The organism is Pseudomonas sp. Xaverov 259 (genome assembly GCF_019352915.1).
In the GTDB taxonomy this organism is placed as follows: domain Bacteria; phylum Pseudomonadota; class Gammaproteobacteria; order Pseudomonadales; family Pseudomonadaceae; genus Aquipseudomonas.
Genome location: NZ_JAAAFV010000021.1, coordinates 80,559 through 192,406, shown reverse-complemented (window position 1 = coordinate 192,406; position 111,848 = coordinate 80,559). Strand labels below are relative to the sequence as shown.

The window sequence follows — 111,848 nt, the reverse complement described above, 5'->3', positions numbered from 1 at the left end:
GGGCAAGATCTTCCACGCGGTGATCTTGAGCGGCGTGGAGCAGATGAGCGTTACCACCGATGATATCGCGCGACGTTTCATCAACATGGTCGATGAGTTCTACGACCGTAACGTCAAGCTGATCATCTCGGCGGAAGTCGAGCTCAAGGACCTCTACACCGGCGGTCGCTTGAACTTCGAATTCCAGCGCACGCTGAGCCGTTTGCTGGAAATGCAGTCCCACGAGTTCCTGTCGCGCGGGCACAAGCCGTAAGCGATGTGATCAAAATAATAAGGTCCACGGATGTGGACCTTATTACGTTGGGATGAAGGATCAGTATTTGATCTTCTTGTCATCCGACGCCGACGGTGACTCTGATACCTGGACCCAGGCGCCTTCTTTCTTTTCATACTCCGCGCCGTCTTCACCTATCTTGCGTTCCAACGGTTCTTCCTTCTTTTTCTTCTTTTTTTCTTCCTCTGTTTCGCCCGGCTTGTCTGTGGCGCCTGACTCGTTCATTGGTTGTGGCGGGGTGTAAGGGCTGCTTTGTATGGATGACATGGGAAATCTCCGGTGCAAGTCCGAATCAAATGGATTAGAAAAGTCCTTTCTGCGTCTAAGCTGTAGCCCTACAGAAATAGCGGACTTTTTCTAGCGCATAAGGTGGCAGCTCCCTAGGCCCAGTGAGTTCATCCTTATCTTTTTTCGTTGTAGGAAGAAAAGGTTTTGACGCGCAGATATACCTGACGTCGACTGGAATTCAGCCCGACCCTGCACCCTTACGGGTGACAGGGTCGCTTGCCTCTCTAGCGTGCGTACCTACGCGGCCTGCTGGAACTGCTGCCGATACTGGTTTGGCGACAGCTCGGTGTGCTGCCGGAACAGCCGCGCAAAGAAGCTCGCATCGTCGTAACCCACCTCATAGCTGATGGTCTTGATGCTCTTGCGGCTGCCGGAGAGCAAACCTTTGGCCGTCTCGATGCGCAGCCTTTGCAGGTAATGCAGCGGCTTGTCGCCGGTGGCTGTCTGGAAGCGGCGCATGAAGTTGCGGATACTCATGCCATGTTCCCGGGCGACGTCTTCGAAGCGGAACTTGTCGGCGAAGTGTTCCTCGAGCCAGTGCTGGATCTGCAGGATGATCACGTCCTGGTGCAGCTTCTGCCCGCCAAAACCGATGCGCCCTGGCGCGTAGTTGCGCTGCACTTCGTAAAGGATGTCACGGGACACGGCCTGGGCGATGTTGGCGCCGCAGAAACGCTCGATCAGGTAGATGTAAAGGTCGCAGGCTGAGGTAGTGCCGCCGGCGCAGTAGAGGTTGTCGGCGTCGGTGAGGTGCTTGTCCTGGTTGAGTTGCACCTTGGGGAAACGCTCGCTGAAGGCGTTGAAGAAGCGCCAGTAGGTGGTCGCCTCCTTGCCATCGAGCAGCCCGGCTTCGGCCAGCCAGAATACCCCGGTGGCTTCGCCACACAGCACCGCGCCACGCGCATGTTGCTCGCGCAGCCACGGCAGCACTTGCGGGTAGCGGGTGCACAGCGCTTCGAAGTCATCCCAGAAGGCCGGCAACACAATGATGTCGGCGTTTTCCAGGCCGCCGTCTACCGGCATGATCACATCGCTGAAGCTGCGTACCGACTGCCCGTCGGGGCTGACCAGCCGCGTTTCGAATGCCGGAGTAAGGCCCAGGCCTTGCTGCTTGCCGTAACGCAGGCTGGCGAGGTGGAAGAAATCCTTGGCTTGCATGAGGGTGGAAGCGAATACCCGATCAATGGCCAAAATGCTGACGCGCCGCAACGGCGTGGAGATTTGGTTAGACATAATTTCATTTATTCTTATAGGGGAAAGTGGTCACCAGACGGCTGGATCGTCTTATTTTTTGTCGCATGTGTCCAGTGTCCTGTGACGCCTTCGCGGCATAGGCTCTGTGGTCTGGTCTTTGTCCGACAATCCACGCAGGTGACCCATGATCCCCAGAACCTTGTTCAGCTCGGAGCACGAACTCTTCCGCGAGAGCGTGCGCACCTTCCTCGAAAAACACGCCGCGCCGTTCCATGGGCAGTGGGAAAAGCAGGGTTATATCGACCGTAACCTGTGGAGCATGGCGGGGGAGGCGGGGATGCTGTGTTCCCACTTGCCGGAAGAATACGGCGGGCTGGGCGCGGACTTTTTATACAGCGCAGTAGTGATCGAAGAGATCAGCCGCCTGGGTCTTACCGGCATTGGTTTTTCCCTGCACTCGGACATCGTCGCGCCCTACATCCTGCATTACGGCAGTGAGGCGCTGAAGCACAAGTACCTGCCCAAATTGATCTCTGGCGAGATGGTCACGGCCATCGCCATGACCGAGCCGGGTGCCGGCTCCGACCTGCAAGGTGTGAAGACCACCGCTGTGCTGGATGGTGATGAGTATGTGATCAACGGCTCCAAAACCTTTATCACCAACGGCTACCTTGCCGAGTTGGTGATCGTGGTGGCCAAGACCGACCCCAAGGCCGGGGCCAAGGGCACCAGCCTGTTTCTGGTGGAAGCCGATACGCCAGGCTTCGACAAGGGCAAGCGCCTGGAGAAGGTGGGCATGAAGGCCCAGGACACCTCGGAGCTGTTCTTTCAGGATGTACGCGTGCCCAAGGAAAACCTGCTGGGCCAGGCGGGCATGGGCTTCGCCTACTTGATGCAGGAGCTGCCTCAGGAGCGCCTGACGGTGGCGATTGGCGCGCTGTCATCCGCCGAAGCCGCGCTGGCGTGGACCCTGGAATACACCCGTGAGCGCAAGGCGTTCGGCAAGGCGATTGCGGATTTCCAGAACACTCGGTTCAAGCTGGCGGAGATGGCCACCGAGATTCAGATCGGCCGCGTGTTTGTCGACAAATGCATGGCGTTGCACCTGGAAGGCAAGCTCGACGTGCCCACCGCCGCGATGGCCAAGTACTGGGCCACCGACCTGCAATGCAAAGTGCTCGACGAGTGCGTGCAGTTGCACGGCGGCTACGGGTTTATGTGGGAGTACCCGATTGCGCGGGCTTGGGCGGATGCGCGGGTGCAGCGGATTTATGCGGGGACCAATGAGATCATGAAGGAGATTATTGCGCGGGCGCTTTGATGGTTTTGTGGTGCTGCTAATGGCCCCATCGCAGGCAAGCCAGCTCCCACACTTTGAACTGTGAACACCGTCAAATGTGGGAGCTGGCTTGCCTGCGAAGGCGGCCTAAAGATCAATCAAGGCGCTGGGTTCGGATGATCCTTCTGAATCGCCTCAATCCCGTCCAGCACTTCCTTGGACAGCTTCAGGTCAGCACTGGCAATGTTGCTGTCCAGCTGTTCCAGGCTCGTGGCGCCGATAATGTTGCTGGTCACAAACGGCTGCTGTGTCACAAACGCCAGCGCCATCTGCGCCGGGTCCAGGCCATGCTCGCGCGCCAGGGCCACATAACGGCTGCACGCGGTTTCCGACTGCGGGTTGAAGTAGCGGCTGAAACGGCTGTACTCGGTCAGGCGCGCCTTGGCCGGGCGTGCGCCATTTTCGTATTTGCCGCTGAGCATGCCGAAGGCCAGCGGTGAATAGGCCAGCAAGCCGCATTGCTCACGAATCGCCACTTCCGCCAAGCCCACCTCAAAGCTGCGGTTGAGCAGGTTGTAGGGGTTCTGGATCGACACGGCGCGGGTCCAGCCACGGGCTTCGGCCAGGGCGAGGAACTTCATGGTGCCCCACGGGGTTTCGTTGGACAGGCCGATGTGGCGGATCTTGCCGGCCTTGACCTGTTCGTCCAGCGCTTCGAGGGTTTCTTCCAGCGGGGTCAGGTTGTCTTCGTCCTTGTGTTTGTAGCTCAGTTGGCCAAAGAAGTTGGTGCTGCGCTCCGGCCAGTGCAGTTGGTAGAGGTCGATCCAGTCGGTTTGCAGGCGCTTGAGGCTCGCATCCAGGGCTTCGACGATGTGCTTGCGGTTGTGGCGCAGGTGGCCGTCGCGGATGTAATCAATGGTGTTGCCGGGGCCGGCGATCTTGCTGGCGAGGATCCAGTCGGCACGGTCGCCACGGCTCTTGAAGTAATTACCGATGTAGCGCTCGGTGGTGGCATAGGTGTCGGCCTTGGGCGGCACCGGGTACATTTCGGCGGTGTCGAGGAAGTTGATCCCTGCGGCCTTGGCCCGTTCGATCTGTGCGAAGGCCTCTGCCTCGCTGTTCTGCTCACCCCAGGTCATGGTGCCCAAGGCGATCGCGCTCACGTTCAGATCGGTGCGGCCCAGCTGTCGATAATCCATCGGGTACTCCTTCGGGGAAAACAATCATAAAAGCAGGTTGAATTTTTTTTCGCAATCTGCATAATTGCCCACCTCTTTCTGCAGTGGAAGTGATGCGCCGCCTGCCGAAGAATCTTGCCGTTGAACGGACGCGCCGACCCGAGCCCCCGATAGCGTCTGTATCCGGCTGCCTTTGACTTGTCAAAGTACGCACTATTCAGTAAGATCCGCCGTCTAATTTACAGGGCGGCCCCTGAGGCTATTAAAGAATGACAACTTTTACTGCAAAACCGGAAACAGTTCAGCGCGACTGGTTTGTCGTCGACGCCGCTGGTCAGACCCTGGGTCGTCTGGCCACTGAAGTCGCCAGCCGTCTGCGTGGCAAGCACAAGCCTGAGTACACCCCTCACGTTGACACCGGTGACTACATTGTCATCATCAACGCCGAGCAGGTACGTGTTACCGGCAACAAAGCGCAAGACAAAATGTACTACCGTCACTCCGGTTTCCCAGGCGGTATCAAGTCTTCGAACTTCGAAGGCCTGATCTCCAAGAAGCCTGAAGCCCCGATCGAAATCGCGGTCAAAGGTATGCTGCCTAAGGGCCCACTGGGTCGCGATATGTTTCGCAAGCTGAAAGTCTATGCGGGCGCTGTACACCCTCATGCTGCTCAGCAGCCCCAAGAACTGAAGTTTTAACGGAATAGTTCATTATGTCGGCGACTCAAAATTACGGCACTGGCCGTCGCAAAACCGCTACCGCTCGCGTTTTCCTGCGTCCGGGTACTGGTAACATCTCGATCAACAACCGCACTCTGGAAAATTTCTTCGGTCGCGAAACTGCCCGCATGGTAGTTCGTCAGCCGCTGGAACTGACCGAGACTGTTGAAAAGTTCGACATCTACGTCACCGTTATCGGTGGCGGTGTAAGTGGTCAAGCTGGCGCAATCCGCCACGGTATCACTCGCGCTCTGATGCAGTACGACGAAACCCTGCGTGGCGCTCTGCGCAAAGCTGGCTTCGTAACTCGCGATGCTCGTGAAGTTGAACGTAAGAAAGTCGGTCTGCGTAAAGCGCGTAAGCGTCCGCAGTACTCGAAGCGTTAATTCGCTTTACGTTCCACAAAAACGCCCAACTCCTCACGGAGCTGGGCGTTTTTTATTGCCTGCGATTTATGCATAAATTTCGCCGTGACAACTTGCCACATCCGTAGACCCCCTATACTACAAGGCCTGGAGGCTGAGCCCAGGGCAATTCCCTTGTCATACGTGGGGCTTTTCATTACCATCCGACAAAATTTTTATAAGTAAAGATTCAACACTTAGTAGACGCCTGATTTAACAGGCCAAAAAGCTGATGGGAGAGGACTGAATGAGCAATGACGGCGTGAATGCAGGCCGGCGTCGCTTCTTGGTAGCAGCCACATCCGTGGTGGGTGCTGCAGGAGCGGTGGGGGCTGCGGTCCCGTTCGTGGGGTCATGGTTTCCCAGTGCCAAGGCGAAAGCCGCAGGTGCACCGGTGAAGGTGAATGTCAGCAAGATCGACCCAGGCCAGCAGATGATTGCTGAGTGGCGCGGTCAGCCGGTCTTCATCGTTCGTCGTACTGAGGAGATCCTGGGGAATCTGAAGAAAATCGAAGGTCAGCTGTCTGACCCCGACTCGAAGAACTCCGACCAGCCCGCCTACGTCGATAAGGAAATCCGTTCGATCAAGCCAGAGATCCTGCTGCTGATCGGTATCTGCACCCACTTGGGTTGCTCGCCTACCTTCCGCCCGGAAGTTGCTCCTGCCGACCTTGGCAAGGATTGGGTCGGTGGCTACTTCTGCCCTTGCCACGGCTCCCATTACGACCTCGCCGGTCGCGTCTACAAGTCACAACCCGCACCACTGAACCTGCCAGTGCCGCCACATCACTACGAGACTGACAGTGTCATTGTCATTGGCGTCGACGAGGGGGAGAAAGCCTGATGAGCAAGTTCATGGATTGGGTGGATGCGCGCTTCCCCGCCACTAAAATGTGGGAAGACCATCTCAGCAAATATTACGCGCCAAAAAACTTCAACTTCTTCTACTTCTTCGGCTCGCTGGCCTTGCTGGTGCTGGTCAACCAGATCGTCACCGGTGTGTGGCTGACGATGAGCTACACACCGTCGGCGGAAGAGGCGTTCGCCTCCGTCGAGTACATCATGCGTGACGTCGAGTACGGCTCGATCCTGCGTCTGCTGCACTCCACCGGCGCTTCAGCGTTCTTCATCGTCGTGTATATGCACATGTTCCGTGGGCTGCTCTACGGTTCGTACCAGAAGCCACGCGAGCTGGTGTGGGTCTTTGGCATGCTGATCTACCTGGCGCTGATGGCCGAGGCCTTCATGGGCTACCTGCTGCCATGGGGCCAGATGTCGTACTGGGGCGCCCAGGTGATCATCTCGCTGTTTGGTGCGATCCCGGTGATCGGCAACGACCTGACTCAGTGGATCCGTGGTGACTACCTGATCTCCGGCATTACCCTTAACCGCTTCTTCGCCCTGCACGTGGTGGCACTGCCCATCGTGATTCTGGGCCTGGTGGTGCTGCACATCCTGGCGCTGCACGAAGTGGGTTCCAACAACCCCGATGGCGTCGACATCAAGAAGCACAAAGACGAAAACGGCATACCGCTGGATGGCATTCCGTTCCATCCGTACTACACCGTCAAAGACATCGTCGGCGTGGTGGTCTTCCTGTTCATCTTCTGCTCGATCGTGTTCTTTTTCCCGGAGATGGGCGGTTATTTCCTCGAGAAGCCTAACTTCGAACAGGCCAACGCCTTCAAGACGCCTGAGCACATTGCACCGGTCTGGTACTTCACGCCGTTCTACGCGATCTTGCGTGCTATCCCCGACAAGCTCATGGGCGTAATGGCCATGGGCGCGTCGATTGCGCTGCTGTTCGTATTGCCATGGCTCGACCGCAGCCCGGTCAAGTCGATGCGCTACAAAGGCTGGCTGAGCAAGATCTGGCTGTGGGTGTTCTGCATTGCATTCGTGATCCTGGGCGTGCTGGGCGTATTGGCCCCAACTCCTGAGCGCACGCTGCTGTCGCAGGTCTGCACCTTCCTGTACTTCGCCTACTTCATTCTGATGCCGTTCTACACCCGGCTCGAGAAGACCAAACCGGTTCCGGAAAGGGTGACTGGCTGATGAAAAAGTTATTTGTTGCTTTGATCCTTGCGGCGCTGCCGCTACTGTCCTTCGCCGCCGAGCACGGCGCGGAGCTGGAAAAAGTCGATATCGACGTGTCCGACAAGGCCGCCATGCAAGATGGCCTGCGCACGTTCACCAACTACTGCATGGGCTGTCACAGCGCCAAGTTCCAGCGTTACGAGCGTGTCGCCGATGACCTGGGCATTCCCCATGAGGTGATGCTCAGCCACGCCGTGTTCACGGGAGCCAAGATCGGCGACCACATGAACATAGGCATGCAGCCGGCAGATGCCAAGGCCTGGTTCGGCGCTGCGCCGCCCGACCTGACCCTGGTGGCGCGCGTGCGCGGTACCGATTGGCTCTATGGCTACCTCAAATCCTTCTACGAAGACCCGGCGCGCCCTTACGGCGTGAACAACAAAGTCTTCCCGAACGTCGGTATGCCTAACGTTCTGGTCGGCCTGCAGGGTCGCCAAGTGGTAGGATGCAAGCAGGTTCAGGTCGTTGAAGACGGCAAGAAGCAATATGATCCGCTGACCGGCACGCCTCTGACACACGAAGCGTGCGATCAACTGACCATCGTGCCCAAGACCGGTACGCTGAATGAAGAGCAGTTCGACGAGAAGGTCAAGAATCTGGTGACCTTCCTGGCCTACTCGGCCAACCCGGTCAAATTGCAGCATCAGCGCATCGGTACCTATGTGTTGCTGTACCTGGCCTTCTTCTTCGTATTCGCCTATCTGCTCAAACGCGAATACTGGAAGGATGTGCATTGATCCAACCGTAAGCAATTGCTGTTAATCTTGCGCGCCCAGCGGCATCTCTGAATACGTAGCAGTCTGGTTGAACCGGGCACTACAGGGATGCTCTCTGGGCGCGCTCGTTTTTGAGCTTTCCATAATTTCAACAAGCGAGGAGGACCGCCATGGGCGTGACCAATCGGTTGGCCTGTTACTCCGACCCCGCCGACCACTATTCCCACCGAGTACGCATCGTGCTCGCAGAGAAGGGTGTCAGCGCCGAGATCATCAGTGTGGAGGCAGGTCGTCATCCGCCGAAACTGATCGAAGTGAACCCTTACGGCAGCTTGCCCACCCTGGTCGATCGTGACCTGGCGTTGTGGGAGTCAACCGTGGTGATGGAATACCTGGATGAGCGTTACCCGCATCCGCCTTTGCTGCCGGTGTATCCGGTGGCGCGTGCCAACAGCCGCCTGCTGATCTCTCGGATCCAGCGTGACTGGTGCGGGCTGGTGGATGTGATCCTGGATACCCGCAGTAAAGAAGCCGTTCGGGTGCAAGCGCGCAAGGAATTGCGCGAGAGCCTGACCGGCGTTTCGCCGCTGTTCGCCGACAAGCCTTTTTTCCTCAGTGAGGAACAAAGCTTGGTGGATTGCTGCCTATTACCCATACTCTGGCGCTTGCCGATCCTGGGCATTGAACTGCCACGGCCGGCCAAGCCGTTGCTTGATTACATGGAGCGCCAGTTTGCGCGTGAGGCTTTCCAGGCGAGTCTGTCTGGTGTCGAACGCGACATGCGCTAAGGCTTAAGGAGCCGCTGATGAACTCCAGTCGACCTTATTTGGTCCGCGCGCTCTATGAGTGGATTGTGGACAACGATTGCACCCCGCACATGCTGGTCAACTCTGAGTTTCCCAAAGTTGACGTGCCGCAGGGTTTTGCCAGTGACGGGCAGATCGTACTGAACGTTTCGCCAAGTGCTGTGCGCCACCTGCACATGGACAATGAAGCCGTCAGCTTCGAAGGGCGTTTTGGCGGCGTGCCGCATACGCTGTTTGTGCCGATTGGTGCCATCCTCGGGATCTATGCCCGGGAAAATGGCCAGGGCATGGTGTTTGATCTGGAGTCGCCTTTCGAGGATGACGAAGCGATCGACGGCGAAGACGGTGATGATGTACCGCCACCGGACTCCGAGCCGCCGCGTCCAAGCGGTCGGCCGAGCCTGAAAGTGGTGAAGTAAGCGGCGTTCACCTTCGTGTGAGCCCTAAAAATGCCTCGGCCTGTGCCGGGGCATTTTTTTGCGCAAAGGATATGGATGAAAGTCGTGTCAGAACGGTGATCGTACAACCGCCATGGGCTATGATGCGGGCTCAAGTTCGCCGAGAAAGATCATTCGTCATGGAAAACGCCAACACCGCCCCTCGTCTTCCCCGCAAGCGCCGCAGCCTTGCCCAGGAATTGGTCACGGTGTTGTCCGAGCAGATCCGCGACGGCCAGCTCAAACGCGGCGACAAGTTGCCCACCGAGTCGGCCATCATGGAAGCCCATGGGGTCAGCCGCACCGTGGTGCGTGAGGCCATCTCGCGCTTGCAGGCGGCGGGCCAAGTGGAAACCCGTCACGGCATCGGCACCTTTGTGTTGGACACGCCCAGCCCGAGCGGTTTCCGGATCGACCCGGCCACGGTAGTAACGTTGCGTGATGTGCTGGCGATTCTGGAGCTGCGTATCAGCCTGGAAGTGGAATCCGCCGGCCTTGCTGCGTTGCGCCGCAGCGACGAACAACTGGCGGCCATGCGCGCGGCGCTCGATGCGCTGAATGAAAGCGCGGCCCACGCCGGCGATGCGGTGGCGTCAGATTTTGCGTTCCACTTGGAAATCGCACTGTCCACCGGCAACCGCTACTTCACCGACATCATGACCCACCTGGGCACCAGCATCATTCCGCGTACCCGGCTGAATTCGGCGCGCCTGGCCCATGATGATCAGCAGCACTACATGGGCCGCCTGAGCCGCGAACACGAAGAGATTTATGAGGCGATTGCCCGCCAGGATTCGGACGCGGCCCGCGCGGCCATGCGCCTGCATTTGACCAACAGCCGTGAACGGCTGCGCCATGCCCATGAAGAGGCGCAAGCGCAGCGCAGTTAACCGCCAAACACGCTCTAGTGTGAGAGCTGGCTTGCCTGCGATGGCTGAGTGTCAGGCAACTGATACTGTGCGCAAGCACCGCTATCGCAGGCAAGCCAGCTCCCACATTTTGATCTCCCGGGCCTGGAGTTGATCGTTCCCACGCTCTGCGTGGGAATGCCGCCCTGGACGCTCCGCGTCCCGATGTGCGCGAGTATCTCAAGCCCCGTGCAAGGTGACGCAGAGCGTCACGGGATGTATTCCCACGCAGAGCGTGGGAACCATCAGTGGCAGGTCAGTTGGAACGATCAGTGTCAGGCCGGCTGGTTGGGCTTATAGTCCTTGAGCAGCAGATAAGTGCTCCAACCCCACCAATCATTGGTCCAGTGCTTGTCGTTCAGGTCATTCACGTCCTTGCGGCGCAGTACCTTGTCACCCTCCATCTTGAACAGCGGCGAAAAGTTGTTCGCCGGGTTCTGCGCAGCATTCAGGTCTGGCACGTACAGCGGCGCTTTGAAGCTGGCCGGGGAGGGCGCGATACCGCTGATAAAGGTCTCGAAGATCTCATCGGCCGAGGCCTGCACCGCACGTTTGACCATGGCCCGATTGTCCGCGTCGATAGCATCGAAGTAGCGTTTGTCCCCATAGGCATGCCATTGATCACCCTTGGCATTGCGTACATTGAGCCCGAATTTGCTGTCTTCGTCGTGCATGAAGCGGCTGATCAGCGAGCCCAGTTCTCCCGGTGTGACAACCGCCGCCAATTGCTTGCGTGGCACGCGCAGGTGGCCGGCAGAAAACAGATCAGTCAAAAAGTGATCGGCAAAGCTGTTCATCGCATACGCCAGTTCCAGCGCCTGGTCGGTGGCGGTCTGGTGCGCGATGACCGCCTGTTGCAGCGCTGCCGTATGGCCGGCCAGGTACGCCGACAGCGCCCATTCGCCAAAGTGGTCGGCGTTGTCGGCTGCCAGCTTCAAGTAACGGCCCAGGGGAATCAGCGCCGAAACCGCACTGCCGCCGCCGGTGATGCGGTTCCATTCCTCGGACAACGTATCACCCAGCGCGTCATAGGCTTCATGGGGTTGTTTGCCGTCGCGGATTGCCTGGTTGACCGCGTTGATCTCCTTTTGCATGACCGCGAGGATTTTCCCGGCCTCTTCACGCGAGGCGGGTAGCACCGCCAGGGTGTTGAAGGCGGCGGTAAAGCGTTGCACACGCTCGGCCGGGGAGGCGCCGTCGCTGATGGGCTGGCCGGGAATGCCATAGAAGTCGCCGCCCAGGGCAATCACTTGGCCGTAGGTCAGCGCCAGGCCGTTGGGCAGGTGCAGTTCAACTTGTCGCGCAGGAATCGCCGGAGCGTCCTTGACGAAACGCAGTAGGGTGTCATCGCCGATGGCAGTGTGTTCACCGCCTTCAAAACGTAGGGTGGGTGGGTTTTTTTCGGGTGCTGCGAGTTCAAGACCTGACATGTTAGCTCCTTGCTATGTCGTAGGAATCTTCCGTAATAACTGTATGCATATACAGTCTTTCGGAGCATAGAGGAATAATTTCCTACGTCAAGAAGCCGCGTTTAAACGCATGCCTGCGTATGAGGCCCGATGAATTGCAGTTGACGAATCTTTTTATAGTTGTACGATGACGTACGACATCACCAAAACCAACAACAACCTTTCGACAGAAAGTCTTCATCCAGGGTGTTCGAATAATGAATCCACAAGAACTGAAGTCCATCCTCTCCCACGGTCTGCTGTCTTTTCCGGTAACCGATTTCAATGCCCAGGGTGACTTCCACCAGGCGGGCTACATCAAGCGTCTGGAATGGTTGGCCCCTTACGGCGCCACCGCCTTGTTCGCCGCCGGCGGCACCGGTGAGTTTTTCTCCCTGGCCGCCAGCGAATATTCCCAAGTGGTGAAGACTGCTGTTGATACCTGCGCCACCAGCGTGCCGATTCTGGCCGGTGTCGGCGGTTCGACCCGTCAGGCCATCGAATATGCGCAGGAAGCCGAGCGTCTTGGCGCCAAAGGCTTGCTGCTGTTGCCGCACTACCTGACCGAAGCCAGCCAGGACGGCGTTGCCGCCCACGTTGAGGCCGTGTGCAAGTCGGTCAAAATCGGCGTAGTGGTCTACAACCGCAACGTTTGCCGCCTGACTGCGCCCTTGCTCGAACGTCTGGCCGAACGCTGCCCGAACCTGATCGGTTACAAAGATGGCCTGGGCGATATCGAACTGATGGTGTCGATCCGCCGCCGTCTCGGCGACCGTTTCAGCTACCTCGGCGGCCTGCCGACTGCAGAGGTTTACGCCGCAGCCTACAAGGCCCTGGGCGTGCCGGTGTACTCCTCGGCGGTGTTCAACTTCATCCCGAAAACCGCGATGGACTTCTACCACGCGATTGCCCAGGACGATCACGCCACTGTTGGCAAGATCATCGACAACTTCTTCCTGCCTTACCTCGATATCCGCAACCGTAAAGCCGGTTACGCGGTGAGCATCGTCAAGGCTGGCGCCAAAATTGTTGGTTACGACGCGGGCCCGGTGCGCACGCCGCTGACCGACCTGCTGCCGGAAGAATACGAAGCCCTGGCCGCGCTGATCGAAAAGCAAGGTCCGCAGTAACTTATCCACAAGGCCGCTGAGCAATCAGCGGCCTTTTGCGTCAGGAGAGAATGTGTGTCCCAAGCCAAACGTTTTGAAAACTACATTAACGGCGAGTGGGTGGCCGGTGCCGACTACTGCAACAACATCAACCCGTCGGAGTTGTCCGATGTCATTGGCGAATACGCCAAGGCCGATGTAGCCCAAGTCAACGCTGCGATCGATGCCGCCCGCGCCGCGTTCCCGGCCTGGTCGACGTCCGGCATCCAGGCGCGCCACGATGCGCTGGATAAAGTCGGCAGCGAAATCCTCGCCCGCCGCGAAGAGCTCGGCACCTTGCTGGCCCGTGAAGAGGGCAAGACCCTGCCCGAAGCCATCGGCGAAGTGACCCGCGCCGGTAACATCTTTAAGTTCTTCGCCGGCGAATGCCTGCGTCTGTCTGGCGATTACGTGCCTTCGGTGCGCCCGGGCGTCAATGTGGAAGTCACCCGCGAAGCCCTCGGTGTGGTCGGCCTGATCACGCCGTGGAACTTCCCGATTGCCATCCCCGCGTGGAAAATCGCCCCGGCCCTGGCCTACGGCAACTGTGTGGTGATCAAACCGGCCGAATTGGTGCCGGGTTGCGCCTGGGCGTTGGCCGAAATCATCTCCCGCGCCGGTTTCCCGGCCGGTGTGTTCAACCTGGTGATGGGCAGCGGCCGTGTGGTTGGCGATGTGCTGGTCAACAGCCCTAAAGTCGACGGCATCAGCTTTACCGGTTCGGTTGGCGTGGGTCGCCAGATCGCCGTCAGCTGTGTCTCGCGCCAGGCCAAAGTGCAGTTGGAAATGGGCGGTAAAAACCCGCAGATCATCCTCGATGACGCCGACCTCAAGCAGGCCGTCGAGCTGTCGGTACAGAGCGCGTTCTACTCCACCGGCCAGCGTTGCACGGCGTCCAGCCGTTTAATCGTCACTGCCGGTATCCACGACCAGTTCGTCGCGGCCATGGCCGAGCGCATGAAGTCGATCAAAGTCGGCCACGCGCTCAAAAGCGGCACTGACATTGGCCCGGTGGTTTCCCAGGCCCAACTGGACCAGGACATGAAGTACATCGACATCGGCCAAAGCGAAGGCGCGCGGCTGGTCAGCGGTGGCGGCCTGGTGACCTGTGACACCGAAGGCTACTACCTGGCGCCGACGCTGTTTGCCGACAGCGAAGCCGCCATGCGTATCAGCCGTGAAGAGATCTTCGGCCCGGTGGCCAACGTGGTGCGCGTCGCGGATTACGAGGCGGCGCTGGCCATGGCTAACGACACCGAGTTCGGCCTGTCGGCGGGCATCGCCACCACCTCGCTCAAGTACGCCAACCACTTCAAACGCCACTCCCAGGCCGGAATGGTGATGGTCAACCTGCCAACCGCGGGTGTGGATTATCACGTGCCGTTCGGTGGCCGTAAGGGCTCGTCCTATGGTTCGCGTGAGCAAGGTCGTTATGCGCAAGAGTTCTACACAGTGGTGAAAACCAGCTACATCGGTTCGTAATACCTGCGAGCCCCGCTTATGTGGGAGCTGGCTTGCCTGCGATAGCATCACTGCGGTGTACCTGACACACCGCGGTGCCTGTATCGCAGGCAAGCCAGCTCCCACATAAAGCCGGTCTCGCAAATAACATGATCATTACCCGCAAAAAAAATAATTAGTGGGAGTACTTCTTCATGCAAGCGACCAAGCCGACTCACGTCCGCTATTTGATCCTGCTCATGCTGTTCCTGGTGACCACGATCAACTATGCCGACCGAGCCACTATCGCCATCGCCGGCTCCAGCCTGCAAAAAGACCTCGGCATTGACGCGGTCACCCTTGGTTATATCTTCTCTGCATTCGGTTGGGCCTACGTGGCCGGGCAAATTCCCGGTGGCTGGCTGCTGGACCGGTTCGGCTCGAAAAAAATCTATGCGCTGAGCATCTTCACCTGGTCGCTGTTCACCGTGCTGCAAGGCTATGTCGGTGAGTTCGGGGTCTCTACCGCGATTGTGGCGCTGTTCATGCTGCGCTTCTTGGTGGGCCTGGCTGAGGCGCCTTCGTTTCCCGGAAACGCCCGTATTGTGGCAGCGTGGTTTCCTACGGCTGAACGCGGCACAGCGTCGGCGATCTTCAACTCGGCGCAGTACTTCGCCACGGTGCTGTTTGCACCGCTGATGGGCTGGATCGTCTACACCTTCGGCTGGCAGCACGTGTTTATTGTGATGGGTGGCATCGGCATCCTGTTCTCGCTGATCTGGCTCAAACTTATCCATAGCCCGCGCCAGCATCCGATGATCAACGAAGCTGAGTTCAACCATATCGCGGCCAACGGTGCGATGGTCGACATGGATCAGGACAAAACCAAAGGCCAGAAAACCGACGGGCCGAAGTGGGATTACATCCGCCAACTGCTCACCAACCGCATGATGCTCGGGGTGTACCTGGGCCAGTACTGCATCAATGGCATCACCTATTTCTTCCTGACCTGGTTCCCGGTGTACCTGGTTCAAGAGCGCGGCATGACCATTCTCAAGGCGGGCTTCATTGCCTCGTTGCCAGCCATCTGCGGCTTTATCGGTGGTGTGCTGGGCGGGGTAATTTCCGACTACCTGCTGCGCAAAGGCCATTCGCTGACATTCGCGCGCAAGGCGCCGATCATTGCCGGCTTGTTGGTTTCCAGCAGCATCATCGCGTGTAACTACGTTGACGTTGAATGGATGGTGGTGGGCTTCATGGCCCTGGCCTTCTTCGGTAAAGGCGTTGGCGCACTGGGTTGGGCGGTGGTGTCCGACACCTCACCGAAACAAATCGCCGGGCTCAGTGGCGGTTTGTTCAATATGTTTGGCAACCTGGCGTCCATCAGCACGCCGATTGTGATTGGTTACATCATCGCCACCACCGGCTCGTTCAAGTGGGCCTTGGTGTTCGTCGGCGCCAACGCGCTGCTGGCGGTGTTCAGCTACTTGGTGATCGTTGGCCCGATCAAGCGCGTGGTGCTCAAAGAGCCGCCAAGCAAAGGGCCGGAACTGACTAACCTTACCCAAGCGCACTCCTGAGGGGCGATGTAATGCAGTTGATTGAACATGCCGACTCGCCGCGCTCGATTCGTTTGCACGCGCGCGACAATGTGGTAATCGTGGTGAACGACCAGGGCGTGCCGGCCGGCACCGAGTTCCCGGACGGCCTGGTCACCGTGGATTTCATCCCACAGAGCCACAAGGTGACCCTGGAAGATATCCCCGAAGGCGGTGAGATTATTCGCTACGGGCAGACCATCGGCTACGCGCTGGCGCCGATTCCGCGCGGTAGTTGGGTGCAGGAAGACCAGTTGCGCATGCCCACTGCGCCACCGCTGGACAGCTTGCCGCTGTCCACCGAGGTGCCTGCCACCCAGGCGCCGTTGGAAGGCTTCACGTTTGAGGGTTACCGCAATGCTGACGGCACCGTCGGCACGCGCAATATCCTCGGCATCACCACCACGGTGCAGTGCGTCACCGGTGTGCTGGACCATGCGGTCAAGCGCATCAAGGACGAGTTGCTGCCCAAGTACCCGCACGTTGACGACGTGGTGGCGCTGACCCACAGCTACGGCTGTGGCGTGGCCATCACTGCGACCGATGCCTACATTCCGATCCGCACCGTGCGCAACCTGGCACGCAACCCGAACCTGGGCGGCGAAGCGCTGGTGATCAGCCTGGGCTGCGAGAAGTTGCAGGCTGGGCAGGTGATGCACGACAACGACAGCTCCGTCGACCTCAGTGAGCCTTGGCTGTACCGCTTGCAGGACTCCAGCCACGGGTTTACCGAAATGATCGAGCAGATCATGGCGCTGGCCGAAACCCGCTTGAAGAAACTCGACCAGCGCCGCCGGGAAACCGTGCCGGCGTCCGAGCTGATCCTGGGGATGCAATGCGGCGGCAGTGATGCGTTTTCCGGTATCACCGCCAACCCTGCGCTGGGCTATGCCTCGGATCTGCTGTTGCGGGCCGGGGCGACGGTGATGTTTTCCGAAGTCACCGAAGTACGCGATGCCATCTACCTGCTGACATCGCGTGCCGAGAGCAAGGAAGTCGCCCAGGAACTGGTCAGGGAAATGGACTGGTACGACCGTTACCTGGCCAAGGGCGAGGCCGATCGCAGCGCCAACACCACGCCGGGTAACAAGAAGGGCGGGTTGTCGAACATTGTCGAGAAGTCCCTGGGCTCCATCGTCAAATCCGGCAGCAGCGCGATCAATGGCGTGCTTGGCCCAGGTGAGCGGTTCAAGGGCAAGGGCCTGATCTTTTGCGCCACGCCGGCCAGCGACTTTGTGTGTGGCACGCTGCAACTGGCGGCCGGGATGAACCTGCATGTGTTCACCACCGGGCGCGGTACGCCCTATGGGCTGGCGATGGCGCCGGTGGTGAAGGTGTCGACGCGTACGGAACTGGCGCAGCGCTGGCCGGACTTGATCGATATCGACGCCGGGCGCATCGCCACCGGGCGTGCGAGTATCGAGGAGTTGGGCTGGGAGTTGTTCCACTTCTACCTGGATGTGGCCAGCGGCAAGAAACAGACCTGGGCGGAGCGGCATAAGCTGCATAACGACATCACCCTGTTCAACCCCGCGCCCATTACCTGAGACCGACGACTGATCGTTCCCACGCTCTGCGTGGGAATGCCTCTTTGGACGCTCTGCGTCCGCTGTGAATGGGACGCGGAGCGTCCCGGGCTGCATTCCCACGCAGAGCGTGGGAACGATCCAGGTGAATCTGGCTTATCATTAGCCACCTGACGACACCACCAAGGTTCTCCCCGGCATGCTGGCTATCTTCCTCACCACCCTGACCATCACTGCGCCGGTGTTTGCCATGCTGTTTTTGGGGGTGCTGCTCAAGCGCATCAACTGGATCAACGACAACTTCATCCACGTTGCGTCGTCCCTGGTGTTCAACGTCACCATGCCGGCGCTGTTGTTTCTCGGCATCCTCCACGCCGACCTGCATTCGGCGCTCAAGCCCGGTTTGCTGATCTACTTTGCCGTCGCCACGCTGTTGAGCTTTGCCCTGGCCTGGGGCTGGGCGATCTTTCGCTGCCCGCGTGAAGATCGTGGCATCTATGCCCAAGGTGCGTTTCGCGGCAACAACGGGGTGATCGGCCTGGCGCTGGCGGCCAGCATGTACGGCGACTACGGCATCTCCCTTGGTGCCATCCTCGCGGCGCTGGTCATTCTGTTTTACAACACGCTGTCGACCATTGTGCTGGCGGTGTACAGCCCGGTGATCAAGTCCGACCCGTGGAGCATCTTCAAAAGCGTGATAGCCAACCCGCTGATCATCAGCGTGATCGTCGCCGCGCCATTCGCGATCTTCAAGCTCGGTTTGCCGGGGTGGCTGGAGTCGTCCGGGCAGTATCTGGCGGACATGACCTTGCCGCTGGCATTGATCTGCATTGGCGGCACCTTGTCATTGGCGGCCTTGCGCAAAAGCGGGAGCATGGCCTTGAGTGCCAGCCTGGTGAAGATGATCGGCCTGCCGCTATTCGCGACGTTGGGCGCGTGGCTGCTGGGCTTTCGCGGGCCGGAGCTGGGGATTTTGTTTTTGTATTTCGGCGCGCCGACGGCGGCCGCGAGTTTTGTCATGGCCAGGGCGGCCGAGGGCAACCATGAATTGGCGGCGGCGATTATTGTGATCACCACCTTGATGGCGGCGGTGACCACCAATATCGGGATTTTTGTGTTGCAGGCGGGTGGTTGGATCTAAGGTTTGTGGTGTGTCTTAGGGCCAATCGCAGGCAAGCCAGCTCCCACATTTTGAATGTATTCACAGCTCAAATGTGGGAGCTGGCTTGCCTGCGAAAGCTATCTAACTGTCACTGCTTATCTGCCTGATACGCCTCTATCACTTCCTGCGCCGCCCGAAACGCATCAATCGCCGCCGGTACACCGGCATACACCGCACAATGCAGCAACGCTTCGCGAATTTCCTCCACCGTGCAGCCATTGTTCAGCGCGCCGCGCACGTGGCCCTTGAGTTCCTGCGGGCACTTGAGTGCGGTCAGGGCTGCCAGGGTGATCAGGCTGCGGGTCTTCAAGGGCAGGCCCTCGCGATTCCACACGCTGCCCCAGGCATGTTCGTTGACAAAATCCTGCAGCGGCTGGGTGAACTCGGTGGCGTTGCCCAGTGCGCGATCGACGAACACGTCGCCCATCACCTGGCGACGCATCTCAACCCCGGGCTTTTTCTGATCGGTCATTGCGCTTCCCTCTTGTGTTGGCGGCGCCAGGCTCGCAGCGTGCTCAGTAGCAAAAACGCCACCAGCGCCGGCAGGACGTAATACAGCATCAGTTTTTCCAGCCGGGTGGCCAGGGGCATGCCGAACGTGAACGACACCACATGCAGGGCGTACACCAGGTACAGGCCCAGCAATACCAGGCCTTCGGCGCGGGTGACCCGGTAACCGGTGTAGAACACCGGCAGGCACAGCACCACCACGCCGAGCATCACCGGCAAGTCAAAATCGAGGGCGTTGGGCGATACCGACAGCGGTGACGGCGCCACCAGCGCGGTAAACCCCAGTACGCCGAGCAGGTTGAACAGGCTGCTGCCGATCACATTGCCTACGGCAATCTCGCGCTCGCCGCGCAGGGCGGCAATCAGCGAAGTGGCCAGGCACGGCAACGAAGTACCGACGCCGATCAACGTCAGGCCAACGATGCGCTCCGACAGGCCCAGGTCACTTGCCACGTCCACCGCCGCGCCCAGCAGCAAGTGCCCGGCCAGCACCAGAATCAGCAGCCCGCCGAGCATCAGCAACACGCTGCTCAACCACGGCGCCCTGGCCACGGTGTCCAGCGTGCGCGGGCGCCGGGAATGGCGGGTTTGGTAATGCAAAACACCCAGGTAGGCCACCAGCGCCGCGAGCAGTACCAGCCCATCAACGGGGGTCAGCTCTTCATTGGTCGATAGGATAAACACCAGCAGCGCGGCGCAGATCATCACCGGGATGTCCAGGCGCACCAGCTGGCGCGATACCCGCAGCGGGATGATCAACGCAGACAGGCCCAGGGTGACGAGGATGTTGAAAATGCTGCTGCCGATCACGCTGCCCACGGCAATGTCGGTATTGCCGGCCAGGGTGGCTTGCAGGCTGACGGTCATCTGCGGCGCGCTGCTGCCGAAGGCGACGATGCTCAAGCCGATAATCAACGGCCGCACCTTGAGGCTGGCCGCCAGGCGCACGGCGGCGCGCACCAGGATTTCGGCACCAAGAATCAGCAGCAGCAGGCCGCTGACCAATTCGAGCAGGCTGAAGGGTGAAAGGGCGGTGAGTGCGGAAATGGCCAAGGCTCCTGTCAGTTGCTCAGCGCTTGCACGCGAACCCGTGCGGTGCCGCTGCCCAGCATACCGAGTTGCTCAGCCGCTTTGCGCGAAACATCGATCAGGCGACCACGGGTGTGCGGGCCACGATCATTGATACGCAGCACGACGGATCGGTTGTTGTCGAGATTGGTCACCTTGACCCGCGTGCCGAAGGGCAGGCGCCGATGGGCGGCGGTCAGGGCGTTCTGGTTGAAGGGTTCACCGCTGGCGGTTCTATTGCCATGGTGCTTGGCGCCGTAATAGGAGGCGGTGCCGGTTTCGTCGTAGCCGTTGGGGTCGATGAGGCCGCTGGCGCAACCGGCCAGTAGAGAGAACAGGGCCAGGAGGCCGAGTAGACGCTTCATGTTGAGCAAACCCCCAATTGATCGTTCCCACGCTCTGCGTGGGAATGCAGCCCGTGACGCTCCGCGTCACAAAAGCGGACGCGGAGCGTCCAGTGAGGCGTTCCCACGCGGAGCGTGGGAACGATCAAGTGTCAGCCTTCGAGCTTGCTTTTGAGCAGTTCGTTCACCTGTTGCGGGTTGGCTTTGCCTTTGGAGGCTTTCATCGCCTGGCCGACAAAGAAGCCGAACATCTTGCCGCGTTTGGCTTCGTCTGCCGCACGGTATTGTTCAACTTGCTCGGCATTGGCCGCCAGCATCTCATCGAGCACGGCCGAAATAGCGCCGCTGTCGGTGACTTGCTTGAGGCCCCGCTTCTCGATGATCTCGTCGGCGCTGCCTTCGCCTGCGGCCATCGCTTCAAACACAGTCTTGGCGATTTTGCCGGAGATGGTGTTGTCCTTGATGCGCAGCAGCATGCCGCCCAACTGCTCGGCGGTCACCGGGGCTTCGTCGATCTCCAGGCCCTGTTTGTTCAACAGGCTGCCCAGCTCAACCATCACCCAGTTGGCCGCCAGCTTGGCGTCGCCGGCAATGCTCACGACTTTTTCGAAGTAGTTGGCTTGCTCACGGCTGGAGGCCAATACGCTGGCATCGTAGACCGACAGGCCGAACTGTTCCTGGAAGCGCTCGCGTTTTTGCGGCGGCAGTTCCGGCAGCGTGGCGCGCACGTCATTAAGGAAAGAGTCCTCAATGATCACCGGCAACAGGTCCGGGTCGGGGAAGTAACGGTAGTCGTTGGCTTCCTCTTTGCTGCGCATGGCGCGGGTTTCGTCTTTGTTCGGGTCGTACAGGCGCGTTTGCTGGATCACCTTGCCGCCGTCTTCGATCAATTCGATCTGGCGACGCACTTCCGTGTTGATCGCCTTTTCGATGAAACGGAACGAGTTGACGTTCTTGATCTCGCAGCGAGTGCCGTATTCGGCCTGGCCTTTTGGCCGCACCGACACGTTGCAGTCGCAACGCAGCGAGCCTTCGGCCATGTTGCCATCGCAGATACCCAGGTAACGCACCAGCGCGTGGATGGTCTTGACGTAGGCCACGGCTTCCTTGGCGCTGCGCATGTCCGGCTCGGACACGATCTCCAGCAGCGGCGTGCCGGCACGGTTCAGGTCGATGCCGGTGGCGCCGTTGAATTCTTCATGCAGGCTCTTGCCGGCATCTTCTTCCAGGTGCGCACGGGTCACGCCGACACGCTTGATGGTGCCGTCTTCCAGGGGGATGTCCAGGTAGCCCTTGCCGACGATCGGCAATTCCATCTGGCTGATCTGGTAGCCCTTGGGCAGGTCCGGGTAGAAGTAGTTTTTGCGCGCGAACACGTTGTGCTGGCCGATCTCGGCGTCAATCGCCAGGCCGAACATCACCGCCATGCGCACCGCTTCCTCGTTCAGCACCGGCAGTACGCCGGGCATGCCCAGGTCAACCAGGCTGGCCTGGGTGTTGGGCTCGGAGCCGAACGTGGTGGCGCTACCGGAGAAAATCTTCGATTGGGTGGCGAGCTGGGTATGAATCTCCAGCCCGATCACAACTTCCCATTGCATAGTGTTCTCCTCAGAAGCCGGTAGGGGTGCGAGTGTGCCAGTCGGTGTGCAACTGGTACTGGTGCGCCACATTGAGCAGGCGGCCTTCCTGGAAATACGGGGCGAGCAACTGCACGCCGACCGGCAGGCCATCGACGAAACCTGCGGGCATGGACAAGCCCGGCAAGCCCGCGAGGTTGGCGGTGATGGTGTAGAGGTCTTCCAGGTACTCGGCGATCGGGTCGCCGGTCTTGGCGCCGATCTTCCAGGCCGGGTTTGGCGTGGTCGGGCCGAGGATCACGTCTACTTCTTCAAAGGCAGCCATGAAGTCGTTCTTGATCAGGCGACGGATTTTTTGCGCCTTGAGGTAGTACGCGTCGTAGTAGCCGGCGGACAGTGCGTAGGCACCGACCATGATCCTGCGTTGTACTTCGGCGCCGAAGCCTTCGCCACGGGAGCGTTTGTACAGGTCAGTGAGGTCTTTAGGGTTTTCGCAGCGATAACCGAAACGCACGCCGTCGAAACGCGACAGGTTCGAGGAGGCTTCTGCCGGCGCGATCACGTAGTACGCAGGAATTGCGTGCTGGTTGTTCGGCAGGCTGATTTGCTTGATCACGGCGCCGAGCTTTTCCAGCTCTTTGATGCTGTTGTGCACCAGTTCGGCGATACGCGGGTCGAGGCCGGCGCTGAAATACTCTTTCGGCACGCCGATACGCAGGCCTTTAAGCGAGGTATTAAGGCTGGCGCTGTAGTCCGGCACCGGCTCATCGATGCTGGTGGAGTCCTGTTTATCGAACCCGGCCATACCTTGTAACAATATTGCGCAGTCTTCCGCAGTGCGTGCCAGCGGGCCGCCCTGATCGAGGCTGGAGGCGTAGGCGATCATGCCCCAACGGGAAACGCGACCGTAAGTCGGCTTCAAACCAGTGAGGTTAGTGAACGCGGCGGGTTGGCGGATCGAGCCGCCGGTGTCGGTGGCAGTGGCCGCCGGCAGGAAACGCGCGGCAACAGCAGCAGCCGAACCGCCGGAGGAGCCGCCGGGTACGTGCTCCAGGTTCCACGGGTTTTTGACCGCGCCGTAGTAGCTCGACTCGTTGGCCGAACCCATGGCGAATTCGTCCATGTTGGTCTTGCCCAGGGTCACGGCCCCGGCGGCAGCCAGCTTGGACACCACGGTGGCGTCGTAGGGCGCTTTGAAGTTGTCGAGCATCTTCGAGCCGCAGCTGGTGCGAATGCCCTGGGTGCAGAACAGGTCTTTGTGGGCGATCGGGGCGCCCAGCAGTGCGCCGTTTTCACCGTTGGCGCGACGTGCGTCGGCGGCCTTGGCCTGGCTCAGGGCCAGCTCCTCGGTGAGGCTGATAAAGCTGTTGACCTTGGGGTCCAGCGCGGCGATACGCGCCAGCAGGGTCTGGGTCAGCTCTTCGGAAGAAAACTTTTTGTCGGCGAGACCGCGGGCGATCTCGGCCAGAGTCATGTGATGCATGAAAGGCTCTTTCCCTTTAGTCGATGACTTTCGGAACCAGGTACAGGCCGTTTTCGACCGCTGGCGCGATGGACTGGTAGGCCTCGCGATTATTTCGCTCGGTCACAACGTCTGCGCGCAGGCGCTGGCTGGCTTCCAGCGGGTGAGCCAGGGGCTCGATGCCGTCAGTATTGACGGCCTGCATTTGGTCGACCAGCCCGAGAATGCTGTTCAGGGCTGCGGTGGTCTGTGGAAGATCGGCGTCATTCAGGCCAAGCGAGGCCAGATGCGCGATTTTTTCCACGTCGGAGCGTTCAAGCGCCATGGGTTTCTCCAGTGGAAAACAGAACGGAGGGCATCCGTGTGTTAGATTGTCGGAACACTACCGCATTTCTACGGTCATAAGGCCGCGATTGTGGGGGTTGGTGCACAGAAAGTCGGCCAATTTAGCACATTGGCGCCTTGCCCAAAATCCCTGTCGTTGTTAGAGTTTGCCGCACTTTTTTACCCACGCGTTGCCTAGGGTCCTTTCCCCATGTTCAAGAAACTGCGTGGCATGTTTTCCAGCGATCTTTCCATTGACCTGGGCACTGCCAACACCCTTATTTACGTGCGCGAGCGCGGTATCGTTCTGAATGAGCCATCGGTTGTGGCCATTCGGACCCATGGTAATCAGAAAAGTGTCGTTGCCGTCGGCACCGAGGCCAAGCGCATGCTCGGCCGTACACCAGGCAATATTGCTGCCATTCGTCCGATGAAAGACGGCGTTATCGCCGACTTCAGCGTCTGCGAAAAGATGCTGCAGTACTTCATCAACAAAGTTCACGAAAACAGTTTTCTGCAGCCCAGCCCACGTGTGCTGATCTGCGTTCCGTGCAAGTCCACCCAGGTGGAGCGTCGTGCCATCCGTGAATCGGCCCTTGGCGCCGGTGCCCGCGAAGTGTTCCTGATCGAAGAGCCTATGGCTGCCGCAATCGGCGCCGGCCTGCCGGTTGAGGAAGCGCGCGGTTCGATGGTGGTGGATATCGGTGGTGGTACTACCGAGATCGCCCTGATTTCCCTGAACGGTGTGGTGTATGCCGAATCCGTGCGTGTAGGCGGCGACCGCTTCGACGAAGCGATCATCACGTATGTGCGTCGTAACTACGGCAGCCTGATCGGCGAATCTACCGCTGAGCGCATCAAGCAGGAAATCGGCACCGCTTACCCGGGCGGCGAAGTTCGCGAAGTGGATGTTCGCGGTCGCAACCTGGCCGAAGGCGTTCCACGTGCCTTCACCCTGAACTCCAATGAAGTGCTGGAAGCTCTGCAAGAGTCTCTGGCCACCATCGTTCAGGCTGTGAAAAGCGCCCTGGAGCAATCGCCGCCGGAACTGGCTTCCGATATCGCCGAGCGTGGCCTGGTGCTGACCGGTGGTGGCGCCTTGCTGCGCGACCTCGACAAGCTGCTGGCCCAGGAAACCGGCCTGCCGGTGATCGTCGCCGAAGACCCGCTGACCTGCGTTGCCCGTGGCGGTGGTCGTGCACTGGAAATGATGGATAAACACACCATGGACCTGCTCTCCAGCGAATAAGATCGTTGGTTGCACCATGCTTCGCTCGCAGGCAGCACTTTGCAGTGCTGCCTGTTGGCGTTTATCTTCTTCAATCTGCATCCAGGCCGGTTTGATGCCGTATGAATAAAGAGAACATTTGCCTGGGAGGAGCGGCTTATTAAACCGCTTTTCGCCAAAGGCCCCTCATTGGGCGTGCGCTTATTGGTGCTGGTCGTGCTTTCGGTCGCGCTGATGGTGGTCGATGCCCGCTTTGCACTGCTCAAGCCCGTGCGCAGCCAGATGTCGCTGGTGTTGATGCAGACTTACTGGATCACCGACCTGCCGCAACGTCTCTACCAGGGCGTGGCCAGCCAATTCGGCAGCCGCACTGAACTGGTCGCCGAGAACGAAAAACTCAAAACTGAAAACCTGCTATTGCAGGGGCGCATGCAAAAGCTCGCGGCCCTCACCGAGCAGAACGTTCGGCTGCGCGAGTTGCTCAATTCTTCGGCATTGGTCAACGAGAAGGTCGAAGTGGCCGAGTTGATCGGCATGGACCCCAACCCCTTTACCCACCGCATCATCATCAACAAGGGTGAGCGCGACGGTGTGGTGCTGGGCCAGCCGGTGCTTGATGCCCGTGGCCTGATGGGCCAGGTGGTCGAGCTTATGCCCTACACATCGCGGGTATTGTTGCTGACGGACACCACCCACAGCATTCCGGTACAAGTCAACCGTAACGGCCTGCGCGCGATTGCCAGCGGCACCGGTAACCCGGAGCGTCTGGAGTTGCGTCACGTTGCCGATACCGCCGATATCAAGGAAGGCGACCTGCTGGTCAGTTCCGGTTTGGGTCAGCGCTTCCCGGCGGGTTACCCGGTGGCGACGGTCAAGGAAGTGATCCACGATTCCGGCCAGCCGTTCGCGATCGTTCGCGCCGTGCCGACCGCCGCCTTGAACCGCAGCCGCTACCTGTTGCTGGTATTCAGCGACAACCGCACCCCGGAAGAACGCGCCAACGACGCCGCCCAAGCCCAGGAAGCGGAAGACAAGCAAAACGGCACAGCGCCGATCGTTCCTGCCACGGTGCCCAAGCCTGCATTCGTTGGGCCGCCGGCGCCGGTGGCAACGCCAGCAGCGCCAGTGGCGACGCCCGTCAAACCCGCCGCCCACAACGCCCGCCCGGCTAAACCCGCCGCAGCCAAACCGCCTGCGTCAACGCCCGCCGCCACGCCGGCCGCCCGGCCAGCGACCGCAGCCCCGGCAACCACGCGGCAGAGGGAGGAATAATGGCCGGTACTCATTCGCGTAATGGCTGGATCGTCTGGCTGACCTTCGCCATCGGTTTGCTGCTCAGCGTTTCGCCGCTGCCGCAATTCATGGAGATTCTGCGACCGCTCTGGCTGGCGTTGCTGCTGGCTTTCTGGTCACTGACCCTGCCGCATAAAGTCGGGATGGTCACGGCGATGTGCCTGGGCTTGGCGGAAGACGTGCTCTATGGCACCTTGCTGGGTCAGAACGCATTGATCCTCACGCTGATTACCTTTTTGGTGCTGTCGTTGCAGCAGCGTTTGCGCATGTTCCCGATGTGGCAACAATGCCTGGTGATCCTGGTGATCTTCGGCCTGGCGCAGTTGGTACAGTTGTGGCTCAGTGCCTTGACCGGCAACCGCCAACCGACCTTGGCACTGGTGTTGCCGGCGTTGGTCAGCGCGCTGCTGTGGCCTTGGGTCAGTTTCGGTCTGCGTGGGTTACGTCGTCGCTATAAAATCAATTGAATGGATTGCGAGGCTCTGCCTGGTTATCGAACCCTACAGGGAGAGTCTGCAATGAATTCGCTTTACCTGGCCTCGGGCTCCCCGAGGCGGCGTGAACTGCTGACCCAGATCGGTGTGCCTTACACCGTGGTCAGCGCCGCCATTGATGAAACCCCTCTTACCAATGAACCTGCGGTTGCCTACGTCGAACGCCTTGCGCGCGGCAAGGCCACGGCGGGTTTTGCTGCGCTTGCACATTCCTCGGGCGCCTGTGTGTTGGGTGCCGATACGGCCGTGATCGTGGATGGCCAGATCCTGGGCAAGCCAGTGGACCAGGCCGATGCCCTGGCGATGCTGATGGCGCTTTCCGGCCGTGAGCATGAAGTGCTCACCGCGATAGCCCTTACCGACGGCCAGCGTTGCGAAACTCGATGTGTAAGCAGCCGTGTTCGTTTTCGCGGTATTTCTGTCGAGGAAGCTACAACCTACTGGCACAGTGGCGAACCTGCGGACAAGGCGGGCGGCTATGCTATCCAGGGCCTGGGTTCGGTGTTTGTCGCCGGGCTCAATGGCAGCTATTCCGCTGTGGTCGGCCTGCCGGTGTGCGAAACCGCGCAACTGCTCGGCCAATTCGGCATACCCTGTTGGCAACATCTTACCGCGCGCTGAACGCCGTCCTCCAGCGCCCAGCCTTAAGCGATCGGTCACTATTGTGAAAACGCCTGAACGAGACCCAGCCATGAGTGAAGAGATTCTGATCAATATCACGCCGATGGAATCGCGCGTGGCGGTGGTAGAAAACGGTGTTCTGCAAGAAGTGCACGTCGAGCGCACCCAGAAGCGCGGGATCGTCGGCAATATCTATAAAGGCAAAGTGGTGCGCGTATTGCCGGGCATGCAGGCGGCATTCGTCGACATCGGCCTGGACCGCGCTGCGTTTATCCACGCCTCGGAAATCTCTCTGCGTGAAGGGCCAGCGGTAGAAAGCATCAGCGCCCTGGTGCACGAAGGGCAGAGCCTGGTGGTACAAGTCACCAAGGACCCCATCGGTTCCAAAGGCGCGCGGCTGACCACGCAACTGTCGATTCCGTCGCGCTATCTGGTGTACATGCCGCGCACCGCGCATGTGGGTATTTCCCTCAAGATCGAAGACGAAGCCGAGCGCGAGCGCCTGAAAAAGGTGGTCAGCGACTGCGTGGCGGCCGAAGGCATCAAGGAAGCCGGCGGGTTTATTTTGCGCACCGCCGCAGAAGGTGCCGGTGCTGACGAAATCCTCATGGACATCCGCTACCTGCGCAGGCTCTGGGACCAGATCGGCGCACAGATCAAAACCATTGGTGCGCCGAGCGTCATCTATGAAGACCTCGGCCTGGCGTTGCGTACCTTGCGTGACCTGGTCAGCCCGAAGATCGAGAAAATTCGCATCGACTCGCGGGAAACCTTCCAGCGCACTACGCAATTCGTGGCCGAGCTGATGCCGGAAATTGCCGACCGCCTTGAGCATTACCCTGGCGAGCGGCCGATTTTTGACCTGTATGGCGTAGAGGATGAAATTCAGAAGGCCCTGGAGCGCAAAGTACCGCTCAAGTCCGGCGGCTATCTGGTGGTCGACCCGGCCGAAGCCATGACCACCATCGACGTCAACACCGGCGCGTTCGTGGGCCATCGCAACCTCGAAGAAACCATCTTCAAGACCAACCTCGAAGCGGCCACCGCCATTGCTCGCCAGCTGCGCCTGCGCAACCTGGGCGGCATCATCATTATCGACTTCATCGACATGGAAGATGAAGAGCACCAGCGCCAGGTATTGCGCACCCTGGAGAAACAGCTGGAGCGCGACCACGCCAAGACCAATATTATCGGGATCACCGAGCTTGGCCTGGTGCAAATGACCCGCAAACGTACCCGCGAAAGCCTTGAGCAAGTGCTGTGTGAGCCGTGCAGCAGTTGCCAGGGACGCGGCAAGTTGAAGACCCCGGAAACGGTTTGCTACGAGATTTTCCGCGAAATCTTACGGGAGGCACGTGCCTACCAGGCGGAAGGTTATAGAGTGCTTGCCAACCAGAAAGTGGTCGACCGATTGCTGGATGAAGAGTCCGGTAACGTCGCTGAGCTGGAGGGTTTTATCGGGCGCACCATTCGTTTCCAGGTCGAAACCATGTATTCCCAGGAACAATACGACGTGGTGCTGCTCTGATCCCCAATCGCTTTCTTTATTCGAGACCGGCAGGCATTGATCTGCTGTCCGCTAACTGCCTTGAGGGTCGCCTGACATGGAGCGTCTGACACGCTTTTTTGCCGCCTTGACCCGTTGGGGCCTGGGCCTGTGCGCCTTGCTGCTGGTATTGGCGGCGGTGTACGTGAGCCTGGGTCGTGAGTTGGTCCCATTGGTGGCGGAGTACCGCGCCGAAGTTGAAGCCAAGGCGCAAGCCGCGGTGGAGATGCCCCTGCACATCGGTAGCCTTGAAGGGCGCTGGAGCGGTTTCGCGCCGATATTGATGGCTCACGACGTGATGGTCGGCGAGGGCAACAGCGCCTTGCGCCTGGATCAGGTCGAAGTGGTGCCGGATATCTGGGCCAGCCTGATGGCCCGCGAAGTGCGTATCGCCCATCTCGAAGTCAGCGGCCTGCAGTTGAGTGTCAAGGAAGACCAGGACGGCCACTGGGCGCTGCAAGGCTTGCCGGTGCAGGATGACCAGCCGCTGGACCCACAGCAGTTGCTTACACGCATGCAGATGGTCAAGCGCGTATCGTTGCTCGACAGCCAGGTGACGTTGCAGCCGTTCGACCAGGCGCCGTTGACCCTGACCTATGTGGGCCTGAGCCTGCATACCGGCAACACCCGCCAACGCCTGGATGCACGCCTCACCTTGCCGGACGGCCAGCCCCTGGCCCTGAGCCTGCGCAGCCGCATTCGCGCCAGTGAGTGGAAGGAGGGCGAAGTCGAAGCCTACCTGAGCCTGCCCCAAAGTGATTGGGCCAAATGGATTCCCGCCAGGCTGACCCAGCAATGGAAACTCTCTCAATTCAAAGCCGGTGGCGAGTTCTGGCTCAATTGGGGCAAAGGCACCGTGCAAAGTGCCGTGGTGCGTCTTAACTCACCGCAAGTAAAAGGCAGTTACGCCGATCGCAAGCCTGTGCATATCGAAAACCTCGCCCTGACCGCCTACCTGCAACGCAGCGACAGTGGCCTTAAGGTGTTGTTCGATTCGCTGGCGATGAACATCGGCGATACTCGCTGGGAATCACACCTGCAATTGCAACAAAGCCTGGCGACCGACAAAGACCAGGAAACCTGGAAGCTTCAGGCTGACCGTCTTGACCTGACCCCTATTACCCCGCTGTTGAATGCCTTGGCGCCATTGCCGGAAGGTTTTGCCAAAACCATCGAGCACCTGAAGGCCACGGGTGTGCTGCGCAATGTGTTGGTGGATTTTCGTCCGCAGGACACCACCGACAAAAAAGTCAGCTTCGCCGCCAACCTTGAGCGCATCGGTTTTGACGCGTACTTCGGTGCGCCAGCCGCACGTAACGTATCCGGGAGCATCAGTGGCGATTTGGGCCAGGGTGAGTTGCGTATGGACAGCAAGGATTTTTCCCTGCACCTGTACCCGATCTTCGCCAAGCCCTGGCAGTACATCCAGGCCAACGCGCGCCTGACGTGGAAGCTGGATAAGGAAGGCTTCACCCTGATTGCCCCGTACATCAAGGTGCTGGGCGAAGAGGGCAAAGTGGCTGCCGACTTCTTGATTCGCCTGCATTTTGACCATGCCCAGGAAGACTACATGGACCTGCGGGTCGGTATGGTCGACGGCGATGGCCGTTTCACGCCCAAGTATTTGCCGGCCGTGTTGAGCCCGTCCCTGGATGAATGGCTGCGCACCGCAATTCTCAAGGGCGCGGTGGACCAAGGGTTCTTCCAGTACCAGGGTTCGCTCAACCATGACGCGCTGCCCGCCGCGCGCAACATCAGCTTGTTCTTCAAGGTGCATGACGCCGAACTGGCCTTCCAGCCGGGTTGGCCGCATGTGAGCAAGGTCAATGGCGAAGTGTTTGTCGAGGAGAGCGGCGTGCGCATCCTGGCCAGCAAGGGCCAGTTGCTCGACACCAAGGTCAAGGACGTCTACGTCAATATTCCCCACGCTCCGGCCGGTAAAGACAGCCACTTGTTGATAACCGGTGGGTTTGCGGGCGGCCTGGGCGATGGTTTGAAGATCCTTCAGGACGCGCCGATAGGCACAGGCTCGACCTTTGCCGGCTGGAAGGGTGACGGCGACCTGCAAGGCAATCTGGACCTGGACATTCCGCTGGTCAAAGGTACCGAGCCCAAGATCGTGGTGGACTTCAAGACCGATAAAGCCCGTCTGCAATTGGCGGAGCCGACCTTGGACCTGACACAACTCAAGGGCGACTTCCGCTTCGACAGCGGCAAGGGCTTGAGCGGCCAGAACATCTCGGCCCAGGCATTCGATCGGCCGATTACCGCGCAAATTGTTGCCGATGGCAAGCCGGGCAACATCAGTACCCGCGTCACCGCCAAGGGCCAGGTTACGGTCAAGCGCCTGACCGATTGGTTAAAAATCAGCCAGCCGTTGCCGGTGTCCGGTGATATTCCGTACCAGCTGCAGCTCACGCTGGACGGCGCCGACAGCCAACTGATGGTCAGCTCCACTATGAAAGGCGTGGCGGTAGACCTGCCGGCGCCCTTCGGCATGCCCGCCAGCCAAGGCCGTGACAGCGTGTTCCGCATGACCTTGCAGGGGCCGGAACGGCGTTACTGGTTCGATTATGGCGAACTGGCGAGCTTCACCTTTGCCTCACCGCCGGACAAATTCAATGACGGGCGCGGGGAGTTGTTCCTGGGCGATGGCGATGCCGTGTTGCCGGCAGCCAAAGGGTTGCGCATTCGGGGTGTGTTGTCGGAACTGGACATTGACCCGTGGAAAAAACTCGCCAACCGCTACGCCGGTAACGACCCAGGCGGCAGCGCCAAGCAATTGCTCAGTGGCGCCGACTTCAAAGTGGGCAAGCTGACCGGCTTTGGCACCCAGCTTGATCAGGCCAACCTGCAACTGGATCGCAAGCCAACTGCCTGGGGCTTGCAGCTCGACAGCCAGCAGGTCAAGGGTGCGGTAAACCTGCCGGACGCCAAGGGCGCGCCGATTGCGATCAACCTGCAATACGTGAAACTACCGGCGGTGGACCCGACCGTGCAGGCCGACGAAAACGCACCGGACCCGTTGGCGGATATCGACCCCAAGGACATCCCCGCGTTGGATATCGCGATCAATCAGCTGTTCCAGGGCCCCGATCTGGTGGGAGCCTGGTCGCTGAAGATCCGCCCGACCGCCAAAGGCCTGGCCTTCAACAACCTCAACCTCGGCCTCAAGGGCATGCAGCTTAATGGCGCCGGTGGTTGGGAAGGCGCGCCGGGGGCCAGCAGCAGCTGGTACAAGGGCCGCCTGGACGGCAAGAACATCGCCGATGTGCTCAAGGGCTGGGGCTTTGCGCCGACGGTGACCAGCGAAGAATTCCACCTGGATGTGGATGGTCGGTGGCCGGGTTCGCCGGCGTGGGTTGGCCCCAAGCGTTTCTCCGGCAGCCTGGATGCGTCATTTCGCAAAGGCCAGTTCGTGGAGGTGGAAGGTGGCGCCCAGGCCCTGCGGGTGTTTGGTTTGCTCAACTTCAATTCCATCGGCCGCCGGTTGCGCCTGGACTTCTCGGACCTGCTCGGCAAAGGCTTGAGTTATGACCGGGTCAAAGGCTTGCTGGCCGCCAGTGATGGGGTGTTCGTGACTCGTGAGCCCATCACCATGACCGGCCCGTCCACCAACCTGGAGCTCAATGGCACCCTGGATCTGGTGGCTGACCGTGTCGACGCCAAGCTGCTGGTCACGTTGCCGGTGACCAACAACCTGCCGATTGCCGCGCTGATTGTCGGTGCGCCTGCCATTGGTGGCGCGTTGTTCCTGATCGACAAGCTGATCGGTGACCGTGTTTCGCGCTTCGCCAGCGTGCAATACAAGGTGCAAGGCCCGTGGAAGGATCCAAAAATCACCTTCGACAAGCCATTTGAAAAGCCAAACTGAGAGCCTGTGGAGTAGCATGGCCGCATGCCTATTACGGAGTGTCGGCCCATGTCCTTTGCGGTAATTCAAATGGTCAGCCAGAGCGATGTGCTGGCCAACCTGGCCCAGGCCCGGCGCCTGTTGGAGCAAGCGGCAGCGGGCGGGGCGAAACTTGCGGTACTGCCGGAGAACTTCGCCGCCATGGGCCGCCGCGACGTGGCCGATATCGGTCGTGCCGAAGCCTTGGGCGAAGGCCCGATCCTGCCATGGTTGAAACAGGCCGCCCGCGACCTCACCTTATGGATAGTGGGCGGCACTTTGCCGTTGCCGCCCCAGGACCAACCGCACGCCAAGTCCAACGCTTGCTCGCTATTGATCGATGATCAGGGCGAAATCGTCGCCCGTTACGATAAATTGCACCTGTTTGATGTCGATGTTGCAGATGCCAGAGGTCGTTATCGTGAATCCGACGACTATGCTTTCGGCAGCAATGTGGTGGTGGCCGACACGCCGGTGGGGCGCTTGGGCCTGACGGTGTGCTACGACCTGCGGTTCCCCGAGCTGTACAGCGAACTGCGTGCAGCGGGAGCGGAGTTGATTACCGCGCCTTCGGCCTTTACAGCGGTGACCGGCGCTGCGCATTGGGATGTACTGATTCGAGCACGGGCCATCGAAACCCAATGCTACTTATTGGCCGCCGCTCAAGGCGGTATTCACCCGGGGCCACGGGAAACCTTTGGCCATGCAGCCATTGTCGACCCTTGGGGGCGTGTGCTGACACAACAGGATCAAGGCGAAGCGGTGTTGTTGGCCGAACGCGATAGCAGTGAACAGGCGTCGATACGGGCGCGCATGCCGGTGGTCAATCATCGGCGCTTTTTCTCGCAGGGCGCGCAGCGGCCTGCTTCAGAACGATGAATTTAAGGCCAAACCTATGAGCGAGTTGTTGTCCTCAGTCAGTGAACACCTCCTGGCACCCGGTGGCGTGACCATCGAAAGTCTGCAAACCGTGCTCGGTGATCTGGCCGGGCCAGGCATCGACGCGGCCGACCTGTATTTCCAGGGCCAGATTTCCGAGTCGTGGGCTCTTGAAGATGGAATCGTCAAGGAAGGCAGTTTCAACCTTGACCAAGGCGTAGGCGTGCGCGCGCAATCCGGTGAAAAGACCGGCTTTGCCTACAGCAACGCCATCACCCTGGAAGCCCTGGGCCTGGCGGCGCGTGCAGCGCGCTCGATTTCCCGCGCTGGCCAGAACGGCACCGTGCAGGCTTTCAGCACCCAGGACGTGGCCCAGTTGTACGCACCGGATAACCCGCTGGAAGTGATCAGCCGCGCGGAAAAGGTTGATTTGCTTAAGCGTATCGACGCGGCCACTCGTGCGCTCGATCCGCGTATTCAGCAAGTCACGGTGAGCATGGCTGGCGTGTGGGAACGCATTCTGGTGGCGTCCACGGACGGCGGGCTGGCGGCAGATGTGCGGCCGCTGGTGCGTTTCAACGTGAGTGTCATTGTTGAACAGAACGGTCGCCGCGAGCGCGGTGGCCATGGCGGTGGCGGGCGTACCGACTACCGTTATTTCCTCACTGACGACCGCGCCATGGGTTATGCACGTGAAGCGCTGCGTCAGGCGCTGGTCAACCTGGAAGCCATTCCGGCGCCGGCTGGTACCTTGCCGGTGGTGTTGGGCTCGGGCTGGTCCGGCGTGCTGCTGCACGAAGCCGTTGGCCATGGCCTGGAAGGTGACTTCAACCGCAAAGGCAGTTCGGCCTACAGCGGGCGCATGGGCGAGATGGTTGCGTCCAAGCTCTGCACCATCGTCGATGACGGTACCCTGGCCGGCCGGCGTGGCTCGCTGAGTGTCGATGACGAAGGCACGCCGACCGAATGCACCACGCTGATTGAAAACGGCGTGCTCAAGGGTTATATGCAAGACAAGCTCAACGCCCGCCTGATGGGTGTGGCACGTACCGGCAACGGTCGTCGCGAGTCTTACGCGCACCTGCCGATGCCGCGCATGACCAACACCTACATGCTCGGTGGCGAAAGCGACCCCGCAGAAATCATCGCTTCGGTAAAACGCGGGATCTACTGCGCCAACCTCGGCGGCGGCCAGGTCGATATCACCAGCGGCAAGTTTGTGTTCTCCACCAGCGAAGCGTACCTGATCGAAGACGGCAAGATTACCGCGCCGGTCAAAGGGGCGACGTTGATTGGCAATGGGCCGGAAGCCATGAGCAAGGTGTCGATGGTCGGTAATGATCTGTCGCTGGACAGCGGCGTAGGCACTTGCGGTAAGGATGGGCAGTCGGTGCCGGTCGGCGTCGGTCAGCCAACCTTGAAAATCGATGCGATCACCGTGGGTGGCACGGGGTCGTAATGGCCGGAGCTTCGGGTGGCGAAGACCGCCACCCGGGGAAGAGGGTCAACGCAGGCCGCGTTGAGTCTCGTCCAGCTCACGGATGTATTTGAAGATTTTACGGTTGGTGGCCGGCGCCTTGTTATGCGCCTGCTCGTGCTGGGCCTGACGGATCAGGGAGCGCAGTTGCTGGCGGTCCGCGTCCGGGTAGTCCAGCACGAATTTCTCCAGCACTGCGTCATCGCCCGAGATCAGGCGGTCACGCCAGCGCTCCAGGTTATGGAAGCGTTCGTTGTACTGGCGAGTGGAGGCATCGGTTTGATCGAGCAAGGCCAGAATGGCATCAGTGTCCTGATCGCGCATCAGCTTGCCGATAAACATGATGTGCCGTTTACGCGCGATATTCGCGGTGTGCTTGGGAGCATCCGCAAGCGCCCGGCGCATTTCGTCGGTCAGTGGCAATTTGGCAATCAAGTCTTTCTTGAGCGTTGTAAGGCGCTCGCCGAGGTCAACCAGCGCATGCAGCTCGCGTTTGACCTGGGTTTTGCTTTTCTCCCCATCGAGGGAGTCGTCGTAAGAATCAACCATGGTGGCAGTCCGCAAAGAAACGCCGCCATGATAACCAGTCGGGGGCCGCTTGTCCGGCCCGGTCGCTCGATGGCCTTAACCGAAAGCAGAATTTGAGTGGAGAAAACCATGAGTGCAGCCCAAAGCGTCGGTCCGCAAGCGTTACCGGCACTGCAGGAACAAGTCGAGCAGATCCTTGCCGAGGCCAAGCGTCAGGGGGCCAGCGCCTGTGAAGTAGCCGTGTCGCTGGAACAGGGGCTGTCGACGTCGGTGCGCCAGCGTGAAGTGGAAACCGTCGAATTCAATCGTGACCAGGGTTTTGGCATCACGTTGTATGCCGGGCAGCGCAAAGGCTCGGCCAGCACTTCCGCCAGTGGGCCGGAAGCCATTCGTGAAACCGTCGCAGCGGCGCTGGCGATTGCCAAGCACACCTCCGAGGACGAAAGCTCAGGCCTGGCCGACAAAGCGCTGATGGCCAAGGACTTGAAGGACTTTGATCTGTTCCATGCCTGGGACATCACACCGGAGCAGGCGATCGAAAAGGCGCTGATCTGCGAAGCGGCGGCGTTCGACGCCGATGCCCGCATCAAGAACGCTGATGGCACCACGTTGAGCACTCATCAGGGCTGCCGTGTCTACGGTAACAGCCATGGTTTTATCGGTGGTTATGCCTCCACTCGCCATAGCTTGAGCTGCGTGATGATCGCCGAAGCCAATGGCCAGATGCAGCGCGATTACTGGTACGACGTGAGCCGCCAGGGCGAATTGCTGGCCGATCCGGTCAGCATTGGCCAGCGCGCGGCGCAACGTGCAGCCAGCCGCCTGGGCGCGCGCCCGGTGCCTACGTGCGAAGTGCCGGTGCTGTTTTCGGCTGAGCTGGCCGGTGGGTTGTTCGGCAGTTTCCTGGGCGCGATTTCCGGCGGCAATCTGTACCGAAAATCTTCGTTCCTAGAAGGCGCGATTGGCCAGAAGCTGTTTCCTGAATGGCTGACGATTGATGAGCGCCCGCACCTGATGCGTGCCATGGGCAGTTCCGCATTCGACGGTGATGGCCTGGCCACCTATGCCAAACCGTTCGTCGAGAACGGCGAGTTGGTGTCCTACGTGCTGGGCACTTACGCCGGTCGCAAGCTCGGCCTGCCAAGCACGGCGAATGCTGGTGGCGTGCACAACCTGTTCGTCACCCACGGCGACGAAGACCAGGCGGCGCTCTTGCGCCGTATGGGCCGCGGCCTTTTGGTCACCGAATTGATGGGCAGTGGCCTGAATATGGTGACCGGTGATTACTCACGCGGTGCGGCGGGTTTTTGGGTAGAAAATGGCGAGATTCAGTTCGCTGTCCAGGAAGTGACGATCGCCGGCAACATGCGCGATATGTTCAAGCAGATCGTCGCAGTGGGTAATGACCTGGAACTGCGCAGCAATATTCGCACCGGCTCGGTGCTGATTGAGCGGATGACCGTCGCCGGCAGTTAACGGCACCGGGCTTCATAAAAAGGCACGCCATCCTCGAGATGGCGTGCCTTTTTTTGTGGCTGCGATTTGCCACTCTTGTTTTGATTCTCAATATCATTTAATAATAAATATCATTACCGAATGAGCGTGGATCATGAGTTCTGTCCTGCATGAGGATCCGTACCTGGAAAGTTGGCGTTGGATGAGTCGTCAGATTCGCTGCGGCCTTGATCCCAATGAGCCGCGCCTGATCGAGCATTACCTCAACGAAGGGCGATACCTGGCGTGCTGCACCGCGACCCATCCGTGGACGATCGCCGAAACGTCATTCCGCCTTTTGATCGACACCGCCAGCGACATCGCCTTGCCCTGGCACTGGCGATCCATGTGCCTGGACCAGGCCTGGCGCCCACTGCGCGATCTGGAAAAACTTTCCCACTGTGCGTGCCGCCTCAAGCGCTGGCAGACCTTTGCCTGGCAATTGGCGACCTGCGAATTGCTGCCTTCCCTTTCTGTTTCTGACCTGGTGCAAGGATCTAACGATGAGTAACACCCGTATCGAACGCGACAGCATGGGCGAGCTGCAAGTGCCTGCCGAGGCCTTGTATGGCGCACAGACCCAGCGCGCGGTGAACAATTTTCCGATCAGTCATCAACGCATGCCGGCGCAATTCATTCGCGCCCTGATCCTGGCCAAGGCCGCCGCTGCCAAGGTCAACGTCGACCTCAAGCAAATCAGCGAAGGGCAGGGCAAAGCCATCGTCGATGCAGCCCAAGGCTTGCTCGAGGGCGATTTCATGCCGCACTTCCCGGTGGATATTTTCCAGACCGGCTCCGGCACCAGCTCGAACATGAATGCTAACGAGGTGATTGCGACCCTGGCCAGCCGTTTGCTGGGCGAGCCGGTCAACCCCAATGACCACGTGAACTGCGGCCAAAGCAGCAACGACATCATTCCGACCACCATCCACGTCAGCGCAGCGTTGGTGTTGCATGAGCAAACGCTGCCGGCCTTGCTGCATTTGGTACAGGTCATCGAGCAAAAGGCCGAAGAGGTCCACCCGTTCATCAAGACCGGCCGCACGCACCTGATGGACGCCATGCCGGTGCGCATGAGCCAGGTGCTGAATGGCTGGGCGCAACAGCTCAAGGCCAATATCGGCCACTTGCAGGATTTGCTGCCGAGCTTGCAGGCGCTGGCACAGGGTGGCACGGCGGTTGGCACCGGGATCAATGCACACCCGGAATTTGCTGCGCGTTTCAGTCAGCAACTGAGCAGCCTGACCGGGGTGAAATTCACCCCGGGCAAAAACCTGTTCGCGCTGATCGGCTCCCAAGACACCGCCGTTGCCGTTTCCGGCCAGTTGAAAGCCACTGCGGTATCGCTGATGAAAATCGCCAACGACCTGCGCTGGATGAACTCCGGCCCGCTCGCAGGCTTGGGTGAGATCGAATTGGAAGGCTTGCAGCCGGGCTCCTCGATCATGCCGGGCAAGGTCAACCCAGTGATTCCGGAGGCCACCGCCATGGTTGCCGCCCAAGTCATCGGCAATGACACGGTGATCACGGTCGCTGGGCAGTCCGGCAACTTCGAGCTGAACGTGATGCTGCCGATCATCGCCCAGAACCTGCTCAGCAGCCTCGAACTGCTGGCCAATTCCAGCCGCCTGCTGGCCGACAAGGCCATTGCCAGCTTCAAGGTCAACGAAGCCAAGCTGAAGGAAGCGCTGTCGCGCAACCCGATCCTGGTCACCGCACTCAACCCGATCATTGGTTACCAAAAGGCCGCTGAAATCGCCAAGAAGGCCTATCAGCAAGGCCGCCCGGTGATCGATGTCGCCCTCGAGCACACCGACTTGCCACGTAGCCAACTGGAGGTCCTGCTGGACCCGGAAAAGCTCACGGCCGGCGGCGTGTAATCACCGACCCTGCTTTGGAGGCTCACCATGGAGCACTGGAAACGCACGATCGAACGGGCCAATCGCTGCTTTATGGCGGGCGAGCTGGTCGACGCTCGTGAGGCCTATTTGCAAGCCCTGGCCCTGGCGCAAGTGTTATTCGAGCGTTGGGCGGATGCCGACGAAGCAGTGGCGGCTTGCGTCATTTCCCATCACAACCTGGCGGACCTGCACCTGCGCCTGAACCAGCCGGAAGAAAGCGCGGAATACCTGTGCGCCATTCACCAACGGCTGTTGCAGACCATGCAGGACCCGCGCCTGAGCCCGCCATTGCGCGAGGCGGCGCTGCGCCAGAGCAGCAAGACCTATGTCGAACTGTTGAATTTCATCAGCGATCACGGCGAATACCCGCGTACTCATCGCCTGCTGGGCGGTACTGCGGCGCAACCGATCACTCCACACTACGGAGCACATTGATATGACCTACACCTTGCCTGCCTTGCCTTACGCCTATGACGCTCTGGAGCCGCATATCGATGCGCAAACCATGGAGATTCACTACACCAAGCATCACCAGACCTACATCAACAACCTCAATGCTGCGGTCGAGGGCACGGAGTTTGCGGGCTGGCCGGTAGAGAAGCTGGTGTCCAGCGTGCAGCAATTGCCGGAAAAACTGCGTGCTGCCGTGATCAACCAAGGCGGTGGTCATGCTAACCACTCGCTGTTCTGGGCGGTGATGTCACCAAAGGGTGGCGGCAAACCCGACGGCGCACTGGGCAAAGCCATCGATGAACAATTAGGCGGCTTCGACAGTTTCAAAGAGGCCTTCACCAAGGCCGCCTTGACCCGCTTCGGCAGCGGCTGGGCCTGGCTGAGCGTGACCCCGCAGAAGACGCTGGTGGTGGAAAGCAGTGGCAACCAGGACAGCCCCTTGATGAGCGGCAACACGCCGATCCTCGGCCTGGACGTGTGGGAGCACGCCTACTACCTGCTGTATCAGAACCGTCGCCCGGAATACATCAACGCCTTTTATAGCGTGATCAACTGGCCGGAAGTCGCCGCACGCTACCAGGCCGCCCTGGCCTGATATTCAACCTATAAAAAGATCTAAGGCCGACTATGGGCACTGAAACACTGGCGATCAGCAGCGGGCGAATGTTTCGTTATGCGTTTGGCTCGCTGTTGCTGTTGGCAGGAACTGCATTGCTGGTGGCCCACGGGCTGGCCTGGCTGAACCTTGAACCACGGATCCTGCGCGCCTTGCAGGGCGGCGCTATCTGCGCGCTCGGCACGGCACTGGGCGCGGTGCCCGTGCTGGTCATACGCCGCATGCCGGTAGCGCTGAGCGATACCTTGTTGGGCTTTGGTGCCGGGGTAATGTTGGCGGCGACGGCATTTTCGCTGATCGTGCCCGGTATTGCGGCCGCCGAGGACCTGGGTCTTTCGCCTTGGGGTGCCAGTGGCTTGATCAGCTTCGGCATCATGCTCGGCGCGTTCGGGTTGTATCTGGTTGACCGCAAGGTTTCCGGCGCGAGCCCGGAAATGCTGGTGGGCACGCCGGATAAACCGGTTATCCCGCCGCGTATCTGGCTGTTTGTGTTTGCCATCATTGCCCACAACATTCCGGAAGGCATGGCGGTGGGCGTTTCCGCCGGTGGCGGCATGCCGGACGCCGACAGCCTGGCCATGGGCATTGCCTTGCAGGATGTGCCGGAAGGTTTGGTGATTGCACTGGTGCTGGCTGGGGCGGGCATGTCGCGGGTCAAGGCGTTCTTGATCGGCGCCGCGTCAGGCCTGGTCGAGCCGGTGTTTGCCGTGCTGTGTGCGTGGCTGGTGAGCCTGGCTGAGGTTCTATTGCCGCTGGGGCTCGCGCTGGCGGCGGGGGCGATGTTGTTGGTGGTGACTCACGAAGTGATCCCGGAATCGCGCCGCAACGGTCACGAAAAGCTTGCCAGCCTGGGTTTGTGCATCGGGTTTTGCTTGATGATGGTGATGGATACTGCATTAGGGTGAGGCCATTGCAGCCTCACACCTGTCTCAAAGGGTGGGTTTACTCACCCTCGTCAAAGTAGTTATTGATCAACTTGACCAGGGCGTCCATCGCTTCCTGCTCTTGTTCGCCTTCGGTCTTCAAATGAATCCTGGTGCCCTTGCCCGCAGCCAGCATCATCATGGCCATGATGCTTTTGCCGTCTACCATCGACTCTGGCGTGCGCCCCGCGCGAATCTGGCAAGGGAACTGCCCGGCAACGCCGACGAATTTAGCTGAGGCGCGGGCGTGCAGGCCCAGCTTGTTAATGATTTCAATTTCCAGAGCGGGCATCGCGGGGGTGTTCCTTTCAGCTAAGGTCGCGGTGGCGAACCTGGACGTTCTTGAGGGTTTGTTGCAGCACCTGGCCCAGGCGTTCGGTCAGGTAGACGGAGCGATGGTGGCCGCCGGTGCAGCCGATGGCAATGGTGACATAAGCCCGATTACTTGCGGCAAAGCGCGGTAACCATTTGAGCAGGTAGCTGGAGATATCCTGGAACATTTCCTCGACATCCGGTTGCGCAGCCAGGTACTCGACCACCGGCTGATCCAAGCCAGACTGATCACGCAGTTCAGGTTTCCAGTAAGGGTTGGGCAGGCAGCGCACGTCGAACACCAGGTCGGCATCCACCGGCATCCCGCGCTTGAACCCGAACGACTCAACCAGAAAGGCCGTGCCGGGTTCCGGCTGGTTCAGCAGGCGCAGCTTGATCGCATCGCGCAATTGATACAGGTTCAAGCCGGTGGTGTTGATCTCGAGGTCAGCGAGGTCAATGATCGGCCCCAGCAGCGTGGTCTCGTCCTCGATGGCTTCGGCCAGAGAGCGATGCGGGCTGCTGAGGGGGTGACGTCGACGGGTTTCGGAGAAGCGCTTGAGCAGCGTCTCCTCGTCGGCATCCAGGTACAGCACATCGCAATGAATATGCTTAGCACGCACTTCCTCAAGCAACTGGGGGAAGCGCTCAAGGTGGCTGGGCAGATTGCGGGCGTCAATCGAGACGGCCACCAGTGGCTGCGCCAGTTCAGTATGGATCAGGGCACGCTCGGCCAATTCCGGCAGCAGGCCTGCCGGCAGGTTGTCGATGCAGTAGAAACCGTTGTCCTCAAGGACGTTGAGGGCGGTGCTTTTACCCGAGCCGGAGCGGCCGCTGACGATGATCAAACGCATGATTACTGCCCGCTTTGCTCATCGAGTACAACCTGATAAAGCGCCTCGTTGCTGCTGGCGCTGCGCAGTTTGTCGCGTACGTCCTTGCGGTCGAGCATGCTGGCGATCTGCCGAAGCAGTTCCAGGTGTGCATCGGTGGCGGCTTTCGGGACTAGCAGAACGAACAGCAGGTCAACCGGGGCGCCATCGATGGCGTCGAAATCGATTTTCTCCTGCAGGTGCAATAGCGCACTGACGGGAGACGTGCAGCCTTCAAGGCGGCAGTGAGGAATGGCGATGCCGTTGCCAAAACCGGTGGAACCCAGTTTTTCACGGTCAATCAGGGCCTTGAACACGGCTTGCTCATCCAGCTCAGGCACTTCACGGCTGATCAGGTTGGCGATGTGTTCGAGAGCTTTTTTCTTACTGCCACCCGGCGCGTTCACAAGGGAACGGCCGGGGGTCAGGATGGTTTCAAGTCGAATCATGGGTGGGGAGTATTAGCGGCCAGTGCCTTGAAGAAGGCTCTGCTGCTTTTCCTTATGCTTTTTAAGTTGGCGGTCAAGCTTGTCAGTCAAGGCATCGATAGATGCATACATGTCTTCATGCTCGGCATTGGCGACCACTTCGCCACCGGGTATCTGCAAGGTCGCTTCAATTTTCTGCTGAAGCTTATCGACCTTCATGATCACCTGCACATTTGTGATCTTGTCGAAATGACCCTCAAGCCGTTTCAGCTTCTGCTCGACGTATTCGCGCAATGGAGGGGTGACTTCTACATGGTGTCCACTGATGTTGACTTGCATACAGCTTCTCCTTCGTTGCCAGTGCATAAAGCGGTGGGTAGGAATACCCACCACTGGAACGCTATGGCCCGCCCGTCACATCAAACGCTTACGCTCGCTGGAAGGCGCGATCCCGAGGGACTCGCGGTACTTGGCGACGGTTCGACGGGCGACCTGAATGCCTTGTGCCTCCAGTAAACCAGCGATCTTACTGTCACTCAATGGCTTTTTCTGATTTTCCGCCGCAACCAGTTTTTTGATGATCGCGCGGATCGCCGTGGACGAGCATTCGCCGCCTTCGGAGGTGCTGACGTGGCTGGAGAAAAAGTATTTCAGTTCATAAATGCCCCGTGGGGTATGCATGAATTTCTGCGTGGTCACCCGTGAAATCGTCGATTCATGCATACCTACCGCTTCGGCAATGTCATGCAGAACCAGTGGCTTCATCGCCTCATCGCCATATTCCAGGAAGCCGCGCTGGTGCTCGACGATCTGGGTGGCCACTTTCATCAGGGTTTCGTTGCGGCTTTGCAGGCTCTTGATGAACCAGCGCGCTTCCTGCAATTGGTTGCGCATGAAGGTGTTGTCGGCGCTGGTGTCGGCGCGGCGTACAAAGCCTGCGTATTGTGGGTTGACCCGCAGGCGTGGCACCGACTCCTGGTTCAACTCCACCAGCCAGCGCTCGTTATCTTTGCGCACGATCACATCAGGCACGACATACTCGGCTTCGCTGGACTCGATCTGCGAGCCCGGACGCGGGTTGAGGCTCTGCACCAGCTCGATGACCTGGCGCAGGTCGTCTTCCTTGAGCTTCATGCGGCGCATCAACTGGCTGTAGTCGCGGCTGCCCAGCAAGTCGATGTAGTCGGTGACGAGGCGCTGGGCTTCGGCGAGCCAAGGGGTCTTGGCCGGCAGTTGGCGCAGTTGCAGCAACAAGCATTCGCTCAAGGTACGAGCGCCAATGCCGGCAGGCTCGAACTGTTGGATGCGATGCAGGACGGCTTCGATTTCGTCCAGCTCGATGTCCAGTTCCGGGTCGAACGCTTCCAGAATCTCGTCGAGCGTCTCGTCCAGGTAGCCCTGGTTGTTGATGCAGTCGATCAGGGTTACGGCGATCAGGCGATCGGTGTCGGACATCGGCGCCAGGTTCAGTTGCCACAGTAAATGGCTCTGCAGGCTTTCACCTGCGGACGTGCGGGTGGTGAAGTCCCACTCGTCGTCGTCATTGCTGGGCAGGCTGCTGGCGCTGGTCTGGTACACGTCTTCCCAGGCGGTGTCGACGGGAAGCTCGTTGGGAATGCGTTCGTTCCATTCGCCTTCCTCAAGGTTATCCACCGTAGGGGCGGTTTCCTGATAGGACGGTTCCTGCACGTCGGCGTTGGGTTTTTGCTCGATGTTGTCGGCCAGCGGGTCTGCATTATCGAAGTCGTCGCCTTCTTCCTGGCGTTCGAGCATCGGATTGGACTCCAGGGCCTCCTGGATTTCCTGTTGCAGGTCCAGGGTCGACAATTGGAGCAGGCGGATGGCCTGTTGCAGCTGCGGTGTCATCGTCAGCTGCTGGCCCATTCTCAGGACTAGCGATGGTTTCATGGCAGGGGCTTAACACCTTATTCGCCGGCGCAATGCGCCATCCACGACAGGGCGCGTGAGCGCCAAACATAAGCAAATTATATGCCTGATATCAGGGGCTTTGCCTAGAGCGCGGTAACAATAAAAAAACTGAGGTTTTTATTGACTTGCGCGCGCCCCGGGCAACGGCCTGATACCACCGTGTTTACAGGCGGAACTCGTGACCCAGATACACTTCCTTCACCAGTTCATTGGCCAGGATAGTCGCGGAATCACCTTCTGCAATCAGTTGCCCATCGTTGACGATATAGGCGGTCTCGCAGATATCGAGGGTCTCACGCACGTTGTGGTCGGTGATCAGTACACCGATACCCTTGGCCTTGAGGTGATGGATGATCTGCTTGATATCGCCGACCGAGATCGGGTCGACACCGGCAAAAGGTTCGTCCAGCAGGATGAACTTGGGCGCGGTGGCCAGGGCGCGGGCGATTTCCACACGGCGACGCTCACCACCGGACAAGCTCATGCCGAGGTTGTCGCGGATGTGGTTGATGTGGAACTCCTGCAACAGGCTTTCCAGCTCTTTGCGACGGCCGTCACGGTCGAGTTCCTTGCGGGTCTCGAGGATCGCCATGATGTTGTCGGACACCGACAGTTTGCGGAAGATCGATGCTTCCTGGGGAAGATAGCCGATACCTGCGCGTGCACGACCGTGCATGGGCTGGTGGCTTACGTCCAGGTCGTCAATCAATACACGGCCCTGATCCGCCTGGACCAGGCCAACAATCATATAGAAGCAGGTGGTCTTGCCGGCGCCGTTGGGGCCGAGCAAGCCGACGATCTGGCCGCTGTCGATCGACAGGCTGACGTCGCGTACGACCTGACGGCTTTTATAAGCTTTGGCCAGATGCTGGGCTTTCAGGGTTGCCATCAGTTCGTCTTCTTCGCAGCGGGTTTTGGCGCAGGGGCGGCAGCGTCTTTCTGCTTCGGCTGGATAACCATGTCGATGCGCGGCTTCGGTGTGCCGATTTTTGTGCCATTGGCGCGACCGGCGGTAGCGATCTGCTTGACGGTGTCGTAGGTGATTTTTTCACCTTCGGTGGTATTGCCGTCAGTACTGACAACCCGTGCCTGGTCAATCAGGATAATGCGGTTCTGCTGGGCGTGATACTGGATGGTCTTGCCGTAGCCTTTCATTGGTGCTGGGTCAGCCGCCGCCTGCTTCTGTTCGAAGTAAGCCAGGTTGCCCACCGAAGTCACCACGTCGATGTCGCCAGCCGGGGTGCGAGTCAGCGTTACCGTGTTGCCGGTAATCTTCATCGAGCCTTGGGTGATGATCACGCCACCGGTGTAGGTCGCGACGCCTTGTTTATCATCCAACTGCGCATCGTCAGCCGAGATATGGATCGGTTGCTGGCTATCGTTCGGCAGAGCCCAGGCGCTCACGCTTCCCAGTGCTGCGCCCAGACCGAGCAAAATAGGGAGGGTTTTAACGAGCCTCATACTGTCCTCTTACGTTCGATAGCAGGTGTATCCTGCTTTCTTTCAAATACGCTTTCATTCCCTTGCCAGTCGATACACCGCCAGCGCCGTCAATTCTAACGTCTTGCTCGGTCTGCGCATATTGCTGTTGTGGGAAAACGGTCATGCGACTGCTGGTGATGATGGTGTCACGCTTCTGTTCATCGGTGCGCGCAACGCGTACCGAGTCGATCAACTCAACCTGGGTGCCGTCCGCGTTAACCTCGCCACGTTTGCTGGTGACGTGCCACGGAAAGTCGGTGCCGCGGAACAGGTTCAGGTCCGGGTTGGTCAGCAGGCTGACGTCGGAGGCTTTGACGTGCTCCACCTTGTCGGAGGTCATCTCGTATTGGACCTTGCCGTCAGGCATGAACTGCACCGTATAGGCATTGGTGGCGAAATTGTCGATCAGGCCCTCGTCAACCTGTGCTACAGGCTTGTCGAGAAAGCGCTCCGGGCTGATATTCCAGTAGCCCACCGCCAGGAACAGCGCGGCGATGACCCCGAATAACAGGAAGTTGCGAATCTTTTTGCTCAGCATAAAACGCTCTATAAGTAGGCGGCGTGGGCCGCTTCAAGACTGCCCTGGGCACGCAGGATCAATTCGCAGAACTCGCGGGCGGCACCTTCGCCGCCACGTGCGGCAGTGATGCCATGGGCGTGTTCACGAACAAATGCCGCCGCATTGGCGACGGCCATGCCCAGGCCGACTCGGCGAATGACCGGCAGGTCAGGCAGATCATCACCCAGGTACGCAACCTGCTCATAGCTTAGGTTGAGTTGGCCAAGAAGCTCGTCCAGAACCACCAGTTTATCCTCACGGCCTTGATACAGGTGAGGAATCCCCAGGTTTTGTGCGCGGCGTTCCACAACCGGTGTCTTTCGACCACTGATAATCGCCGTTTGCACACCGGCGGCCATCAACATTTTGATGCCCTGGCCGTCGAGGGTGTTGAAAGTCTTGAATTCGCTGCCATCTTCGAGGAAATACAGGCGGCCATCGGTCAGCACGCCGTCCACGTCGAAAATCGCCAGTTTGATGTTTTTGCCGCGTTGCAGCAGGTCGCTGGTCATTTACATCACTCCTGCACGCAGCAAGTCGTGCATGTTCAGGGCGCCGATCGGGCGGTCGTCACCATTGACCACCACCAGCGCGCCAATCTTATGGTCTTCCATGATCTTCAGCGCTTCGGCTGCAAGCATCTCGGGGCGGGCGGTCTTGCCGTGGGGCGTCATCACCGCGTCGATAGTCGCGGTGTGGATATCGATGGTGCGGTCCAGGGTGCGGCGCAGGTCGCCGTCGGTGAAGACTCCGGCCAGGCGCCCGTCGGCTTCCAGGATCACGGTCATGCCCAGGCCCTTGCGGGTCATTTCCATCAGTGCGTCTTTGAGCAGGGTGCCGCGTTGTACGTGGGGCAGTTCATCGCCCGAGTGCATGACGTTTTCCACTTTGAGCAGCAGGCGACGACCCAGCGCGCCGCCCGGGTGCGAAAACGCGAAGTCTTCTGCGGTAAAACCACGGGCTTCCAGCAACGCCACGGCCAGGGCGTCGCCCATGACCAGGGCGGCGGTGGTGGAAGAGGTCGGTGCCAGGTTGAGCGGGCAGGCTTCGTGGGCCACATGCACGTTCAAATTGACTTCGGCAGCCTTGGCCAGCGTGGATTCCGGGTTGCCGGTGAGGCTGATCATCTTGATGCCCAGGCGCTTGATCAAGGGCAGCAAGGTCACGATTTCGTTGGTGGTGCCGGAGTTCGACAGCGCCAGGATGATGTCATCCTTGGTGATCATGCCCATGTCGCCGTGGCTGGCTTCGGCCGGGTGCACGAAAAACGCCGTGGTCCCGGTGCTGGCCAGGGTGGCGGCGATCTTGTTGCCGACGTGGCCGGATTTGCCCATGCCGACCACCACAACGCGGCCCGTGCTGGCCAGAATCATCTCGCAGGCGCGCACGAAATCTGCGTCGATATGGGCCAGTAAACCTTCTACGGCTTCAAGCTCGAGGCGGATGGTGCGTTGTGCGGATTGAATAAGGTCGCTGGATTGGCTCATGTCTGAAATCGTATAGCCTGACGAAAAGTCGGCGATTATAGCGGTAATGATCAAATCCCTCACGCTAGTTATTCTGCAGGTGCCTGGGATTTATGCTCAGTCACGTGTTTTCCCTGTCCCGAATCTGAACAAGGGCAGTTCCGGCCTTGGGGGCTCTGTACCAGCAGTGATATAGTTCGCCGCCAGTTCGGTCGGCCCAACCCATGCCGCTAACTTTTGTGCATCTGTTGCAAACGAAAGTCGCAAGCATGGTGTCTGAGTGAAAGGCTGCATCCCAAGGAGATTAGATGAGTGCCGATAACGCCTACGCGGTCGAGCTGAAGGGTCTTACCTTCAAGCGCGGTTCGCGCAGCATCTTCAATAACGTCGATATTCGCATTCCCCGCGGCAAAGTCACGGGCATCATGGGGCCTTCCGGTTGCGGCAAGACCACTCTGTTGCGCCTGATGGGCATGCAATTGCGGCCCAGCGCCGGCGAAGTGTGGGTCAACGGCCAGAACCTGCCGACGCTGTCGCGCAGCGATCTGTTCGATGCGCGCAAGCATATGGGCGTGCTGTTCCAGAGTGGTGCGCTGTTTACCGACCTCGACGTTTTCGAAAACGTAGCGTTTCCGCTGCGGGTGCATACCCAGCTGTCCGATGAAATGATTCGTGACATTGTGCTGCTCAAATTGCAGGCCGTGGGCCTGCGCGGCGCCATCGACCTCATGCCTGACGAATTGTCCGGCGGCATGAAGCGTCGTGTTGCGCTGGCGCGGGCCATTGCCCTTGATCCGCAGATCCTCATGTATGACGAGCCGTTCGTAGGCCAGGACCCGATCGCCATGGGCGTGCTGGTGCGTCTGATCCGCCTGCTCAACGATGCGTTGGGGATCACCAGCATCGTGGTTTCCCACGACCTGGCCGAAACTGCGAGCATTGCTGACTACTTATATGTTGTCGGCGATGGTCAGGTGCTGGGGCAGGGTACGCCTGAAGAGCTGATGAACGCTGATAACCCGCGCATTCGCCAATTCATGACCGGCGATCCCGATGGCCCGGTGCCTTTTCATTTTCCGGCAGCGGACTACCGCTCAGATCTTCTGGGGAAGCGCTGATGCGCAAGACATCTTTACTCGAGAAGGTTCGCCTTTTCGGCCGCTCCGGCATCGACTTGGTCGAGGTCCTGGGGCGTTCAACGATTTTCCTGTTTCACGCGCTGCTCGGGCGTGGCGGCATTGGCGGCGGGTTTGGTCTGTTGTTGAGACAGCTGCATTCGGTGGGCGTGATGTCCCTGGTCATCATCGTGGTGTCCGGGATCTTCATCGGCATGGTGCTGGCGTTGCAGGGCTTCAATATCCTCTCCAGCTACGGTTCGGAGCAGGCGGTAGGGCAGATGGTTGCCCTGACGCTGCTGCGTGAACTGGGGCCGGTGGTCACCGCCTTGCTATTTGCAGGGCGTGCGGGTTCTGCGTTGACCGCCGAAATCGGCAACATGAAGTCCACCGAGCAGCTGTCCAGCCTGGAAATGATCGGCGTGGACCCGCTCAAATATATTGTTGCCCCGCGCCTGTGGGCCGGCTTCATATCCCTGCCGCTGCTGGCGATGATTTTCAGCGTGGTGGGCATCTGGGGTGGTTCGTGGGTGGCGGTTGACTGGTTGGGCGTCTATGACGGCTCGTACTGGGGCAACATGCAAAACAGCGTGACCTTCAGTGGCGACGTGCTCAATGGCATCATCAAAAGCATCGTTTTCGCCTTTGTAGTGACCTGGATCGCCGTATTCCAAGGCTATGACTGTGAGCCCACTTCAGAAGGGATCAGTCGCGCCACCACCAAGACCGTTGTGTACGCCTCGCTGGCGGTACTGGGCCTTGACTTCATTTTGACCGCCTTGATGTTTGGAGATTTCTGATGCAAAACCGCACTGTGGAAATCGGTGTCGGCCTTTTCTTGCTGGCTGGCATCCTGGCTTTACTGTTGCTGGCCCTGCGGGTCAGTGGCCTTTCGGCCAGCCCCACCGCCGATACTTATAAACTTTACGCGTACTTCGACAATATCGCCGGTTTGACGGTCAGAGCTAAAGTGACCATGGCCGGTGTAACCATCGGCAAGGTCACGGCAATCGATCTGGATCGCGACAGCTTCACTGGCCGGGTGACCATGCAAGTCGACAAGAAGGTAGATAATCTGCCGACTGACTCCACTGCATCTATCCTCACCGCTGGGCTGCTGGGCGAGAAGTACATCGGCGTCAGCGTGGGTGGGGAAACAGCCCTGCTCAAGGATGGTTCGACAATCCACGACACACAGTCGTCGTTGGTGCTTGAAGACTTGATCGGTAAATTCCTGCTCAATACGGTCAATAAAGACGCCAAATGAGGAATCTGTTCATGATCTCTACCTTGCGACGTGGCCTGCTGGTGCTGCTGGCAGCATTGCCGCTGATGGCCAACGCGGCGGGTTCTGCGCACGATCTGGTGCAGGACACGACCAACAAGATGTTGGCTGACCTGACTGCCAACAAAGAGCAGTACAAGCAAGACCCCACCAAGTTTTACGATGCGCTCAATACCATTGTGGGGCCTGTGGTCGATGCCGAAGGCATTTCCCGCAGCATCATGACGGTCAAGTATTCGCGCAAGGCTACGCCTGCGCAGATGCAGACCTTCCAGGAAAACTTCAAGAAGGGCCTGTTCCAGTTCTATGGCAATGCCCTGCTTGAGTACAACAACCAAGGCATTACCGTCGCTCCTGCCGGGGATGAGTCGGGTGACCGCACCAGCGTCAACATGACCGTCAAAGGCAACAACGGCGCGGTTTACCCGGTTCAGTACACGCTGGAGAAGGTCAACGGCGAGTGGAAACTGCGCAACGTGATCATCAACGGCATCAACATCGGCAAGCTGTTCCGCGATCAGTTCGCTGATGCGATGCAGCGTAATGGCAATAACCTGGACAAAACCATCAATGGTTGGGCCGGTGAAGTCGCCAAAGCCAAGGAAGAAACCGACAAACAAGCCGGGAAGCCTGCGCAATGACCGAGTCGGCTGTTCGTCTTGGTGACGCCGGCGAGTTGTTCCTCAGCGGCGTGCTGGATTACCGCACCGGGCCTGAGCTGCGCAAGCAGGGCCAGGCGCTGATCAACAGCAGCAACGCGCCTGCGCTGGTGCTCGATTGCTCGGCGGTTACCAAATCCAGCAGTGTTGGTCTTTCGTTGTTGCTGTGCTTCATGCGTGATGCGCAAGCGGTCAAAAAGCCGGTCAGCATCCGCGCACTGCCCGAAGACATGCGTGAAATCGCTCAGGTTTCCGGTATTACCGAGCTGTTGGCGCATCCTTAATACACATTATTAAAGAAGCCCCCCGTCAGAGTCCTGCTATGCGGGGTTCGCAGGCGCGGGGCTTTTTTGTATGATGTGCGACCCGTGCGCACTGGGCGCCGATAGAGGTTGAGCATGCAGGCCCTAGAAGTTAAAAGCTTCCTTGAAGGAAAGCTGCCGGAAACGATCGTAGAAGTTGAAGGCGAAGGCTGCAATTTCCAGCTGAACGTGATTAGCGATGAACTGGCAAATTTAAGCCCGGTCAAGCGTCAACAGCAGATCTATGCCCATTTGAACCCGTGGATCACCGATGGCAGCATCCACGCGGTTACTATGAAATTTTTCAGCCGCGCGGCCTGGGCCGAGCGTACCTGAGCCCCCAAGGCGTCGAGATTCTTATGGATAAATTGATTATTACCGGTGGTGCCCGCCTTGATGGCGAGATCCGCATTTCCGGTGCAAAAAACTCCGCCTTGCCGATCCTGGCAGCGACCCTGCTGTGTGATGGCCCGGTAACCGTGGCCAACTTGCCGCACCTGCACGACATCACCACCATGATCGAGTTGTTCGGTCGCATGGGCATTGAGCCGGTGATCGACGAGAAGTTGTCTGTCGAAATCGACCCGCGCACCATCAAGACCCTGATCGCTCCGTACGAACTGGTGAAAACCATGCGTGCCTCGATCCTGGTGCTGGGCCCGATGGTTGCCCGTTTCGGCGAAGCTGAAGTAGCACTGCCTGGCGGTTGCGCCATTGGCTCGCGGCCTGTCGACCTGCACATCCGTGGCCTTGAAGCCATGGGCGCGGTCATCGATGTCGAAGGCGGCTACATCAAGGCCAAGGCGCCGGAAGGCGGTTTGCGCGGTGCCAACTTCTTCTTTGATACCGTCAGCGTTACCGGTACCGAGAACATCATGATGGCTGCCGCCCTGGCGAACGGTCGCAGCGTGCTGCAAAACGCTGCGCGCGAGCCTGAAGTGGTCGACCTGGCCAACTTCCTGATCGCCATGGGTGCCAACATCACCGGCGCCGGCACTGACACCATCACTATCGACGGTGTGAAGCGTCTGCACTCGGCCACCTACAAAGTGATGCCGGACCGCATCGAGACCGGCACCTATCTGGTTGCCGCCGCCGTTACCGGTGGCCGCGTCAAGGTCAAGGACACCGATCCGACCATCCTGGAAGCCGTGCTGGAAAAACTCAAGGAAGCCGGTGCTGAAATCACTACCGGTGAGGACTGGATCGAGCTGAACATGCACGGCAAGCGGCCAAAAGCCGTCAACGTGCGCACGGCTCCGTACCCGGCGTTCCCGACCGACATGCAGGCGCAGTTCATTTCCTTGAACGCGATTGCAGAAGGCACAGGCGCCGTGATCGAGACCATCTTCGAAAACCGCTTCATGCACGTGTATGAACTGCACCGCATGGGCGCCAAGATCCAGGTCGAAGGCAACACTGCCATCGTTACCGGCATCGACAAGCTCAAGGGCGCGCCAGTCATGGCAACCGACCTGCGTGCTTCGGCCAGCCTGGTGATTTCGGCGCTGTGCGCCGACGGCGATACCCTGATCGACCGCATCTACCACATCGACCGTGGTTACGAGTGCATCGAAGAAAAGCTGCAGATGCTCGGCGCTAAAATCCGCCGCGTACCGGGCTAGTTCCTGAAGCAGCAAACACCGCCACTGGGCTGTGTTTGCTGTTAGCTGAATTTGTTTCAAATCGAGGCTGTAATGGCCTCGATCTGTGTCTGGCGCCGCTTGCGACCGGACAGCAATAGCCTGATGAAGGACTGACGTTTCCCATGTTGACCATCGCACTGTCCAAGGGCCGCATCCTTGACGACACTTTGCCGCTTCTGGCTGAAGCGGGCATCGTGCCAACCGAGAATCCGGACAAGAGCCGCAAGCTGATCATCCCCACGACCCAGGACGATGTGCGCCTGTTGATCGTGCGGGCTACCGACGTGCCAACCTACGTTGAACATGGCGCTGCCGACCTCGGTGTTGCCGGTAAAGACGTGCTGATGGAATACGGTGGCCAGGGCCTGTACGAGCCCTTGGACCTGCGTATTGCCCTGTGCAAGCTGATGACCGCCGGCCGTGTCGGTGACGTCGAGCCTAAAGGCCGCCTGCGCGTGGCCACCAAGTTCGTCAACGTCGCCAAACGCTATTACGCTGAGCAAGGCCGTCAGGTCGACATCATCAAGCTCTACGGCTCGATGGAGCTGGCGCCGCTGATCGGCCTGGCCGACAAAATCATCGACGTGGTCGACACCGGCAACACCCTGCGTGCCAACGGCCTCGAACCTCAGGATTTCATTGCCGACATCAGTTCCCGCCTGATCGTCAACAAAGCATCGATGAAGATGCAGCACGCCCGTATCCAGGCGTTGATCGACACCCTGCGCAAGGCAGTGGAGTCTCGACACCGCGGTTGACTCACCCGCGCGGCCTTAGGTCGCGCCCGTCTATCCGCCTCATAGCCAGAATTCTCAGGTGCCCAAGCGGAAATGACTGCTAGTTTAGGGCGCCTGAGTTTTTGCCAATTCTATTGAGGCCCTCGCTATGACCACGTCCACTGCAATTGCCCGACTCAACGCTGCCGACCCGGATTTCGCCCATCATCTGGATCATCTGCTGAGCTGGGAAAGCGTGTCCGACGACTCGGTCAACCAGCGAGTGCTCGACATCATCAAGGCCGTGCGCGAGCGCGGTGATGCGGCGCTGGTGGATTTCACCCGTCAGTTCGATGGTCTGGACGTGAAGTCCATGGCCGACCTGATCCTGCCCCGCGAACGCCTGGAACTGGCGCTGACACGCATCACTGCACCCCAGCGTGAAGCCCTGGAAGTGGCGGCGGCGCGGGTGCGCAGCTACCACGAAAAACAGAAACAGGATTCCTGGAGCTACACCGAAGCCGATGGCACCGTGCTGGGCCAAAAGGTCACGCCGCTGGATCGCGCCGGCCTGTACGTGCCGGGCGGTAAAGCTTCGTATCCGTCATCGGTGCTGATGAACGCCATCCCAGCCAAAGTGGCAGGCGTGACCGAAGTGGTCATGGTCGTGCCGACCCCGCGTGGTGAAATCAACGAGCTGGTACTGGCCGCTGCCTGCATCGCCGGAGTCGACCGCGTGTTCACCATCGGTGGTGCGCAAGCCGTTGCGGCCCTGGCCTATGGCACCGAAAGCGTGCCGAAGGTCGACAAGGTGGTTGGCCCTGGCAACATCTATGTCGCCACCGCCAAGCGCCACGTGTTTGGCCAGGTCGGTATCGACATGATCGCCGGCCCATCGGAAATCCTCGTGGTATGCGATGGCCAGACCGACCCGGACTGGATCGCCATGGACCTGTTTTCCCAGGCCGAACACGACGAAGACGCCCAAGCGATTCTGGTCAGCCCCGACGCCGAGTTCCTCGACAAGGTCGCCGCCAGCATCGACAAGCTGCTTCCGACCATGGACCGCGCCGAGATCATCGAGAAGTCGATCAATGGCCGTGGTGCATTGATTCTGGTGCGCGACATGGAGCAAGCCATCGAAGTGGCCAACCGCATTGCGCCGGAGCACTTGGAGTTGTCCGTAGCTGACCCACAAGCCTGGCTGCCATCGATCCGCCACGCCGGTGCGATCTTCATGGGCCGCCACACCAGCGAAGCCCTGGGCGACTACTGCGCCGGCCCCAACCACGTGTTGCCGACGTCCGGCACCGCGCGTTTCTCGTCGCCGCTGGGGGTGTATGACTTCCAGAAGCGTTCGTCGATTATCTTCTGCTCGCCACAAGGCGCCTCTCAACTGGGCAAGACTGCCTCGGTGCTGGCCCGTGGTGAATCGCTGAGTGCCCATGCACGCAGCGCCGAATATCGCATCCTTGAACAGGGGAAATGAGGCATGAGCAAATTCTGGAGCCCCTTCGTCAAGGACCTCGTGCCTTACGTGCCCGGTGAACAACCGAAGCTGACCAAACTGGTCAAGCTCAACACCAATGAAAACCCCTACGGCCCATCGCCCAAGGCGCTGGCGGCGATGCAGGCCGAGTTGAACGACAACCTGCGTTTGTACCCGGACCCCAACAGCGATCTGCTCAAGCAGGCCGTGGCCAAGTATTACGGCGTTGACGCCGGCAAAGTGTTCCTCGGCAACGGCTCCGACGAAGTGCTGGCGCACATCTTTCACGGTTTGTTCCAGCACGACTTGCCGCTGCTGTTCCCGGACATCAGCTACAGCTTCTACCCGGTGTACTGCGGCCTCTATGGGATCAAATCTGATCCGGTGCCGCTGGACGAGCAATTCCAGATCCGCGTGGCCGACTACGCCAAGCCCAACGGCGGGATCATCTTCCCCAACCCGAACGCGCCGACCGGCTGCGTGCTGGCGCTGGATGCAGTGGAACAGATCCTCAAGGCCAGCCCGGATTCAGTGGTGGTGGTGGATGAGGCCTATATCGACTTCGGCGGCGAAACCGCCATCAGCCTGGTGGATCGTTACCCGAACCTGCTGGTGACCCAGACCCTGTCCAAATCGCGCTCACTGGCCGGTTTGCGTGTGGGCCTGGCCGTGGGCCACCCGGACCTGATCGAGGCGCTGGAGCGGGTCAAGAACAGCTTCAATTCCTACCCGCTGGATCGCCTGGCGATTGTCGGGGCGGCGGCGGCGTTCGACGACCGTGAGTACTTCGAGAAGACCTGCCAATTGGTGATCGACAGCCGCAACAAGGTGGTCGCGCAACTGGAGGGCAAGGGGTTTGAAGTGTTGCCGTCAGCGGCCAACTTCATCTTTGCCCGCCACCCACGCCACGACGCTGCGGGCCTGGCAGCCAAGCTGCGTGAGCAAGGGGTGATTGTGCGGCACTTCAAGCAGGAGCGGATTGCCCAGTTCCTGCGGATCAGCATCGGTACGCCGGAGCAGAACCAGGCGCTGATTGATGGCCTCGGTGAGCTCTAAGCCACACTGAAGATAAAAAATGTGGGAGCGGGCTTGCTCGCGAATGCGGTGTATCAGTCACATGTTTATCGACTGACACTCCGCATTCGCGAGCAAGCCCGCTCCCACATTGGGTTTTGCGGTGCTAATCAGATCAACGGTTCATCCGGCTTCTTGTTCTTCCAGCCGTCATTGCCCGGCAGCAGCAGGTTCAAACCAATCGCTACCACCGCACACAGGGCGATGCCCTTGAGGCCGAAGTCATCCGGGCCAGTGCCGGTGCCGACCAGTACACCGCCAATGCCGAACACCAGGGTCACCGACACAATCACCAGATTGCGCGCTTCGCCCAGGTCGATCTTGTGGCGGATCAGCGTGTTCATGCCCACCGCCGCAATCGAGCCGAACAGCAGGCACAGAATCCCGCCCATCACCGGTACCGGGATGCTTTGCAGCAACGCGCCGAACTTGCCGATAAACGCCAAGCTGATGGCAAACACTGCCGCCCAGGTCATGATTTTCGGGTTGTAGTTCTTGGTCAGCATCACGGCGCCAGTCACTTCGGCGTAAGTGGTGTTTGGCGGGCCGCCGAACATACCGGCAGCGGTGGTGGCAATCCCGTCACCCAGCAGGGTGCGGTGCAGGCCAGGCTTCTTCAGGTAGTCGCGACCGGTCACACTGCCTACCGCAATCACACCGCCGATATGCTCGATCGCCGGGGCCAGGGCCACCGGGACGATAAACAGGATGGCCTGCCAGTTGAACTCCGGCGCAGTGAAGTGGGGCAGGGCGAACCACGGCGCGGCGGCGATCTTCGCCGTGTCGACCACGCCAAAGTAGAACGACATGGCAAAACCCACCAGCACGCCGGAGATAATCGGCACCAGGCGGAAAATGCCTTTGCCGAATACCGCGACGATCAGGGTGGTCAGCAGCGCCGGCATCGAAATCAGCATTGCTGTCTGGTAGTGGATCAGCTCACTGCCATCCCCGGCTTTGCCCATCGCCATGTTGGCGGCAATCGGCGCCATGGCCAGGCCAATCGAGATGATCACCGGGCCAATCACCACCGGCGGCAGCAGGCGGTCGATGAACCCAGTGCCTTTGACCTTCACGGCCAGGCCCAAAAAGGTATAAACGAAACCGGCCGCCATCACCCCGCCCATGGTCGCCGCGAGGCCGAACTGGCCCTTGGCGAGAATGATCGGGGTGATAAACGCAAAGCTCGATGCCAGGAATACCGGCACCTGTCGCCCTGTCACCACCTGGAACAGCAACGTGCCCAGGCCTGCGGTGAACAGTGCGACGTTTGGATCAAGACCTGTGATCAGCGGCATCAACACCAGCGCGCCAAATGCTACAAAAAGCATCTGTGCGCCAGACAGGATCTGGCGCCAAAGCGGGTCGTTGAAATCATCCTGCATGCTTACGCGTCCTTCTGCTTGGTGCCGAAGATCTTGTCACCGGCATCGCCCAGGCCTGGGATGATGTAGCCATGTTCGTTCAAGCGCTCGTCAATGGAGGCGGTGTAGATCTGCACGTCCGGGTGCGCCTTTTCGACAGCGGCGATACCTTCGGGGGCAGCCACCAGCACCATGGCGCGGATGTCCTTGCAGCCGGCTTTTTTCAGCAGGTCGATGGTGGCAACCATGGAACTGCCGGTGGCGAGCATCGGGTCGATGATCATTGCCAGGCGCTCGTTGATTTCCGGGACGAGTTTTTCCAGGTAGGTGTGGGCCTGCAAGGTTTCTTCATTGCGGGCCACGCCCACGGCGCTGACTTTGGCGCCCGGGATCAGGCTGAGCACGCCTTCGAGCATGCCGATACCGGCGCGCAGGATAGGCACTACGGTGATTTTCTTACCGGCGATTTTCTCAACTTGTACGGGACCGGCCCAACCGGGGATCTCGTAGGTTTCCAGCGGCAAATCCTTGGTCGCTTCATAAGTCAGCAGCGCTCCGACTTCCTGAGCAAGCTCACGGAAATTCTTCGTGCTAATGTCGGCACGGCGCATAAGGCCGAGTTTGTGTCGGATCAGCGGGTGGCGGATCTCGCGAGTGGGCATGGGAAAGGCTCCGGCGGCGGGCAAAAAAACCGGCCTAGATTAATCTATCCGAGGGTGTTGTCCTATAGACATCTAGTACGTTAGTCCATTAAGGCTTGATCGTTGCGCCTCACATGCGTACCTTTGCCCGCTTTTCTTGCCACAGCACCCCCTTGGAGAGCGCCATGTCCGCTGATCTCGAGCATATCCGTCAAATCATGCGCGAGGCTGACTGCCTGTACACCGAAGCGCAAGTCGAAGAAGCGATCGCCAAGGTCGGCGCACACATCAGCCGCGAAATGGCCGACACCAACCCGGTGGTCTTCTGCGTGATGAACGGCGGCCTGATTTTCGCCGGCAAATTGCTGACTCATTTGCAATTCCCGCTGGAAGCCTCCTACCTGCACGCCACCCGTTATCGCAACGAGACCAGCGGCGGCGACCTGTTCTGGAAAGCCAAACCGGAAGTGTCGTTCATCGACCGCGACGTGCTGATCATCGACGACATCCTCGATGAAGGTCACACCCTGGGCGCGATCATCGACTTCTGCAAACACGCCGGCGCGCGCAAAGTACACACCGCTGTGCTGATCGACAAAGACCACGATCGCAAAGCCCGCCCGGACCTCAAAGCCGATTACGTCGGCCTGCCGTGCATCGACCGTTACATTTTCGGCTACGGCATGGACTACAAAGGCTACTGGCGTAACGCCAATGGCATCTACGCGGTTAAAGGGATGTAAACCATGGCGCGCTTTCTTGATCAGACGCTCTTCGCGCAATTGGCCGAGAAAGCGGCCGCCAGCCCTCGCGGCCGGCACCATCACAACTTCCATCAGATGGAAGAACCCTGCCATCGCCTGGCCGTCGGCCTGCAACCCGACACCTATGTGCCGCCGCATCGGCACCTGAGTGCCGACAAGGCGGAAACCCTGCTGGTGCTCAAGGGCAGCCTCGGCTTGCTGGTGTTCAACGACACCGGCGAGGTGATTGCCAAACGCATTCTGCAGGCGGGCGGCGAGTGCGCAGGCGTCGATCTGCCGCCAGGCGTGTTTCATGGCCTGGTGGTGCTGGAACCCGACAGCGTGATGTTTGAATGCAAGGCCGGGCCGTATCGCCCGATAGGCGAGGGCGAGTCACCCGACTGGGCGCCCCGCGAAGGCGAGGCCGGTGTGGCCGAGTATCAGCGCTGGATGCTCGCCCAGTTCGATTGAGCTACAGTGCTCGGCCATCTGCTACGGAGCGGCCCATGAGCCTGTTGACACGCACCTGCGCCGCCCTGGCGTTGACCCTCAGTTTGCCACTGGTTGCCGCGCCCGCGCCGATGCACAGCCAGTTCCTGCCACCCGATGACCAGACCCTGCGCGCCGAGACGCCCGACCAGCAGCAACTGCTGCAAATCACCGAATATGCGGTGGTGGTGGGTAATCAGCGGCAGTCAACGCAACAACCGATCCCGGTGACCTCGCCGTTGATGATCCGCCTCAAGGGCAAATCCTTGAACAAAGGCGCGACCATCGCTCAGGTGGTGCTCAATTTCGACGCCGAAAGCAAAAGCCTGAAAAAGCCAGTGTTCGATGACGCCAGCAAAACCCTGACCCTGTCCTATCCGGTTGCCCAGTATCGCGTGATTGTCGACCTGCTGCGCAATGACACGGTGTATGTACAGTTCCTCAGTTATGCCAACGGGCATATCTGGGCGGATCTGCATACCGGTGCCGTACGCGCAAAGTAATTGAGCCGAATGCATTCAAGGTGGGAGCTGGCTTGCCTGCGATAGCGGTGGGTCAGTTGGCCCAACTGTCACTGATGCACCGCCATCGCAGGCAAGCCAGCTCCCACATGCGTGTTTGGTTGTTTTCGAAGGTGGTGTCTGGCAGGTAGACTTCCTCTCCCGTGTAAATGTCTGCAGGCTGGAGTCGGTAATGCGTAAAGATAAGAAACAGGTGATTGGTGACGAGATCGGCGACGACCAGATCAAGTTGTTCCTGGATTTTGAGCCAATTGACGCCACTTCACCGTCCCTGCACAAGCTGATCAAGGCCTACCGTGGCCTGCGTATCGACGATTTCGAGCGCTTCCTGGGCTTTTTCAAGGAAGCAGGCCTGGACCTGGACGGCAAGGACGAGCATGGCCAGACCTTCGTCGAGCTGATCAAGGACCAGCGCAACGCACCTGAGTACATCGAGCTGATCAAAAACGCTCGCGGCTGATTATCCCGGCCACAAAAAAACGCCCCTCGGGGCGTTTGATCGTTCCCACGCTCCGCGTGGGAATGCCTCCACTGACGCTGCGCGTCAAGACCTCAAGCGAAGCTCTCAGCCTCGTTGCTTTGCTCAACCAGCTCCAGGCTGATGTTGTTCTGCGCATTGATCTTGCGATACAGCTCGGCATCCGTCTCCAGCACTTTTTCCCGGGCCGGGAAGATCTCGTGCAGCTTGGCCGCCCACTCACCGGCAGCCTTGGCCGGGAAGCAGCGCTCGATCAGTTCCAGCATGATCGAAACCGTCACCGAAGCACCTGGGGACGCGCCCAGCAGGGCTGCCAGCGAGCCGTCTTTAGCCGCGACCAGCTCGGTGCCAAATTGCAGCACGCCGCCTTTTTTCGGGTCTTTCTTGATGATCTGCACCCGTTGGCCGGCCACTTCCAGGCGCCAGTCTTCGGCTTTGGCTTCAGGATAGAAGCGGCGCAGGGATTCCAGGCGCTGCTCCATGGACTGCATCACTTCGCTGACCAGGTACTTGGTCAGGTCCATGTTGTCGCGCGCGACCGCCAGCATCGGGCCGATATTGCCGGCGCGAACCGACAGCGGCAGGTCGAGGAACGAGCCGTGCTTGAGGAACTTAGTGGTAAAACCGGCGTACGGCCCGAACAACAGGGATTTTTTGCCATCGACCACGCGGGTGTCCAGGTGCGGCACCGACATCGGCGGCGAGCCCACGGCGGCCTGGCTGTAGACCTTGGCCTGGTGGTGCTTGACCACTTCCGGGTTGTCGCAACGCAGCCACTGGCCACTGACCGGGAAACCGCCGAAGCCTTTGCTTTCTTCAATGCCCGAGGCTTGCAGCAGCGGCAGGGCCGCGCCACCGGCACCGAGGAACACGAACTTGGCGTCCACATCACGGCTGTTGCCGCTGTTGACGTCCTTGATGCTCACGGTCCAGCCCACGCCGTTGCGCTTGAGGCCGGTAACGCGCTTGCTGTACTTGACCTGGGCATCCGGTGCGCTGGTCAGGTGCGACAGCAGTTGGTTGGTCAGGGCGCCGAAGTTGACGTCGGTGCCGTTCATCACGCGGGTGGCGGCGATTTTTTCGTCGAGCGGGCGGCCCGGCATCATCAGCGGCATCCACTCGGCCATCTCATTGCGGTCTTCGGTGTAATGCATGTCCGAGAACGCATGGTGCTGGCTGAGGGTTTCAAAGCGTTTCTTGAGGAAGGACACGCCTTTGTCGCCCTGCACGAAGCTCAGGTGCGGCACCGGGCTGATAAAGGACTTGGACGAGCCAAAGGTGCCCTTTTTGGTCAGGTACGCCCAGAACTGCTTCGACACCTCGAATTGGGTGTTGATGTGCACGGCTTTCTTGATGTCGATGGAACCATCGGCGGCCTGCGGTGTGTAGTTCAGCTCGCACAGCCCGGCGTGGCCGGTGCCGGCGTTGTTCCACGGGTTGGAACTCTCCGCGGCACCCGAATCCATCAGCTCAACGACTTCCAGCTTGAGGCCGGGGTCGAGCTCTTTGAGCAATACGGCCAGGGTGGCACTCATGATGCCGGCCCCTACCAGTACTACGTCGACTGCTTCGTTATGCGCCATTTAACGCGTCTCCAAAATCTGCAGCACCAAATTGACGGCATGGCTGCCAGGAGTGACGGGGCGGTTCACGTGTTGCCCCAGGTTACCCATGGCCAGGATCGCCATGTCCGTTTCGCAATTCTTTGCAACTTCAGCACACGCTTCCTGCCGGGCTAATCTGCCTATGAACGCATTCATGGGCGCCTGAGGCAATTCGACTTATGGTCAAAGCGTGTGATTCGTGCAATCAATCCGTAGCGGACAGGCTCAAGCTCCGGTGTTTGAGGAGTACTCGGTCCTGTGTGGTTGGGCTGTTCCAGACGCTGATGGTGCTTGTACAAACGCCAAACTATTCATTTGCTCGCCACACTCTTGTGAAGTTGTGAAAACCCGTTTTTTCACGCTCTTTTGAAGACGTGAACCTCAAAAAAGGGCTGCCCCAGCCTGGCACCTGGCCCGTAAACCTCTGCCGACACGCGGCAAAACGGGCAAACAACTCAAGTGGCCGAGCGCAATGGCAGCTCTGGCAGATTCGGTAAAGAGAGGTGGTTTGCAAAGAAAACAGCAAGCGCGCCAGCTTCACTCGATCTGTGTGGGCGGCTCTCTGTGGGCGATTGGGGGGTTAATACCGAGGCATTAACGATGCTGCGAGGCCCGATCAGGAGACGTCCTTATAATCGGGGGGAGATTGTAGCGAAGAACGTCAGGGAAATGGGCGTGTTTTGTGACTTTTATTAGGGCGTTCAGGAAGCCAGTGCATGCCGCGAGTGCGTGTGCACAACCTGCGGGCTGATTCGGGCACTCATTGGCAGTGGGCGGTGCATCCAGCCCAGGTGGGGCTCCGAGACTTCCACCCAGCCGTCGCCCACGGGTGGCAGGCTGCACTGCTTGAACGCCACGCAATGGCCATTGGCATCAAGCCGTGCGTAGTGGCGATGGCGGGGCTGGGACATGAACAATGATTTAAGAAGGCGCATGGCTTTGTACCTGTTACGTTACATGCTTGAAGGTTGCCAGTGTGCCATGACAGTGGAGTGACGAAATTATGCGAAATTGTAATTTGAGCAAGCCTTCAGCTGACGTTCAGGATGGCTGGTGAGAGGCCCGCGTGCGCCGTTATACTGGCGGCCTGTTTGCACCTAGTCCTGGAGAAATGAGTATGTTGCAACGCCTGTTGTTTGGTTTGATCACTGTGACCAGTCTTACCCTGGTTGGCTGCGCCAACAGCCCGCAACAACTCAGCCCGCAACCTAAAGTCACGGCGCAACTGGCGCCTGTCGGCCATGGCCAGCCGGTGTCGGTGCGCGTGGTAGATGGTCGTCCTTCGCCCACCCTGGGCTCCCGTGGTGGCTTGTACCCTGAGACTGCGCTGATTTCGGTACAAGGTCAGGACGTGCTGCCCAAGCTGCAAGCCCAGGCTGAAGCCGCCGTGCGTTTGCTGGGCTTCACCCCGGCCAACTCGCCGGGCGCGCCGCAGTTGACCATCACCCTGGCTGAGCTGAAGTACCAGTCGCCCAAAGAAGGCCTGTATGTGACGGAAGCCTCCATCGGCGCAACCTTCAAGTCCGACGTCAGCGCCGGCACACGCCGCTACAGTGGGCGCTACGGCGCGTCCCTGAACCAGCGCTTCGGCATGTCGCCGAACCAGGAAACCAACACCAAGCTGGTCAGCGACGTGTTGAGCGATGCCCTGACGCGCTTGTTCAAAGACCCGAGCATCGGTTCGCTTCTCAGCGCACAGTAACCTTCGGGCGGGCGCGGAGCGCCCCGATCGCCGTTACCACGTAGAGCGTGGGAACGATCACCGGGCTCAGCAATGAGCCCGGTTTTTTTATGCCTGTAGCCTTCATGCAGCCGTTTCGACATAAAAGTCCAGCACACTCACGCCAGTGAGCAGGTCCAGCTCCGGCAGGTCGGCATGCTGGTGCCCGCCGAGGGCGCAATACACCAGCCAGTGACGGTCCTGAACGTTGAACGCAAGGCCGCCGACCAGCGCTTCCTGCTCATCGTTCTGGGCGATCAGGTACAGCCGATCCTGGTTTTGTGCGTGCAGCATGACAAGCTCCCAAGCGTTCGAAGGGCAACAGAGTGGCTTGTTAAGGTGACGTTCAGGTGACGCTGTAAATTACTGGATACATTAACCGTACATGGGGGACGGAACGTTTCAGCGGCAGGAGGCCAATATCATTCAGGTTTGTATCTGAATTGATACCAAGACACTCGTCTACCGAGGTTTGCGATGGCGCTGTCCGCACTGCTGATCAATGCTGTGGCTTTATTGGTGGCCTGCCCGGGTGCAGCGCTGCTGTTCATTACCCGCCTGCGCGAGCAGCGAGCGCTGGCCGACCTCACCGCCCAAAGCGAAGATCGCGCAATCGACCAACCAATGTTGTTTCTGGATGTGCGTACCGAACGGTCGCATCGCCTGGCTTACCGCGTCGGGTTTGCCTGCCTGGCTCTGGCGCTGTCCGTCTCATGGCTCAGCACCCACCTCTAAAATCACCGCAAAACAAATGTGGGAGCGGGCTTGCTCGCGAATGCAGGGTGCCAGTCGATACATCTTTGACTGAACCACCGCTTTCGCGAGCAAGCCCGCTCCCACATTTTTTACTTCGGTGTTTACAGGGGAATCCCGGCCTTGACCCGGTATTGATTCCTCACCGGCGTCGCATACTGCGTCACCAGGTACGGCCGGTGCTCCACCGGGCACTCGTTCAAACGCCGCTCCCACTCCGCCTTGGCCTTGGCCAACTCATCGGCGGGGAACACCTCGGCTGCCGCCGGCACCTGCAATTGCGGGTCGGCGTCGCTCCACTGCGCATACGCCAGGTAATGCACCGGGAACAGGCGATAACCGCCGAGAATCTGCCGGTCCATTTCCACGGCCAGCAGCTTGGTGTCTTCAAAACGCTCGGTAATCGGCGGGGCAAAGTTCACGTGCACGCGGCCCTTGTAGCCGGTAATGCCCAGCGCAATACTCACATCGTCTTCGCCCGGTGCCTTGGTGTAGGTGCCGGTGGTCGCGCGGATATACAGCTCGCGGGCCTTGGCACTGTCGCACGGGTCGTATTCATAGCTGATCGACACCGGCGTCAGGTTCAGCGACTGGATCACCTCGGCAAACGGCTCGTCCTTGCGGCTGACGTGGAACATCTTGAGGATCGCCGATTCGGTGCGATCATCGCCATCTTTGGCCCGGCCTTCGGCCTGGGCGATCCAGATCGACTGGCAGTCGTTGCGGATCGAATGGTTGATATAGGCCGACAGCAGGTTGTACGCCGCCATCTTCTCCTTTCGCCCGGTGATCGAGCGGTGCACGATGAAGCTCTTGTTCAGGCGCATCAGGTCGCTGACAAACGGCTTTTGCAGCAGGTTGTCGCCGATGGCGATGCGTGGCGTCGGCAGGCCGGCGTGGTACACGGCATAGTTGACGAAGGCCGGGTCCATCACGATGTCGCGGTGGTTGGCCAGAAACAGATAGGCGGTGCCGGACTTGAGCTGCTCGACGCCGGTATAGGTCACGCCGTCGGTCGCGCGATCAATGGTGTGATCGACGTAATACTCGACTTTGTCCTGCAGCGTGGCCACGGTGGTGACGCCGGCAAATTCACGGCGCAGTTTGCGGGCGATCATTGGCTTGAGCAGCCAGCCCAGGGCGCCGGCAAAGCGCGGGAAGCGGAAGTGGGTCAGGATGTCCAGAAAGGCCTTGTCACTGAACAGACGCGCCAGCACGGCCGGGACTTCGCTGTCGTTGTAAGGTCGGATGGTATCGAATTCGCCCATCATGCTCTCTTGTTAGAAACGGCTAGGGTAAGTAAAGGAAATATCAGGGTGCGGCCGCAATATTGGCGCTGCCGTGAATAGCCCTGTAAATAGACCGGCGATTATACGCACAAGTCACCTGGGAGACCGCGATGCTGGAAACCGAGTCGTACGATTGTCCTTATTGTGGTGAACCGGCTGAGGCGGTTCTGGACCTTTCCGGCGGTGATCAAGAATATATAGAGGACTGTCCGGTCTGTTGCCGGCCGATTATTTTCGACCTGCAAGTGCACGGCGATGAATGGATGCTGACCGTGCGCAGCGAAAACGAGTAACAGGTACACCCCATGCAGCGAATCTACGAACCGGAAAACCTGATGGAAGGCGAGCTGCTGCAACAGATGCTTGCCAGCGAAGGCATCGAGGCGCACCTGGTGGGGCGCCATTTGCTCGGTGGCACCGGCGAATTGCCGATCTTCGGCCTGTTGGGCCTGGAAGTGGACAACGACCAGGCGGCCTACGCCCGTGAATTGATAACGGCCTATAACGGCGCGCAACCCATGCCCGGCGATGAACCCGACAGCTTCCCCGACGTGTTGGTCTGTTAGGCTGTCGGTCGGTTTACCCCAAGAGTCGTGTTGCCCCATGTGTGGACGTTATGCCCTGTTTCGCTGGAACCCTTCCTTTGCTGCCTTGCCGGGCTTCCCGGCCGACCAGCAGGCCCAGTGGAATATTTCCCCGAATGATTCGGTGCTGATCCAGCGCCTGAGCGAAGGCCAGCGCACCCTGGCACGTGCGCGCTGGGGCCTTACGCCACCGTGGCTCACCGACCTTTCGTGCACGCCTGCCCATGCGCGCGCCGAGACCCTGGCCGAACAACCGATGTTTCGCGAAGCCTTGCGCCAGCGCCGTTGCCTGCTGCCAGCCAACGGGTTTTACGAATGGCGTGGCACCCAGCGCAAGCGCCCTTACTGGCTGACGCCGGGTGAAGGCTCGACGCTGTTTTTTGCGGCGATCTGGGAGGCGTATCCGGTGCAGGAGCAGGTGTGGCTGAGTACCGCGGTGGTGACCCAGGCTGCGCAGAGTCAGCGGCGGCCGTTGATTCTGGATGCGGCGGGGCAGGAGGCATGGTTGAACCCCGAGACGCCGTTGCATGTGTTGCAGGGTTTATTGGCCAGCGAGCCCGCCGCGTTGCGCGAGCGGGTGCTGGCCAATATGGTCAATGATCCGAAGTTGAATGGGCCGGAGTGTCTGACCCCAGGTTGAGGTTGGATTCGCGGTCCCCATCGCAGGCAAGCCAGCTCCCACATTTGAATGTGTGAATACATTCAAATGTGGGAGCTGGCTTGCCTGCGATAGCGGCCTTAAAACCACCGAAAATCTTAAACCTTGAACTGATTAATCAACCGCCGCTGCTGCTCCGCCAACTTGGTCAGATCCGCACTCGCCGCGCTGGACTCATCCGCACCACCCGCCACCTCATTCGCCACCTGGCCAATATTGATCACATTGCGATTGATGTCCTCGGCCACCGCGCTCTGCTCCTCGGCCGCACTAGCGATCTGCGTGTTCATGTCGTTGATCACCGACACCGCCTGGGTAATCGTCTCCAGCGCTTCGGCCGCCTTCGCCGCATGTTGCACGCTTTCGTCGGTGCGGTGCTGGCTGTCCTCCATTACTCGCACCACATCCCGCGTGCCTTGTTGCAGCTGCTGGATCATGGTCTGAATTTCTTCGGTGGCCTTCTGGGTTTTCTGCGCAAGGTTGCGCACCTCATCGGCCACCACCGCAAAACCACGCCCTTGTTCGCCGGCACGGGCCGCCTCAATGGCGGCGTTGAGTGCCAGCAGGTTGGTCTGTTCGGCAATCCCGCGAATCGCCGTGAGGATCGCGTTGATGTTCTCGCTGTCCTTGGCCAGGGTTTGCACCACGCCGACGGCCTTGCCTATTTCTTCGGCCAGCGCGCCGATGGAAGTGGAGGTGTCGCGCACAATGCGCATGCCCTGGCTCGCGGCCTGGTCGGCATGGCTGGCGGCTTGCGCGGCCTGGGTGGCATTGCGTGCCACGTCTTGCGCAGTGGCGGTCATTTCGTGCACGGCGGTGGCCACCTGGTCGATCTCGACCATTTGTTTATGCACGCCCTGATTGGTGCGAATCGCGATATCGGCGGTGTGTTCCGACGAGTCGCTGACCTTCTGCACCGAACTCACCACCTGAGTGATCATGCCCTGCAACTTGATCAGGAAGGTATTAAAGCCGTTGGCAATCGCGCCCAGCTCATCGGCGCGATCACTGGTGAGGCGGCGGGTAAGGTCGCCTTCGCCCTGGGCGATATCGTTGAGCATCGCCACCATTTGCTTGAGCGGGCGGGCAATGCCATGGCCCACCAGCCAGATCACCAGCAAACCGATACCGGCGATCAACAGGCCAACCATGGCCATGCCGAAGGTGTCGGTCTTGCGCTGGGCTTGCAGGTCGCTTTGCAGCTTTTGCGAGTCGGCCATTACCGCACTCAGCGGCAGTTGCAGCATCAAGGTCCAGCGCGCTTCGGCCTGGCCGATGTTGAAGGGCAGGAACAGCTCGATATGTCCGTGCTCCTTGTCGATGTCGTAGCGCACTTCGCCGACTTTCAATTGGCTCAGGTTGGCCAGTTCGTTGCTGTCGAGCAGGTCGCTGGCTTTTTCGCCGAGCTTGCTGGCGTCTTTGGTGTAGGCCACCAGGCGACCGTTACTGGAAATCAGCGCCAGTTCGCCAGCGCCGTTGTACAGGTTCTGGTCGGCGCGGGTGAGCATGTCCTGGATGAAGTTCACCGACAGGTCGGCGCCGACGATGCCCTGGAACGTGCCGTCGACCATGATCGGTTCGATAAACGAGGCGAGCATCACCATGGCATTCCCGACTTTATAAGGCGCCGGGTCGATGGCGCAGGGCTTCTTGCTCTCTTTGGAGCACAGGTAGTACTCACTGGCGCGCACGCCGGTGGACAGGATGTTCTGGTCGTTGACGTCGGCGAGTTTGTCCAGGCCCAGGCTGCCATCGGCGTTGCGGTACCACCACGGCAGAAAGCGGCCGTCGGCGGCCATGCCTACAATGGGGGTATTTACGTAGGCAGCGTCGTTATGGTCGATGGCATTGGGTTCCCAGCCAATGTAGGCACCGAGAATTTTCGGGTTGCGCACCACGGTTTCATGCAGCAGGTTGATCAACTGCTCACGGCCGACCTGCAACGCTGGTTCGCCCTTGGTATCTTTCATCGCCAGCAGGGCATTGGCGGTGGCCAGGCCTTTGGCGGTTACCAGTGGCGCTTCCAGTTCGCGCTGAATCAAGGTGGCCTGGGTTTGCGCCAACGCGGTGAGGCGCTGCTCGATGATCTGCTCAAATTGCGCCTGAGTGCGCTCCTGCACCAGCTCTTGGGTGCGCGCACCGGCAAACACTGCATAAAGCACCAGCACTGCGACCACACTCAGCACGATGGCCCCGGTCAGTGCGGCAACAGAAAACTGAATCGACTTGAATTTCATGGAGGCTCCAGGCGCAGGGCAGGTGGGCTGCCTTTTTGTATCGGCCATGGGCTCTGGAGGCTTAAGGCTTGGCGGGCAAAATAGTACGAGATGTCGCAAACGGACTGTTCGCCGCCGCTGTGAGTGTGTGGGATGTATCTGAAAGTTAGCGGTTACACGTCGTGTGTATCTGGCGTTGATACAAATGACCGCCTACGATACGCGCCAGGTTTTCAGGGAGAGTGTCATGAAAAAGTCATTGGCAGTAAGCGTACTCAGTGCAGCGATGCTGCTGGCAGGTTGCCAGTCAGTTAACACCACCAGCGGCGGCGCCGTGGGAGTGGAGCGCAAGCAGTACATGTTCAGCATGCTGTCGAGCCAGGAAGTCGACCAGATGTATGCCCAGTCCTACCAGCAGACGCTGGGCGAGGCGAGTGGCAAGGGCATGCTCGACAAGACCAGTGCCAACGCCAAGCGCGTGCAGGCCATCGCCAACCGCTTGATCGCCCAGGCGCCGACCTTCCGCCCGGACGCGGCGCAGTGGAAGTGGGAAGTCAACCTGATCAAAAGCGATGAGATGAACGCCAACTGCGGGCCTGGCGGCAAGATCTTCGTGTACAGCGGGTTGATCGACAAGCTCAAGCTCACCGACGACGAACTGGCTGCCGTTATGGGCCATGAAATTGCCCACGCCTTGCGTGAGCACGGGCGTGAGGCCATGTCCAAGGCGTATGGCATCCAGATGGCCAAGCAGGGCGCTGGTGCGTTGTTCGGCCTGGGCCAGGACAGCCTGGCGTTGGCCGATACCGTGGCCAACTACGGTATGACGTTGCCTAACAGCCGTGCCAATGAAAACGAAGCCGACCTGATCGGCCTGGAGCTTTCGGCCCGTGCCGGTTACAACCCGAATGCCGCGATCACCTTGTGGAACAAGATGGCCAAGGCGTCGGAAGGCGCGCCACCGGAGTTCATGAGCACTCACCCGGCGTCCGACAGCCGAATCGCCTCGTTGCAGGCGGCGATTCCTAAGGTGATGCCGCTTTATCAACAGGCCAAAAAGTCCTGATATTCCAGGATCGATCATTCCCACGCTCCGCGTGGGAATGCATCCTGTGACGCTCCGCGTCACGCAGTTAAGATCGGACGCAGAGCGCCCAGAGCGGCATTCCCACGCAGAGCGTGGGAACGATCATCGCGCGTCAGATCCAGCCGCTGCTTTGCATGGCCTTGTACACCGCCACCACCGCCAGGATGAAGAACGCCGTAGCCGCCAGTCGACGAATCAAGGTCAGCGGCAGTTTTTCCGCGGCAAAATTACCCGCCAATACCACCGGCACGTTGGCAATCAGCATGCCCAGCGTGGTGCCGATAATCACCAGCCACAACTCCGGGTACTGCGCCGCCAGCATCACCGTGGCGATCTGGGTCTTGTCACCGATTTCGGCGAGGAAGAACGCAATCAGCGTGGTCAGGAACGGCCCGAACTTGCGCGTGGTACTGGCTTCGTCATCGTCGAGTTTGTCCGGCACCAGGGTCCACAGCGCCGTGGCACAGAAGCTCGCCGCGAGGATCCAGTGCAACACCGCATCCGAGAAGAAACTGCCGAACCAGGCCCCCACGGCACCGGCGGCCGCATGGTTGGCCAGGGTCGCGGCGACAATGCCGGCGATGATCGGCCAGGGTTTGCGAAAGCGAGCGGCAAGGATGAGCGCGAGCAGTTGCGTCTTGTCGCCGATTTCGGCCAAGGCAACGATTGCGGTAGGTACGAGTAATGAATCCAGCATCAGGTAAGCTTCCAGGGGCGGGTCGACACGGCTATGACACGTACAGCCTTCCCGCCCCGGGTAAGGTGTTCGTGTCATAGGTCTTGTCAAACCCCGGTCCGTCTGTGCGGACTCCTGGGTCGCATACGCCATGGTCTGTTGACCAAGTATGTTGACGTATGCCGGACGAGCGTGGCGCTCGTGGGAGACTACTCCCCTAGGACGGAGCGGATTCTGCCTAGGCAAAATCCATTCGGCAAGCGTTCTTTTTCAAATCACCATCAGCCGCGTTTGGCACGGTAAATGCGAAAACCATTGCCTTCGGCCTTCACCGCACACACGCCCAGATGCTCCTCGATCAGCGGTTGGTACTTGAGGAAGCTGTTGGCAACCAAACGAAGTTCGCCGCCTTTTGCCAGATGTATCGCCGCTTTTCGCAGCAAGTTCTCCGTGGCGAAATAGTCCGTGTGCACGCCGACATGGAACGGCGGGTTGCTCAAAATCGCGTTCAAACCCATCGGCGCGGCGTCGATGCCATCCCCGGTCAACACTTCGGCTTCCAGGCCATTGGCCGCCAAAGTCAGGCGGCTGCTGGCAGCGGCGAAGGCGTCCACATCGAGCATCGTCACGCTGTTATGCGGGTAGCGGCGTTTGACCGCCGCCCCAAGCACGCCGGCGCCGCAACCAAAGTCGAGCAAATGCCCGCTCGGCAGCTTGTCCAGATGCTCCAGCAGCAACTCGGTGCCGCGATCCAGGCGGCCGTGGCTGAACACGCCGGGCAGGCTCACCACCTTGAGCGGCCCTTCGGCCAGCGGCACCTCGAAGACTTGCGCCAGACTTTCCAGCGCGACCGCTTGCGGAGCATTGGCCACGGTGACTTGCCACAGTTGGCAATGCCGCGCGTTGTCGAGCTTGCGCGGCTTGCCGAACGGGATCATCTGCTTGGCGGCACTTTCGATGCCGGCCTTTTTCTCCCCGACCAGAAACAGCTCGGCACCGGGCAAGCGTGCGGCCACGGCGTTGAGCAGGTAGTCGGTGAGGTCTTTGGATTTTGGAAGGAAAATCACCGCCGCATCAAACCCGCGCTCGGGCACGTTCACGCCGAACTGGCTGCGCTCGGGAAAGCGCGCATCCAGTGCCGCCTGATCGCCGGCATGCCAGCTCCAGCCGTGGGCATTGGGCAGGCGGCCGAGCAAGTCGTCGGCAGGCAAACCTACCAGCAGCAGGTTGCCTTGAAAAAGTTCGGCCTGACGAAGCAGTACTTCACTGCGCGGATCCATAGTCTGCTCCTTGAAAAGGGGCGCAGTTTATCAACTGACGACGCGCAGCGGGGCGCCGCTGAAAAAGCCTCGGGCGTTTTCAGCCAGTTGGCCGACGATACGCTGGCGCGCTTCGCGACTGCCCCAGGCATTGTGGGGAGTGATGATTAAACGAGGAATGTCGCCGGCCAGCAGCGGGTTGCCATTCACGGGGGGTTCCACGCTCAGCACATCGGTGGCCGCGCCGCCGAGATGGCCGTTGCGCAAGGCATCTGCCAGCGCCTGTTCGTTGATCAAACCGCCGCGTGCAGTGTTGACGACAAACGCGCCGGGCTTGAGCAGCGCCAGTTCGCGGGCGCCGATAAAATCGCGTGTGTGTTCATTGAGCGGGCAGTGCAAGGTCAGCGCGTCGACCTGTGCGAGCAGCTCATCCAGCGGCACGCGGTCCGCGCGGGCAGGGCGCCCGGGAATGGCGCCGAGCACCACGCGCATGCCAAAAGCTTCGGCCAGCCTCGCCACCGCCCCACCCAGTTCACCGTGGCCGAGCAGGCCGAGGGTTTTGCCTTCCAGCTCGACAATCGGGTAATCCAACAGGCAGAACTGCCTGGCCTGTTGCCATTTGCCCGCCGCCACATCCTGTTGATAGTCCTTCAGGCGCGTCGCCAGGTTGAGCAACAGCATGATCGTGTGCTGCGCCACCGACGGCGTGCCGTAGCCGTGGCAATTGCTCACGGTAATGCCGTGGGCACGGGCGGCGTCGAGGTCGACGTTGTTGGTGCCGGTGGCCGACACCAGGATAAGCTTGAGCTCGGGGCAGGCCGCCAGGGTTTGCGCGTTAAGGGCGATCTTGTTACTGATCACCACCTGGGCGCCTTGCACACGTTCAAGCACATTCTGTGGCGTGGTGTCGGTGAGCAGCTGCAAGTCACTGAAGCTGTTGCGCAGCTCGCTGAGGTCGAGGTCGTCCAGGTCCAGGGACGGATGATCAAGGAAGACGGCGCGGCGATTGTTCATTCTCAACTGTACCTTTTGCGACGAGGTTCGAAGGCGTAATCTGCCGAGCCTATCAGATGAAATAATCAGTTACTTAATGGAGTGAGCATGTACGTCGCCGAGTTTTTGACCGTAGCCTTGATTCACTTGTTGGCGGTGGCCAGCCCCGGCCCGGATTTCGCCGTGGTGGTGCGCGAAAGTGTTACCCATGGCCGTCGCGCCGGCACCTGGACCGCTCTGGGCGTGGGCTCGGCGATTTTCCTGCACGTGGGGTACTCGCTGCTGGGCATCGGCTTGATCGTGTCGCAGTCCATTGTGCTGTTCAACGCGCTGAAGTGGGCCGCCGCTGCGTACTTGCTGTATATCGGCTTCAAGGCCCTGCGCGCGCAGCCGGCCAAGCCACCCGCCGAGGGCGAGTTGCACCGTGAAGTTGGCGAGCGCACCCCACGCGGGGCGTTTACCGCAGGCTTTGTCACCAATGGCCTGAACCCGAAAGCCACGCTGTTCTTCCTGTCGCTGTTCACGGTGGTGATCAACCCGCACACGCCGCTGGCGATCCAGGCCGGTTACGGTGTGTACCTGGCAGTGGCGACGGCGTTGTGGTTTTGCCTGGTGGCCATGCTGTTCAGCCAGCAGCGCGTGCGCGCCGGGTTTGCGCGGATGGGGCATTGGTTTGACCGGACCATGGGCGCGGTGCTGATTGCCATTGGTGTGAAGTTGGCGTTTACCAGCATGAAATAACGCTGTACCTGAGTGGGCACGGACAAAATGTGGGAGCGGGCTTGCTCGCGAATGCGGTGGGTCAGTCAATTTATCTGTTACTGATACACCGCATTCGCGAGCAAGCCCGCTCCCACATTTCGATCTATGTAAATCCTGGATGCTGGCGCAAAGCTAGCATTCATTGGCCGCTGCAAATCATTCCTTTGGCTGATTTGGCTGAAACATTAGCGCTCTACAGTGCAGGTCTTAGCCAAGACCGTGCAGTCAGATAAGGGATTCGTATGTTGCAGACCCGTGTTATCCCGCCCGCCGAAGGCGCTTACCAATACCCGCTGTTGATCAAACGCCTGTTGATGTCCGGGGCGCGTTACGAGAAGACCCGGGAGATCATCTATCGCGACAAGCTGCGCTACACCTACCCAACCCTGATCGAGCGGGTCGCACGCCTGGCCAATGTGCTGACCGAAGCCGGGGTCAAGGCCGGTGACACGGTTGCCGTGATGGACTGGGACAGCCACCGTTACCTGGAATGCATGTTCGCCATCCCGATGATCGGCGCGGTGATCCACACCATCAACGTGCGCCTGTCGCCGGAACAGATCCTCTACACCATGAACCACGCCGAGGACCGCTTTGTGCTGGTCAACAGCGAGTTCGTGGGGCTCTACCAGGCGATTGCCGGGCACCTGACCACCGTCGACAAGACCCTGCTGCTCACCGACGCTGAGGCCAAGACTGCCGAGTTGCCGAACCTGGTCGGCGAGTACGAAACCCTGCTGGCGGCCGCCAGCCCCAAGTACGACTTCCAGGATTTTAACGAAAACTCCGTCGCCACCACCTTCTACACCACCGGAACCACCGGCAACCCCAAGGGCGTGTACTTCACTCATCGCCAACTGGTGCTGCACACCATCGGTGTGGCGACCATCATGGGCAGTGTCGACAGCGTGCGCCTGCTGGGCACCAACGACGTGTACATGCCGATTACGCCGATGTTCCACGTGCATGCCTGGGGCCTGCCGTATGTGGCGACCATGCTCGGTTTGAAGCAGGTCTACCCTGGCCGTTACGACCCGGAATACCTGGTGGAGCTGTGGCGCAAAGAGAAGGTCACCTTCTCCCACTGCGTGCCGACCATCCTGCAAATGGTGCTCAACGCCAAGGCTGCCCAGGACGTGGATTTTGGCGGCTGGAAAATCGTCATCGGCGGCAGCGCGCTCAACCGCACGTTGTATGAAGCGTCCAAGGCGCGGGGCATTCAGCTGACGGCCGCGTATGGTATGTCGGAGACCGGGCCGCTGGTGTCCTGCGCTCACCTCAACGAAGAGTTGATGGCCGGCACCGAGGACGAGCGCACCACCTATCGCATCAAGGCCGGTGTGCCCGGGCCGTTGGTGGAAGCGGCGATTGTCGACGGCGACGGCAACTTCTTGCCCGCCGACGGCGAGTCCCAGGGCGAACTGGTGCTGCGTGCGCCGTGGCTCAGCGAAGGGTATTTCAACGAGCCGCAAAAGGGCGCCGAGCTGTGGGAAGGCGGCTGGATGCACACCGGTGACGTGGCCACGCTGGACGCGTTTGGCGTGATCGATATTCGCGACCGCATCAAGGACGTGATCAAGACCGGCGGCGAGTGGATATCGTCATTGGCCCTCGAAGATTTGGTCAGCCGTCACCCGGCGGTACGCGAAGTAGCGGTGGTGGGCATCGCCGACCCACAGTGGGGCGAGCGCCCGTTTGCACTGCTGGTGGTGCGTGATGGCCATGTGATAGGTGCCCGCGAGCTCAAGGAACACCTCAAGCCGTTCGTGGAGTTGGGGCACCTGAGCAAGTGGGCGATTCCAAGCCAGATCGCCGTTGTTACTGAAATTCCCAAGACCAGTGTCGGCAAACTCGACAAAAAACGTATCCGCGTTGACATCATCGAATGGCAAGCCAACAACAGCACGTTCCTGTCCACGCTCTGACCCCCTTCGCCGCGCCCGTTCGGGCGCGGCAATGCTCTAACTCGCGGCTTCACTTGTGATTTCAGGATTTTCAGCCATCCTTGCCTCGCCGGCCTTCGTCGGCGTGGCGAAAGGGCTGTGGCAGACGGGTTGGTGATGCAAATCACACTTTAGAGGGATCAAGCGGTACCCCCCTGCTGGCTATAGTCCCACTCAGAGTTTTTCACGGATGTTGCGCTGCGGGCCATGGGGGCCCGGTTGCCGTTCGGCATTGGAATCGTTGTATTCCGGCCGTTACATGCATCCAGACGAAAGAACTCACTGCCATAACAATAATGCACATGGAGTAGCGTCGATGACCTCAGTAAACCAGTTCTGGCGCCGGGCAAGACTGCCCCTGGCCGTCAGTCTCGCTTCTACGCTCGCCGGGCCTGCATTCGGCGTCAGTTTCAACATCGGTGAAATCGAAGGCAGCTTCGACTCATCCCTGTCGGTGGGGGCGAGCTGGTCGACTGCCGGTCGCAATAAAGACCTGATCGGTGCCAACAACGGTGGCAGGGGGTTATCGCAGACCTCCGATGACGGCCACTTGAACTTCGACAAGGGCGATTCCTTCTCGAAGATCTTCAAGGGTATCCATGACCTTGAGTTGAAATACGGCGACACCGGCATCTTTGTGCGTGGCAAGTACTGGTATGACTTCGCGCTGCAAAACGAAGACCTGGACTTCAAGAACGTCAGCAACAACAACCGCAAAGAGGGCGCCAAGTCTTCCGGCGGGCAGATCCTCGATGCCTTCATCTACCACAACTACACCATCGCCGATCAGCCGGGTAACGTGCGGTTTGGCAAGCAGGTAGTGAGCTGGGGTGAAAGCACCTTCATTGGTGGCGGTATCAACTCCATCAACCCGATCGACGTGTCCGCGTTCCGTCGTCCGGGCGCCGAAATCAAGGAAGGCTTGATTCCGGTCAACATGTTCTACGTGTCGCAGACCCTCACCGATAACCTCTCGGCCGAAGCGTTTTATCAGCTGGAATGGGACCAGACCGTCACCGATAACTGCGGCACATTCTTCTCCCAGCCGGACGTCATCTCGGATGGTTGCAGCAATAACCTGCGGGTGCTGAACAAGCGCTCCACCATCCCGGGCGCGGCCTTGCCTACCCTTAACGCCTTGGGCGTGGATGTGAATAACGAAGGTGTGCTGGTACGTCGCGGCGGTGACCGTGATGCACGCGACAGCGGCCAGTTCGGCGTGGCCATGCACTACAACTTCGAGCCGCTGGACACCGAGTTCGGCGCGTACTTTATGAACTACCACAGCCGTGCGCCGATCTTCAGCGCCACCGGCGCGCCAAACTCGGCCTACACCCGTCCGTTGGGGCCGCTGGCGGCGTTGCGCCCATTGATCGTGGCAGGCAGCTCCCAGTACTTCGTCGAGTACCCGGAAGATATCCGCCTCTACGGCTTGAGCTTCTCCACTACGCTGCCTACCGGCACCGCCTGGAGTGGTGAACTGAGTTACCGGCCAAACGCGCCGGTACAACTGAGCACCACCGATATTCTGTATGCGGGCGTCACGCCGATTCCGGGCTATGGCAATGCATCGGTGCTCAAAGGCACACCGGGCCAGGACCTGCACGGCTACAACCGTAAGGAAGTGACCCAGTTCCAGACCACTTTCACGCACTTCTTCGATCAGGTCATGGGCGCCACTCGCCTGACCACCGTAGGTGAAATCGGCGTGACCCACGTGGGCGGCCTGGAGAGCAAAAACCAGGCACGTTACGGCCGTGATCCGGTCTTCGGCCCTGGCACGCTGCCCGGCGGCTTCTGCAATGCGCTTAACAATTCGACAGCCAACGGCGCAGGCCTGCCGAATGCGTCCGGCCTGAACACCAACTGCAATAACGACGGCTACACCACTGCCACGTCCTGGGGTTATCGCGCCCGGGCCATCTGGGAATACCCGGATGTGTTTGCCGGTGTGAACCTCAAGCCCAACGTGGCCTGGTCCCATGACGTTAAAGGTTATTCGCCTGGCCCTGGCGGCAACTTTGAAGAAGGTCGCAAGGCCGTCAGCCTGGGTGTGGATGCCGAGTACCAGAACACCTACACCGTCAGCCTGAACTACACCAACTTCTTTGGTGGCAAGTTCACCACCGTGGATGACCGTGACTTCATCGCGCTGAGCGCCGGCGTGAACTTCTAAGCACAACCTCTTTAAGCAGTCTGTTTTCAGGAAGAACCAGAACATGAAAATAACTAGAAGTTTGTTACATGTGGGTGTGCTTGGGCTGTCGATCCTGGCGAGCAACGTCATGGCGGCAGTCTCGGCGGATGAAGCCGCCAAGTTGGGCACGACCCTGACGCCGATGGGCGCCGAAATGGCCGGAAACGCGGCCGGCACCATTCCTAAATGGTCGCCGCTGCCTACCAATGCCGGCGCCGTGGATGCCCGTGGCTTCCTGGCCAACCCGTATGCCAGCGAACAGCCGCAGTTCACTATCACCGCGCAGAACGTCGAGCAGTACAAAGACAAGCTGGCGCCGGGGCAGTACGCGATGTTCAAGCGCTACCCAGACACCTTCAAGATGCCGGTCTATCCGACCCATCGCGGCGCTACCGTGCCGGCTGAGGTGTTTGCCTCGATCAAGAAGAACGCCACCAACACCAACCTGGTCTCCGGCGGCAACGGCCTGGAAAACTTCGAAACTGCGGTTCCGTTCCCGATTCCGAAAAGCGGTGTGGAAGTCATCTGGAACCACATCACCCGCTATCGCGGCGGCAGCGTGACCCGTCTGGTGACCCAGGCCACGCCGCAAACCAATGGCTCGTTCAGCCTGGTGTACTTCCGCGATCAGTTCGTGTTCCGCGACAAGATGAAGGACTACGACCCGAAAAACCCGGGCAACGTGCTGTTCTACTTCAAGCAGCAAGTCACCGCACCGGCGCGTCTGGCCGGTGGTGTACTGCTGGTGCACGAAACCCTGGACCAGGTTAAAGAGCCGCGTTCGGCGTGGGTCTACAACGCCGGCCAGCGCCGTGTGCGCCGGGCGCCGCAAGTGTCCTATGACGGGCCGGGTACCGCTGCCGATGGCCTGCGTACCTCCGACAACCTCGACATGTACAACGGCGCACCGGACCGCTACGACTGGAAGCTTGAAGGCAAGAAAGAAATCTACATCGCCTCCAACAGCTACAAGATCGACGATCCGAAGCTCAAGTATGCCGACATCATCAAGGCCGGCCACATCAACCAGGACCTGGCACGTTACGAGCTGCGTCGCGTCTGGCACGTGGTTGCGACCCTGAAGGAAGGCCAGCGCCACATTTATGCCAAACGTGACTTCTTCATCGACGAAGACACCTGGCAAGCAGCTGTCATCGACCACTACGACGGTCGTGGCCAACTGTGGCGCGTCGCCGAAGCCCATGCCGAGAACTACTACGACAAGCAAGTGCCGTGGTACGCCATCGAAACCCTCTACGACCTGCAGTCCGGCCGCTACCTGGCCCTGGGCATGAAGAACGAAGAGAAGCAGGCGTATGACTTCGGTTTCACCGCCTCCACCGCCGACTTCTCCCCGGCGGCCCTGCGCCAGGACGGCGTTCGCTAAGCTGCTTTAACTGAGGCCGCATCCTCAGCGTGAAGCCCCGACTGGTTCGGGGCTTTTTTATGCGGGATATTTTTTGTCGCAGTTCTTTTTCAGGCAAATGTCGCAAAGATCTACAAACCCGCTGCTTTTACCGCTAGTCTGCGGACATCTGCAATGCCGACAACAGCCTTCTACAAGAGCCCGGCGATGACTGATCTGTCCCGAATCCAAGGGCCTGCAAGCGCGGTGATTCCGACCCTGGAAGCGCGTTTCTACAGGCCGCCTTTGCCTGATGGCTACGTGCTGCGCCCGCGCCTGTGCGAACGCCTGAGTGCAGGCCTTGCAGGGCGACTGTTGCTGGTGAGTGCCCCGGCCGGGTTCGGCAAGAGTTCGTTGGCGGTGGAGTTTTGTCAGAGCCTGCCGGCGCATTGGCAAAGCCTGTGGCTGGGCCTGAGCCCGCGGGATAATGACCCCGGCCGCTTCCTTGAGCGCTTGCTCGACGGCTTGCAGCAATACTTCCCGCAACTTGGCGCCCAATCCCTGGGTTTGCTGAAAATGCGTCAGCGTCACCAACCCTTTGCCTTTGAAGAATGGCTCGACGGCTTGCTCGACGAGCTGACGCAGCACCTGTCCACACGCGCGCCCTTGCTGCTGGTGCTGGATGACTACCATCTGGCCCAGGGGCCGGTGCTGGACCGCTGCCTGCAATTTTTCCTCAATCATTTACCCGATGGGCTGCTGGTCATGGTCACCAGCCGTCAGCGCCCGGACTGGCACCTGGCGCGGCTGCGACTCTCGCGCCACCTGCTGGAGCTGCATGAACAAGACCTGCGCCTGACCCACGACGAATCGCTGGCCGTGCTCGACAGGCACAGCAGCTCGCTGCGCGGCGAAGCCCTGGACAACCTGATCCGCCGCAGCGAGGGCTGGGTGGCCGGCCTGCGCTTCTGGCTGCTGGCCCTTTCCGAAGCTGGCAATGAAGCCGCGTTGCCGCAACATTTAAACGGTGGCGAAGGGTTGATCCGCGACTATCTGCTCGAAGAAGTCATCGATTGCCTGCCGGCAGAGGTGCAAGCCTTCCTGTACGACACCGCCCCGCAGGATCGTTTTTGCAGCGAGCTGTGCGACGCCGTGCGCGAAGCCCACGACAGCGCGCACATCCTCGGTTATTTGCAGGCCCACCAAGTGTTCCTGGTGCCGCTCGATGAGCAGGGCCACTGGTATCGCTACCACCATCTGTTTTCCGACCTGTTGCGTACCCGCCGTGCCAGCAGCGCCACCGTACCGATTGCCAGCCTGCACCTGCGTGCCTGCCGCTGGTTCAACACCCAGGGCTTGATCGATGAGGCGGTGGAACAGGCGTTGCGCGCCGGCCACCTGGATGTGGCGGCGAACCTGGTGCAGAACCTGTCGGAGGAGCAACTGCTGGCCGAGCAGAACGTCGGCATGTTGCTGCGCTGGAAGATGGACTTGCCCGACAGCCTGCTGATCAGCACGCCGCGTTTGATCGTGCTCTACAGCTGGGCATTGGGCCTGGCCTGCCAGTTGGATGCGGCCGAAGAACTGTCCGGCTACCTCAGCCGCTTCCTGCCGGCGCCGTCGGCCACTGCGCAAAAGTCGATGCTGGCTCAATGGTTGGCGCTGAGCGGGATTATCGCCCGTGGCCGAGGCGATCGTGAATCAACCCTGCGCTATTGCAGCGAGGCGTTGGAAAGCTTGCCGCAAAAACGCTATGGCCAGCGCCTGATGTGCCTGTCGACCTTGTCCAACCTGGCTATCGTCGATGCCGACTTGTGGCGTGCCCGTGGCCTGAATCGCGAATCCCTGGAGCTGGCGCAGCGCGTCGGTAACCCGCTGTTCGAGGCGTTGGCCCATTACGATCGCGCGCGGGTGTTGCAGGCGCGCGGCGAAATCCTGCGTTCCCTGGACGAAGTGCGTCAGGGTTTGCAACGCCTGCACGGCTTGGCGCCGCAGCGGTTGTACGCGGTGCGCGCGCGGTTGTCGCTTTACGAGGGCTACCTGCTGCTGGTGCGCTATCAACCCGAGGCCGGCCTCGTCCGTTTACGCGCGGGTCTGAACGAAGCCCGCGCCTGCCGGGATATCAGCGTGCTGATCGGGCATTGTGTGATTGCCAACTTTGAAGGGCGCCGTGGGGATTTTTCCACGGCGTTTGCCGAGCTTGCCGAAGCTGAGCGCTTGATGCACATCTGGGACGTGCCGCCGATCTACTACTTGGCGATGATCACCCTGATCAAATGCGAGCTGTGGCTGGCGCAAGGCCGCACTGACCTGGCAGAGGCCTGGCTGACCCGGCTGGGGCAAACCTACAACGGTGAACATGCCGCCGCCGCACCGGAGTTTCACCCGCATTTGCCGCAACATATCGGGCTGCAACAGGCTGCGTTGGACGCCACCCGTCATCAGCCGGCCGCCGCGCTGCTACGCCTCGAAGAGCTGGCGCAGCAGGCGCATAACAGTGGGCGGCAAATGATTGCCCTAATGGCCCTGACCCAGCAGGCACAGTTGCTGCTGGAGTGCGGGCAGCAAGACCAGGCCCGACGGGCATTGGCTCGCGCCCTCGAGGCTGGCGCCGGTGGGGCGTTGCAACCCTTTCAGCGGCTGCTGGAAAGTTACCCGGATTGGATGCGTGAACAGCTTGGCCGGGATATTCATGGCTTGCTGAACCAGAGCCTGTTGGCGCTGTTGCCTGCCGCTGCGATCGTTGAGGCATCGCCTAATCATGAAACCTTGAGCGTACGTGAACTGGCGGTGCTGCAACTCATCGCCCAAGGCTGCTCGAATCAGGAAATCAGCAATCAGTTGTTTATCTCACTGCACACGGTGAAAACCCACGCCAGCCATATCAACAGCAAGCTGGGTGTAGAGCGCCGGACTCAAGCGGTGGCGCGGGCCAAGTCGATGGGGCTGCTGGCCTGATAATGCGGCAATTTTCCCGTGGGAGCTGATATGTGTAAGAGCTGGCTTATGTGGGAGCTGGCTTGCCTGCGATAGCATCACCTCAATATGACTGATAGACCGAGTTGTCTGCATCGCAGGCAAGCCAGCTCCCACACAAGCCCGGCTTCTACATTTGACCAAATACAACCTTAGTGGTCTCGCTACGGCGCAGTCGGGCAGGCTTTCAGCGACGTGTCGGCGGTTTTGCTGACCAACGCGGCGAAACGCTTGAGGTTGTTCTGATGCGCCGCCACCAAGTCATCAATGCTCGGGCCAGCGGGTGTCTGCAAGGTGGTGCGGCAGGTCAACGGTGCGGCATCTGCACCGCTGGTGGGCCGCAGGCGCCAGCGCACGTCGAGCAGTGCGTATTGGCCCGGCACCGAGTCGAATCGCTGCACTTCAACGCGCAACGACATGGCTTGCCGGGAGTGACTGTTGGCCAGTTGATCCACCAGCGCGCTTTTCAGTTCATCCGCCAGGGTTGCGGCCCACCATTGGGTTTCCAGGATCGCCACGCCACTGTCGCCCTGGCGAATCACGATCTGCGCGCGATCCACCTGTGGCGGCACGCTGATGCTTTCAATGCGGATATCGCTGGCCTGGGCTTGAGTGTTGTTGTTCCAATGCACCGGCGTCAGGGTGTGGAACGCGATCGGCTCACTGCGACAGGCCGCGAGCAGCACCAGCGCGGCGACCAAGGTGATTTTGAGTGGAAAGGTCATGGCGGCTCCAATGGTCATTTGCGCGGTGGCCCTTGCAGGTCTATAGGCGCGGCGCTGTCAGGGCGACCGCGAATCAGCGATTCCGGATGCCGGCCCAGGTAGTCCGACAGTTCGCGCAAGGAGCGCGACATACGCGCCAGTTCATCGAGGGTCTGGGTCAGTTGTTCACGCTGCGGCGAGTCTTCGGCCAGGGTTGAGTTGGCCGACTGCAAGGTCTTGCTCACGTCACCCAGGGTGGTCTGCACGCCGGGCAGGGTCTTGGCGTTGAACTGGGCAAGGCTTTTGCGCAACTCGACCAGGCTGCCGTCGAGGTTGCCGGCGATGCGCTCGATTGGCAGTTGGTTGACCTTGTTGACGATGCCTTCGAGTTTCTCCTGCAACTGTTCCAGGTTGCCGGGGATAGTCGGAATGTTGACCGGGCGCAGGTTCGGGTCAAACACCACTTTGTCGGCTTTCGGGAAGAAATCCAGGGCGATGTACAGTTGGCCGGTCAGCAGGTTGCCGCTGCGGGCCTGGGCGCGCAGGCCGTTTTCGATGAAGGAACCGATCAGGCGCACGCCGCCCGCTTCATCGTTGGGGTCATGTTTGGTGGCCTTGAGCAGCTTGGTGTTGGCTTCGCCAAGCAATTGCGGGTAAATCACAATGCCGACGTTGATCGGGAAGCTGCGTTTCCTGGCATCGAAATCCAGGTTGATCGACACCACCTTGCCGAACTCGACCCCAAGGAACTCCACCGGCGCACCGACCTTGAGCCCGCGCAGTGCTTGATCAAAACGCAGGGCCATGTATTGCCCTTGACCGTTGGGCGGGGCGAGGGCGCTTTGCTGGTCGTCGAACAGCTCATAGGTGTGATCTTCGCTGGCCGGTTTGTCGTTGGGGCTGTAGGGCGGCGCCTGGAATGCGATGCCGCCGGCCAGCATCGATGACAAGGACTCGGTTTTCAGCGCGAAACCATTGGCGCCGACGCTCAGGTCAATGCCGCTGGCATTCCAGAAGCGTGTATTTTCGGTGACGTACACATCGTTGGGCGCATGCACGAAGACCTCGATCTTCACGCCCTTGCCATCGTCATCCAGTTCGTAGGCCACCACTTGGCCCACCGGGATCTTGCGGTAGTACACCGGCGAGCCGATATCCAGTGAACCCAGGCCCTGGGTGTGCAACGTAAAACGTTTGCCCGGCTCGCCATAGGTGATGGGCGGCGGGTTTTCCAGGCCTTTGAACTGTTTGGCGCGGGTGTCGGATTGGCCGATATCGGCACCGATATAGTCACCGGACAGCAAGGTATCGATGCCGGACACGCCACCCGCACCGATGCGCGGGCGCACCACCCAGAACTTGGAGTCTTCACGGGTGAAGCTTTCCGCCTGCTTGGCCAACTTGATGGTGGCGTTGACGCTTTTCTGGTCATCGCTCAAGGCCACATCCGAGACTTGGCCGATCACCACGTTGCGGTATTTGACCTCGGTTTTATTGGCGACCAGACCGTTGCCGGTCTTGAAGTTGAGGACGATCACCGGCCCCTGTTGCAGCACGTTGTGTACCACCAGTGAGATGCCCACCAGCACTGCCACAATCGGCACGATCCACACCAGCGAAACGCTGAAGCGCCGCGTCTTGATCGCCGGTGAGCCCGCAGGCGTGTCAGTGTTGTGTGAACTCATCCGAGATCTCCTCGTTGTGTGGGTTTTCCCAGATCAGGCGCGGGTCGAAACTCATGGCCGCGAGCATGGTAAACACCACCACCAGGCCAAAAAACAAAATGCCCAGGCGCGGCTCGATGGTGCCCAGCGCCTGGAACTTCACCAGCGCGGCCACCAGCGCCACCACGATCACATCGAGCATCGACCAGTAGCCGATCAGCTCGACGAACCGAAACAGCTTCGAGCGCTCTTTGCGCGCCCACTGGCTGTTGCGCTGCACGGTGACCAGCAGCAGGGTCAGCGAGACAAACTTGATGCCCGGCACCGCGATGCTGGCAATGAAAATGATCAGTGCAATGTCCCAGGCGCCATGCTGCCAGAACTCCAGCACGCCGCTCATGATGGTGCTGTCGGCGCCGGAACCGAGCATGGTGGTGTTCATCACCGGCAATAAATTCGCCGGGATATAAAACGCCAGTGCGGTGAGCATGTAGGCCCAGGTGCGGGTCAGTGAGTGGAGTTTGCGCCGATGCAGCGGCGCACCACAGCGCTCGCACTCGCTGGGTTCGTCGCGCATGTCGCAGGGCTGGCCGCAGGTGTGGCACAGGCACAGGTTGAGTTCGCGCGCGGTCGGTGGTGAATTCATACGGCGTCCCACAAGTCGCGTACGTCACGCCCGGCGATGCGAATCAGCAGCAGGGCGAGGGCGGCGAGGGCAAACAGGCCGGTGCCGGGGATCACGTCGAGCATGCCGGCCAGCTTGAACACCGCGACCATGGCGCCCAGCAGGCAGACTTCGAGCATGCTCCACGGCCGCAGCGCTTCAAGCCAGCGCATGCACAGTTTGAACGCTGGCGAGCGCTTGCCGGTCAGGGCGAAACTCAGCACCCACATCAGCAATAGCAGCTGAAACACCGGGGCGATGATGATCGAGATCGCCGCCACCAACGCAATAAAAGTGATCGGGCCCAGGCTCAGCGCGACCACCGAGTCCCACAAGGTCGCGCTGTTTTTAAGGCCTTGCAGGCTGATGCTCATCACCGGATAGAAATTGGCAAAGGTCCACAACACCGCTGCGGTGACGGTCAGCGCAAGACGCTGTTGCACCGACAACCCGTTGTAGCGCTGCAACACGCCTGCGCAACGGGTGCACAGGGCTTTTTGATGTTTGGCGAGCGTGACCTTTTCGTACACGCAATCGCAGTGTTCGCAGATGATCCGTTGATTGGCCATACGTCTTGCTCCAAACGCGACGCTGCGGTGCGGGTTCCTTGGCGCTCGAGTAGCTTAGCAGTTGCTGCCCTTCGAATCTGGGGCAAGCTCCACCATACTGCGTCTGGAATGTGCCATAGAGCTTGCAGGAACGCCCATGAATATCGAAAAACCCGCGCTGATCCGCGAAACCTTCCCCGTCGGCCCGTTGCAGTGCAACTGCACCATCATCGGCGACCCGATCAGCAAAAAAGCCATTGTGGTCGACCCGGGCGGCAATCACGAGCTAATCCTGGCGCGTCTCGATGCGCTGGGCCTCAAGGTGGTGAGCATTATCCACACCCACGCCCACCTGGATCACTTTCTGGCGTCCGGCCAGCTCAAAGAGAAGACCGGCGCCACGCTGCATTTGCACAAAGAAGACCAATTTCTTTGGGATAACCTGGAAATGCAATGCCAGATGTTTCGTGTGCCCTACACACCGGTGCCGTCGCCGGATCGCTGGCTGGAGGACGACGAGGAGTTGGCCTGTGGTTGCGGGGTGGCGCTGCATACGCCGGGGCACACAGCGGGCTCGATGAGCTTCTGGTTTGCCGATGCCAAGTTGCTGATCGCTGGCGATACGTTGTTCAAGCGCGGCGTGGGGCGTACCGACCTGTGGGGCGGCGACCAGGCGACTATCGTGCGTTCGATCAAGCAGCGTTTGTACACCTTGGACGAGGGCGCAACGGTGGTTACAGGGCACGGCCCGGACACCCGCTTGGGCGATGAGATGCGGGAGAACCCGTTCGTGCGGGCGTGACAGGCGGGGAGGGAATATTTGCGCGGGCGAGGCTGTTCTTCAAAAGAATCGTCCTGGCAGGTCGCGTTCAGCCTTGGCCTGCTACGGTTTATACAGCGGGGATCATGGTCAATGTTTTGTTAGAGGTCGGGAAGTGGCCACGGAATTTTTACCGTTTGTCGCGTTCCAAACTCGGCACAGGCCCATTGCCAATGTCCTTTGCACCACAGAATGCAAAAGTAGGAGCTCCCTTCATGTTTACTCCGCGTCGTCTTCTTGTTGTTGCCACCGCCGTAGCCTTGTTGTCCGGCTGCGCTTCACCTAATCCTTATGACGGCAGCCAGGGACAGGCCAGCAATGGTTCCGAAGGGGGCATCAGCAAAACCGCCAAATACGGCGGCCTGGGTGCTCTGGCCGGTGCGCTGGCAGGTGCTGCCATCGACCATAACAACCGTGGCAAGGGCGCACTGATCGGTGGCGCCATTGCAGGCCTGGGCGCCGCTGGGTATGGCTACTACGCCGACCAGCAGGAAAAGAAACTGCGTGCAAGTATGGCCAACACCGGTGTTGAGGTGCAGCGCCAGGGCGACCAGATCAAGTTGATCATGCCGGGCAACATCACCTTCGCGACCAACTCCGATGCCATCGCCAGTAGCTTCTACACGCCGCTCAATAACCTGGCGGGTTCGCTGAAGCAGTTCAACCAGAACACCATCCAGATCGTCGGCTACACCGACAGCACCGGCAGCCGCCAGTTGAACATGGACCTGTCCCAGCGTCGTGCCCAGAGCGTGGCCAACTACCTGACTTCCCAAGGCGTGAGCCCGACCAACCTGAGCGCTCGTGGTGCCGGCCCGGATAACCCGATTGCCAGCAACGCCGATGTGAATGGCCGTGCCCAGAACCGTCGCGTTGAGGTTAACCTTGGCCCGATCCCAGGCCAGCAATACGGCCAGCCTGGTCAGCAGCAGCAACAGGCACCGCAGCAGAACAACCAGTTCCAGGGCAACCCGTACCAGCAATACCAGTAAACCCTGGGCATTAAAAAGGGCGCCGTGCAGACAATGCACGGCGCCCTTTTTTGTGGCTGGCGATTACATCAGTCGATGTATTCGAAGACCTTCACGATCTTCTGCACACCGGACACGCCCTGAACCAGGTTGGCCGCACGGGTGGCCTCCGCCTGGGTCAGCAGGCCCATCATGTAGACGATGCCATTATCGGTGACGATCTTGATGCGCGAGCCGGGTACGCCGCTGTCGGTGAGCATCTGCGCCTTGATCTTGGTGGTCAGCAACGCATCGTTGCTGATGGCCAGCAGGGTGATAGGGTCCATGACTTGCAGCTCGTTGTGGACCTTCTTGACCCGCTGAACCGTCGAGGCGGCTTGTTCGGCCTGGGCCTTGAGATCAGCTCGCGGCGTCTGCCCGGCCAACAGCACCACGCCGTTGAAGCTGGTGACCACAATGCGCGAGGCGCCGTTGCCCAGGTCGGTAGCGGCCTTGGCGACGTTGACCTTGACCTTGGTTTCGATCAGCGAGTCGTCGATGGTGCTGCCGAAAGTGCGTGTGCCCCGGTCATCCTGAATGGGTGTGTCACGTGTCGCAGTGATTGCCGTGCTGCAGCCGCTGATGGCGAGGCACAGCGTAATGGCCAAAAGGCTGATGCGGTTAACGGTCATTCTTCACTCCCGAACAGTTGGCTGTCGATCAGATCGCACAGGCAGTGGATCGCCAGCAGGTGGACTTCTTGAATGCGTGCAGTGACGTTGGCGGGGACACGGATCTCCACGTCCTCAGGCAATAACAGCGAGGCCATGCCGCCGCCGTCGCGCCCGGTCAAGGCTACGACAATCATTTCGCGGTCATGTGCGGCCTGGATCGCTTGAATAATGTTCGCCGAGTTGCCGCTGGTGGAAATCGCCAGCAGCACATCGCCGGGTTGGCCCAGGGCGCGAATCTGCTTGGAGAAGATTTCGTTGTAGCTGTAGTCGTTGGCGATCGAGGTGATCGTCGAAGAATCGGTGGTCAGGGCGATGGCCGGCAGGCTCGGGCGCTCGCGCTCGAAACGGTTGAGCAGCTCGGAGGAAAAGTGCTGGGCATCACCGGCCGAACCGCCGTTGCCGCACGAAAGCATTTTGCCCTCGTTGAGCAAGGCATTGACCATGACCTGACTGGCTTGCTCGATGTGCGGTGCAAGTACGTCCATCGCCTGTTGCTTGGTGTCGATGCTGGCCTGGAAAAGCTGGCGAATTCGGGATTGCATGTCCATCTGTGTGACCTTAAGTAGCGCGGCTGTTCGGCACAGAAATGTGCAGCCCGCAAAGCAAAGAGCAAAAGTGTGTGGTGAAGATATCCGGGCAATCAGCTGTCGAAGGCATTCTTGAGCCAGTTCAAATCAGCTGGGCCTGCCGGTGTGCTTTCCATGGCAACCACATCGAAACGGCAGGGGCTGTCAGCCCAGCGATGCTCTTTTTGCAGGAAAAACTGCGCGGCGAGTATCAGCTTCTGACGCTTGCGCCCGTCGATACTGGCGAGCGCGCCACCCCATTGTGCGTGTTTTCTGTAGCGGACTTCGACGAATACTACTGTATCGCCGTCAAGCATGACCAGATCAAGCTCACCGCGTTTGCATAACCAGTTCTGCGCCAGAAGGCGCAGACCCTGTTGTTGCAGGTATTTAAGAGCTTGCAGTTCGGCGTCCTTGCCGCTTTGTGCGCTGGACCGCTCGGGCATCAGCGCGGGGTGTCCGGCAGGCGTTGAATCTCGCCACCGACGAACTTCGCCCATGGCATCTGGCGGTCGACACGCTGGTAGGCGCCGATGCCCAGGTTGCCCGACAGGCCGTCAACGCGGGTGTCCGGCAGGGCCTTGAGCTGGCCCAGGCGCGGTGCCAGGCGGTAAGCGTCCACGCCCATCGCATACAGGCGACCAAGGCTGCCATTGGCCTGTGGCCATTGCGCGGCAACCTGGTTGCGCAGCGGGTCGGTGGTGTTGAGCAGCCATGGGGTTTCGCAGAACATCACGTTGGTCATGTCCAGGTACTGGTTTTTGTCGCCGCTGGCACTGAACACATGGGACGTCGCATACACAGGCACATCACCGGCGTACTGGAAGTTCAGGGTTGGCTTGATCTGCTGGGCCAGTTGCGGGGTTACAGCCAGGAAGATGAACTCGATGTCCTGGCGGCGTGAAGGTTGCGCGGCGACGTCGGTGCCGACCGTGCTTTGCAGGCTCTTGGCGCGACCTTCGCTTTTACGCAGCTGGAACAGGTCGGCAATCTGCTGGGCGAGGGCGACCGGCTGATCGACGTACTCGACGCCCACCACGGTGCCGCCATTGGCTTCCCAGTCCTGACGGAAGGCTTTATAGACACGCTCGCCCCATTCACCACGCGGCACCATGGCGGCGGCGCGGTGCAGGCCGTCGGCACGGGCGCGACGCGAGACTTCGCGGGCTTCGTCTTCAGCGGCCAGGCCGAACTGGAACAGTTGCGGCGGGTTTTCGTTAAGTTCGCTGTAGTTGAGGCCCAGGGTGGTGATTGGCAATTGCCCGCGGGAAGCGAGCTGCTTGACCAGTGGTTTCTCCAGCGGGCCGACTACCAGTTGCACACCGGCGGCCTGGGCCTTGGCGTAGAAGTCGTCGAGGGAGGTCAGGCGCGAGCTGTCATAGAACTCGATGACCGGCGGTTTCTGCCCGGCTTGTTCGGCCTGGAAGTGCGCGGCCATGAAGCCTTCACGCAGCGCCTTGCCGACCGCGGCCAAAGGGCCTTCCTGCGGCAGCAGCAACGCGATTTTGGTCAACGGCTGGCTGGCCAGCTCCTTGAGCTTGGTCAGCGGGGCCGGCAGGTTGACTGCCGCCGGGTGGCCTGGGTTCTGCGCGCGCCAGGTATCAATGGCGGCTTGCTGTTGTTCCAGGGTGCCGGCGCCTTTGATCGCTTGGGCCAGAGTGATCCAGCCGTCAAGAGTCGGGTTGCCGCTGGCTTGCAGTTGCTCGGCAGGCAGCGCGGCGACCAGCGCCCAGATGGCTTCGTGGTTATTCTTGGCGGCATCACCCGTCAGCAAGGAGGCCATGGCAACCCGCTCACGCGCGGCAGCCAGGGTCTGGCCATCGGCTTCATAGGCGCGGGCATGCACGGTGCCGGTACGGATCTGCTGGTCAGTCGGCAGCTCCTTCAGGCTTTGCAGGCTGGGGTGGTTCAGGGCGGCCAGCGCAGCTTTGGGCTGGTTGCGCGCCATGGCCAGTTCCGCGGACAGGGTGCTGGCAAAAACTTGTGCGGCCGGCTTCAGGACATCAAGGGGCACCTGCGCAAGAATCTGCGCCGAGCGGCCAGGGTTGTTCTGGTGGTAGGCCAGGTCTGCCGCACTCAGGCGCAACATCGCGGCCTTTTCTGGCGTACTGGCGTTGGTGGCCTGTTCGAGCAGTTGCTCGATACTGGCATCCGGGGTCCGGGGGAGGTCGCCAAGGCTGGACGAGGGCGAGCTGGCGCACGCGGCCAGTAAGGCAGCGAGGCAGAGGGCGGAGAGCAGCCGCAGGCAAGCGATCATGTAAGTGTTCCTGATACCGATCAAATTAGCGTGGAATTGTACCCAAGCACTGGCCCAGGCGCGATGTTACTGGCGTGAAACCATCGATTTAGGTCGTGTAAATGTTGCGAACCGGCATCGATGGCCGAACCCGAGGGCATATTATCGAGGCGCCTACGCGCTACAATGCGACTTTTCCTAACCATCGAGGTGTGCGTTTTGACTGCTCCAGGTCCTTTGAATTCCACTGCAGGCTCGCTTTTTGTCGTGGCGACGCCCATTGGCAACCTGGACGACATCAGTGCTCGGGCGCTGAAAGTGTTGCGCGACGTAAAACTGGTCGCGGCGGAAGACACGCGGCACTCCCAGCGTTTAATGCAGCATTTTGGTATCAGCACGCCATTAGCTGCGTGCCATGAGCATAACGAGCGCGAAGAAGGCAGCCGTTTCATCACACGCTTGCTGGCGGGTGACGATGTGGCGTTGATCTCGGATGCCGGTACCCCATTGATTTCCGATCCCGGCTACCACCTGGTTCGCCAGGCGCGCGCCGCTGGTATCAATGTAGTGCCAGTTCCGGGAGCGTGCGCGCTGATTGCGGCATTATCGGCCGCCGGCTTGCCGTCGGACCGCTTTATCTTCGAAGGTTTCCTGCCCGCCAAGGCGGTTGGGCGCCGTGCGCGCCTGCAAGCCTTGAAGGAAGAACCGCGCACCTTGATCTTCTACGAAGCGCCGCATCGCATTCTGGAATGTCTGCAGGACATGGAGTTGGTGTTCGGCGGTGAGCGCCTGGCGCTCTTGGCGCGGGAGCTGACCAAGACCTTCGAAACCCTCAAGGGCTTGCCGCTGGAAGAACTGCGGGCGTTCGTCGAGGGCGATAGCAACCAGCAGCGCGGTGAGTGTGTGGTGCTGGTGGCCGGCTGGACCGCACCGGAAAATGACGACGCGGTAGGCAGCGAGGCGATGCGCATCCTGGATCTGCTGCTTAAGGAAATGCCGCTTAAGCGTGCCGCAGCCCTGGCGGCTGAAATTACCGGCTTGCGCAAGAACGTGTTGTATCAAGTCGCGCTGGATAAGCAGAAGGCCGAATAGTTCCGGGGTTAAACCGGTCTCCCGTCTGAACGTGATGGCATTGCTGCACTTTTAATACTTGTCCTGAAGCCGCCGTGCCGTTAACCTGCGCGGCGGAGAGTCGATTGGACAGTCGCTGCCCTCTATGAAAATTAGGGGGGGGAGGAAAGTCCGGGCTCCATAGGGCGAAGTGCCAGGTAATGCCTGGGAGGCGTGAGCCTACGGAAAGTGCCACAGAAAATAACCGCCCAAGCACTTCGGTGCCGGTAAGGGTGAAAAGGTGCGGTAAGAGCGCACCGCACGTCTGGCAACAGTTCGTGGCTAGGTAAACCCCACTTGGAGCAAGACCAAATAGGGTCCCAAGGCGTGGCCCGCGCTGGGACCGGGTAGGTTGCTAAAGATGTCCAGTGATGGCCATCGTAGACGAATGACTGTTCAAGACAGAACCCGGCTTACAGATCGACTCTCCACCTTTTTTCCTTCTGTCCGAATCTCGTACAGAAACCTGGTAGTAACGCAAGAATCCCTCCCTGCCAAATCATTGGCAGATGCATCTTCGTAATACCAAAAAAATCTTACTCTTAATAAATCACTTTAACTTTAAGCCATAGCTCCATGAGCTATTTGCGGTTGTTGAGTCAAAAACATCGCTGAACTCGCGTTTCTCCTCCTTTTACGTTCCTAAATCTCCGTTCTGTAAGGCTTTTCCTTGAATCCGCGCCTTGACGGTGTGGTGGGCGCATTCCTATAGTGTGCGCAAGTGGCGGAAAGTGGCACAAAGTGGGTTTTTTGAACGTAAAACGCTAAAATTTGGAGAAACGCATCTGTGTTTCGCGGAGCTAACGCTATCAGTCTCGATGCAAAAGGCCGTCTCGCCATGCCGAGCCGGTATCGTGACGAGCTCATTTCGCGAAGTTCAGGCCAGTTAATCATCACGATTGACGCCGTTGACCCTTGTTTGTGTGTTTACCCCCTCGATGAGTGGGAGTTGATCGAAACCAAGTTGCGCGCTCTGCCTTCATTGCGTGAAGAAAACCGCCGCCTGCAGCGTCTGCTGATTGGCAATGCCGTCGACCTTGAACTCGATGGCAGTGGTCGTTTCCTGGTGCCGCCGCGCTTGCGCGAGTACGCCAAGCTGGATAAGCGCGCAATGCTGGTGGGCCAACTGAACAAGTTCCAATTGTGGGACGAAGATGCCTGGGATGCTGTTTCTGCAGCAGACCTGGCTGCTATTCAACAACCGGGCGCTATGCCTGATGAACTGCGTGATTTGATCCTGTGACTATTGATAGCGGCTTTAACCACATCACCGTACTGCTTGACGAAGCCGTTGAGGCTCTCGCCGTACGCGCGGATGGCTGCTATGTGGATGGCACCTTCGGCAGGGGCGGGCACAGTCGGTTGATACTCAGCCAGCTCGGGTCCGACGGCAAACTCCTCGGGTTCGACAAAGACCCTCAAGCGATTGCCACCGGGCAAGCGCTAGCGGCCGAAGACGGCCGCTTTGTCGTTGTGCAGCGCAGCTTTGCCGAGCTGGGTGCCGAAGTCGCCGAGCGTGGCATGGCAGGCAAGGTGGCCGGGGTTTTGCTCGACCTGGGCGTGTCCTCGCCACAGCTTGACGACCCCGAGCGCGGCTTCAGTTTCATGAACGACGGCCCGCTCGACATGCGCATGGACCCGACCCGTGGCATCAGTGCTGCGCAGTTCATCGCCACTGCGCCCCATGAAGAAATCACCCGCGTGTTCAAGGAATACGGTGAAGAACGCTTCGCCGGCCGCATGGCTCGCGCCGTGGTCGAACGCCGTGAAATCCAGCCGTTCGAGCGCACCGCTGACCTGGCTGAAGTGCTCAAGGTTGCCAACCCTGCATGGGAAAAGGGCAAGAACCCGGCAACCCGCGCGTTCCAGGGGCTGCGCATTCACGTCAATAACGAATTGGGCGATCTGGAAGCCGGCCTCGAAGCCGCACTGGACGCCCTGGAAGTGGGTGGTCGCCTGGTGGTGATCAGCTTCCACTCCCTGGAAGACCGCATCGTCAAACTGTTCATGCGTCGTCTGGTCAAGGGCGAGTCCGACAACCTGCCGCGCAACCTGCCGGTACGTTTCGAAGCCTTTGTGCCGAAAATCAAAATCCATGGCAAAGCGCAGTTCGCTTCCGAAGCTGAACTCAAGGCCAACCCACGTTCCCGTAGCGCCGTCATGCGCGTCGCGGAGAAGTTGCGGTGAGCAAGCTTTTCGCCAAGCCCCTCCCGGGCGGCAGCTTCTTTATGTTGCTGCTGTTTATCGGCGTGCTGGTGTCCGCGATTGCGGTGTCCTACAGCGCCCACTACAACCGTCAATTGCTCAACACCCTGTACGGGGAGTTGAGCGTGCGTGATAAAGCGCAGGCGGAATGGGGCCGGTTGATCCTTGAGCAAAGCACCTGGACGGCCCATAGCCGTATCGAAGTGCTGGCCACCGAACAGCTGAAAATGCACATTCCGGGCGCGGCCGAAGTTCGGATGGTGGCGCCATGATGAAACTCGAAGGCGCACTCTACCCGTGGCGCTTCCGCCTGATGCTGGGCTTGCTGGCATTGATGGTGAGCGCGATTGCCTGGCGGATCATCGACCTGCAAGTGGTCGACCGTGACTTCCTGATCGGTCAGGGCGACGCCCGTAGCCTGCGGCACATCCCGATTCCTGCGCACCGTGGTCTGATCACCGACCGCAATGGCGAGCCCCTGGCTGTGAGTACGCCGGTGACCACCTTGTGGGCCAACGCCAAGGAGCTGCAAACCGTCAAGGAAAAATGGCCGGAACTGGCCGCCGCCCTGGGCCAGGACCCTAAAGCCTTGAGCGAGCGCCTGGAAGCCCAGGCCAACAAAGAATTCATCTATCTGGTCCGTGGGCTGACGCCTGAGCAGGGCCAGCAAGTGCTCGACCTTAAAGTCCCCGGTGTTTATGGCATCGAGGAGTTCCGTCGTTTCTACCCGGCCGGTGAAACCACCGCGCATATGGTTGGCTTTACCGACATCGATGACCACGGCCGTGAAGGTGTGGAGTTGGCCTACGACGAATGGCTGGCCGGGGTGCCCGGCAAACGGCAGGTCATCAAGGATCGGCGCGGCAGACTGATCAAAGATGTCCAGGTGACCAAAAACGCCAAGGCCGGTAAGCCCTTGGCGTTGTCGATTGACCTGCGCCTGCAGTACCTGGCCAACCGCGAGCTGCGTAACGCGATCATCGAGAACGGCGCCAAAGCCGGCAGCCTGGTGATCATGGACGTCAAGACCGGCGAGATCCTCGCCATGGTCAACCAGCCGACCTACAACCCGAACAACCGTCGCAACCTGCAGCCGGCGATGATGCGTAACCGCGCAATGATCGACGTGTTCGAGCCGGGTTCGACCATGAAAGCCGTCTCCATGAGTGCCGCCCTGGAAACCGGGCGCTGGAAACCAAGCGACAAAGTCGAGGTTTACCCAGGCACCCTGCAGTTGGGCAAATACACCATTCGTGACGTGTCGCGCAGCGAAGGTCCGGTGCTGGATTTGACAGGTATCCTGATCAACTCCAGTAACGTGGGCATGAGTAAGGTCGCCTTCGATATCGGTGGTGAAGCCATCTACCAGCTCGCGCAAAAAATCGGTTTGGGCCAGCCCACAGGCCTGGACTTCCCGGGCGAGCGCGTCGGCAACCTGCCGAATTATCGTGACTGGAAAAAGGCCGAGACCGCCACGCTGTCCTACGGCTATGGCCTGTCGGTGACCGCGATCCAATTGGCGCACGCTTTCTCTGTATTGGCCAATAATGGCCGCATGGTTCCACTGAGCCTGATCCACTTGGACGCCGCGCCGCCGGCCACGCAAGTCATTCCCGAAAATGTCGCCAAGACCATGCAGGGCATGTTGCAACAAGTGATCGAAGCACCGCGTGGCGTATTCCGTGCCCAGGTGCCGGCGTATCACGTGGCAGGCAAGTCCGGTACTGCGCGTAAGACGGCGGTGGGCACCAAGGGCTACGCCGAAAACTCGTACCGCTCGCTGTTCGCCGGCTTCGGCCCGATGAGCGATCCGCGCTACGCCATCGTCGTAGTGATTGATGAACCCAGCAAAGCCGGCTACTTCGGTGGCCTGGTATCGGCGCCGGTGTTCAGCAAAGTGATGTCCGGCACCCTGCGCCTGATGAATATCACGCCGGACAACCTGCCGCCGACTCAACAAGCGAACGCCGGGCCACCGGCCGCAGCTGTCAAAGCCAATGGAGGGCGCGGCTGATGTCTCTTAGCCTGAACAAGATTTTTGCCCACGCCGGACGCGATCTGCTGATTCGTGAACTGAGCCTGGACAGCCGTAACGTACGCGCCGGTGACCTGTTCCTGGCGGTGCCCGGCGGCAAGCTCGATGGCCGTGCGCACATCGCCGATGCCTTGCAGCGTGGCGCGGCCGCTGTCGCCTATGAAGTGGAAGGCGCCACCGTGTTGCCGATCACCGATGTGCCGTTGATTCCGGTCAAGGCGCTGGCTGCGCAACTGTCGGACATCGCCGGGCGTTTTTATGGCGACCCGAGCCGTCAGTTGAACCTGATCGGCGTGACCGGCACCAATGGCAAGACCAGCGTGACTCAATTGGTCGCGCAGGCACTCGACCTGCTGGGCCAGCATTGCGGCATTGTCGGCACCCTGGGCACCGGTTTTTACGGCGCGCTGCAAAGCGGCCTGCATACCACGCCAAACCCGATCGCCGTGCAAGCGACCCTGGCCGACCTGAAAAAGGCCGGAGCCAAGGCGGTTGCCATGGAAGTCTCATCCCACGGCCTCGACCAGGGCCGGGTAACGGCCTTGGCGTTTGACGTGGCGGTGATGACCAACCTGTCCCGCGATCACCTCGACTACCACGGCACCATGGAGGCGTACGCCGCCGCCAAGGCCAAGTTGTTTGCCTGGAATGACCTGAAGTGCCGGGTGGTCAACCTGGATGACGCATTCGGCCGCCAACTGGCTGCCGAAGACAGCGAAGCGCGCCTGATCACTTACAGCCTGGAAGACTCCAGCGCGTATCTGTATTGCCGCGAAGCCCAATTTAATGACGAAGGCGTGCTCGCCACGCTGGTCACGCCCCAGGGCGAACACCACTTGCGCAGCACCTTGCTCGGGCGTTTCAACCTGAGCAACGTGCTGGCGGCTGTGGGCGCATTGCTGGGCCTGGATTACGCCCTGGACGAAATCCTGCGGGTACTGCCCAAGCTCGAAGGCCCGGCCGGTCGCATGCAGCGTCTGGGTGGCGGTTCACAGCCGCTGGTGGTGGTCGATTACGCCCACACCCCGGACGCGCTGGAAAAAGTCCTCGAAGCCCTGCGCCCCCATGCCAAGGGCAAGTTGCTCTGCCTGTTCGGCTGCGGCGGTGACCGTGATCGCGGCAAGCGCCCGCTGATGGCGGAGATCGTCGAGCGCCTGGCCGACGGCGTGCTCGTCACCGACGACAATCCGCGCAGCGAAGACCCGAGCCAGATTTTCGACGACATCCGTGTCGGCTTTAAAGACGCCACCAAGGCCACCTTCGTTGCCGGTCGCGGCACCGCCATTGCCCAATTGATCGCCAGCGCCAGTGCTGACGACGTGGTAGTGCTGGCGGGTAAAGGTCACGAGGACTACCAGGAAATCAACGGCGAACGCCATGCCTTCTCCGATCTGGTTGAGGCTGATCACGCCCTGACTGCCTGGGAGGTCGCCCATGCTTAAGGCGATGAAGTTCAGCGAACTGACTCAGGCCTTGTCGGCCCGCGTAGTGTCGAGCGATTGCCGCTTCGACGGCGTCAGTATCGACAGTCGCAACATCAAGCCGGGGCAACTGTTTGTTGCACTGGCCGGCCCGCGTTTCGACGGGCACGACTACCTGAACGAAGTCGCCGCCAAAGGTGCCGTAGGTGCCTTGGTGCAGCGTGAAGTGGCCGACTCGACGTTGCCGCAATTGCTGGTTGCTGACACCCGTCTGGCCCTTGGTCAGTTGGGCGCGCTGAACCGCGCCGCATTTGATAAGCCGGTTGCGGCCATCACCGGCTCCAGCGGTAAAACCACGGTCAAGGAACTGCTCGCTGGCGTGTTGCGCACGCGCGGGCCGGTACTCGCCACCCGTGGCAACCTGAACAATGATTTCGGTGCGCCGCTGACCCTGCTCGAACTGGCCCCGGAACACACGGCGGCGGTGATCGAGCTGGGCGCTTCGCGCATCGGCGAAATCGCTTACACCGTAGCGCTGACCAAGCCACACGTCGCAATCATCAACAACGCCGGCACCGCCCACGTCGGCGAGTTCGGTGGCCCGGAAAAAATCGTCGAAGCCAAGGGCGAAATCCTGGAAGGCCTCGATGCCTCGGGCACAGCTGTATTGAACCTCGACGACAAGGCCTTCGAGACCTGGCGTGTACGCGCCGCCGGTCGCAAGGTGCTGACGTTTGCCGTGCTCAACGCGGCCGCTGATTTCCACGCAGCCGACATCACTGTCGATGCCCGTGGCTGCCCGTCCTTTACCTTGCACACACCGCAAGGCAGCGAGCATGTGCAACTGAACCTGCTGGGCAACCATAACGTCGCCAATGCCTTGGCCGCCGCCGCTGCCGCTTCGGCCCTGGGGGTGTCGCTGTTCGGTATCGCCACCGGCTTGGGCGCGGTACAGCCCGTGAAGGGTCGCACCGTGGCGCAACTGGCGACCAACGGCATGCGTGTGATTGATGACACCTACAACGCCAACCAGTCCTCTATCTGCGCCGCTATTGACCTGCTCAAAAGCTTCGCTGGGCGCAAGGTGCTGGTGCTGGGGGATATCGCTGAACTGGGCGACTGGGCCGAGCAGTCCCACCGCGAAGTCGGTGCCTACGCGAGCGGCAAAGTCGACGCGTTCTACGCCGTCGGCCCGAATATGGCCCACGCCGTCGACGCCTTCGGCCTTGGTGCGCGGCATTTCGCTACCCAGGCCGAGCTCATCCAGGCGTTGGTGGCGGCTGAACACGACCAACAAACAACCATTTTGATCAAGGGATCGCGCAGCGCGGTGATGGAAAACGTCGTCGCGGCCTTGTGTGGCTCAAGTACGGAGAAACATTAATGCTGCTGCTGCTGGCTGAGTATCTGCAACAGTTCCACAAAGGCTTCGCGGTCTTTCAGTACCTGACCCTGCGCGGGATCCTGGGTGTGCTGACTGCGCTGTCTTTGTCGCTGTTCCTGGGGCCGTGGATGATCCGCACCCTGCAGAACCTGCAAATTGGTCAATCGGTTCGTAATGACGGCCCGCAGTCGCACCTGTCCAAATCCGGCACCCCGACCATGGGCGGCGCGCTGATCCTGTCTTCCATCGGCATCAGCACCTTGTTGTGGGCCGACCTGCACAACCGCTACGTATGGACAGTGCTGCTGGTGACCCTGTTGTTCGGCGCAATCGGCTGGGTCGACGACTACCGCAAAGTGATCGAGAAAAACTCCAAGGGGCTGCCAAGCCGCTGGAAGTATTTCTGGCAGTCGGTGTTTGGCCTTGGCGCCGCGATCTTCCTGTACATGACCGCGCCAAGCGCCGTCGAAACCACCTTGATCATTCCGATGCTCAAGGACGCCAGCATTCCACTGGGCGTTGGCTTCGTGGTGCTGACCTACTTCGTGATCGTCGGCTCCAGCAACGCGGTGAACCTCACCGACGGCCTCGACGGTCTGGCGATCATGCCGACGGTGATGGTAGGCGGCGCGCTCGGCATCTTCTGCTACCTGTCGGGTAACGTGAAATTCGCTGAATACCTGCTGATCCCGTATGTGCCGGGCGCGGGTGAGTTGATTGTGTTCTGCGGTGCGTTGATCGGCGCGGGCCTCGGCTTCCTTTGGTTCAACACCTACCCCGCACAAGTCTTTATGGGCGACGTCGGCGCGCTGGCGCTGGGCGCAGCCTTGGGCACCATCGCGGTGATCGTCCGCCAGGAAATCGTGTTGTTCATCATGGGCGGTGTGTTCGTGATGGAAACCCTGTCGGTGGTCATCCAGGTGGCTTCCTTCAAATTGACCGGGCGCCGTGTGTTCCGCATGGCGCCGATTCATCACCACTTTGAACTCAAGGGCTGGCCCGAGCCGCGCGTGATTGTCCGTTTCTGGATCATCACCGTGATTCTGGTACTGGTCGGCCTTGCCACCCTGAAACTGAGGTAGAAACGAGTGTCCCTGATCGCTTCAGACCACTTCCGCATCGTTGTCGGCCTCGGCAAGAGCGGCATGTCCCTGGTTCGCTTCCTGGCGAACCGGGGCACGTCGTTTGCTGTGGCCGATACGCGGGAAAATCCACCGGAGCTGGTCACGCTGCGCCGTGACTACCCGCACGTGGAAGTGCGTTGTGGCGAGCTGGATGTCGAGTTTCTGTGCCGTGCCGACGAGCTCTACGTGAGCCCCGGCCTGGCCTTGGCGACACCGGCCCTGCAAGCCGCTGCGGCACGTGGCGTGAAGCTGTCCGGCGACATCGACCTGTTCGCGCGTAACGCGAAGGCACCGATCGTGGCCATCAGCGGCTCCAACGCAAAAAGCACCGTGACCACTTTGGTCGGCGAGATGGCGGCTGCGGCCGGCAAGCGCGTGGCCGTGGGCGGTAACCTCGGCACGCCAGCGCTGGACCTGCTCAGCGACGACATCGAGTTGTACGTGATGGAACTGTCGAGCTTCCAGCTTGAAACCACCCACGACCTCGGGGCTGAAGTCGCCACCGTGTTGAACGTGAGTGAAGACCACATGGACCGCTACAGCGGCCTGCCGGCGTACCACCTGGCCAAGCACCGGATTTTCCGCGGTGCCAGGCAATTTGTGGTCAACCGCCAGGATGCCCTGAGCCGTCCGCTGATGGGTGAAGGCATGCCCTGCTGGACCTTTGGCCTGGGCAAACCTGATTTCAAAGCCTTCGGCATTCGCGAAGAGAACGGCGAGAAATACCTGGCCTTCGAATTCCAGAACCTGATGCCGGTGCGTGAGCTGAAAATCCGTGGCGCACACAACCAATCCAATGCCTTGGCGGCCTTGGCGTTGGGTCACGCCGTCGGCCTGCCATTTGACGCGATGCTGTCGAGCCTGCGCACGTTTGCTGGCCTGGAGCATCGCTGCCAGTGGGTACGCGACCTCAATGGCGTGAGCTACTACAACGATTCCAAGGCCACCAACGTGGGCGCCGCACTGGCCGCCATCGAAGGGCTCGGCGCTGATATCGACGGCAAGCTTGTGCTGATCGCCGGTGGCGACGGCAAGGGTGCCGATTTCAAAGACCTTAAAGGTCCAGTGGCTGCACATTGCCGCGCCGTCGTGCTGATCGGCCGTGACTCGGACTTGATCGCCGCCGCACTGGGCGACGCTGTACCTCAGGTACGCGCCACCTCGCTGGACGATGCTATTACCCAATGCAAAGCCCTGGCCCAGCCGGGTGATGCAGTGCTGCTGTCGCCGGCGTGCGCCAGTTTCGACATGTTCAAGAACTACGAAGAGCGCGGCCAGCTGTTCGCTCGCGCCGTGGAGGCCTTGGCATGAATTTCAGAAATATTATCAAGCCGTACCCATCGCCGATCATCACGGGCCGTGGCGTCGACCTCGACTTCCCGATGCTCGCCGGCTGCCTGGCGTTGCTGGGCCTGGGGCTGGTCATGATCACCTCGGCGTCCTCGGAAGTGGCCGCCGTGCAGTCGGGCAACACCCTGTACATGATGATCCGTCACCTGGTGTACCTGGTGATCGGCCTTGGCGCCTGCATCGTCACCATGATGATCCCCATCGCCACCTGGCAGCGTCTGGGTTGGCTGATGTTGATCGGCGCGTTTGGTTTGCTGATCATGGTGATTCTGCCCGGCATCGGCCGTGAGGTGAACGGTTCGATGCGCTGGATCGGCTTCGGCGCGTTCAACGTGCAGCCGTCGGAAATCGCCAAGGTGTTCGTGGTGATCTACCTCGCCGGTTACTTGGTGCGTCGCCAGAAAGAAGTGCGCGAAAGCTGGATGGGCTTCTTCAAGCCGTTCATCGTGCTGCTGCCGATGGCTGGCCTGCTGCTGATGGAGCCCGACTTCGGTGCCACCGTCGTCATGATGGGGGCGGCGGCGGCGATGCTGTTCCTCGGCGGCGTCGGGCTGTTCCGCTTCACCTTGATGGTGGTGCTGGCCGTGGCCGCCGTGACCGTGCTGGTGCAGGCGCAGCCTTACCGGATGGCGCGTCTGATCACCTTTACCGACCCATGGTCCGACCAGTTCGGTTCCGGCTACCAGTTGACCCAGGCGCTGATCGCCTTCGGTCGCGGCGAGTGGCTTGGCGTGGGCCTGGGCAACAGCGTGCAAAAGCAGTTCTACCTGCCCGAAGCACACACCGACTTCGTGTTCTCGGTACTTGCCGAAGAACTCGGCGTAGTGGGCTCGCTGTGCACCGTCGCACTGTTCGTGTTCGTGTGTGTACGCGGCATGTACATCGGTTTGTGGGCCGAGAAGGCCAAACAATATTTCGCCGCGTATGTGGCGTATGGCTTGTCGTTCCTGTGGATCGGCCAGTTCCTGATCAACATCGGTGTGAACGTCGGTCTGCTGCCGACCAAGGGCCTGACCTTGCCGTTCCTCAGTTATGGCGGCAGTTCGTTGGTGATTTGCTGCGCATGCCTGGGCTTGTTGCTGCGCATCGAGTGGGAGAGTCGAACCCATCTGGGCAGCGAAGAGATGGAATTCAGCGAGAGCGATTTTGCCGAGGAGCCGAACCATGGGCGCTAACGTGCTGATCATGGCGGGCGGCACCGGGGGCCATGTGTTCCCGGCCCTGGCGTGCGCGCGTGAATTCCAGAACCGTGGTTACACCGTGCATTGGCTGGGTACGCCGCGCGGCATCGAAAATGAACTGGTACCGAATGCCGGTTTGCCGCTGCATTTGATCAACGTCACCGGCTTGCGCGGCAAGGGCAAATTGTCCCTGCTCAAGGCGCCGTTTGTGTTGCTCAAAGCAGTGTGGCAGGCGCGCAAAGTCATCCGTGAATTGCAGCCGGTGTGCGTGCTCGGTTTTGGTGGTTATGTGACCGGCCCTGGCGGTGTTGCCGCCAAGCTCGCTGGTGTGCCGGTGATCGTGCACGAACAGAATGCCGTTGCCGGTACGGCCAACCGCCTGCTGGTGCCGCTGGCCAGCCGTGTGTGCGAGGCGTTCCCGAAGACCTTCGGCGCTTCGGACAAATTGCGCACTACCGGTAACCCGGTGCGCACCGAACTGTTCATGGCCATTGCCCGCCAGGCCCTGGAAGGGCGCAAGCCGCACTTGCTGATCCTGGGCGGAAGCCTGGGTGCCGAGCCGCTGAATAAATTGCTGCCCGAAGCCCTGGCGCTGCTACCCGTGGACCTGCGTCCCGAGGTGTTTCACCAGGCCGGTAAAAACCACGATGAAATCACCGCTGCCCGCTATCGCGAGGCCGGTGTCGAGGCGAACGTACAGCCTTTCATCAAAGACATGGCCCATGCCTATGGCTGGGCCGACCTGGTGGTCTGCCGCGCTGGTGCGCTGACCGTCAGTGAACTGGCCGCCGCCGGTCTGCCGTCCTTGCTGGTGCCTTTGCCCCACGCCATCGACGATCACCAGACCCGCAACGCCGAATATTTGGCCGGGGAGGGCGCTGCCTTCCTGCTGCCGCAAAGAACGACTGGCGCCGCCGATTTGGCCGCACGCCTGACCGAGGTTTTGATGCAACCGGAACGACTCAACAGCATGGCGAGCACCGCAAGCCGCCTGGCCAAACCTGACGCAACCCGCACCGTGGTCGATATCTGCCTGGAGGTGGCCCATGGTTGAGAATCAGAAAGCCATGCCGCAGCCGGAAATGCGCCGCATCCGTCGTATCCACTTCGTCGGCATCGGTGGTGTGGGCATGTGCGGGATTGCCGAAGTACTGCTGAACCTGGGCTATCAGGTGTCCGGCTCGGACTTGAAAGAGTCGCCGGTGACCGATCGCCTGAAAACCTTCGGCGCACAGATCTTTATCGGCCACCGCGCCGAGAACGCCGCCGAGGCTGACGTGCTGGTAGTGTCCAGCGCCGTGAACACCTCCAACCCGGAAGTGGCCACCGCCCTTGAGCGCCGTATTCCAGTGGTGCCACGTGCCGAAATGCTGGCTGAGCTGATGCGCTATCGCCACGGCATTGCCGTCGCCGGTACGCACGGCAAAACCACCACCACCAGCCTGATCGCCTCGGTGTTCGCCGCCGGTGGCCTGGACCCGACCTTCGTGATTGGTGGCCGCCTGAATGCAGCCGGCACCAATGCCCAGCTCGGCACCAGCCGGTACCTGATCGCCGAAGCCGATGAAAGCGACGCGAGCTTCCTGCACCTGCAACCGTTGGTCGCTGTGGTTACCAACATCGACGAAGACCACATGGCCACCTACGACGGTGACTTCAACAAGTTGAAGAAAACCTTCGTCGAGTTCCTGCACAACCTGCCGTTCTACGGTTTGGCAGTGGTATGCCTGGACGATCCGGTGGTGCGTGAAATCCTGCCATCGGTCAAACGCCCAACCGTGACCTACGGCTTCAGCGAAGACGCCGACGTACGCGCGATCAATGTGCGCCAGGAAGGCATGCAAACCTTCTTTACCGTGCTGCGTCCTGACCGCGAGCCGTTGGACGTGTCGGTGAACATGCCGGGCAACCACAACGTGCTCAACTCGCTGGCGACCATCTGCATTGCTTCCGATGAAGGCGTCAGCGATGAGGCCATCGTCGAAGGCCTGTCGCGTTTTGCCGGTGTGGGTCGGCGCTTCCAGGTCTACGGCCAACTGCCGGTAGACGGCGGCGACGTGATGCTGGTGGACGACTACGGTCACCACCCGACCGAAGTGGCTGCGGTGATCAAAGCCGTGCGCGGTGGCTGGCCGGAGCGCCGCCTGGTGATGGTTTACCAGCCGCACCGCTACAGCCGCACCCGCGACCTGTACGACGACTTTGTGAATGTATTGGCTGATGCCAACGTGCTGCTGCTGATGGAAGTTTACCCGGCCGGTGAAGAGCCGATTCCGGGCGCCGACAGCCGCAAGCTGTGCAACAGCATCCGTCAGCGTGGCCAGTTGGACCCGATCTACATCGAGCGCGGTGTGGACCTGGCGCCGATCGTCAAACCGCTGCTGCGTGCCGGTGACATCCTGCTGTGCCAGGGCGCCGGTGATATCGGTGGCCTTGCGCCCAAGCTGCTCGCCAGCCCGCTGTTTGCGGCGGCAAAGGGGAAGTCGAAATGATCACGCATTACGACGCCCTGTTCTCGACCATCACGCCTGCCGACTTCGGCCGCGTGGCCGTGTTGTTCGGCGGTAAAAGCGCTGAGCGCGAAGTCTCGCTCAAGTCCGGCAATGCCGTGCTCGAGGCGCTGCAAAGCGCTGGCGTAAATGCATTCGGTATCGATGTGGGCGACGACTTCCTCGCCCGCTTGCAAGCCGAGAAGATCGACCGTGCCTTCATCATCCTGCACGGCCGTGGCGGTGAAGACGGCAGCATGCAGGGTTTGCTGGAGTGCCTGGGCATTCCTTATACCGGCAGCGGCATCCTCGCGTCGGCACTGGCCATGGACAAGTTGCGCACCAAGCAGGTGTGGCACAGCCTGGGTATTCCAACCCCGCGTCACAGCGTGCTGTGCAGCGAAGACGATTGTATTTCTGCAGCCAAGGAACTGGGCCTGCCTTTGATCGTCAAACCTGCCCATGAAGGCTCCAGTATCGGCATGGCCAAAGTGAACTCGGCCGCTGAATTGATCGACGCATGGAAAGCGGCAAGTACCTATGATTCGCAAGTGTTGGTGGAACAGTGGATCCAAGGTCCCGAGTACACCATCGCCACCCTGCGTGGCCAGGTATTGCCACCTATCGCATTGGGCACGCCCCACACCTTTTACGACTACGACGCCAAGTACGTGGCTTCCGATACTCAGTACCGGATCCCGTGTGGCCTCGACGCAACCAAGGAACAGGAATTGATGGACCTCACGGCGAAAGCCTGTGAGGCACTGGGTATCGCCGGTTGGGCGCGGGCAGACGTGATGCAGGATGACCAAGGGAATTTCTGGTTCCTTGAAGTCAACACCGCTCCGGGCATGACCGATCACAGCCTGGTACCTATGGCAGCCCGTGCTGCCGGTCTGGACTTCCAGCAGTTGGTGCTGGCGATCCTGGCCGCAAGCATTGAGCCAAGAGGCTAACCCCATGAACGGCGCATCGCTTCGTCATCAGCAACCTCCAGTGCCCAGCCGCAAGCCGGTGCCCCGAGGTGCCAGCCGAATGGTGGCTAAAGAGCCGATGTCGGCGCGCCTGCCGAAAGCCAACTTTGGTTTTCTCAAAGCGCTGTTCTGGCCGGTGTTGCTGGTGGCGTTGGGCTTCGGCACTTACGAGGGCGCACAACGCCTGTTGCCGTATGCCGACCGGCCGATCACCAAGATCAGCGTGCAGGGCGACTTGAGCTACATCAGCCAGCAAGCGGTACAGCAGCGCATCGGCCCGTACCTGGCGGCGAGCTTTTTTACCATCGACCTGGCCGGTATGCGCGCAGAGCTGGAACAGATGCCGTGGATCGCCCACGCCGAAGTCCGCCGTGTATGGCCGGACCAGGTGACGATTCGCCTGGAAGAACAACTGCCCGTGGCCCGTTGGGGTGATGGCGCGCTGTTGAACAACCAGGGCCAGGCGTTTGCGCCGCGTGAAGTGGCCAACTATGAGCACCTGCCGCAGCTCTTCGGGCCGCAGCGGGCGCAGCAGCAAGTGATGCAGCAGTACCAGGCGCTGAGCCAGATGCTGCGGCCACTGGGTTTCTCCATCGCACGCCTGGAATTGCGTGAGCGGGGCAGCTGGTTTTTGACCACCGGGGCAGGCAGTTCCGGCCCGGGCATCGAGTTGTTGCTGGGACGCGACCGCTTGGTGGAAAAGATGCGCCGCTTTATTGCCATCTATGACAAGACCTTGAAAGAACAGATTACGAACATTGCGAGCGTCGACCTGCGTTACGCCAACGGCCTGGCCGTCGGCTGGCGTGAACCAGCTGCGCCGACGACAGCCAAACCCGCTGTCGCGAAGAATTAAGAAGAGGCAGGACCCATGGCAAACGTGCAAAGCGGAAAAATGATCGTCGGTCTCGATATCGGCACCTCCAAAGTGGTGGCGCTGGTCGGCGAGGTCGGGGAAGACGGTGTGATCGAAATCGTCGGTATCGGCACGCATCCGTCCCGGGGCCTGAAGAAGGGCGTGGTGGTGAACATCGAGTCCACCGTGCAGTCGATCCAGCGCGCCATCGAAGAAGCGCAGCTGATGGCCGGTTGCCGGATTCACTCGGCGTTCGTCGGCGTGGCCGGCAACCATATCCGCAGCCTGAACTCCCACGGCATCGTGGCGATCCGCGACCGTGAAGTCAGCTCGGCCGACCTTGAGCGCGTACTCGACGCCGCTCAGGCCGTGGCGATCCCGGCTGACCAGCGCGTGCTGCACACCCTGCCGCAGGACTACGTGATCGACAACCAGGAAGGCGTGCGTGAGCCGCTGGGCATGTCGGGCGTGCGCCTGGAAGCCAAGGTCCACGTGGTGACCTGCGCCGTCAACGCTGCACAGAACATTGAAAAATGCGTGCGCCGCTGCGGCCTGGAAATCGACGACATTATTCTTGAGCAGTTGGCCTCGGCCTACTCGGTACTCACCGACGACGAAAAAGAGCTGGGCGTGTGCCTGGTCGACATCGGCGGCGGCACCACCGACATCGCGATCTTCACCGAGGGTGCGATCCGTCACACCGCTGTGATCCCGATTGCGGGCGATCAGGTCACCAACGACATCGCCATGGCGCTGCGGACACCGACCCAGTACGCCGAAGAAATCAAGATCCGCTACGCCTGCGCCCTGGCCAAACTGGCCGGTGCCGGCGAGACCATCAAAGTGCCGAGCGTGGGCGACCGTCCACCGCGCGAGCTGTCGCGCCAGGCCCTGGCCGAAGTGGTCGAGCCACGCTACGACGAGCTGTTCACCCTGATCCAGGCTGAACTGCGCCGCAGCGGCTACGAAGATTTGATCCCGGCCGGCATTGTGCTGACCGGTGGCACCTCGAAGATGGAAGGCGCGGTCGAACTGGCCGAGGAAATCTTCCACATGCCGGTGCGCCTGGGCGTGCCCCATGGCGTCAAGGGCCTGGGCGACGTAGTGCGCAACCCGATTTATTCCACCGGTGTGGGCTTGCTGTTGTACGGGCTGCAAAAGCAGACCGACGGCATTTCCCTGTCGGGCCCGAGCATCCGTGACAGCTACCGCAACAACGATGACGAAGCGAAAGCACCGTTGTTCGAGCGGTTGCAGGCTTGGGTAAAAGGCAATTTCTAAAGATTTACCGCAACACCGCAGTAAGCAGTAGGCGAAAAAACTAGAGAAAATGAAAGGAGAGGGAACATGTTCGAACTCGTAGACAACATCCCCGCAAGCCCGGTTATCAAAGTAATCGGTGTTGGCGGTGGCGGCGGCAACGCTGTCAATCACATGGTCAAGAGCAACATTGAAGGCGTTGAATTCATCTGCGCCAACACTGATGCCCAGGCGCTGAAAAGCATCGGCGCGCGGACCATCCTGCAATTGGGCACAGCCGTGACCAAGGGCCTCGGCGCTGGCGCCAACCCGGAAGTCGGCCGTCAAGCCGCGCTGGAAGACCGCGAGCGTATTGCTGAAGTGCTGCAAGGCACCAACATGGTGTTCATCACCACCGGCATGGGCGGCGGTACCGGTACCGGTGCGGCCCCGATCATTGCCGAAGTGGCCAAGGAAATGGGGATTCTTACCGTTGCTGTCGTGACGCGTCCGTTCCCGTTCGAAGGTCGCAAGCGTATGCAGATCGCCGACGAAGGTATCCGTCTGCTGTCTGAAAGCGTCGACTCGTTGATCACCATTCCCAACGAGAAGCTGCTGACCATCCTGGGTAAAGACGCCAGCCTGCTGTCGGCGTTCGCCAAGGCTGACGATGTACTGGCCGGTGCCGTTCGCGGTATCTCCGATATCATCAAGCGCCCAGGCATGATCAACGTCGACTTTGCCGACGTGCGTACCGTGATGAGCGAAATGGGCATGGCGATGATGGGCACTGGCTGCGCCAGCGGTCCGAACCGTGCACGCGAAGCCACTGAAGCGGCGATCCGCAACCCATTGCTCGAAGACGTGAACCTGCAAGGTGCACGCGGCATCCTGGTGAACATCACCGCCGGTCCTGACCTGTCTCTGGGTGAGTACTCCGACGTGGGTAGCATCATCGAAGCCTTCGCTTCCGAGCACGCGATGGTCAAAGTCGGTACCGTTATCGATCCGGACATGCGCGATGAACTGCACGTGACCGTGGTTGCTACCGGCCTGGGCGCAAAAATCGAGAAGCCTGTGAAGGTCATCGACAATACCGTTCATACCAGCCACAACAGCCACGCCAGCCAGCAAGCTGCCGCTCCAGCGCCTGCGCGCCAGGAACTGCCGTCTGTGAACTATCGTGACCTGGACCGTCCGACCGTGATGCGCAACCAGGCGCAGGCCGGTGCAGCGGCGTCCCGTAGCCTGAATCCGCAAGATGATCTGGACTATCTGGACATCCCGGCATTCTTGCGTCGTCAGGCCGATTAATGGAATGTATCAGGGCTATGAAGGTGATTGGTGTTCAGCAAAGGTCTGGTCTGTTATTATCGCCAGCCTTTGTTGATACCAGTTCGCAATTTGCGCTGAAGCGGTCCAAGCCATGATTAAACAACGCACCCTGAAGAATATTATCCGTGCCACAGGTGTAGGTCTGCACTCCGGGGAGAAGGTATACCTGACCCTCAAGCCCGCACCTGTCGACACCGGCATCGTGTTTGTTCGTGCCGACCTGGACCCTGTGGTGCAGATTCCTGCTCGCGCGGAAAATGTTGGCGAAACCACGATGTCGACCACGTTGGTCAACGGTGACGTCAAAGTGGACACGGTGGAGCACTTGCTCTCGGCCATGGCTGGCCTGGGCATCGATAACGCCTACGTCGAGCTCTCCGCGTCCGAAGTCCCCATCATGGATGGCAGCGCTGGACCCTTCGTATTCTTGATTCAATCTGCCGGCCTGGAAGAACAGGACGCAGCCAAGAAGTTCATTCGCATTCTGCGGGAAGTGACAGTAGAAGACGGCGACAAGCGCGCCACCTTCGTCCCGTTCGAAGGCTTTAAAGTGAGCTTTGAGATCGATTTCGATCACCCGGTATTCCGTGACCGCACCCAAAGTGCAAGCGTGGATTTTTCCAGCACTTCGTTCGTAAAAGAAGTCAGCCGCGCCCGTACCTTTGGTTTCATGAGTGACATCGAGTACCTGCGCAAGCACAACCTCGCACTCGGCGGCAGCGTTGAAAACGCCATTGTGGTCGACGCGGATGGTGTACTGAACGAAGACGGCCTTCGCTATGAAGACGAATTCGTGAAGCACAAGATCCTCGATGCAATCGGTGACCTCTACCTGCTGGGCAATAGCCTGATAGGCGAGTTCAAAGGCTTCAAGTCGGGCCACGCCCTTAACAACCAGCTGCTGCGCAAGTTGATTGAGCAGACAGACGCTTGGGAAGTCGTGACCTTCGAAGATGCCAGCACCGCACCGATCTCTTACATGCGTCCCGTTGCGGCGGTGTAAGTAACAACTCTCTTTCTTTAGTTTTGAAAGGCCACCTTCGGGTGGCCTTTTTTTTGCCGATCGTTCCCACGCTCCGCGTGGGAATGCAGCCCTGGACGCTCCGCGTCCCGAAGCCTGACGCAGAGCGTCAGAAGAGGCATTCCCACGCGGAGCGTGGGAACGATCACCTAGCGGGCCGCAGCCTCCACAATCCGATTGCGCCGGGTGTGCTTGGCCTCATACCGCGCCTGGTCAGCATTGCCGATCGTCCCCACGCCTCGCGTACCGATCGTTCCCACGCTCCGCGTGGGAACGCAACCCTGGACGCTCCGCGTCCCGAAGCCTGACGCAGAGCGTCAGAAGAGGCATTCCCACGCAGAGCGTGGGAACGAG

General features: G+C 60.2%; 112 protein-coding genes, 1 other RNA gene and 1 riboswitch (1 of these 114 only partly in view). Of the genes, 74 read left to right on the top strand and 39 right to left on the bottom strand.

The features are described from left to right. Window positions 1-253: the 3' end of a cell division protein ZapE gene (gene zapE / locus K0H48_RS06215; protein ID WP_200430782.1), read on the top strand. 842 nt of this gene lie to the left of the window's left edge; the window shows 253 of its 1,095 coding nt (coding positions 843-1,095); its start codon lies beyond the left edge, outside the window; the stop codon is at window positions 251-253. Between the two features lie 60 nt (window positions 254-313). Here zapE and K0H48_RS06210 read toward each other — a convergent pair whose 3' ends face one another. After that, window positions 314-541, bottom strand: coding sequence for a hypothetical protein (locus K0H48_RS06210; RefSeq protein ID WP_219266807.1), 228 nt, complete (start codon window positions 539-541; stop codon window positions 314-316). 258 nt (window positions 542-799) lie between these two features. After that, complete coding sequence (locus tag K0H48_RS06205; protein ID WP_178112749.1) at window positions 800-1,720, bottom strand: GlxA family transcriptional regulator; 921 nt, start codon at window positions 1,718-1,720, stop codon at window positions 800-802. A 220-nt stretch (window positions 1,721-1,940) separates the two neighbouring features. Between K0H48_RS06205 and K0H48_RS06200 the strand changes: the two genes are divergently transcribed. Then, the gene (locus K0H48_RS06200) at window positions 1,941-3,077 is read left to right on the top strand and encodes an acyl-CoA dehydrogenase family protein (protein ID WP_219266806.1); all 1,137 of its coding nucleotides are present in this window, start codon (window positions 1,941-1,943) and stop codon (window positions 3,075-3,077) included. 116 nt (window positions 3,078-3,193) lie between these two features. On the opposite strand, the gene K0H48_RS06195 is transcribed toward K0H48_RS06200, so the two are convergent. Further along, window positions 3,194-4,234 carry an NADP(H)-dependent aldo-keto reductase gene (locus K0H48_RS06195; protein WP_219266805.1) on the bottom strand — a complete coding sequence of 347 codons (1,041 nt, stop codon included), beginning with the start codon at window positions 4,232-4,234 and terminating at the stop codon, window positions 3,194-3,196. Between the two features lie 248 nt (window positions 4,235-4,482). Between K0H48_RS06195 and rplM the strand changes: the two genes are divergently transcribed. The 8 genes from rplM to K0H48_RS06155 all read left to right on the top strand — a co-directional run bounded on the left by rplM (window position 4,483) and on the right by K0H48_RS06155 (window position 10,282). Continuing rightward, entirely contained in the window at window positions 4,483-4,911 is a 429-nt protein-coding gene (rplM, locus tag K0H48_RS06190; protein WP_003171742.1) for a 50S ribosomal protein L13, read from the top strand. Window positions 4,912-4,925: 14 nt separating this feature from the next. Next, window positions 4,926-5,318, top strand: coding sequence for a 30S ribosomal protein S9 (gene rpsI, locus K0H48_RS06185; protein ID WP_003216038.1), 393 nt, complete (start codon window positions 4,926-4,928; stop codon window positions 5,316-5,318). A 265-nt stretch (window positions 5,319-5,583) separates the two neighbouring features. After that, window positions 5,584-6,180 (top strand): ubiquinol-cytochrome c reductase iron-sulfur subunit, encoded by a 597-nt coding sequence (petA, locus tag K0H48_RS06180; protein ID WP_003216040.1) that lies wholly within the window; start codon window positions 5,584-5,586, stop codon window positions 6,178-6,180. Next, a complete protein-coding gene (locus K0H48_RS06175; RefSeq protein ID WP_017138268.1) occupies window positions 6,180-7,391 on the top strand; it encodes a cytochrome bc complex cytochrome b subunit in 1,212 nt (403 codons plus the stop codon). The genes petA and K0H48_RS06175 overlap by 1 nt, the downstream gene beginning before the upstream one ends. After that, the gene (locus tag K0H48_RS06170; protein ID WP_068932034.1) at window positions 7,391-8,170 is read left to right on the top strand and encodes a cytochrome c1; all 780 of its coding nucleotides are present in this window, start codon (window positions 7,391-7,393) and stop codon (window positions 8,168-8,170) included. Before K0H48_RS06175 ends, K0H48_RS06170 begins: the two co-directional genes overlap by 1 nt. 149 nt (window positions 8,171-8,319) lie before the next feature. Then, window positions 8,320-8,937: a glutathione S-transferase N-terminal domain-containing protein gene (locus tag K0H48_RS06165; protein WP_219266804.1), complete on the top strand. Its 618-nt coding sequence runs from the start codon at window positions 8,320-8,322 to the stop codon at window positions 8,935-8,937. A gap of 17 nt (window positions 8,938-8,954) precedes the next feature. Then, window positions 8,955-9,374: a ClpXP protease specificity-enhancing factor gene (locus K0H48_RS06160; RefSeq protein WP_219266803.1), complete on the top strand. Its 420-nt coding sequence runs from the start codon at window positions 8,955-8,957 to the stop codon at window positions 9,372-9,374. Window positions 9,375-9,532: 158 nt separating this feature from the next. Further along, window positions 9,533-10,282: a FadR/GntR family transcriptional regulator gene (locus tag K0H48_RS06155; RefSeq protein WP_219266802.1), complete on the top strand. Its 750-nt coding sequence runs from the start codon at window positions 9,533-9,535 to the stop codon at window positions 10,280-10,282. Between the two features lie 293 nt (window positions 10,283-10,575). Here K0H48_RS06155 and K0H48_RS06150 read toward each other — a convergent pair whose 3' ends face one another. Further along, window positions 10,576-11,730, bottom strand: a complete 1,155-nt coding sequence (locus tag K0H48_RS06150) for a phospholipase (protein WP_219266801.1) — start codon at window positions 11,728-11,730, stop codon at window positions 10,576-10,578. Between the two features lie 236 nt (window positions 11,731-11,966). Here K0H48_RS06150 and kdgD point away from each other — a divergent pair, with 236 nt between their 5' ends. The 5 genes from kdgD (at window position 11,967) to K0H48_RS06125 (ending at window position 18,601) form a co-directional block, all read left to right on the top strand. Further along, complete coding sequence (kdgD, locus tag K0H48_RS06145; RefSeq protein WP_219266800.1) at window positions 11,967-12,878, top strand: 5-dehydro-4-deoxyglucarate dehydratase; 912 nt, start codon at window positions 11,967-11,969, stop codon at window positions 12,876-12,878. Window positions 12,879-12,932: 54 nt separating this feature from the next. After that, a complete protein-coding gene (locus K0H48_RS06140) occupies window positions 12,933-14,378 on the top strand; it encodes an aldehyde dehydrogenase family protein (protein WP_017138260.1) in 1,446 nt (481 codons plus the stop codon). A gap of 173 nt (window positions 14,379-14,551) precedes the next feature. Further along, entirely contained in the window at window positions 14,552-15,916 is a 1,365-nt protein-coding gene (locus tag K0H48_RS06135; protein ID WP_056859043.1) for an MFS transporter, read from the top strand. Between the two features lie 11 nt (window positions 15,917-15,927). Continuing rightward, window positions 15,928-17,481, top strand: a complete 1,554-nt coding sequence (gene garD / locus K0H48_RS06130) for a galactarate dehydratase (RefSeq protein WP_200430792.1) — start codon at window positions 15,928-15,930, stop codon at window positions 17,479-17,481. Between the two features lie 178 nt (window positions 17,482-17,659). Next, window positions 17,660-18,601 carry an AEC family transporter gene (locus K0H48_RS06125; protein ID WP_219266799.1) on the top strand — a complete coding sequence of 314 codons (942 nt, stop codon included), beginning with the start codon at window positions 17,660-17,662 and terminating at the stop codon, window positions 18,599-18,601. Between the two features lie 109 nt (window positions 18,602-18,710). Here the strand turns inward: K0H48_RS06125 and K0H48_RS06120 are convergent, their stop codons facing one another. The 6 genes from K0H48_RS06120 to gatC form a co-directional block, all read right to left on the bottom strand. Continuing rightward, complete coding sequence (locus K0H48_RS06120) at window positions 18,711-19,094, bottom strand: carboxymuconolactone decarboxylase family protein (protein ID WP_065875108.1); 384 nt, start codon at window positions 19,092-19,094, stop codon at window positions 18,711-18,713. Beyond that, on the bottom strand, window positions 19,091-20,137 hold the full coding sequence (locus K0H48_RS06115; RefSeq protein ID WP_219266922.1) for a calcium/sodium antiporter: 1,047 nt from the start codon (window positions 20,135-20,137) through the stop codon (window positions 19,091-19,093). The genes K0H48_RS06120 and K0H48_RS06115 overlap by 4 nt, the downstream gene beginning before the upstream one ends. Window positions 20,138-20,193: 56 nt before the next feature. Continuing rightward, entirely contained in the window at window positions 20,194-20,565 is a 372-nt protein-coding gene (locus K0H48_RS06110; RefSeq protein WP_026013786.1) for a septal ring lytic transglycosylase RlpA family protein, read from the bottom strand. Window positions 20,566-20,696: 131 nt separating this feature from the next. Continuing rightward, complete coding sequence (gene gatB, locus K0H48_RS06105; RefSeq protein ID WP_219266798.1) at window positions 20,697-22,142, bottom strand: Asp-tRNA(Asn)/Glu-tRNA(Gln) amidotransferase subunit GatB; 1,446 nt, start codon at window positions 22,140-22,142, stop codon at window positions 20,697-20,699. A gap of 10 nt (window positions 22,143-22,152) precedes the next feature. Further along, window positions 22,153-23,604 (bottom strand): Asp-tRNA(Asn)/Glu-tRNA(Gln) amidotransferase subunit GatA, encoded by a 1,452-nt coding sequence (gatA, locus tag K0H48_RS06100; protein ID WP_219266797.1) that lies wholly within the window; start codon window positions 23,602-23,604, stop codon window positions 22,153-22,155. Between the two features lie 16 nt (window positions 23,605-23,620). Beyond that, window positions 23,621-23,908, bottom strand: a complete 288-nt coding sequence (gatC, locus tag K0H48_RS06095; protein WP_003188556.1) for an Asp-tRNA(Asn)/Glu-tRNA(Gln) amidotransferase subunit GatC — start codon at window positions 23,906-23,908, stop codon at window positions 23,621-23,623. 210 nt (window positions 23,909-24,118) lie between these two features. Here gatC and mreB point away from each other — a divergent pair, with 210 nt between their 5' ends. The 8 genes from mreB (at window position 24,119) to tldD (ending at window position 35,319) form a co-directional block, all read left to right on the top strand. Continuing rightward, window positions 24,119-25,156: a rod shape-determining protein MreB gene (mreB, locus tag K0H48_RS06090; RefSeq protein WP_002555108.1), complete on the top strand. Its 1,038-nt coding sequence runs from the start codon at window positions 24,119-24,121 to the stop codon at window positions 25,154-25,156. Between the two features lie 138 nt (window positions 25,157-25,294). Beyond that, window positions 25,295-26,407, top strand: a complete 1,113-nt coding sequence (gene mreC, locus K0H48_RS06085) for a rod shape-determining protein MreC (RefSeq protein ID WP_219266921.1) — start codon at window positions 25,295-25,297, stop codon at window positions 26,405-26,407. Then, on the top strand, window positions 26,407-26,895 hold the full coding sequence (gene mreD, locus K0H48_RS06080; RefSeq protein ID WP_017138250.1) for a rod shape-determining protein MreD: 489 nt from the start codon (window positions 26,407-26,409) through the stop codon (window positions 26,893-26,895). The genes mreC and mreD overlap by 1 nt, the downstream gene beginning before the upstream one ends. 51 nt (window positions 26,896-26,946) lie before the next feature. Next, the gene (locus K0H48_RS06075; protein ID WP_219266796.1) at window positions 26,947-27,543 is read left to right on the top strand and encodes a nucleoside triphosphate pyrophosphatase; all 597 of its coding nucleotides are present in this window, start codon (window positions 26,947-26,949) and stop codon (window positions 27,541-27,543) included. A 70-nt stretch (window positions 27,544-27,613) separates the two neighbouring features. Further along, complete coding sequence (rng, locus tag K0H48_RS06070) at window positions 27,614-29,071, top strand: ribonuclease G (RefSeq protein ID WP_010213134.1); 1,458 nt, start codon at window positions 27,614-27,616, stop codon at window positions 29,069-29,071. A gap of 76 nt (window positions 29,072-29,147) precedes the next feature. Then, window positions 29,148-32,963: a YhdP family protein gene (locus K0H48_RS06065; RefSeq protein WP_219266795.1), complete on the top strand. Its 3,816-nt coding sequence runs from the start codon at window positions 29,148-29,150 to the stop codon at window positions 32,961-32,963. A 48-nt stretch (window positions 32,964-33,011) separates the two neighbouring features. After that, entirely contained in the window at window positions 33,012-33,860 is an 849-nt protein-coding gene (locus tag K0H48_RS06060; RefSeq protein ID WP_219266794.1) for a carbon-nitrogen hydrolase family protein, read from the top strand. A 16-nt stretch (window positions 33,861-33,876) separates the two neighbouring features. Next, window positions 33,877-35,319 carry a metalloprotease TldD gene (tldD, locus tag K0H48_RS06055; protein WP_056859033.1) on the top strand — a complete coding sequence of 481 codons (1,443 nt, stop codon included), beginning with the start codon at window positions 33,877-33,879 and terminating at the stop codon, window positions 35,317-35,319. 45 nt (window positions 35,320-35,364) lie between these two features. On the opposite strand, the gene yjgA is transcribed toward tldD, so the two are convergent. Continuing rightward, a complete protein-coding gene (gene yjgA, locus K0H48_RS06050) occupies window positions 35,365-35,886 on the bottom strand; it encodes a ribosome biogenesis factor YjgA (protein WP_219266793.1) in 522 nt (173 codons plus the stop codon). Between the two features lie 108 nt (window positions 35,887-35,994). Between yjgA and pmbA the strand changes: the two genes are divergently transcribed. The 6 genes from pmbA (at window position 35,995) to K0H48_RS06020 (ending at window position 41,234) form a co-directional block, all read left to right on the top strand. After that, window positions 35,995-37,341, top strand: a complete 1,347-nt coding sequence (gene pmbA / locus K0H48_RS06045) for a metalloprotease PmbA (protein WP_219266792.1) — start codon at window positions 35,995-35,997, stop codon at window positions 37,339-37,341. Window positions 37,342-37,474: 133 nt separating this feature from the next. Further along, entirely contained in the window at window positions 37,475-37,870 is a 396-nt protein-coding gene (locus K0H48_RS06040) for a FagA protein (protein ID WP_138816836.1), read from the top strand. Next, window positions 37,863-39,239, top strand: a complete 1,377-nt coding sequence (locus K0H48_RS06035) for an aspartate ammonia-lyase (protein ID WP_219266791.1) — start codon at window positions 37,863-37,865, stop codon at window positions 39,237-39,239. Before K0H48_RS06040 ends, K0H48_RS06035 begins: the two co-directional genes overlap by 8 nt. Before the next feature lie 27 nt (window positions 39,240-39,266). Then, complete coding sequence (locus tag K0H48_RS06030) at window positions 39,267-39,695, top strand: hypothetical protein (protein ID WP_138816834.1); 429 nt, start codon at window positions 39,267-39,269, stop codon at window positions 39,693-39,695. Window position 39,696: 1 nt separating this feature from the next. Continuing rightward, entirely contained in the window at window positions 39,697-40,308 is a 612-nt protein-coding gene (locus K0H48_RS06025) for a superoxide dismutase (protein ID WP_219266790.1), read from the top strand. A gap of 32 nt (window positions 40,309-40,340) precedes the next feature. Beyond that, complete coding sequence (locus K0H48_RS06020) at window positions 40,341-41,234, top strand: ZIP family metal transporter (protein WP_219266789.1); 894 nt, start codon at window positions 40,341-40,343, stop codon at window positions 41,232-41,234. A 37-nt stretch (window positions 41,235-41,271) separates the two neighbouring features. Here the strand turns inward: K0H48_RS06020 and K0H48_RS06015 are convergent, their stop codons facing one another. From K0H48_RS06015 to K0H48_RS05970, 10 genes are all read right to left on the bottom strand, one after another. After that, window positions 41,272-41,544: an HPr family phosphocarrier protein gene (locus K0H48_RS06015; RefSeq protein WP_060754944.1), complete on the bottom strand. Its 273-nt coding sequence runs from the start codon at window positions 41,542-41,544 to the stop codon at window positions 41,272-41,274. Between the two features lie 16 nt (window positions 41,545-41,560). Continuing rightward, window positions 41,561-42,418, bottom strand: a complete 858-nt coding sequence (gene rapZ, locus K0H48_RS06010; RefSeq protein WP_219266788.1) for an RNase adapter RapZ — start codon at window positions 42,416-42,418, stop codon at window positions 41,561-41,563. Window positions 42,419-42,420: 2 nt separating this feature from the next. Beyond that, window positions 42,421-42,885, bottom strand: coding sequence for a PTS IIA-like nitrogen regulatory protein PtsN (ptsN, locus tag K0H48_RS06005; RefSeq protein WP_219266787.1), 465 nt, complete (start codon window positions 42,883-42,885; stop codon window positions 42,421-42,423). A 12-nt stretch (window positions 42,886-42,897) separates the two neighbouring features. Further along, window positions 42,898-43,203: a ribosome-associated translation inhibitor RaiA gene (raiA, locus tag K0H48_RS06000; RefSeq protein WP_017138237.1), complete on the bottom strand. Its 306-nt coding sequence runs from the start codon at window positions 43,201-43,203 to the stop codon at window positions 42,898-42,900. A gap of 75 nt (window positions 43,204-43,278) precedes the next feature. Continuing rightward, entirely contained in the window at window positions 43,279-44,772 is a 1,494-nt protein-coding gene (locus K0H48_RS05995; protein ID WP_138816831.1) for an RNA polymerase factor sigma-54, read from the bottom strand. Between the two features lie 184 nt (window positions 44,773-44,956). Then, window positions 44,957-45,682, bottom strand: a complete 726-nt coding sequence (gene lptB / locus K0H48_RS05990) for an LPS export ABC transporter ATP-binding protein (RefSeq protein ID WP_016974288.1) — start codon at window positions 45,680-45,682, stop codon at window positions 44,957-44,959. Further along, window positions 45,682-46,254 (bottom strand): lipopolysaccharide transport periplasmic protein LptA, encoded by a 573-nt coding sequence (lptA, locus tag K0H48_RS05985; RefSeq protein WP_099548390.1) that lies wholly within the window; start codon window positions 46,252-46,254, stop codon window positions 45,682-45,684. The genes lptB and lptA overlap by 1 nt, the downstream gene beginning before the upstream one ends. After that, complete coding sequence (gene lptC, locus K0H48_RS05980; RefSeq protein WP_056859022.1) at window positions 46,241-46,813, bottom strand: LPS export ABC transporter periplasmic protein LptC; 573 nt, start codon at window positions 46,811-46,813, stop codon at window positions 46,241-46,243. The genes lptA and lptC overlap by 14 nt, the downstream gene beginning before the upstream one ends. A gap of 8 nt (window positions 46,814-46,821) precedes the next feature. Next, window positions 46,822-47,346 (bottom strand): HAD family hydrolase, encoded by a 525-nt coding sequence (locus tag K0H48_RS05975; protein WP_124361316.1) that lies wholly within the window; start codon window positions 47,344-47,346, stop codon window positions 46,822-46,824. After that, the gene (locus tag K0H48_RS05970) at window positions 47,347-48,321 is read right to left on the bottom strand and encodes a KpsF/GutQ family sugar-phosphate isomerase (RefSeq protein WP_219266786.1); all 975 of its coding nucleotides are present in this window, start codon (window positions 48,319-48,321) and stop codon (window positions 47,347-47,349) included. A 287-nt stretch (window positions 48,322-48,608) separates the two neighbouring features. On the opposite strand from K0H48_RS05970, the gene K0H48_RS05965 reads away from it, so the two are divergent. The 10 genes from K0H48_RS05965 (at window position 48,609) to hisC (ending at window position 56,568) form a co-directional block, all read left to right on the top strand. Then, a complete protein-coding gene (locus tag K0H48_RS05965; RefSeq protein ID WP_005784851.1) occupies window positions 48,609-49,418 on the top strand; it encodes an ATP-binding cassette domain-containing protein in 810 nt (269 codons plus the stop codon). After that, the gene (mlaE, locus tag K0H48_RS05960; RefSeq protein ID WP_017138231.1) at window positions 49,418-50,215 is read left to right on the top strand and encodes a lipid asymmetry maintenance ABC transporter permease subunit MlaE; all 798 of its coding nucleotides are present in this window, start codon (window positions 49,418-49,420) and stop codon (window positions 50,213-50,215) included. Before K0H48_RS05965 ends, mlaE begins: the two co-directional genes overlap by 1 nt. Then, complete coding sequence (gene mlaD / locus K0H48_RS05955) at window positions 50,215-50,682, top strand: outer membrane lipid asymmetry maintenance protein MlaD (protein ID WP_005784855.1); 468 nt, start codon at window positions 50,215-50,217, stop codon at window positions 50,680-50,682. Before mlaE ends, mlaD begins: the two co-directional genes overlap by 1 nt. 11 nt (window positions 50,683-50,693) lie before the next feature. Next, window positions 50,694-51,341 carry a phospholipid-binding protein MlaC gene (locus tag K0H48_RS05950; RefSeq protein ID WP_138816826.1) on the top strand — a complete coding sequence of 216 codons (648 nt, stop codon included), beginning with the start codon at window positions 50,694-50,696 and terminating at the stop codon, window positions 51,339-51,341. Beyond that, a complete protein-coding gene (locus K0H48_RS05945; RefSeq protein WP_219266785.1) occupies window positions 51,338-51,643 on the top strand; it encodes a lipid asymmetry maintenance protein MlaB in 306 nt (101 codons plus the stop codon). The genes K0H48_RS05950 and K0H48_RS05945 overlap by 4 nt, the downstream gene beginning before the upstream one ends. Before the next feature lie 114 nt (window positions 51,644-51,757). Then, window positions 51,758-51,997, top strand: coding sequence for a BolA family protein (locus K0H48_RS05940; RefSeq protein WP_219266784.1), 240 nt, complete (start codon window positions 51,758-51,760; stop codon window positions 51,995-51,997). 23 nt (window positions 51,998-52,020) lie between these two features. After that, entirely contained in the window at window positions 52,021-53,286 is a 1,266-nt protein-coding gene (gene murA / locus K0H48_RS05935) for a UDP-N-acetylglucosamine 1-carboxyvinyltransferase (RefSeq protein ID WP_017138227.1), read from the top strand. Between the two features lie 143 nt (window positions 53,287-53,429). Next, window positions 53,430-54,065: an ATP phosphoribosyltransferase gene (gene hisG / locus K0H48_RS05930; protein ID WP_003188599.1), complete on the top strand. Its 636-nt coding sequence runs from the start codon at window positions 53,430-53,432 to the stop codon at window positions 54,063-54,065. Window positions 54,066-54,192: 127 nt separating this feature from the next. After that, on the top strand, window positions 54,193-55,512 hold the full coding sequence (gene hisD / locus K0H48_RS05925) for a histidinol dehydrogenase (RefSeq protein ID WP_219266783.1): 1,320 nt from the start codon (window positions 54,193-54,195) through the stop codon (window positions 55,510-55,512). 3 nt (window positions 55,513-55,515) lie between these two features. Continuing rightward, window positions 55,516-56,568, top strand: a complete 1,053-nt coding sequence (gene hisC, locus K0H48_RS05920; protein ID WP_219266782.1) for a histidinol-phosphate transaminase — start codon at window positions 55,516-55,518, stop codon at window positions 56,566-56,568. A 128-nt stretch (window positions 56,569-56,696) separates the two neighbouring features. On the opposite strand, the gene K0H48_RS05915 is transcribed toward hisC, so the two are convergent. Together K0H48_RS05915 and upp are read right to left on the bottom strand one after the other, a co-directional pair. Then, window positions 56,697-57,971, bottom strand: a complete 1,275-nt coding sequence (locus tag K0H48_RS05915; RefSeq protein ID WP_138816822.1) for a uracil-xanthine permease family protein — start codon at window positions 57,969-57,971, stop codon at window positions 56,697-56,699. 2 nt (window positions 57,972-57,973) lie between these two features. Then, on the bottom strand, window positions 57,974-58,612 hold the full coding sequence (gene upp, locus K0H48_RS05910; RefSeq protein WP_017138223.1) for a uracil phosphoribosyltransferase: 639 nt from the start codon (window positions 58,610-58,612) through the stop codon (window positions 57,974-57,976). Window positions 58,613-58,776: 164 nt separating this feature from the next. On the opposite strand from upp, the gene K0H48_RS05905 reads away from it, so the two are divergent. The 4 genes from K0H48_RS05905 to K0H48_RS05890 all read left to right on the top strand — a co-directional run bounded on the left by K0H48_RS05905 (window position 58,777) and on the right by K0H48_RS05890 (window position 60,804). Next, window positions 58,777-59,334 carry a hypoxanthine-guanine phosphoribosyltransferase gene (locus tag K0H48_RS05905; protein ID WP_003216150.1) on the top strand — a complete coding sequence of 186 codons (558 nt, stop codon included), beginning with the start codon at window positions 58,777-58,779 and terminating at the stop codon, window positions 59,332-59,334. Window positions 59,335-59,337: 3 nt separating this feature from the next. Continuing rightward, the gene (locus tag K0H48_RS05900) at window positions 59,338-59,805 is read left to right on the top strand and encodes a WbuC family cupin fold metalloprotein (protein ID WP_219266781.1); all 468 of its coding nucleotides are present in this window, start codon (window positions 59,338-59,340) and stop codon (window positions 59,803-59,805) included. 35 nt (window positions 59,806-59,840) lie between these two features. After that, complete coding sequence (locus tag K0H48_RS05895; protein WP_219266780.1) at window positions 59,841-60,326, top strand: hypothetical protein; 486 nt, start codon at window positions 59,841-59,843, stop codon at window positions 60,324-60,326. Between the two features lie 190 nt (window positions 60,327-60,516). Then, a complete protein-coding gene (locus K0H48_RS05890; protein ID WP_219266779.1) occupies window positions 60,517-60,804 on the top strand; it encodes a PA4642 family protein in 288 nt (95 codons plus the stop codon). Between the two features lie 92 nt (window positions 60,805-60,896). On the opposite strand, the gene mqo is transcribed toward K0H48_RS05890, so the two are convergent. Next, complete coding sequence (gene mqo / locus K0H48_RS05885; RefSeq protein ID WP_219266778.1) at window positions 60,897-62,405, bottom strand: malate dehydrogenase (quinone); 1,509 nt, start codon at window positions 62,403-62,405, stop codon at window positions 60,897-60,899. 722 nt (window positions 62,406-63,127) lie between these two features. Next, window positions 63,128-63,361: a hypothetical protein gene (locus tag K0H48_RS05880; protein WP_219266777.1), complete on the bottom strand. Its 234-nt coding sequence runs from the start codon at window positions 63,359-63,361 to the stop codon at window positions 63,128-63,130. A gap of 182 nt (window positions 63,362-63,543) precedes the next feature. Between K0H48_RS05880 and K0H48_RS05875 the strand changes: the two genes are divergently transcribed. Then, entirely contained in the window at window positions 63,544-64,128 is a 585-nt protein-coding gene (locus K0H48_RS05875; RefSeq protein ID WP_138816815.1) for a YajG family lipoprotein, read from the top strand. Between the two features lie 102 nt (window positions 64,129-64,230). On the opposite strand, the gene K0H48_RS05870 is transcribed toward K0H48_RS05875, so the two are convergent. Next, window positions 64,231-64,440: a hypothetical protein gene (locus K0H48_RS05870; RefSeq protein ID WP_017138216.1), complete on the bottom strand. Its 210-nt coding sequence runs from the start codon at window positions 64,438-64,440 to the stop codon at window positions 64,231-64,233. Between the two features lie 183 nt (window positions 64,441-64,623). On the opposite strand from K0H48_RS05870, the gene K0H48_RS05865 reads away from it, so the two are divergent. After that, window positions 64,624-64,881: a hypothetical protein gene (locus K0H48_RS05865; protein WP_219266776.1), complete on the top strand. Its 258-nt coding sequence runs from the start codon at window positions 64,624-64,626 to the stop codon at window positions 64,879-64,881. A gap of 122 nt (window positions 64,882-65,003) precedes the next feature. On the opposite strand, the gene K0H48_RS05860 is transcribed toward K0H48_RS05865, so the two are convergent. Continuing rightward, a complete protein-coding gene (locus K0H48_RS05860; protein ID WP_178112701.1) occupies window positions 65,004-66,167 on the bottom strand; it encodes a 1-acyl-sn-glycerol-3-phosphate acyltransferase in 1,164 nt (387 codons plus the stop codon). 131 nt (window positions 66,168-66,298) lie between these two features. On the opposite strand from K0H48_RS05860, the gene K0H48_RS05855 reads away from it, so the two are divergent. From K0H48_RS05855 to K0H48_RS05845, 3 genes are read left to right on the top strand one after another with little or no spacing between them, the layout of a single operon-like run. After that, window positions 66,299-66,481: a CPXCG motif-containing cysteine-rich protein gene (locus K0H48_RS05855; protein ID WP_219266775.1), complete on the top strand. Its 183-nt coding sequence runs from the start codon at window positions 66,299-66,301 to the stop codon at window positions 66,479-66,481. A 12-nt stretch (window positions 66,482-66,493) separates the two neighbouring features. Beyond that, window positions 66,494-66,754, top strand: coding sequence for a DUF2007 domain-containing protein (locus K0H48_RS05850; protein WP_017138212.1), 261 nt, complete (start codon window positions 66,494-66,496; stop codon window positions 66,752-66,754). Window positions 66,755-66,791: 37 nt separating this feature from the next. Next, on the top strand, window positions 66,792-67,412 hold the full coding sequence (locus K0H48_RS05845) for an SOS response-associated peptidase (RefSeq protein ID WP_219266774.1): 621 nt from the start codon (window positions 66,792-66,794) through the stop codon (window positions 67,410-67,412). 116 nt (window positions 67,413-67,528) lie between these two features. Here K0H48_RS05845 and K0H48_RS05840 read toward each other — a convergent pair whose 3' ends face one another. After that, window positions 67,529-69,667 (bottom strand): methyl-accepting chemotaxis protein, encoded by a 2,139-nt coding sequence (locus K0H48_RS05840; protein ID WP_219266773.1) that lies wholly within the window; start codon window positions 69,665-69,667, stop codon window positions 67,529-67,531. Between the two features lie 226 nt (window positions 69,668-69,893). Here K0H48_RS05840 and K0H48_RS05835 point away from each other — a divergent pair, with 226 nt between their 5' ends. Continuing rightward, window positions 69,894-70,712, top strand: a complete 819-nt coding sequence (locus tag K0H48_RS05835; protein ID WP_056859003.1) for a M48 family metallopeptidase — start codon at window positions 69,894-69,896, stop codon at window positions 70,710-70,712. A 133-nt stretch (window positions 70,713-70,845) separates the two neighbouring features. On the opposite strand, the gene K0H48_RS05830 is transcribed toward K0H48_RS05835, so the two are convergent. The 3 genes from K0H48_RS05830 to K0H48_RS05820 form a co-directional block, all read right to left on the bottom strand. Beyond that, the gene (locus K0H48_RS05830) at window positions 70,846-71,430 is read right to left on the bottom strand and encodes a TMEM165/GDT1 family protein (protein ID WP_101266603.1); all 585 of its coding nucleotides are present in this window, start codon (window positions 71,428-71,430) and stop codon (window positions 70,846-70,848) included. Between the two features lie 89 nt (window positions 71,431-71,519). After that, window positions 71,520-71,639: riboswitch (yybP-ykoY riboswitch) on the bottom strand. A gap of 51 nt (window positions 71,640-71,690) precedes the next feature. After that, complete coding sequence (locus K0H48_RS05825) at window positions 71,691-72,689, bottom strand: class I SAM-dependent methyltransferase (RefSeq protein ID WP_219266772.1); 999 nt, start codon at window positions 72,687-72,689, stop codon at window positions 71,691-71,693. Window positions 72,690-72,719: 30 nt separating this feature from the next. After that, entirely contained in the window at window positions 72,720-73,682 is a 963-nt protein-coding gene (locus K0H48_RS05820; protein WP_219266771.1) for a 2-hydroxyacid dehydrogenase, read from the bottom strand. Window positions 73,683-73,769: 87 nt separating this feature from the next. On the opposite strand from K0H48_RS05820, the gene K0H48_RS05815 reads away from it, so the two are divergent. From K0H48_RS05815 to K0H48_RS05795, 5 genes are all read left to right on the top strand, one after another. Continuing rightward, window positions 73,770-74,402 (top strand): LysE family translocator, encoded by a 633-nt coding sequence (locus K0H48_RS05815; protein WP_056859000.1) that lies wholly within the window; start codon window positions 73,770-73,772, stop codon window positions 74,400-74,402. A 263-nt stretch (window positions 74,403-74,665) separates the two neighbouring features. Continuing rightward, window positions 74,666-76,348 (top strand): fatty acid--CoA ligase, encoded by a 1,683-nt coding sequence (locus K0H48_RS05810; RefSeq protein WP_138816806.1) that lies wholly within the window; start codon window positions 74,666-74,668, stop codon window positions 76,346-76,348. Between the two features lie 334 nt (window positions 76,349-76,682). Then, a complete protein-coding gene (locus K0H48_RS05805; protein WP_219266770.1) occupies window positions 76,683-78,542 on the top strand; it encodes a DUF1302 domain-containing protein in 1,860 nt (619 codons plus the stop codon). 43 nt (window positions 78,543-78,585) lie between these two features. Beyond that, the gene (locus tag K0H48_RS05800) at window positions 78,586-79,950 is read left to right on the top strand and encodes a DUF1329 domain-containing protein (protein ID WP_219266769.1); all 1,365 of its coding nucleotides are present in this window, start codon (window positions 78,586-78,588) and stop codon (window positions 79,948-79,950) included. 186 nt (window positions 79,951-80,136) lie between these two features. Next, window positions 80,137-82,866, top strand: coding sequence for a LuxR C-terminal-related transcriptional regulator (locus tag K0H48_RS05795; RefSeq protein ID WP_219266768.1), 2,730 nt, complete (start codon window positions 80,137-80,139; stop codon window positions 82,864-82,866). 182 nt (window positions 82,867-83,048) lie between these two features. On the opposite strand, the gene K0H48_RS05790 is transcribed toward K0H48_RS05795, so the two are convergent. Genes K0H48_RS05790 through K0H48_RS05775 form a run of 4 tightly spaced genes read right to left on the bottom strand, consistent with a single transcriptional unit; the run spans window position 83,049 to window position 86,485 of the window. After that, window positions 83,049-83,609 carry a membrane integrity-associated transporter subunit PqiC gene (locus K0H48_RS05790; protein WP_219266767.1) on the bottom strand — a complete coding sequence of 187 codons (561 nt, stop codon included), beginning with the start codon at window positions 83,607-83,609 and terminating at the stop codon, window positions 83,049-83,051. A gap of 14 nt (window positions 83,610-83,623) precedes the next feature. Beyond that, on the bottom strand, window positions 83,624-85,273 hold the full coding sequence (locus K0H48_RS05785; RefSeq protein WP_219266766.1) for an intermembrane transport protein PqiB: 1,650 nt from the start codon (window positions 85,271-85,273) through the stop codon (window positions 83,624-83,626). After that, window positions 85,254-85,898: a paraquat-inducible protein A gene (locus tag K0H48_RS05780; RefSeq protein WP_138816799.1), complete on the bottom strand. Its 645-nt coding sequence runs from the start codon at window positions 85,896-85,898 to the stop codon at window positions 85,254-85,256. Before K0H48_RS05780 ends, K0H48_RS05785 begins: the two co-directional genes overlap by 20 nt. Further along, window positions 85,895-86,485 carry a paraquat-inducible protein A gene (locus K0H48_RS05775; RefSeq protein ID WP_219266765.1) on the bottom strand — a complete coding sequence of 197 codons (591 nt, stop codon included), beginning with the start codon at window positions 86,483-86,485 and terminating at the stop codon, window positions 85,895-85,897. The genes K0H48_RS05780 and K0H48_RS05775 overlap by 4 nt, the downstream gene beginning before the upstream one ends. Window positions 86,486-86,621: 136 nt before the next feature. On the opposite strand from K0H48_RS05775, the gene K0H48_RS05770 reads away from it, so the two are divergent. Further along, window positions 86,622-87,266 (top strand): MBL fold metallo-hydrolase, encoded by a 645-nt coding sequence (locus K0H48_RS05770; protein WP_219266764.1) that lies wholly within the window; start codon window positions 86,622-86,624, stop codon window positions 87,264-87,266. 233 nt (window positions 87,267-87,499) lie between these two features. Then, window positions 87,500-88,276 (top strand): OmpA family protein, encoded by a 777-nt coding sequence (locus tag K0H48_RS05765; protein ID WP_219266763.1) that lies wholly within the window; start codon window positions 87,500-87,502, stop codon window positions 88,274-88,276. 68 nt (window positions 88,277-88,344) lie between these two features. Here K0H48_RS05765 and K0H48_RS05760 read toward each other — a convergent pair whose 3' ends face one another. The 4 genes from K0H48_RS05760 to K0H48_RS05745 form a co-directional block, all read right to left on the bottom strand. Further along, window positions 88,345-88,926, bottom strand: coding sequence for a BON domain-containing protein (locus tag K0H48_RS05760; RefSeq protein ID WP_073637286.1), 582 nt, complete (start codon window positions 88,924-88,926; stop codon window positions 88,345-88,347). After that, window positions 88,923-89,516, bottom strand: a complete 594-nt coding sequence (locus K0H48_RS05755; RefSeq protein ID WP_007904374.1) for a phosphoheptose isomerase — start codon at window positions 89,514-89,516, stop codon at window positions 88,923-88,925. Before K0H48_RS05755 ends, K0H48_RS05760 begins: the two co-directional genes overlap by 4 nt. A 92-nt stretch (window positions 89,517-89,608) precedes the next feature. After that, window positions 89,609-89,980 carry a YraN family protein gene (locus K0H48_RS05750; RefSeq protein WP_138816795.1) on the bottom strand — a complete coding sequence of 124 codons (372 nt, stop codon included), beginning with the start codon at window positions 89,978-89,980 and terminating at the stop codon, window positions 89,609-89,611. Then, window positions 89,980-91,791 (bottom strand): penicillin-binding protein activator, encoded by a 1,812-nt coding sequence (locus tag K0H48_RS05745; RefSeq protein ID WP_219266762.1) that lies wholly within the window; start codon window positions 91,789-91,791, stop codon window positions 89,980-89,982. Before K0H48_RS05745 ends, K0H48_RS05750 begins: the two co-directional genes overlap by 1 nt. Window positions 91,792-91,956: 165 nt before the next feature. Between K0H48_RS05745 and rsmI the strand changes: the two genes are divergently transcribed. The 18 genes from rsmI to lpxC all read left to right on the top strand — a co-directional run bounded on the left by rsmI (window position 91,957) and on the right by lpxC (window position 111,476). Then, complete coding sequence (rsmI, locus tag K0H48_RS05740; protein ID WP_219266761.1) at window positions 91,957-92,862, top strand: 16S rRNA (cytidine(1402)-2'-O)-methyltransferase; 906 nt, start codon at window positions 91,957-91,959, stop codon at window positions 92,860-92,862. 96 nt (window positions 92,863-92,958) lie between these two features. Then, window positions 92,959-93,312: RNase P RNA component class A (gene rnpB / locus K0H48_RS05735), an RNA gene on the top strand. A gap of 355 nt (window positions 93,313-93,667) precedes the next feature. Further along, window positions 93,668-94,123 carry a division/cell wall cluster transcriptional repressor MraZ gene (gene mraZ / locus K0H48_RS05730; RefSeq protein ID WP_003171868.1) on the top strand — a complete coding sequence of 152 codons (456 nt, stop codon included), beginning with the start codon at window positions 93,668-93,670 and terminating at the stop codon, window positions 94,121-94,123. Window positions 94,124-94,125: 2 nt separating this feature from the next. Next, entirely contained in the window at window positions 94,126-95,067 is a 942-nt protein-coding gene (rsmH, locus tag K0H48_RS05725; protein WP_085985981.1) for a 16S rRNA (cytosine(1402)-N(4))-methyltransferase RsmH, read from the top strand. After that, complete coding sequence (ftsL, locus tag K0H48_RS05720; RefSeq protein WP_016974244.1) at window positions 95,064-95,357, top strand: cell division protein FtsL; 294 nt, start codon at window positions 95,064-95,066, stop codon at window positions 95,355-95,357. The genes rsmH and ftsL overlap by 4 nt, the downstream gene beginning before the upstream one ends. After that, entirely contained in the window at window positions 95,357-97,099 is a 1,743-nt protein-coding gene (locus tag K0H48_RS05715) for a penicillin-binding protein 2 (protein WP_219266920.1), read from the top strand. The genes ftsL and K0H48_RS05715 overlap by 1 nt, the downstream gene beginning before the upstream one ends. Next, on the top strand, window positions 97,099-98,562 hold the full coding sequence (locus tag K0H48_RS05710) for a UDP-N-acetylmuramoyl-L-alanyl-D-glutamate--2,6-diaminopimelate ligase (RefSeq protein ID WP_219266760.1): 1,464 nt from the start codon (window positions 97,099-97,101) through the stop codon (window positions 98,560-98,562). The genes K0H48_RS05715 and K0H48_RS05710 overlap by 1 nt, the downstream gene beginning before the upstream one ends. Continuing rightward, window positions 98,555-99,925, top strand: coding sequence for a UDP-N-acetylmuramoyl-tripeptide--D-alanyl-D-alanine ligase (gene murF / locus K0H48_RS05705; RefSeq protein ID WP_219266759.1), 1,371 nt, complete (start codon window positions 98,555-98,557; stop codon window positions 99,923-99,925). The genes K0H48_RS05710 and murF overlap by 8 nt, the downstream gene beginning before the upstream one ends. Continuing rightward, window positions 99,925-101,007, top strand: coding sequence for a phospho-N-acetylmuramoyl-pentapeptide-transferase (gene mraY / locus K0H48_RS05700; protein ID WP_017138188.1), 1,083 nt, complete (start codon window positions 99,925-99,927; stop codon window positions 101,005-101,007). The genes murF and mraY overlap by 1 nt, the downstream gene beginning before the upstream one ends. 6 nt (window positions 101,008-101,013) lie before the next feature. Beyond that, window positions 101,014-102,360 carry a UDP-N-acetylmuramoyl-L-alanine--D-glutamate ligase gene (gene murD, locus K0H48_RS05695; protein WP_219266758.1) on the top strand — a complete coding sequence of 449 codons (1,347 nt, stop codon included), beginning with the start codon at window positions 101,014-101,016 and terminating at the stop codon, window positions 102,358-102,360. Continuing rightward, on the top strand, window positions 102,357-103,574 hold the full coding sequence (gene ftsW, locus K0H48_RS05690) for a putative lipid II flippase FtsW (RefSeq protein WP_138816789.1): 1,218 nt from the start codon (window positions 102,357-102,359) through the stop codon (window positions 103,572-103,574). Before murD ends, ftsW begins: the two co-directional genes overlap by 4 nt. After that, window positions 103,564-104,634 (top strand): undecaprenyldiphospho-muramoylpentapeptide beta-N-acetylglucosaminyltransferase, encoded by a 1,071-nt coding sequence (gene murG, locus K0H48_RS05685; protein WP_200430836.1) that lies wholly within the window; start codon window positions 103,564-103,566, stop codon window positions 104,632-104,634. The genes ftsW and murG overlap by 11 nt, the downstream gene beginning before the upstream one ends. Next, on the top strand, window positions 104,627-106,072 hold the full coding sequence (gene murC, locus K0H48_RS05680; RefSeq protein ID WP_138816787.1) for a UDP-N-acetylmuramate--L-alanine ligase: 1,446 nt from the start codon (window positions 104,627-104,629) through the stop codon (window positions 106,070-106,072). The genes murG and murC overlap by 8 nt, the downstream gene beginning before the upstream one ends. Continuing rightward, on the top strand, window positions 106,069-107,025 hold the full coding sequence (locus K0H48_RS05675; RefSeq protein ID WP_219266757.1) for a D-alanine--D-alanine ligase: 957 nt from the start codon (window positions 106,069-106,071) through the stop codon (window positions 107,023-107,025). The genes murC and K0H48_RS05675 overlap by 4 nt, the downstream gene beginning before the upstream one ends. Window positions 107,026-107,029: 4 nt before the next feature. Beyond that, window positions 107,030-107,899 (top strand): cell division protein FtsQ/DivIB, encoded by an 870-nt coding sequence (locus tag K0H48_RS05670; RefSeq protein ID WP_017138182.1) that lies wholly within the window; start codon window positions 107,030-107,032, stop codon window positions 107,897-107,899. 15 nt (window positions 107,900-107,914) lie between these two features. Next, on the top strand, window positions 107,915-109,180 hold the full coding sequence (gene ftsA / locus K0H48_RS05665; protein ID WP_138816785.1) for a cell division protein FtsA: 1,266 nt from the start codon (window positions 107,915-107,917) through the stop codon (window positions 109,178-109,180). Between the two features lie 66 nt (window positions 109,181-109,246). After that, on the top strand, window positions 109,247-110,452 hold the full coding sequence (gene ftsZ / locus K0H48_RS05660; protein ID WP_056858975.1) for a cell division protein FtsZ: 1,206 nt from the start codon (window positions 109,247-109,249) through the stop codon (window positions 110,450-110,452). 112 nt (window positions 110,453-110,564) lie between these two features. Continuing rightward, window positions 110,565-111,476, top strand: coding sequence for a UDP-3-O-acyl-N-acetylglucosamine deacetylase (gene lpxC, locus K0H48_RS05655; protein WP_003171886.1), 912 nt, complete (start codon window positions 110,565-110,567; stop codon window positions 111,474-111,476). Window positions 111,477-111,848: the final 372 nt, after the last annotated feature.

Bases quoted from the DNA above. Each gene is read 5' to 3' on its own strand.
- K0H48_RS06195 (WP_219266805.1), bottom strand. From the start codon at position 4,234: ATGGATTATCGACAGCTGGGCCGCACCGATCTGAACGTGAGCGCGATC.
- hisC (WP_219266782.1), top strand. From the start codon at position 55,516: ATGAGCAAATTCTGGAGCCCCTTCGTCAAGGACCTCGTGCCTTACGTG.
- ftsA (WP_138816785.1), top strand. From the start codon at position 107,915: ATGGCAAACGTGCAAAGCGGAAAAATGATCGTCGGTCTCGATATCGGC.
- K0H48_RS05940 (WP_219266784.1), top strand. From the start codon at position 51,758: ATGCAGGCCCTAGAAGTTAAAAGCTTCCTTGAAGGAAAGCTGCCGGAA.
- K0H48_RS06135 (WP_056859043.1), top strand. From the start codon at position 14,552: ATGCAAGCGACCAAGCCGACTCACGTCCGCTATTTGATCCTGCTCATG.
- petA (WP_003216040.1), top strand. From the start codon at position 5,584: ATGAGCAATGACGGCGTGAATGCAGGCCGGCGTCGCTTCTTGGTAGCA.
- K0H48_RS05760 (WP_073637286.1), bottom strand. From the start codon at position 88,926: ATGACCGTTAACCGCATCAGCCTTTTGGCCATTACGCTGTGCCTCGCC.
- lptA (WP_099548390.1), bottom strand. From the start codon at position 46,254: ATGAGGCTCGTTAAAACCCTCCCTATTTTGCTCGGTCTGGGCGCAGCA.
- K0H48_RS05775 (WP_219266765.1), bottom strand. From the start codon at position 86,485: ATGGCCAATCAACGGATCATCTGCGAACACTGCGATTGCGTGTACGAA.
- pmbA (WP_219266792.1), top strand. From the start codon at position 35,995: ATGAGTGCAGCCCAAAGCGTCGGTCCGCAAGCGTTACCGGCACTGCAG.
- K0H48_RS06110 (WP_026013786.1), bottom strand. From the start codon at position 20,565: ATGAAGCGTCTACTCGGCCTCCTGGCCCTGTTCTCTCTACTGGCCGGT.
- K0H48_RS06120 (WP_065875108.1), bottom strand. From the start codon at position 19,094: ATGACCGATCAGAAAAAGCCCGGGGTTGAGATGCGTCGCCAGGTGATG.
- K0H48_RS05815 (WP_056859000.1), top strand. From the start codon at position 73,770: ATGTACGTCGCCGAGTTTTTGACCGTAGCCTTGATTCACTTGTTGGCG.
- K0H48_RS06020 (WP_219266789.1), top strand. From the start codon at position 40,341: ATGGGCACTGAAACACTGGCGATCAGCAGCGGGCGAATGTTTCGTTAT.
- gatB (WP_219266798.1), bottom strand. From the start codon at position 22,142: ATGCAATGGGAAGTTGTGATCGGGCTGGAGATTCATACCCAGCTCGCC.
- murF (WP_219266759.1), top strand. From the start codon at position 98,555: ATGCTTAAGGCGATGAAGTTCAGCGAACTGACTCAGGCCTTGTCGGCC.
- mlaD (WP_005784855.1), top strand. From the start codon at position 50,215: ATGCAAAACCGCACTGTGGAAATCGGTGTCGGCCTTTTCTTGCTGGCT.
- K0H48_RS06165 (WP_219266804.1), top strand. From the start codon at position 8,320: ATGGGCGTGACCAATCGGTTGGCCTGTTACTCCGACCCCGCCGACCAC.
- K0H48_RS05915 (WP_138816822.1), bottom strand. From the start codon at position 57,971: ATGCAGGATGATTTCAACGACCCGCTTTGGCGCCAGATCCTGTCTGGC.
- K0H48_RS06150 (WP_219266801.1), bottom strand. From the start codon at position 11,730: ATGTCAGGTCTTGAACTCGCAGCACCCGAAAAAAACCCACCCACCCTA.
- K0H48_RS06205 (WP_178112749.1), bottom strand. From the start codon at position 1,720: ATGCAAGCCAAGGATTTCTTCCACCTCGCCAGCCTGCGTTACGGCAAG.
- K0H48_RS05805 (WP_219266770.1), top strand. From the start codon at position 76,683: ATGACCTCAGTAAACCAGTTCTGGCGCCGGGCAAGACTGCCCCTGGCC.
- kdgD (WP_219266800.1), top strand. From the start codon at position 11,967: ATGAATCCACAAGAACTGAAGTCCATCCTCTCCCACGGTCTGCTGTCT.
- K0H48_RS06160 (WP_219266803.1), top strand. From the start codon at position 8,955: ATGAACTCCAGTCGACCTTATTTGGTCCGCGCGCTCTATGAGTGGATT.
- murC (WP_138816787.1), top strand. From the start codon at position 104,627: ATGGTTGAGAATCAGAAAGCCATGCCGCAGCCGGAAATGCGCCGCATC.
- K0H48_RS06170 (WP_068932034.1), top strand. From the start codon at position 7,391: ATGAAAAAGTTATTTGTTGCTTTGATCCTTGCGGCGCTGCCGCTACTG.
- K0H48_RS05995 (WP_138816831.1), bottom strand. From the start codon at position 44,772: ATGAAACCATCGCTAGTCCTGAGAATGGGCCAGCAGCTGACGATGACA.
- K0H48_RS05975 (WP_124361316.1), bottom strand. From the start codon at position 47,346: ATGACCAGCGACCTGCTGCAACGCGGCAAAAACATCAAACTGGCGATT.
- K0H48_RS05835 (WP_056859003.1), top strand. From the start codon at position 69,894: ATGAAAAAGTCATTGGCAGTAAGCGTACTCAGTGCAGCGATGCTGCTG.
- upp (WP_017138223.1), bottom strand. From the start codon at position 58,612: ATGCCCACTCGCGAGATCCGCCACCCGCTGATCCGACACAAACTCGGC.
- rplM (WP_003171742.1), top strand. From the start codon at position 4,483: ATGACAACTTTTACTGCAAAACCGGAAACAGTTCAGCGCGACTGGTTT.
- raiA (WP_017138237.1), bottom strand. From the start codon at position 43,203: ATGCAAGTCAACATCAGTGGACACCATGTAGAAGTCACCCCTCCATTG.
- ftsZ (WP_056858975.1), top strand. From the start codon at position 109,247: ATGTTCGAACTCGTAGACAACATCCCCGCAAGCCCGGTTATCAAAGTA.
- rng (WP_010213134.1), top strand. From the start codon at position 27,614: ATGAGTGAAGAGATTCTGATCAATATCACGCCGATGGAATCGCGCGTG.
- K0H48_RS06155 (WP_219266802.1), top strand. From the start codon at position 9,533: ATGGAAAACGCCAACACCGCCCCTCGTCTTCCCCGCAAGCGCCGCAGC.
- mqo (WP_219266778.1), bottom strand. From the start codon at position 62,405: ATGGCGCATAACGAAGCAGTCGACGTAGTACTGGTAGGGGCCGGCATC.
- K0H48_RS06025 (WP_219266790.1), top strand. From the start codon at position 39,697: ATGACCTACACCTTGCCTGCCTTGCCTTACGCCTATGACGCTCTGGAG.
- K0H48_RS05810 (WP_138816806.1), top strand. From the start codon at position 74,666: ATGTTGCAGACCCGTGTTATCCCGCCCGCCGAAGGCGCTTACCAATAC.
- K0H48_RS05750 (WP_138816795.1), bottom strand. From the start codon at position 89,980: ATGCCCGAGCGGTCCAGCGCACAAAGCGGCAAGGACGCCGAACTGCAA.
- hisG (WP_003188599.1), top strand. From the start codon at position 53,430: ATGTTGACCATCGCACTGTCCAAGGGCCGCATCCTTGACGACACTTTG.
- K0H48_RS06040 (WP_138816836.1), top strand. From the start codon at position 37,475: ATGAGTTCTGTCCTGCATGAGGATCCGTACCTGGAAAGTTGGCGTTGG.
- yjgA (WP_219266793.1), bottom strand. From the start codon at position 35,886: ATGGTTGATTCTTACGACGACTCCCTCGATGGGGAGAAAAGCAAAACC.
- rsmI (WP_219266761.1), top strand. From the start codon at position 91,957: ATGCGACTTTTCCTAACCATCGAGGTGTGCGTTTTGACTGCTCCAGGT.
- K0H48_RS06035 (WP_219266791.1), top strand. From the start codon at position 37,863: ATGAGTAACACCCGTATCGAACGCGACAGCATGGGCGAGCTGCAAGTG.
- K0H48_RS06065 (WP_219266795.1), top strand. From the start codon at position 29,148: ATGGAGCGTCTGACACGCTTTTTTGCCGCCTTGACCCGTTGGGGCCTG.
- gatC (WP_003188556.1), bottom strand. From the start codon at position 23,908: ATGGCGCTTGAACGCTCCGACGTGGAAAAAATCGCGCATCTGGCCTCG.
- K0H48_RS05870 (WP_017138216.1), bottom strand. From the start codon at position 64,440: ATGCTGCACGCACAAAACCAGGATCGGCTGTACCTGATCGCCCAGAAC.
- K0H48_RS05950 (WP_138816826.1), top strand. From the start codon at position 50,694: ATGATCTCTACCTTGCGACGTGGCCTGCTGGTGCTGCTGGCAGCATTG.
- K0H48_RS06015 (WP_060754944.1), bottom strand. From the start codon at position 41,544: ATGCCCGCTCTGGAAATTGAAATCATTAACAAGCTGGGCCTGCACGCC.
- garD (WP_200430792.1), top strand. From the start codon at position 15,928: ATGCAGTTGATTGAACATGCCGACTCGCCGCGCTCGATTCGTTTGCAC.
- lpxC (WP_003171886.1), top strand. From the start codon at position 110,565: ATGATTAAACAACGCACCCTGAAGAATATTATCCGTGCCACAGGTGTA.
- K0H48_RS05895 (WP_219266780.1), top strand. From the start codon at position 59,841: ATGAGCCTGTTGACACGCACCTGCGCCGCCCTGGCGTTGACCCTCAGT.
- K0H48_RS05890 (WP_219266779.1), top strand. From the start codon at position 60,517: ATGCGTAAAGATAAGAAACAGGTGATTGGTGACGAGATCGGCGACGAC.
- K0H48_RS05670 (WP_017138182.1), top strand. From the start codon at position 107,030: ATGAACGGCGCATCGCTTCGTCATCAGCAACCTCCAGTGCCCAGCCGC.
- K0H48_RS05710 (WP_219266760.1), top strand. From the start codon at position 97,099: ATGTCTCTTAGCCTGAACAAGATTTTTGCCCACGCCGGACGCGATCTG.
- K0H48_RS06125 (WP_219266799.1), top strand. From the start codon at position 17,660: ATGCTGGCTATCTTCCTCACCACCCTGACCATCACTGCGCCGGTGTTT.
- lptB (WP_016974288.1), bottom strand. From the start codon at position 45,682: ATGGCAACCCTGAAAGCCCAGCATCTGGCCAAAGCTTATAAAAGCCGT.
- K0H48_RS05875 (WP_138816815.1), top strand. From the start codon at position 63,544: ATGTTGCAACGCCTGTTGTTTGGTTTGATCACTGTGACCAGTCTTACC.
- mraY (WP_017138188.1), top strand. From the start codon at position 99,925: ATGCTGCTGCTGCTGGCTGAGTATCTGCAACAGTTCCACAAAGGCTTC.
- K0H48_RS05840 (WP_219266773.1), bottom strand. From the start codon at position 69,667: ATGAAATTCAAGTCGATTCAGTTTTCTGTTGCCGCACTGACCGGGGCC.
- K0H48_RS05825 (WP_219266772.1), bottom strand. From the start codon at position 72,689: ATGGATCCGCGCAGTGAAGTACTGCTTCGTCAGGCCGAACTTTTTCAA.
- K0H48_RS05905 (WP_003216150.1), top strand. From the start codon at position 58,777: ATGTCCGCTGATCTCGAGCATATCCGTCAAATCATGCGCGAGGCTGAC.
- K0H48_RS05865 (WP_219266776.1), top strand. From the start codon at position 64,624: ATGGCGCTGTCCGCACTGCTGATCAATGCTGTGGCTTTATTGGTGGCC.
- tldD (WP_056859033.1), top strand. From the start codon at position 33,877: ATGAGCGAGTTGTTGTCCTCAGTCAGTGAACACCTCCTGGCACCCGGT.
- ftsW (WP_138816789.1), top strand. From the start codon at position 102,357: ATGAATTTCAGAAATATTATCAAGCCGTACCCATCGCCGATCATCACG.
- K0H48_RS05820 (WP_219266771.1), bottom strand. From the start codon at position 73,682: ATGAACAATCGCCGCGCCGTCTTCCTTGATCATCCGTCCCTGGACCTG.
- K0H48_RS05785 (WP_219266766.1), bottom strand. From the start codon at position 85,273: ATGAGTTCACACAACACTGACACGCCTGCGGGCTCACCGGCGATCAAG.
- K0H48_RS05770 (WP_219266764.1), top strand. From the start codon at position 86,622: ATGAATATCGAAAAACCCGCGCTGATCCGCGAAACCTTCCCCGTCGGC.
- K0H48_RS05880 (WP_219266777.1), bottom strand. From the start codon at position 63,361: ATGCGCCTTCTTAAATCATTGTTCATGTCCCAGCCCCGCCATCGCCAC.
- K0H48_RS05755 (WP_007904374.1), bottom strand. From the start codon at position 89,516: ATGGACATGCAATCCCGAATTCGCCAGCTTTTCCAGGCCAGCATCGAC.
- K0H48_RS06030 (WP_138816834.1), top strand. From the start codon at position 39,267: ATGGAGCACTGGAAACGCACGATCGAACGGGCCAATCGCTGCTTTATG.
- K0H48_RS05900 (WP_219266781.1), top strand. From the start codon at position 59,338: ATGGCGCGCTTTCTTGATCAGACGCTCTTCGCGCAATTGGCCGAGAAA.
- K0H48_RS05795 (WP_219266768.1), top strand. From the start codon at position 80,137: ATGACTGATCTGTCCCGAATCCAAGGGCCTGCAAGCGCGGTGATTCCG.
- K0H48_RS06075 (WP_219266796.1), top strand. From the start codon at position 26,947: ATGAATTCGCTTTACCTGGCCTCGGGCTCCCCGAGGCGGCGTGAACTG.
- K0H48_RS05970 (WP_219266786.1), bottom strand. From the start codon at position 48,321: ATGAGCCAATCCAGCGACCTTATTCAATCCGCACAACGCACCATCCGC.
- K0H48_RS05830 (WP_101266603.1), bottom strand. From the start codon at position 71,430: ATGCTGGATTCATTACTCGTACCTACCGCAATCGTTGCCTTGGCCGAA.
- K0H48_RS06200 (WP_219266806.1), top strand. From the start codon at position 1,941: ATGATCCCCAGAACCTTGTTCAGCTCGGAGCACGAACTCTTCCGCGAG.
- K0H48_RS05965 (WP_005784851.1), top strand. From the start codon at position 48,609: ATGAGTGCCGATAACGCCTACGCGGTCGAGCTGAAGGGTCTTACCTTC.
- murA (WP_017138227.1), top strand. From the start codon at position 52,021: ATGGATAAATTGATTATTACCGGTGGTGCCCGCCTTGATGGCGAGATC.
- K0H48_RS05945 (WP_219266785.1), top strand. From the start codon at position 51,338: ATGACCGAGTCGGCTGTTCGTCTTGGTGACGCCGGCGAGTTGTTCCTC.
- K0H48_RS06060 (WP_219266794.1), top strand. From the start codon at position 33,012: ATGTCCTTTGCGGTAATTCAAATGGTCAGCCAGAGCGATGTGCTGGCC.
- K0H48_RS05765 (WP_219266763.1), top strand. From the start codon at position 87,500: ATGTTTACTCCGCGTCGTCTTCTTGTTGTTGCCACCGCCGTAGCCTTG.
- hisD (WP_219266783.1), top strand. From the start codon at position 54,193: ATGACCACGTCCACTGCAATTGCCCGACTCAACGCTGCCGACCCGGAT.
- lptC (WP_056859022.1), bottom strand. From the start codon at position 46,813: ATGCTGAGCAAAAAGATTCGCAACTTCCTGTTATTCGGGGTCATCGCC.
- K0H48_RS05850 (WP_017138212.1), top strand. From the start codon at position 66,494: ATGCAGCGAATCTACGAACCGGAAAACCTGATGGAAGGCGAGCTGCTG.
- K0H48_RS05855 (WP_219266775.1), top strand. From the start codon at position 66,299: ATGCTGGAAACCGAGTCGTACGATTGTCCTTATTGTGGTGAACCGGCT.
- K0H48_RS05800 (WP_219266769.1), top strand. From the start codon at position 78,586: ATGAAAATAACTAGAAGTTTGTTACATGTGGGTGTGCTTGGGCTGTCG.
- K0H48_RS05790 (WP_219266767.1), bottom strand. From the start codon at position 83,609: ATGACCTTTCCACTCAAAATCACCTTGGTCGCCGCGCTGGTGCTGCTC.
- mlaE (WP_017138231.1), top strand. From the start codon at position 49,418: ATGCGCAAGACATCTTTACTCGAGAAGGTTCGCCTTTTCGGCCGCTCC.
- mreB (WP_002555108.1), top strand. From the start codon at position 24,119: ATGTTCAAGAAACTGCGTGGCATGTTTTCCAGCGATCTTTCCATTGAC.
- K0H48_RS05745 (WP_219266762.1), bottom strand. From the start codon at position 91,791: ATGATCGCTTGCCTGCGGCTGCTCTCCGCCCTCTGCCTCGCTGCCTTA.
- K0H48_RS05780 (WP_138816799.1), bottom strand. From the start codon at position 85,898: ATGAATTCACCACCGACCGCGCGCGAACTCAACCTGTGCCTGTGCCAC.
- K0H48_RS06210 (WP_219266807.1), bottom strand. From the start codon at position 541: ATGTCATCCATACAAAGCAGCCCTTACACCCCGCCACAACCAATGAAC.
- K0H48_RS05715 (WP_219266920.1), top strand. From the start codon at position 95,357: ATGAAACTCGAAGGCGCACTCTACCCGTGGCGCTTCCGCCTGATGCTG.
- gatA (WP_219266797.1), bottom strand. From the start codon at position 23,604: ATGCATCACATGACTCTGGCCGAGATCGCCCGCGGTCTCGCCGACAAA.
- K0H48_RS05675 (WP_219266757.1), top strand. From the start codon at position 106,069: ATGATCACGCATTACGACGCCCTGTTCTCGACCATCACGCCTGCCGAC.
- ptsN (WP_219266787.1), bottom strand. From the start codon at position 42,885: ATGATTCGACTTGAAACCATCCTGACCCCCGGCCGTTCCCTTGTGAAC.
- K0H48_RS06175 (WP_017138268.1), top strand. From the start codon at position 6,180: ATGAGCAAGTTCATGGATTGGGTGGATGCGCGCTTCCCCGCCACTAAA.
- murG (WP_200430836.1), top strand. From the start codon at position 103,564: ATGGGCGCTAACGTGCTGATCATGGCGGGCGGCACCGGGGGCCATGTG.
- K0H48_RS05860 (WP_178112701.1), bottom strand. From the start codon at position 66,167: ATGGGCGAATTCGATACCATCCGACCTTACAACGACAGCGAAGTCCCG.
- mreD (WP_017138250.1), top strand. From the start codon at position 26,407: ATGGCCGGTACTCATTCGCGTAATGGCTGGATCGTCTGGCTGACCTTC.
- rpsI (WP_003216038.1), top strand. From the start codon at position 4,926: ATGTCGGCGACTCAAAATTACGGCACTGGCCGTCGCAAAACCGCTACC.
- rapZ (WP_219266788.1), bottom strand. From the start codon at position 42,418: ATGCGTTTGATCATCGTCAGCGGCCGCTCCGGCTCGGGTAAAAGCACC.
- K0H48_RS05845 (WP_219266774.1), top strand. From the start codon at position 66,792: ATGTGTGGACGTTATGCCCTGTTTCGCTGGAACCCTTCCTTTGCTGCC.